The sequence below is a fragment of the Mycobacterium sp. pW045 genome, assembly GCF_041287085.1.
In the GTDB taxonomy this organism is placed as follows: Bacteria; Actinomycetota; Actinomycetes; order Mycobacteriales; family Mycobacteriaceae; genus Mycobacterium; species Mycobacterium algericum_A.
On the sequence record NZ_JBGGKU010000005.1, the window covers coordinates 56,457 to 169,801 of the forward strand.

Annotated in this window: 114 protein-coding genes, 1 tRNA gene and 1 pseudogene (1 of these 116 only partly in view); 71 read left to right on the forward strand and 45 right to left on the reverse strand. The window is 67.8% G+C overall.

Annotated elements, in window-relative coordinates; genetic code table 11:
- Positions 1-138: the end of an ABC transporter ATP-binding protein gene (locus ACAG20_RS09475; RefSeq protein WP_370492385.1), read on the forward strand. It extends 1,743 nt beyond the left edge of the window; only the last 138 of its 1,881 coding nucleotides appear in the window; its start codon lies off the left edge, out of view; its stop codon occupies positions 136-138.
- Positions 139-164: 26 nt separating this feature from the next.
- Here ACAG20_RS09475 and ACAG20_RS09480 read toward each other — a convergent pair whose 3' ends face one another.
- The 4 genes from ACAG20_RS09480 to fadD17 form a co-directional block, all read right to left on the reverse strand.
- Positions 165-332, reverse strand: a complete 168-nt coding sequence (locus ACAG20_RS09480; RefSeq protein ID WP_109559461.1) for a lasso RiPP family leader peptide-containing protein — start codon at positions 330-332, stop codon at positions 165-167.
- Between the two features lie 58 nt (positions 333-390).
- The gene (locus ACAG20_RS09485; protein WP_370492386.1) at positions 391-2,184 is read right to left on the reverse strand and encodes an asparagine synthase-related protein; all 1,794 of its coding nucleotides are present in this window, start codon (positions 2,182-2,184) and stop codon (positions 391-393) included.
- Positions 2,184-2,876, reverse strand: coding sequence for a lasso peptide biosynthesis B2 protein (locus ACAG20_RS09490; RefSeq protein ID WP_083037504.1), 693 nt, complete (start codon positions 2,874-2,876; stop codon positions 2,184-2,186). Before ACAG20_RS09490 ends, ACAG20_RS09485 begins: the two co-directional genes overlap by 1 nt.
- A gap of 203 nt (positions 2,877-3,079) precedes the next feature.
- Positions 3,080-4,600, reverse strand: a complete 1,521-nt coding sequence (gene fadD17 / locus ACAG20_RS09495; protein WP_083037637.1) for a long-chain-fatty-acid--CoA ligase FadD17 — start codon at positions 4,598-4,600, stop codon at positions 3,080-3,082.
- 29 nt (positions 4,601-4,629) lie between these two features.
- On the opposite strand from fadD17, the gene ACAG20_RS09500 reads away from it, so the two are divergent.
- Complete coding sequence (locus ACAG20_RS09500) at positions 4,630-5,112, forward strand: nuclear transport factor 2 family protein (RefSeq protein ID WP_083037505.1); 483 nt, start codon at positions 4,630-4,632, stop codon at positions 5,110-5,112.
- A gap of 1 nt (position 5,113) precedes the next feature.
- Here the strand turns inward: ACAG20_RS09500 and ACAG20_RS09505 are convergent, their stop codons facing one another.
- Both ACAG20_RS09505 and ACAG20_RS09510 read right to left on the reverse strand, forming a co-directional pair.
- A complete protein-coding gene (locus ACAG20_RS09505; protein WP_083037506.1) occupies positions 5,114-6,211 on the reverse strand; it encodes an acyl-CoA dehydrogenase family protein in 1,098 nt (365 codons plus the stop codon).
- Positions 6,212-6,221: 10 nt separating this feature from the next.
- A complete protein-coding gene (locus tag ACAG20_RS09510) occupies positions 6,222-7,400 on the reverse strand; it encodes an acyl-CoA dehydrogenase family protein (protein WP_083037507.1) in 1,179 nt (392 codons plus the stop codon).
- Positions 7,401-7,590: 190 nt separating this feature from the next.
- Between ACAG20_RS09510 and ACAG20_RS09515 the strand changes: the two genes are divergently transcribed.
- From ACAG20_RS09515 to ACAG20_RS09575, 13 genes and pseudogenes are all read left to right on the forward strand, one after another.
- Positions 7,591-7,785 (forward strand): ferredoxin, encoded by a 195-nt coding sequence (locus ACAG20_RS09515; protein ID WP_083037508.1) that lies wholly within the window; start codon positions 7,591-7,593, stop codon positions 7,783-7,785.
- Positions 7,786-7,862: 77 nt separating this feature from the next.
- A complete protein-coding gene (locus ACAG20_RS09520) occupies positions 7,863-8,777 on the forward strand; it encodes a 3-oxoacyl-ACP reductase (RefSeq protein ID WP_083037509.1) in 915 nt (304 codons plus the stop codon).
- Positions 8,778-9,015: 238 nt separating this feature from the next.
- Positions 9,016-9,780, forward strand: a complete 765-nt coding sequence (locus ACAG20_RS09525; protein WP_083037638.1) for an ABC transporter permease — start codon at positions 9,016-9,018, stop codon at positions 9,778-9,780.
- Entirely contained in the window at positions 9,777-10,619 is an 843-nt protein-coding gene (locus tag ACAG20_RS09530; protein ID WP_083037510.1) for an ABC transporter permease, read from the forward strand. Before ACAG20_RS09525 ends, ACAG20_RS09530 begins: the two co-directional genes overlap by 4 nt.
- Before the next feature lie 13 nt (positions 10,620-10,632).
- Entirely contained in the window at positions 10,633-11,832 is a 1,200-nt protein-coding gene (locus tag ACAG20_RS09535) for an MCE family protein (RefSeq protein ID WP_205277428.1), read from the forward strand.
- A pseudogene (locus ACAG20_RS09540) lies at positions 11,832-12,767 on the forward strand (MCE family protein); the annotation flags it as partial. The gene ACAG20_RS09535 and the pseudogene ACAG20_RS09540, both read left to right, overlap by 1 nt.
- A gap of 61 nt (positions 12,768-12,828) precedes the next feature.
- A complete protein-coding gene (locus tag ACAG20_RS09545; protein ID WP_019735975.1) occupies positions 12,829-13,914 on the forward strand; it encodes a virulence factor Mce family protein in 1,086 nt (361 codons plus the stop codon).
- Positions 13,911-15,245: an MCE family protein gene (locus ACAG20_RS09550; protein WP_019735974.1), complete on the forward strand. Its 1,335-nt coding sequence runs from the start codon at positions 13,911-13,913 to the stop codon at positions 15,243-15,245. The genes ACAG20_RS09545 and ACAG20_RS09550 overlap by 4 nt, the downstream gene beginning before the upstream one ends.
- Positions 15,242-16,399: an MCE family protein gene (locus ACAG20_RS09555; RefSeq protein ID WP_083037511.1), complete on the forward strand. Its 1,158-nt coding sequence runs from the start codon at positions 15,242-15,244 to the stop codon at positions 16,397-16,399. The genes ACAG20_RS09550 and ACAG20_RS09555 overlap by 4 nt, the downstream gene beginning before the upstream one ends.
- Positions 16,400-16,405: 6 nt before the next feature.
- On the forward strand, positions 16,406-18,112 hold the full coding sequence (locus ACAG20_RS09560; RefSeq protein ID WP_083037512.1) for an MCE family protein: 1,707 nt from the start codon (positions 16,406-16,408) through the stop codon (positions 18,110-18,112).
- A complete protein-coding gene (locus ACAG20_RS09565) occupies positions 18,109-18,774 on the forward strand; it encodes a mammalian cell entry protein (RefSeq protein WP_083037513.1) in 666 nt (221 codons plus the stop codon). Before ACAG20_RS09560 ends, ACAG20_RS09565 begins: the two co-directional genes overlap by 4 nt.
- Positions 18,753-19,262 (forward strand): mammalian cell entry protein, encoded by a 510-nt coding sequence (locus tag ACAG20_RS09570; protein ID WP_083037514.1) that lies wholly within the window; start codon positions 18,753-18,755, stop codon positions 19,260-19,262. The genes ACAG20_RS09565 and ACAG20_RS09570 overlap by 22 nt, the downstream gene beginning before the upstream one ends.
- 16 nt (positions 19,263-19,278) lie before the next feature.
- Positions 19,279-19,818, forward strand: coding sequence for a hypothetical protein (locus ACAG20_RS09575; protein ID WP_083037515.1), 540 nt, complete (start codon positions 19,279-19,281; stop codon positions 19,816-19,818).
- 1 nt (position 19,819) lies between these two features.
- Here the strand turns inward: ACAG20_RS09575 and ACAG20_RS09580 are convergent, their stop codons facing one another.
- Positions 19,820-21,250 (reverse strand): trehalose-6-phosphate synthase, encoded by a 1,431-nt coding sequence (locus ACAG20_RS09580; protein WP_083037516.1) that lies wholly within the window; start codon positions 21,248-21,250, stop codon positions 19,820-19,822.
- 2 nt (positions 21,251-21,252) lie between these two features.
- Complete coding sequence (locus ACAG20_RS09585; RefSeq protein WP_165757185.1) at positions 21,253-21,426, reverse strand: hypothetical protein; 174 nt, start codon at positions 21,424-21,426, stop codon at positions 21,253-21,255.
- A gap of 64 nt (positions 21,427-21,490) precedes the next feature.
- On the opposite strand from ACAG20_RS09585, the gene ACAG20_RS09590 reads away from it, so the two are divergent.
- From ACAG20_RS09590 to ACAG20_RS09610, 5 genes are all read left to right on the forward strand, one after another.
- A complete protein-coding gene (locus ACAG20_RS09590) occupies positions 21,491-22,411 on the forward strand; it encodes an enoyl-CoA hydratase (protein ID WP_083037517.1) in 921 nt (306 codons plus the stop codon).
- Between the two features lie 65 nt (positions 22,412-22,476).
- Positions 22,477-23,304 carry an SDR family oxidoreductase gene (locus tag ACAG20_RS09595; protein ID WP_083037518.1) on the forward strand — a complete coding sequence of 276 codons (828 nt, stop codon included), beginning with the start codon at positions 22,477-22,479 and terminating at the stop codon, positions 23,302-23,304.
- A 2-nt stretch (positions 23,305-23,306) separates the two neighbouring features.
- Complete coding sequence (locus ACAG20_RS09600) at positions 23,307-24,167, forward strand: SDR family oxidoreductase (RefSeq protein WP_083037519.1); 861 nt, start codon at positions 23,307-23,309, stop codon at positions 24,165-24,167.
- Positions 24,168-24,222: 55 nt separating this feature from the next.
- The gene (locus ACAG20_RS09605; protein ID WP_083037520.1) at positions 24,223-25,083 is read left to right on the forward strand and encodes an alpha/beta fold hydrolase; all 861 of its coding nucleotides are present in this window, start codon (positions 24,223-24,225) and stop codon (positions 25,081-25,083) included.
- A gap of 104 nt (positions 25,084-25,187) precedes the next feature.
- Positions 25,188-25,263, forward strand: a tRNA-Thr gene (locus ACAG20_RS09610).
- A gap of 123 nt (positions 25,264-25,386) precedes the next feature.
- Here ACAG20_RS09610 and ACAG20_RS09615 read toward each other — a convergent pair.
- Entirely contained in the window at positions 25,387-26,148 is a 762-nt protein-coding gene (locus ACAG20_RS09615) for a hypothetical protein (protein ID WP_041318804.1), read from the reverse strand.
- Positions 26,149-26,256: 108 nt separating this feature from the next.
- On the opposite strand from ACAG20_RS09615, the gene ACAG20_RS09620 reads away from it, so the two are divergent.
- Positions 26,257-26,976 carry a response regulator transcription factor gene (locus tag ACAG20_RS09620; protein ID WP_013830539.1) on the forward strand — a complete coding sequence of 240 codons (720 nt, stop codon included), beginning with the start codon at positions 26,257-26,259 and terminating at the stop codon, positions 26,974-26,976.
- A 52-nt stretch (positions 26,977-27,028) separates the two neighbouring features.
- The gene (locus tag ACAG20_RS09625; protein WP_083037521.1) at positions 27,029-28,486 is read left to right on the forward strand and encodes a cell wall metabolism sensor histidine kinase WalK; all 1,458 of its coding nucleotides are present in this window, start codon (positions 27,029-27,031) and stop codon (positions 28,484-28,486) included.
- A gap of 3 nt (positions 28,487-28,489) precedes the next feature.
- On the opposite strand, the gene ACAG20_RS09630 is transcribed toward ACAG20_RS09625, so the two are convergent.
- Complete coding sequence (locus tag ACAG20_RS09630) at positions 28,490-28,894, reverse strand: HIT family protein (RefSeq protein ID WP_041320216.1); 405 nt, start codon at positions 28,892-28,894, stop codon at positions 28,490-28,492.
- 112 nt (positions 28,895-29,006) lie between these two features.
- On the opposite strand from ACAG20_RS09630, the gene ACAG20_RS09635 reads away from it, so the two are divergent.
- Positions 29,007-29,537, forward strand: coding sequence for a YceI family protein (locus tag ACAG20_RS09635; RefSeq protein ID WP_013830536.1), 531 nt, complete (start codon positions 29,007-29,009; stop codon positions 29,535-29,537).
- Positions 29,538-29,600: 63 nt separating this feature from the next.
- On the opposite strand, the gene ACAG20_RS09640 is transcribed toward ACAG20_RS09635, so the two are convergent.
- The 10 genes from ACAG20_RS09640 to ACAG20_RS09685 all read right to left on the reverse strand — a co-directional run bounded on the left by ACAG20_RS09640 (position 29,601) and on the right by ACAG20_RS09685 (position 38,910).
- The gene (locus ACAG20_RS09640) at positions 29,601-30,731 is read right to left on the reverse strand and encodes an NDMA-dependent alcohol dehydrogenase (protein WP_083037639.1); all 1,131 of its coding nucleotides are present in this window, start codon (positions 30,729-30,731) and stop codon (positions 29,601-29,603) included.
- Between the two features lie 162 nt (positions 30,732-30,893).
- Positions 30,894-32,144: a cytochrome P450 gene (locus ACAG20_RS09645; protein WP_370492387.1), complete on the reverse strand. Its 1,251-nt coding sequence runs from the start codon at positions 32,142-32,144 to the stop codon at positions 30,894-30,896.
- A 68-nt stretch (positions 32,145-32,212) separates the two neighbouring features.
- Complete coding sequence (locus ACAG20_RS09650) at positions 32,213-32,953, reverse strand: glucose 1-dehydrogenase (RefSeq protein ID WP_083037522.1); 741 nt, start codon at positions 32,951-32,953, stop codon at positions 32,213-32,215.
- Positions 32,954-32,961: 8 nt separating this feature from the next.
- Positions 32,962-34,050, reverse strand: a complete 1,089-nt coding sequence (locus ACAG20_RS09655; protein WP_083037523.1) for a diacylglycerol kinase — start codon at positions 34,048-34,050, stop codon at positions 32,962-32,964.
- Between the two features lie 26 nt (positions 34,051-34,076).
- Positions 34,077-34,640 (reverse strand): hypothetical protein, encoded by a 564-nt coding sequence (locus tag ACAG20_RS09660; protein ID WP_083037524.1) that lies wholly within the window; start codon positions 34,638-34,640, stop codon positions 34,077-34,079.
- 2 nt (positions 34,641-34,642) lie between these two features.
- Entirely contained in the window at positions 34,643-34,846 is a 204-nt protein-coding gene (locus ACAG20_RS09665) for a ferredoxin (protein WP_083037525.1), read from the reverse strand.
- 10 nt (positions 34,847-34,856) lie between these two features.
- On the reverse strand, positions 34,857-36,212 hold the full coding sequence (locus ACAG20_RS09670; protein WP_083037526.1) for a cytochrome P450: 1,356 nt from the start codon (positions 36,210-36,212) through the stop codon (positions 34,857-34,859).
- Entirely contained in the window at positions 36,209-37,039 is an 831-nt protein-coding gene (locus ACAG20_RS09675) for an SDR family oxidoreductase (protein WP_083037527.1), read from the reverse strand. The genes ACAG20_RS09670 and ACAG20_RS09675 overlap by 4 nt, the downstream gene beginning before the upstream one ends.
- Positions 37,040-38,275: a cytochrome P450 gene (locus ACAG20_RS09680; RefSeq protein ID WP_083037528.1), complete on the reverse strand. Its 1,236-nt coding sequence runs from the start codon at positions 38,273-38,275 to the stop codon at positions 37,040-37,042.
- Positions 38,272-38,910 carry a TetR/AcrR family transcriptional regulator gene (locus tag ACAG20_RS09685; RefSeq protein ID WP_041318792.1) on the reverse strand — a complete coding sequence of 213 codons (639 nt, stop codon included), beginning with the start codon at positions 38,908-38,910 and terminating at the stop codon, positions 38,272-38,274. The genes ACAG20_RS09680 and ACAG20_RS09685 overlap by 4 nt, the downstream gene beginning before the upstream one ends.
- A gap of 167 nt (positions 38,911-39,077) precedes the next feature.
- Between ACAG20_RS09685 and ACAG20_RS09690 the strand changes: the two genes are divergently transcribed.
- The 8 genes from ACAG20_RS09690 (at position 39,078) to ACAG20_RS09725 (ending at position 46,446) form a co-directional block, all read left to right on the forward strand.
- Positions 39,078-40,547, forward strand: a complete 1,470-nt coding sequence (locus tag ACAG20_RS09690) for an aldehyde dehydrogenase (RefSeq protein WP_083037529.1) — start codon at positions 39,078-39,080, stop codon at positions 40,545-40,547.
- Between the two features lie 34 nt (positions 40,548-40,581).
- The gene (locus tag ACAG20_RS09695) at positions 40,582-41,334 is read left to right on the forward strand and encodes an SDR family oxidoreductase (RefSeq protein WP_083037530.1); all 753 of its coding nucleotides are present in this window, start codon (positions 40,582-40,584) and stop codon (positions 41,332-41,334) included.
- Positions 41,335-41,381: 47 nt separating this feature from the next.
- On the forward strand, positions 41,382-42,248 hold the full coding sequence (locus tag ACAG20_RS09700) for an NAD(P)-dependent oxidoreductase (protein ID WP_083037531.1): 867 nt from the start codon (positions 41,382-41,384) through the stop codon (positions 42,246-42,248).
- A gap of 10 nt (positions 42,249-42,258) precedes the next feature.
- Positions 42,259-42,687 (forward strand): carboxymuconolactone decarboxylase family protein, encoded by a 429-nt coding sequence (locus tag ACAG20_RS09705; protein ID WP_083037532.1) that lies wholly within the window; start codon positions 42,259-42,261, stop codon positions 42,685-42,687.
- A 17-nt stretch (positions 42,688-42,704) separates the two neighbouring features.
- Positions 42,705-43,457, forward strand: a complete 753-nt coding sequence (locus tag ACAG20_RS09710; protein WP_083037533.1) for an enoyl-CoA hydratase/isomerase family protein — start codon at positions 42,705-42,707, stop codon at positions 43,455-43,457.
- The gene (locus ACAG20_RS09715; RefSeq protein ID WP_013830520.1) at positions 43,454-44,332 is read left to right on the forward strand and encodes an SDR family NAD(P)-dependent oxidoreductase; all 879 of its coding nucleotides are present in this window, start codon (positions 43,454-43,456) and stop codon (positions 44,330-44,332) included. Before ACAG20_RS09710 ends, ACAG20_RS09715 begins: the two co-directional genes overlap by 4 nt.
- A gap of 218 nt (positions 44,333-44,550) precedes the next feature.
- Positions 44,551-45,819: a phosphoribosylamine--glycine ligase gene (purD, locus tag ACAG20_RS09720; RefSeq protein ID WP_083037641.1), complete on the forward strand. Its 1,269-nt coding sequence runs from the start codon at positions 44,551-44,553 to the stop codon at positions 45,817-45,819.
- 54 nt (positions 45,820-45,873) lie between these two features.
- Positions 45,874-46,446 (forward strand): hypothetical protein, encoded by a 573-nt coding sequence (locus ACAG20_RS09725; RefSeq protein ID WP_083037534.1) that lies wholly within the window; start codon positions 45,874-45,876, stop codon positions 46,444-46,446.
- Positions 46,447-46,495: 49 nt separating this feature from the next.
- Here ACAG20_RS09725 and ACAG20_RS09730 read toward each other — a convergent pair whose 3' ends face one another.
- Complete coding sequence (locus ACAG20_RS09730) at positions 46,496-48,460, reverse strand: hypothetical protein (RefSeq protein ID WP_133054413.1); 1,965 nt, start codon at positions 48,458-48,460, stop codon at positions 46,496-46,498.
- Between the two features lie 241 nt (positions 48,461-48,701).
- A complete protein-coding gene (locus tag ACAG20_RS09735; RefSeq protein WP_083037536.1) occupies positions 48,702-49,538 on the reverse strand; it encodes an alpha/beta hydrolase-fold protein in 837 nt (278 codons plus the stop codon).
- Positions 49,539-49,617: 79 nt separating this feature from the next.
- Here ACAG20_RS09735 and ACAG20_RS09740 point away from each other — a divergent pair, with 79 nt between their 5' ends.
- The 5 genes from ACAG20_RS09740 (at position 49,618) to ACAG20_RS09760 (ending at position 55,803) form a co-directional block, all read left to right on the forward strand.
- The gene (locus ACAG20_RS09740) at positions 49,618-50,235 is read left to right on the forward strand and encodes a TetR/AcrR family transcriptional regulator (RefSeq protein WP_083037537.1); all 618 of its coding nucleotides are present in this window, start codon (positions 49,618-49,620) and stop codon (positions 50,233-50,235) included.
- Between the two features lie 119 nt (positions 50,236-50,354).
- Positions 50,355-51,878 (forward strand): Re/Si-specific NAD(P)(+) transhydrogenase subunit alpha, encoded by a 1,524-nt coding sequence (locus ACAG20_RS09745; RefSeq protein ID WP_370492388.1) that lies wholly within the window; start codon positions 50,355-50,357, stop codon positions 51,876-51,878.
- Between the two features lie 32 nt (positions 51,879-51,910).
- A complete protein-coding gene (gene pntB, locus ACAG20_RS09750; protein WP_370492389.1) occupies positions 51,911-53,332 on the forward strand; it encodes a Re/Si-specific NAD(P)(+) transhydrogenase subunit beta in 1,422 nt (473 codons plus the stop codon).
- Positions 53,333-53,375: 43 nt separating this feature from the next.
- Positions 53,376-54,794, forward strand: coding sequence for an adenylosuccinate lyase (gene purB, locus ACAG20_RS09755; protein ID WP_370492390.1), 1,419 nt, complete (start codon positions 53,376-53,378; stop codon positions 54,792-54,794).
- A 28-nt stretch (positions 54,795-54,822) separates the two neighbouring features.
- Complete coding sequence (locus ACAG20_RS09760; RefSeq protein WP_370492391.1) at positions 54,823-55,803, forward strand: tellurite resistance/C4-dicarboxylate transporter family protein; 981 nt, start codon at positions 54,823-54,825, stop codon at positions 55,801-55,803.
- Here ACAG20_RS09760 and ACAG20_RS09765 read toward each other — a convergent pair.
- Positions 55,763-57,331 carry an NAD-binding protein gene (locus ACAG20_RS09765; protein WP_370492392.1) on the reverse strand — a complete coding sequence of 523 codons (1,569 nt, stop codon included), beginning with the start codon at positions 57,329-57,331 and terminating at the stop codon, positions 55,763-55,765. The genes ACAG20_RS09760 and ACAG20_RS09765 overlap by 41 nt on opposite strands.
- A gap of 7 nt (positions 57,332-57,338) precedes the next feature.
- Here ACAG20_RS09765 and ACAG20_RS09770 point away from each other — a divergent pair, with 7 nt between their 5' ends.
- Complete coding sequence (locus ACAG20_RS09770) at positions 57,339-57,533, forward strand: hypothetical protein (RefSeq protein WP_370492393.1); 195 nt, start codon at positions 57,339-57,341, stop codon at positions 57,531-57,533.
- On the opposite strand, the gene ACAG20_RS09775 is transcribed toward ACAG20_RS09770, so the two are convergent.
- A complete protein-coding gene (locus ACAG20_RS09775; RefSeq protein WP_112686423.1) occupies positions 57,530-57,916 on the reverse strand; it encodes a DUF6394 family protein in 387 nt (128 codons plus the stop codon). The genes ACAG20_RS09770 and ACAG20_RS09775 overlap by 4 nt on opposite strands.
- Before the next feature lie 9 nt (positions 57,917-57,925).
- Positions 57,926-58,564, reverse strand: coding sequence for a hypothetical protein (locus ACAG20_RS09780; RefSeq protein WP_112686421.1), 639 nt, complete (start codon positions 58,562-58,564; stop codon positions 57,926-57,928).
- Positions 58,565-58,605: 41 nt separating this feature from the next.
- Between ACAG20_RS09780 and ACAG20_RS09785 the strand changes: the two genes are divergently transcribed.
- The 6 genes from ACAG20_RS09785 to ACAG20_RS09810 all read left to right on the forward strand — a co-directional run bounded on the left by ACAG20_RS09785 (position 58,606) and on the right by ACAG20_RS09810 (position 65,978).
- A complete protein-coding gene (locus ACAG20_RS09785) occupies positions 58,606-59,502 on the forward strand; it encodes a phosphoribosylaminoimidazolesuccinocarboxamide synthase (protein ID WP_370492394.1) in 897 nt (298 codons plus the stop codon).
- Positions 59,499-61,646 (forward strand): S9 family peptidase, encoded by a 2,148-nt coding sequence (locus ACAG20_RS09790; protein ID WP_370492395.1) that lies wholly within the window; start codon positions 59,499-59,501, stop codon positions 61,644-61,646. Before ACAG20_RS09785 ends, ACAG20_RS09790 begins: the two co-directional genes overlap by 4 nt.
- A 41-nt stretch (positions 61,647-61,687) precedes the next feature.
- Positions 61,688-62,176, forward strand: a complete 489-nt coding sequence (locus ACAG20_RS09795) for a glutathione peroxidase (RefSeq protein WP_013830504.1) — start codon at positions 61,688-61,690, stop codon at positions 62,174-62,176.
- On the forward strand, positions 62,176-63,522 hold the full coding sequence (locus ACAG20_RS09800) for a DUF2254 domain-containing protein (RefSeq protein WP_370492396.1): 1,347 nt from the start codon (positions 62,176-62,178) through the stop codon (positions 63,520-63,522). Before ACAG20_RS09795 ends, ACAG20_RS09800 begins: the two co-directional genes overlap by 1 nt.
- Positions 63,523-63,583: 61 nt before the next feature.
- Positions 63,584-64,303 carry a DUF2334 domain-containing protein gene (locus ACAG20_RS09805; protein ID WP_112686413.1) on the forward strand — a complete coding sequence of 240 codons (720 nt, stop codon included), beginning with the start codon at positions 63,584-63,586 and terminating at the stop codon, positions 64,301-64,303.
- A 19-nt stretch (positions 64,304-64,322) separates the two neighbouring features.
- The gene (locus tag ACAG20_RS09810; RefSeq protein WP_370492397.1) at positions 64,323-65,978 is read left to right on the forward strand and encodes an FAD-binding dehydrogenase; all 1,656 of its coding nucleotides are present in this window, start codon (positions 64,323-64,325) and stop codon (positions 65,976-65,978) included.
- Between the two features lie 91 nt (positions 65,979-66,069).
- Here ACAG20_RS09810 and ACAG20_RS09815 read toward each other — a convergent pair whose 3' ends face one another.
- Complete coding sequence (locus ACAG20_RS09815; protein ID WP_112686409.1) at positions 66,070-66,708, reverse strand: MBL fold metallo-hydrolase; 639 nt, start codon at positions 66,706-66,708, stop codon at positions 66,070-66,072.
- Positions 66,709-66,791: 83 nt separating this feature from the next.
- On the opposite strand from ACAG20_RS09815, the gene purS reads away from it, so the two are divergent.
- Both purS and purQ read left to right on the forward strand, forming a co-directional pair.
- Complete coding sequence (gene purS, locus ACAG20_RS09820) at positions 66,792-67,031, forward strand: phosphoribosylformylglycinamidine synthase subunit PurS (protein ID WP_112686407.1); 240 nt, start codon at positions 66,792-66,794, stop codon at positions 67,029-67,031.
- Positions 67,028-67,702: a phosphoribosylformylglycinamidine synthase subunit PurQ gene (purQ, locus tag ACAG20_RS09825; protein WP_370492398.1), complete on the forward strand. Its 675-nt coding sequence runs from the start codon at positions 67,028-67,030 to the stop codon at positions 67,700-67,702. The genes purS and purQ overlap by 4 nt, the downstream gene beginning before the upstream one ends.
- 86 nt (positions 67,703-67,788) lie before the next feature.
- Here purQ and ACAG20_RS09830 read toward each other — a convergent pair whose 3' ends face one another.
- The 3 genes from ACAG20_RS09830 to ACAG20_RS09840 all read right to left on the reverse strand — a co-directional run bounded on the left by ACAG20_RS09830 (position 67,789) and on the right by ACAG20_RS09840 (position 71,558).
- Positions 67,789-69,366 (reverse strand): PGRS repeat-containing protein, encoded by a 1,578-nt coding sequence (locus tag ACAG20_RS09830; protein ID WP_370492399.1) that lies wholly within the window; start codon positions 69,364-69,366, stop codon positions 67,789-67,791.
- Between the two features lie 306 nt (positions 69,367-69,672).
- Complete coding sequence (locus tag ACAG20_RS09835) at positions 69,673-70,470, reverse strand: family 1 encapsulin nanocompartment shell protein (protein WP_112688107.1); 798 nt, start codon at positions 70,468-70,470, stop codon at positions 69,673-69,675.
- Entirely contained in the window at positions 70,467-71,558 is a 1,092-nt protein-coding gene (locus ACAG20_RS09840; protein ID WP_370492517.1) for a Dyp-type peroxidase, read from the reverse strand. Before ACAG20_RS09840 ends, ACAG20_RS09835 begins: the two co-directional genes overlap by 4 nt.
- Here ACAG20_RS09840 and ACAG20_RS09845 point away from each other — a divergent pair.
- The 9 genes from ACAG20_RS09845 to ACAG20_RS09885 all read left to right on the forward strand — a co-directional run bounded on the left by ACAG20_RS09845 (position 71,557) and on the right by ACAG20_RS09885 (position 82,421).
- Complete coding sequence (locus ACAG20_RS09845) at positions 71,557-72,822, forward strand: M18 family aminopeptidase (RefSeq protein ID WP_370492400.1); 1,266 nt, start codon at positions 71,557-71,559, stop codon at positions 72,820-72,822. The two genes, ACAG20_RS09840 and ACAG20_RS09845, sit on opposite strands and share 2 nt — an antisense overlap.
- Positions 72,823-72,845: 23 nt before the next feature.
- A complete protein-coding gene (purL, locus tag ACAG20_RS09850; RefSeq protein WP_370492401.1) occupies positions 72,846-75,149 on the forward strand; it encodes a phosphoribosylformylglycinamidine synthase subunit PurL in 2,304 nt (767 codons plus the stop codon).
- 10 nt (positions 75,150-75,159) lie between these two features.
- Positions 75,160-76,890, forward strand: coding sequence for an alpha/beta hydrolase (locus ACAG20_RS09855; protein WP_370492402.1), 1,731 nt, complete (start codon positions 75,160-75,162; stop codon positions 76,888-76,890).
- Between the two features lie 111 nt (positions 76,891-77,001).
- Complete coding sequence (locus tag ACAG20_RS09860; protein WP_370492403.1) at positions 77,002-77,391, forward strand: sterol carrier family protein; 390 nt, start codon at positions 77,002-77,004, stop codon at positions 77,389-77,391.
- 52 nt (positions 77,392-77,443) lie between these two features.
- Complete coding sequence (gene purF / locus ACAG20_RS09865; RefSeq protein ID WP_041318776.1) at positions 77,444-78,961, forward strand: amidophosphoribosyltransferase; 1,518 nt, start codon at positions 77,444-77,446, stop codon at positions 78,959-78,961.
- Positions 78,962-79,100: 139 nt separating this feature from the next.
- Positions 79,101-80,363 (forward strand): aromatic ring-hydroxylating dioxygenase subunit alpha, encoded by a 1,263-nt coding sequence (locus ACAG20_RS09870; RefSeq protein ID WP_370492404.1) that lies wholly within the window; start codon positions 79,101-79,103, stop codon positions 80,361-80,363.
- Positions 80,364-80,369: 6 nt separating this feature from the next.
- A complete protein-coding gene (locus ACAG20_RS09875) occupies positions 80,370-80,699 on the forward strand; it encodes a hypothetical protein (protein ID WP_013830489.1) in 330 nt (109 codons plus the stop codon).
- Positions 80,696-81,949 carry an amidohydrolase family protein gene (locus ACAG20_RS09880; RefSeq protein WP_370492405.1) on the forward strand — a complete coding sequence of 418 codons (1,254 nt, stop codon included), beginning with the start codon at positions 80,696-80,698 and terminating at the stop codon, positions 81,947-81,949. The genes ACAG20_RS09875 and ACAG20_RS09880 overlap by 4 nt, the downstream gene beginning before the upstream one ends.
- 16 nt (positions 81,950-81,965) lie before the next feature.
- Entirely contained in the window at positions 81,966-82,421 is a 456-nt protein-coding gene (locus tag ACAG20_RS09885; RefSeq protein WP_013830487.1) for a MarR family winged helix-turn-helix transcriptional regulator, read from the forward strand.
- Here ACAG20_RS09885 and ACAG20_RS09890 read toward each other — a convergent pair.
- From ACAG20_RS09890 to ACAG20_RS09900, 3 genes are read right to left on the reverse strand one after another with little or no spacing between them, the layout of a single operon-like run.
- The gene (locus ACAG20_RS09890; RefSeq protein ID WP_370492406.1) at positions 82,418-84,100 is read right to left on the reverse strand and encodes a nitric oxide reductase activation protein NorD; all 1,683 of its coding nucleotides are present in this window, start codon (positions 84,098-84,100) and stop codon (positions 82,418-82,420) included. The genes ACAG20_RS09885 and ACAG20_RS09890 overlap by 4 nt on opposite strands.
- The gene (locus tag ACAG20_RS09895; RefSeq protein ID WP_370492518.1) at positions 84,097-84,915 is read right to left on the reverse strand and encodes an AAA family ATPase; all 819 of its coding nucleotides are present in this window, start codon (positions 84,913-84,915) and stop codon (positions 84,097-84,099) included. Before ACAG20_RS09895 ends, ACAG20_RS09890 begins: the two co-directional genes overlap by 4 nt.
- 5 nt (positions 84,916-84,920) lie before the next feature.
- Positions 84,921-86,075 (reverse strand): spirocyclase AveC family protein, encoded by a 1,155-nt coding sequence (locus ACAG20_RS09900; protein ID WP_083037559.1) that lies wholly within the window; start codon positions 86,073-86,075, stop codon positions 84,921-84,923.
- Between the two features lie 101 nt (positions 86,076-86,176).
- Between ACAG20_RS09900 and ACAG20_RS09905 the strand changes: the two genes are divergently transcribed.
- From ACAG20_RS09905 to purM, 8 genes are all read left to right on the forward strand, one after another.
- On the forward strand, positions 86,177-86,779 hold the full coding sequence (locus tag ACAG20_RS09905) for a TetR/AcrR family transcriptional regulator (RefSeq protein WP_041320201.1): 603 nt from the start codon (positions 86,177-86,179) through the stop codon (positions 86,777-86,779).
- A 114-nt stretch (positions 86,780-86,893) separates the two neighbouring features.
- Positions 86,894-87,652 (forward strand): SDR family NAD(P)-dependent oxidoreductase, encoded by a 759-nt coding sequence (locus ACAG20_RS09910; protein WP_370492407.1) that lies wholly within the window; start codon positions 86,894-86,896, stop codon positions 87,650-87,652.
- A gap of 36 nt (positions 87,653-87,688) precedes the next feature.
- A complete protein-coding gene (locus ACAG20_RS09915; protein WP_370492408.1) occupies positions 87,689-88,903 on the forward strand; it encodes an SRPBCC family protein in 1,215 nt (404 codons plus the stop codon).
- The gene (locus ACAG20_RS09920) at positions 88,900-89,235 is read left to right on the forward strand and encodes a hypothetical protein (RefSeq protein ID WP_370492409.1); all 336 of its coding nucleotides are present in this window, start codon (positions 88,900-88,902) and stop codon (positions 89,233-89,235) included. The genes ACAG20_RS09915 and ACAG20_RS09920 overlap by 4 nt, the downstream gene beginning before the upstream one ends.
- A 34-nt stretch (positions 89,236-89,269) precedes the next feature.
- On the forward strand, positions 89,270-90,115 hold the full coding sequence (locus ACAG20_RS09925) for a TauD/TfdA family dioxygenase (protein WP_112685585.1): 846 nt from the start codon (positions 89,270-89,272) through the stop codon (positions 90,113-90,115).
- A gap of 88 nt (positions 90,116-90,203) precedes the next feature.
- On the forward strand, positions 90,204-91,352 hold the full coding sequence (locus ACAG20_RS09930) for an acyl-CoA dehydrogenase family protein (RefSeq protein WP_370492410.1): 1,149 nt from the start codon (positions 90,204-90,206) through the stop codon (positions 91,350-91,352).
- Entirely contained in the window at positions 91,349-92,593 is a 1,245-nt protein-coding gene (locus tag ACAG20_RS09935) for an acyl-CoA dehydrogenase family protein (RefSeq protein WP_370492411.1), read from the forward strand. Before ACAG20_RS09930 ends, ACAG20_RS09935 begins: the two co-directional genes overlap by 4 nt.
- Positions 92,594-92,627: 34 nt before the next feature.
- Complete coding sequence (purM, locus tag ACAG20_RS09940; RefSeq protein WP_112685579.1) at positions 92,628-93,719, forward strand: phosphoribosylformylglycinamidine cyclo-ligase; 1,092 nt, start codon at positions 92,628-92,630, stop codon at positions 93,717-93,719.
- Positions 93,720-94,033: 314 nt separating this feature from the next.
- On the opposite strand, the gene ACAG20_RS09945 is transcribed toward purM, so the two are convergent.
- Positions 94,034-94,201, reverse strand: a complete 168-nt coding sequence (locus ACAG20_RS09945; RefSeq protein ID WP_112685577.1) for a DUF3073 domain-containing protein — start codon at positions 94,199-94,201, stop codon at positions 94,034-94,036.
- A 148-nt stretch (positions 94,202-94,349) separates the two neighbouring features.
- The gene (locus tag ACAG20_RS09950) at positions 94,350-95,429 is read right to left on the reverse strand and encodes a folate-binding protein YgfZ (RefSeq protein WP_370492412.1); all 1,080 of its coding nucleotides are present in this window, start codon (positions 95,427-95,429) and stop codon (positions 94,350-94,352) included.
- A 35-nt stretch (positions 95,430-95,464) separates the two neighbouring features.
- On the opposite strand from ACAG20_RS09950, the gene ACAG20_RS09955 reads away from it, so the two are divergent.
- A complete protein-coding gene (locus ACAG20_RS09955) occupies positions 95,465-96,331 on the forward strand; it encodes an aminodeoxychorismate lyase (protein ID WP_370492413.1) in 867 nt (288 codons plus the stop codon).
- Positions 96,332-96,343: 12 nt separating this feature from the next.
- Here ACAG20_RS09955 and ACAG20_RS09960 read toward each other — a convergent pair whose 3' ends face one another.
- The 7 genes from ACAG20_RS09960 to lmeA all read right to left on the reverse strand — a co-directional run bounded on the left by ACAG20_RS09960 (position 96,344) and on the right by lmeA (position 100,204).
- Complete coding sequence (locus ACAG20_RS09960; protein WP_370492414.1) at positions 96,344-97,021, reverse strand: FABP family protein; 678 nt, start codon at positions 97,019-97,021, stop codon at positions 96,344-96,346.
- A 117-nt stretch (positions 97,022-97,138) separates the two neighbouring features.
- Positions 97,139-97,441: a DUF1416 domain-containing protein gene (locus ACAG20_RS09965; RefSeq protein ID WP_370492415.1), complete on the reverse strand. Its 303-nt coding sequence runs from the start codon at positions 97,439-97,441 to the stop codon at positions 97,139-97,141.
- A 1-nt stretch (position 97,442) separates the two neighbouring features.
- A complete protein-coding gene (locus ACAG20_RS09970) occupies positions 97,443-98,276 on the reverse strand; it encodes a sulfurtransferase (protein WP_112685571.1) in 834 nt (277 codons plus the stop codon).
- 39 nt (positions 98,277-98,315) lie between these two features.
- Positions 98,316-98,771, reverse strand: coding sequence for a DUF4395 domain-containing protein (locus ACAG20_RS09975; RefSeq protein WP_370492416.1), 456 nt, complete (start codon positions 98,769-98,771; stop codon positions 98,316-98,318).
- 94 nt (positions 98,772-98,865) lie between these two features.
- Positions 98,866-98,955 (reverse strand): Ms5788A family Cys-rich leader peptide, encoded by a 90-nt coding sequence (locus ACAG20_RS09980; RefSeq protein ID WP_369797625.1) that lies wholly within the window; start codon positions 98,953-98,955, stop codon positions 98,866-98,868.
- Positions 98,956-98,984: 29 nt separating this feature from the next.
- Positions 98,985-99,359: a thioredoxin family protein gene (locus ACAG20_RS09985; protein WP_370492519.1), complete on the reverse strand. Its 375-nt coding sequence runs from the start codon at positions 99,357-99,359 to the stop codon at positions 98,985-98,987.
- A 53-nt stretch (positions 99,360-99,412) separates the two neighbouring features.
- Positions 99,413-100,204, reverse strand: coding sequence for a mannan chain length control protein LmeA (gene lmeA / locus ACAG20_RS09990; RefSeq protein ID WP_370492417.1), 792 nt, complete (start codon positions 100,202-100,204; stop codon positions 99,413-99,415).
- Positions 100,205-100,264: 60 nt separating this feature from the next.
- Here lmeA and ACAG20_RS09995 point away from each other — a divergent pair, with 60 nt between their 5' ends.
- From ACAG20_RS09995 to ACAG20_RS10030, 8 genes are all read left to right on the forward strand, one after another.
- Positions 100,265-101,047, forward strand: coding sequence for a winged-helix domain-containing protein (locus ACAG20_RS09995; protein ID WP_370492418.1), 783 nt, complete (start codon positions 100,265-100,267; stop codon positions 101,045-101,047).
- Positions 101,044-101,970 carry a mycothiol synthase gene (gene mshD, locus ACAG20_RS10000; protein ID WP_370492419.1) on the forward strand — a complete coding sequence of 309 codons (927 nt, stop codon included), beginning with the start codon at positions 101,044-101,046 and terminating at the stop codon, positions 101,968-101,970. Before ACAG20_RS09995 ends, mshD begins: the two co-directional genes overlap by 4 nt.
- 107 nt (positions 101,971-102,077) lie before the next feature.
- Entirely contained in the window at positions 102,078-103,181 is a 1,104-nt protein-coding gene (pstS, locus tag ACAG20_RS10005) for a phosphate ABC transporter substrate-binding protein PstS (protein WP_370492420.1), read from the forward strand.
- A 69-nt stretch (positions 103,182-103,250) separates the two neighbouring features.
- Positions 103,251-104,219 (forward strand): phosphate ABC transporter permease subunit PstC, encoded by a 969-nt coding sequence (gene pstC, locus ACAG20_RS10010; protein WP_370492421.1) that lies wholly within the window; start codon positions 103,251-103,253, stop codon positions 104,217-104,219.
- Positions 104,219-105,133: a phosphate ABC transporter permease PstA gene (gene pstA, locus ACAG20_RS10015; RefSeq protein WP_370492422.1), complete on the forward strand. Its 915-nt coding sequence runs from the start codon at positions 104,219-104,221 to the stop codon at positions 105,131-105,133. Before pstC (ACAG20_RS10010) ends, pstA (ACAG20_RS10015) begins: the two co-directional genes overlap by 1 nt.
- Before the next feature lie 56 nt (positions 105,134-105,189).
- Positions 105,190-105,966 carry a phosphate ABC transporter ATP-binding protein PstB gene (gene pstB, locus ACAG20_RS10020; protein ID WP_041318753.1) on the forward strand — a complete coding sequence of 259 codons (777 nt, stop codon included), beginning with the start codon at positions 105,190-105,192 and terminating at the stop codon, positions 105,964-105,966.
- 112 nt (positions 105,967-106,078) lie between these two features.
- Positions 106,079-107,179 carry a phosphate ABC transporter substrate-binding protein PstS gene (gene pstS, locus ACAG20_RS10025; protein ID WP_370492423.1) on the forward strand — a complete coding sequence of 367 codons (1,101 nt, stop codon included), beginning with the start codon at positions 106,079-106,081 and terminating at the stop codon, positions 107,177-107,179.
- A 216-nt stretch (positions 107,180-107,395) separates the two neighbouring features.
- Entirely contained in the window at positions 107,396-109,378 is a 1,983-nt protein-coding gene (locus tag ACAG20_RS10030) for a serine/threonine-protein kinase PknD (protein WP_370492424.1), read from the forward strand.
- A 20-nt stretch (positions 109,379-109,398) separates the two neighbouring features.
- Here ACAG20_RS10030 and pstA (ACAG20_RS10035) read toward each other — a convergent pair whose 3' ends face one another.
- From pstA (ACAG20_RS10035) to phoU, 4 genes are all read right to left on the reverse strand, one after another.
- Positions 109,399-110,304 carry a phosphate ABC transporter permease PstA gene (pstA, locus tag ACAG20_RS10035; RefSeq protein WP_370492425.1) on the reverse strand — a complete coding sequence of 302 codons (906 nt, stop codon included), beginning with the start codon at positions 110,302-110,304 and terminating at the stop codon, positions 109,399-109,401.
- Entirely contained in the window at positions 110,301-111,275 is a 975-nt protein-coding gene (pstC, locus tag ACAG20_RS10040; protein WP_370492427.1) for a phosphate ABC transporter permease subunit PstC, read from the reverse strand. The genes pstA (ACAG20_RS10035) and pstC (ACAG20_RS10040) overlap by 4 nt, the downstream gene beginning before the upstream one ends.
- A gap of 42 nt (positions 111,276-111,317) precedes the next feature.
- Entirely contained in the window at positions 111,318-112,427 is a 1,110-nt protein-coding gene (gene pstS, locus ACAG20_RS10045; protein WP_370492428.1) for a phosphate ABC transporter substrate-binding protein PstS, read from the reverse strand.
- 232 nt (positions 112,428-112,659) lie between these two features.
- Positions 112,660-113,328, reverse strand: a complete 669-nt coding sequence (phoU, locus tag ACAG20_RS10050) for a phosphate signaling complex protein PhoU (RefSeq protein WP_370492429.1) — start codon at positions 113,326-113,328, stop codon at positions 112,660-112,662.
- Between the last annotated feature and the right edge of the window lie 17 nt (positions 113,329-113,345).

A 113,345-nucleotide genomic window follows, 5' to 3' on the forward strand; every position in this document is an offset into this window, starting at 1 on the left:
CAGGGCACCCATGACGAATTGCTCGCGATCGGCGGCCTGTACACGCGCCTGTACGCAGCGGACAATGCGGATCCCGCATTGCTCAGCGGTGATCGGTTGGCCGCGCCAACTCAACGGCCGGACAACGGGCTCCGCTGACCGGGGCGGGCGCGCGGCGGCGGCCGTCAGCGCGGCGGCAGCGGTGCCACCGTGTCGGGGGTGTCGTAGTGCCGGCTGTACCAGCCCATGTAGCCGTAGCCGGTACTGCTGTCGGAAAGGTAGTTACCGCTGCCCTGGGTGGCATCACGCACGTCCCCGACGCGCACCACCTGTGGGGAAGAGTAGCTCTGCACCGTAAGACCTCCGTGATCGGGTTCCTGTTTGCTACAAAAGTGTACGAGCTACCAATGATCAATTCCCGGAATCCGCCGAACCGGGACTAAAGTACTCTGACTCGGCAATCCGTTGTGTCGGGTCGGCCGCGTAATGCAGGTGGCGCAGCCAGACCTCGATCTGCATCGCGGTGTAGAACTGAGTCACCGCACCGATGCGGCCGGCGGAGCGCAGCGCGCGGTCCCAGGCGTCGGCGTCGACATAGCCGCGCTGCACGATCTGCGGATTCGCGCCGAGGTATTCGCGCCAGCGGGGATGGCGCTCAAAGCCGTGCAATATCGCCTCGTCGGCGATCGACTTCGATCGCCGGCGAAGTACGGTCTCGCTGACCAGCCCGGCGAACGCGTACCGTTGCACGGCACGGTCGATCCGAGGATCTGCGGCGATGTCCCACGGGGTGGTCATTGCCACGTCGACCAACGACGGCGCCAACAGCGGATGACGCAGTTCGACGCCTTCCGGGGCGAACAGCTGGCGGGATCTGGCGAACTCGACGCAGCGCAGGACGTTCTCCACGACGGCCTGGCCGTGCACCGACCGCGCACGGACGGTCGTGGTGACCTGTGCCCGGTGCTGCAGGCGGTGACGCTCGATGTAGGCCTGGCGTAACCACGGTGCCGATGCGGCGATGGGCCGGGGTGGTTCCAGCGTGAGCGTCCGGCCGCTTCGCCATCGCCGCAGCCCGTCGATCGCCGCACGCCGTACCCAGAACGCGGCGGAACGCCCCAGTTCGGACTGGGCGCCCCATCTCAGCGACTCGCGCTGTAGTTGCGCCCATCGTCCCGTGCGCAACAGGTCGGCCAAGTACCAGGGAAGCAGGCCCGCGAAGAACACGGCGTCCCCGCCCTCGCCGGTGAGAATCGTCGACGCCCCCAGCCCCCTCGCAAGAGCCTCCTCGGCAGCGCTGGGCGCCCAGTTGAGAATCCGGCGTGTCGGTGCCGGCAGGAAGGTGCCCAGTTCCGGCCCCGCCGTGAAGGGCCCGTGCTCGGTGGCGTCGATCGGATGCCACGGTGCCGGCGTCGATCGAAGCACAGCCCGGATCCAAGACGACTCGTCGCTGCCCGGGGAGCCGGGATGGACGAAGCTGAGCGCATGTATCGGCGCGATGCCGGTGGCCACCGCCAAGACGGTCGAGGTGTCCAGCCCGCCCGACAACTCGACGGCGTCCGTACCGTCAGACGACAATGCCCCCGCGACAGCATGTTTGACGGTCGCGCGCAGTAGATCCTGGTGCTCGTCGAAGGTTCCGGGACGCGGTTCCGAGAGGGGACGCCAACCACCTCGTACCCGCAGGCGGCCCGCCCGGCAGCTGGCGAACTCGCCGGGGTGCAGCCGGCTTATGCCGCGATACGGCGTTCGGGGCCCCAGATGCAAGCCGGTGCTGAACATATCGGCCAGGTAGTCCTCGTCGGGTTCATGCCAGGCACCGGTCTGGCGGGCCAGGGCGCCGAGGTCGGTCGACACCACGGTGCCGTCCGCCCCGCAGGCGAAGTACAGCGGGCGCAGGCCCATGCGATCCCCGAACAGGACGGCGTCGGGGCCGTCCACCACCACTGCGGCGTACTCGCCGACCATACGTTCGGCCGCGTCGGCAGGCCACCGCCGCAATCCAGCCGCCACGATCTGCGCCAAGGGTGCCGACTTCGCCAGGTCCAGCTCCCGTCGGAGCGATGCCGGGCTCGCGAGGAAGCCATGGAACCACACCGCGGATTCGCCGACCCGCTGAAATCCAGGCCACCCGTGGACACGTGCCGGTGTCTCGGTGGGCAGCGCTACCAGGAATCCATCCAGTGATGGCCGGGCCGGTTGCATCACGCCTGCTGGATCACGGTGAAGCGCCGCAGGTCACCCTCATTCAGGGCGGTCCCGTTCAACTCCACCCAGGCATGAGCCTCGAACGGGTAGAGCGCCACGCCCATCACGTGCCGAGCCGGCCAACCGGCGGTTCGCAGAAAGCGGGTCAGAGCGAGCGAGCGCGGCAAACAATCCAGCGGAGCCTGGCGGGCCGGGTAGAGGCCCTCGGCGATCCGGAAGCGTCTCATCAAGAGTTCCACGGCGGTGCGCGGCGCAGCGGTGTCGGCCGTCGGCCCTACCCGATTCGCGTAGGCCGTTGCAAAGCCCCTTCGCAGATCACGCTCTGCGGCAACACGTTCCCGCAACGCGCGCAGAATGGTCGGGGTGCGCCGCGGTGACCGCTCGACGGATGGCGGCGTCGTCCGCTGATCGGTGACGAGGCGACCCGCGGCAAGCTGGGCCGTGGCGAAGTCGGCGAAGTCGGCTTCCAGCGTGGCAGGCGCGACGCCGTACTCTTCGGCGAGGCCGGTGATGTTGCGCTCGTCGGGTAACCGCGTCAGTTGTGCCCACATGGCCGCACCGACCTCGTTGATCACGTCGTAGACGCCCGCGGACAGATCCAGTACCACCAGCTGTCCGGCCACCTCGGCGCAGCGCAGGTTCGGCGCGCAGAACAGCTGCGGCGGGTGTGTGGGCGCCGGATGGGTCACGATGTTTGCGTCCGGTGGGGTGTCGAGGCGACGCCGTGGTCGGCACGAGGTTGCCGATGTCGTTCGTGGCCGGGTGGATGCTCGGTGGCGGTCCGAAATAGCCCTGTGGTGCGCCAACTCGAAGAGATTTCCGAAATAGTAGCGGTAAGCCCATTTCCCGGCAAGGTGTGTCGGCTGGCCGGAGACGTAGCCCCGGCCCCTCCTCAGGGGCGCTCGATCTGGAACACCGGATCGGCACACTCCAGGCCCTCGGCAGACAGCACCCGCTTGAGCACCTTGAACGTCTCGGTGCGCGGTAGCGCGGCGGCCACCCGGACATACGACGGCCACTGCTTGGGTCCCAGGTCGGGTTGCTCGGCCAGGAATGACCGGAATTCATCCACGTCGAACGATGCCCCCGCGGCAAGCACCAGTGCTGCCATCACTTGATCACCCACCGCGGGATCGGGTATCGGGTAAACGACCGCCTCGACGACAGCGTTGTGCCGCAGCAAGATCTGTTCGATGGGCGCGGTACCCAGGTTCTCGCCGTCCACCCGCATCCAATCCCCCAACCGGCCGGCGAAGTAGGCATACCCGGCGTCGTCGCGGTACGCCAGGTCGCCGGTGTGGTAGATCCCGCCCGCCATCCGCTGCGCTTCGGCCTCGGGATCGTTGTAGTAGCCCCGGAACTGGCCGGGTCCGCTGGTGTTCACCAGTTCGCCGACCACGCCCGGCGGGCATTCTTCGCCGGTATCGACGTCGATGATGGTGTTCCCGCCCGTCAAGGGGCCCAGTGCACCGATCGGTGTGTCCGGGGTGCGGCCGATCGCCACCCCGCCCTCGGTGGAGCCGAAACCGTCGATGACGGTGCAGTCGAACCGCTCGGCGAACCGCTCCAGATCCCGCGGCGCGCCCTCGTTGCCGTACAGGATCCGCAGCGGGTTGTCGGCGTCGTTGGGCCGCTGCGGCGTGGCCAGCACATACGACAGCGGTTTGCCGACGTAGTTGGCGTAGGTGGCGCCGAAGCGGCGAACGTCGGGAATGAACCCTGACGCCGAGAACTTTCGGCGCAATGCGATCGATGCTCCCGCCGCCAGCGCCACGGACCAACCCGCCATCACCGCGTTGGAGTGGAACAGCGGCATCGACAGGTAGCAGACATCAGCGGACGTCAGACCGAACCGCTGGGCGAGCATGAGCCCGGGGGCCGCCGCCTTCTCATGGGTGCAGCGCACCGCCTTCGGATCCCCGCTGGTGCCCGAGGTGAAGATCAGCATGAACAGGTCATCGGGTTCGGCGGCGCGGAACGTCACCGACGCATCGCCGAAGCCGGCCAATTCGTCGGCCCAGGAGGGCGACTCGACATCGATCGCGCCGGCGACCTCGGCATCGGTGCTGTTGTCGGTCAGCACCAGCTGGCAATCGGCGTGGGCCACGTCGCGCAGCAGGGCTGTCCCCCGGCGGGTGGGGTTGAGTCCCACCGGCACCAGGCCGGTCAGTGCGGCCGCCACCAACAGTGTCGAGAAGAACGGGGTATTGCCCAGCAGCACGCCGACGTGCGGCGGCTTGTCCGGATCGAGCCTGGCGTGCAGCGCGGCGCCCAACCGAGCGCCGGCCGCGATGTGGCTGCGCCAGCTGATGAAATCGTCCAGGTAGTAGACGCCGCGGTCGTCGACGTCGGCCAGCGGGGCCAGCAGCCCGGTGACGGTGGGTTTTTCGTCGATGAGAGCCGGTGCTGACATGCTGGTCACATTAGTGCTGCAATGGTGCGGTGACTGAATTCGACGCCTTCGCCGACATCGAGGCAATCAAGCAGGTCAAGTACCGCTATCTGCGAGCGCTGGACACCAAGCACTGGGACGACTTCGCCGCCACGCTGGCCGAGGACATCACCGCCGACTACGGCAAGTCGATGGGCAGCGATCACAGCTTCTCCGACCGCGACTCGCTGGTGGAGTTCATGCGGACATCGCTGCCGGGAAACTTGATCAGCGAGCACCGGGTCAACCACCCCGAGATCACCCTCACCGGCGCGGACAGTGCTACCGGCATCTGGTACCTGCAGGACCGGGTGATCATGCCCGACTTCAACCTGATGCTGATCGGCGCCGCGTTCTATCACGACACCTACCGCCGCACCGCCGACGGCTGGAAGATCAGCGCCACCGGCTACCAGCGCACCTACGACGCCACCGTGCCGTTGTCGGACCTTCCCGGGTTCAAGGTGACGTTCGGAGATGCGCTGCACCGCTGACCTAGACCGGGGTGTCGGCCAGCTCGCGACCGATCGCCAACAGCTGGCCGGTAGCGCCACCGAGCGCAAACTCGGTCTGCTTGGCGGCCAGGAAGTAGCGGTGAATCGGGTGGTCGGTGTCGATGCCGACCCCGCCATGGATGTGGACGATGCTGTGCGCCACCCGATGTCCGGCGTCCGCCGCCCAGAACGCGGCCGTGGCGACCTCGCTGGTCGCCGGCAATTCCTCGCCGACCCGCCAAGCCGCTTGGGTCAGCGTGAGCCGCAGCCCCTTGACGTCGATGTAGCCGTCGGCCAGCCGCTGGGACACGGCCTGGAAGCTGCCGATCGGCTTGTCGAACTGTTCGCGTTCGCGGGCGTATTCGGCGGTCAGGGCCAAGCCGCGCTCCAGCACCCCTAACTGGTAGGCGCTGCGGCCCAGCGCGGCCAGGGTGCTCAGGTGGTCGAGGACCTCGGCGCCGCCGACGAGACGGCCGGACTCCAGCTCGGTTCCCGACAGCTCGAGGTGGCCGACACTGCCCAGGCCGGTGGTCGCCAGCGAAGTAACCGTCACGCCGGGATCGGTGGCGGCCACCAGGAAAACTCGTGTGCCGGAATCGGTTTCGGCCGGCACCAGGAAGGCGTCGGCCACCGGGGCGAACCCGACCTGCGTGCGGGTACCGGTGAGGCGGAAGCCGGAACCGGTCGCCGCTGCCTGGACCGGACCCTCACCCATGTCGCCGTCGGTCGCAGCCGTCAGGATCTTCGCGCCGGCCACTGCCGGGGCGCCCCAGGCCTGCTGCAGCTCCGCGGAGCCGAACTTGGCCAGTGCCCCGGCCGCCAGCACCACCGACTCCAGGTAGGGCACCGCGGCCAGCTGCCGACCCAGAGCGGTCAGGATGGCCGCCTGCTCCAGCACGCCGAAGCCGCCGCCGCCCAGCGACTCGCTCGCCGCGCTGGACACCACGTCGGCCTCGACGAGCTTGCGCCACAGTTTGGTGTCGACCCGCTGCTCCAGCCCGTCCAGCTCGCGCTGGTGTTCCGGGGTGCACACCGCCTCGACGATGGTGCCGACCAGACCCGAGAGATCTTGTGCTGCTTCGGTTGTGGAGAAGTCCATAACGAGTCCTTTACCGGTTGCGGGGCAGGCCCAGGGCGACCATGCCGATGATGTCGCGCTGCACCTCGTTGGTGCCGCCGCCGAAGGTCAGGATCAAACACGCCCGGTGCATGCGTTCCACCCGGCCGCGCAGCAGCGCACCTGGGGAGTCTTGCCGCACGGTGGCGGCGGTGCCGAGCACCTCCATCAGCAACCGGTAGGCCTCGGTCGCCAGTTCGGTGCCGAACACCTTGGCCGCCGATGCGTCCGCCGGGGACGGCGAGGCGCTGTCGGATGAGGCCAGCTCCCAGTTGATCAGCTTGAGCACCTCGGCCTTGGCGAGCACCCGGGCCAGGTTGAGCTGCACCCACTGCGAGTCGATGATCCGGTTGCCGTGGCTGTCTTTGGTGTGCTGCGCCCACTCGCGGACCTCGTCGAGCGCCACGAAGATCGGCTGCGCCGACACCAGTGCGACCCGCTCGTGGTTGAGCTGGTTGGTCACCAGCTTCCAGCCCGCGTGCTCCTCACCGACCAGGTTGGACACCGGCACCCGCACGTCGGAGTAGTACGTCGCGCTGGTGTCCGGGCCGGCCATGGTGTGCACCGGCGTCCAGGAAAAGCCCTCGGCCGTGGTGGGAACAATGAGCATCGAGATGCCGCGGTGCTTCTTGGCCTCCGGGTTGGTCCGCGCCGCCAGCCACACGTAGTCGGCGTAGGCGATCAGCGACGTCCACATCTTCTGGCCGTTGATCACGTAGTCGTCGCCGTCACGTACCGCGGTGGTGCGCAGCGAGGCCAGGTCCGTTCCGGCACCCGGCTCGGAGTACCCGATCGCGAAGTGCAGCTCGCCGGCGGCGATCTTGGGCAGGAAGAACTTCTTCTGCTCCTCGGTGCCGAAGGCCATGATCGTCGGGGCGACGCTGTTGATGGTCAGGAACGGCACCGGGGCACCGGCGATCGCGGCCTCGTCGGTGAAGATCAGCTGATCCATCGCCGAGCGGGCCTGGCCGCCGTACTCAGTGGGCCAGCTCAACGTCAGCCAGCCGTCCTTGCCCATCTGGGCGACCGTTTCGCGGTAGACGTTGCCGGTCCCGTACTCGCCCTGCGTCGAACTCAGCGCCTCCCGGCGCTCCGGGGTCATCAGCGTCGTGAAATACGAGCGCAGTTCGCGACGCAGCTCTTCCTGCTCAGCGGTGTAACTGATCTGCATCGGGTCGTCCTTCGCTGGTGATCGGGCTCACGATAAAATTGTCGTCGACAGCCCGTTGTAACACGTTCTAGTCGCTAGGGTCCAGTGGCCCTACCTCGTCGTGTACGGCTGCTGTTGGATCGTATGGTGGCATTAGCGGACACTGACGGACCATGCTGGTGGCCGTCTCGGGCTTTGCAAGGAGAGCGTCATGCGAGTTGAGGTGGACCTGGATCGCTGCGAGGGCAACGCGATTTGCGTCGGAATCGACCCCGACCTGTTCGAACTGAACGACGACGAGCAGGCCGTGGTCAAGATGGCGCCGGTCCCGGCGGACCGGGAAGCCCACGCTATGCAGGCGATCGCCGAGTGCCCCCGTGCCGCGCTGCGCCGCGTTGACGACTAACCTCGGCCCGGCAGGGGACTAGAGGTATTCATAACCGCAGGCGACGAGGGCGCCGCGAGGGGACAGGAGCGGCGTACATGACTGCGAACAGCGCGATCGATCTGACCGGGAAGGTCGCCGTGGTGACCGGCGCCGCCGCCGGGTTGGGCCGGGCAGAAGCGATCGGGCTGGCCCGTTCCGGAGCCACCGTGGTTGTCAACGACATCGCGCCGGCGCTGGAATCCTCCGACGTGATCGACGAGATCGCCGCCGCCGGCGGCAAGGGGGTGCCGGTGGCGGGGGACATCAGCCAGCGCTCCACCGCCGACGAGCTGGTGAGCACCGCCGACGGCCTGGGCGGGCTGAGCATCGTCGTCAACAACGCCGGGATCACCCGCGACCGGATGTTGTTCAACATGTCCGATGACGACTTCGACGCCGTGATCGCGGTGCACCTGCGCGGGCATTTCCTGTTGACGCGCAACGCGGCCGCGTATTGGCGCCAGCGGGCCAAAGATGCTGACGCCGGAACCGTGTACGGCCGCATCATCAACACGTCCTCGGAAGCCGGGCTGATGGGTCCGGTCGGTCAGGCCAACTACGGCGCGGCCAAGGCGGGCATCACCGCCCTGACGCTGTCGGCCAGCCGGGCGCTCAGTCGCTACGGCGTGCGCGCCAACGCCATCTGCCCGCGGGCCCGTACCGCGATGACCGCCGACGTCTTCGGTGAGGCCAAGGTTGGCGACGGGGAAATCGACCCGCTGTCGCCCGAGCACGTGGTCACCCTGGTCCGGTTCCTGTCGTCGCCGGCATCGGACTCGGTCAACGGTCAGGTCTTCGTGGTGTACGGACCTGAGGTAATGCTGATGGCCGCGCCGACGGTGGAACATAAGTTCAGTGCCGACGGACAGGCCTGGGATCCGACCCGGTTGGCGGACACGCTGGCGAATTACTTCTCGGATCGCGATCCGAAGCGGACCTTCTCAGCTTCGGAGTTGATGGACGCCGATTAGAACGCGGTTAGAACGCGTTTCAGCGAGGCGTGGATCACAATTGCTTTGACCAGCATAAATAATCCGTTTCTTTTACTAAAACGTGTCCTTTGACACTCCGAACGTGTTCTAGTTACTATGAGCCGGCTCACGAGGGCCGGACGGTGAATCACGCGAACAGCGCCGGTCACGTGAGGTGGCCGGATACAGTTTTGCGACCACCGGCAGCCGGATGCCCGACCTGAGGGAAGGACGTGCCTTGATCGAACAGCTCACGGTTCCGGCTCGGGCCGTGGGCGGTTTCGTAGAGATGTCGCTGGCGACATTCCGGGCGATGTTTCGCCGGCCGTTCCAATACCGTGAGTTCCTCGACCAGACCTGGATGATCGCCCGGGTGTCGCTGGTGCCGACCCTGCTGGTCGCGATCCCCTTCACCGTGCTGGTGGCGTTCACCATCAACATCCTGCTGCGGGAGATCGGCGCCGCCGACCTGTCCGGCGCCGGGACCGCATTCGGCACCATCACCCAGCTGGGCCCGGTGGTCACCGTGCTGGTGGTGGCCGGTGCCGGCGCCACCGCGATCTGCGCGGACCTGGGCGCGCGCACCATCCGCGAAGAGATCGACGCGATGCGGGTGCTCGGCATCGACCCGATCCAGCGGCTGGTGGTACCCCGGGCGCTGGCCTCGACGTTCGTCGCGCTGCTGCTCAACGGCCTGGTGTGCGCGATCGGCCTGGTCGGGGGCTATGTATTCTCCGTCTTTCTGCAGGGCGTCAACCCGGGCGCCTTCATCAACGGGCTGACCGTGCTGACCGGGCTCGGGGAGCTGGTGATGGCCGAGATCAAGGCGCTGCTGTTCGGCACCGCCGCCGGGCTGATCGGGTGCTACCGCGGGCTGACCGCCAAGGGCGGTCCGCAGGGGGTCGGCAACGCGGTCAACGAGACCGTCGTCTACGCCTTCATCTGTCTGTTCGTCATCAACGTCGTCATGACCGCGATCAGCGTGCGGGTGCTGGTCAAATGAGTTACGACGCCACGCTGCGATTCCGGCGGCTGTTCCGGTGGGCGCCCAAGGCCTACGACAACTTCGGCGAGCAGGCCCTGTTCTACGCCGAGTCGATTCGTTACGTGCCCAACGCGCTGACCAAGTACCGCAAGGAAACGGTCCGGCTGATCGCCGAGATCACCATGGGCACCGGCGCGCTGGCGATCATCGGCGGCACGGTCGGGGTGGCCACCTTCTTGACCCTGGCCTCCGGCGGCGTGATCGCGGTGCAGGGATTCTCGTCGCTGGGCAACATCGGCATCGAGGCGTTGACCGGGTTCCTGTCGGCGTTCCTCAACGTGCGCATCGTCGCACCCGTGGTGGCTGGGATCGCGCTCGCGGCCACCATCGGTGCCGGCACCACCGCCCAGCTCGGCGCCATGCGGGTCGCCGAGGAGATCGACGCCGTCGAATCTATGGCGGTACACGCGGTGTCGTATCTGGTATCCACCCGGCTGGTGGCGGGCCTGATCGCGATCATCCCGCTGTACTCACTGTCGGTGCTGGCGGCGTTCTTCGCGGCCCGGTCCACCACGGTGTTCATCAACGCGCAGTCGCCAGGCCTTTACGACCACTACTTTGATACCTTCCTTATTCCGACCGACCTACTGTGGTCCTTCCTGCAGGCGATCATCATGTCGATCGCGGTGATGCTGGTGCACACCAACTACGGCTTCAACGCGGCCGGCGGACCCGTCGGCGTGGGTATCGCGGTGGGTCAGGCGGTGCGCACGTCGCTGGTGGTCGTGGTAGTCATTACGTTGTTCGTTTCACTCGCCGTCTACGGCGGGTCCGGTAACTTCAACCTCTCGGGATAGCAAGGACATACGGGTGGAAAACGGATCGAGGCGTACCCAGGTGCGGATTGCCGCGGCAGTCCTGGGTGCGCTCCTGGTTGCCGCCACCGTCTTCACCTATCTGTCCTATGTCTCCGTCTTCAGCTCCACCGATAAGGTCACCGTCACGTCGCCGCGGGCCGGCCTGGTGATGGAGAGGGACGCCAAGGTCAAATACCGCGGTATCCAGATCGGCAAGGTCAAGGAGATCACGTATCAGGGCCAGCAGGCCAAGCTCGCGCTGGCCATCGACAGCGCCGCGATGCGATACATCCCGTCGAACGCCGCCGTGCACATCGCCAGCAACACCATCTTCGGAGCCAAGGCGGTGGAGTTCATTCCGCCGCCGGTGCCGTCGGGTAAGGCATTGCGCAGCGGCGCCGATGTGCAGGCCTCCGACGTGCAGCTGGAAGCCAACACGCTGTTCCAGAAGTTGACCGATCTGCTGGACAAGATCGACCCGGTGCAGCTCAACGGATCTATCAGCGCGCTGGCCGAAGGATTGCGCGGCAACGGCGACAACCTGGGCGCGCTGCTGTCCGGGCTGAACGGCTACCTGGAGAAGCTCAACCCGAAACTGCCGCAGCTCCAGTCGGGTTTCGCCAAGACCGCGGTGGTCGGCAACATCTACGGCGACGCCGCCCCGGATCTGGCGACCATCTTCGACAATGTTCCGACGATCAGCAAGACGCTGGTCGACCAGCGCGACAACCTGAACAAGGCGCTGCTGGCGACCACCGGGCTGGCCAACAACGGCTACGACACGTTCGCGCCGGCCGCTGACGACTTCATCGCCGGCATCACCCGGTTCCGGGCGTTGGGCTCTCTGCTGGCCGAGTACTCGCCGGAGTTCGGCTGCCTGTTCCGGGGAATCCAAGGTGCGCTGGAGAAATTCGGTCCGTCGATCGGTGGCACCAAGCCGGCGCTCTACGTGCACTCCAGCTTCATCCCGGGCGCACCGGCCTACACCTATCCGGAGAGCCTGCCGGTGGCCAACGCGACCGGTGGCCCCAACTGTCGTGGCCTGCCGGACATTCCGAGCAAGCAGTACGGCGGCTCCTGGTTCCGGTCGCCGTTCCTGGTCACCGACAGCGCCTACATCCCGTTTCAGCCGAACACCGAGGTGCAGTTCGACGCGCCGTCGACCGCGCAGTTCCTGTTCAACGGGGCCTTTGCCGAACGGGACGAGTACTGATGAGCACCCGCAGCACGCTGATCAAGGTCTCCATCTTCACGCTCGCCATGCTGCTGGTGTCGGCCGGGCTGGTGGTGGTGTTCGGCGAGTTCCGGTTCGCGTCCAACCACACGTACCACGCCAATTTCGCCAGTGCCTCCCGGCTCAAGGGCGGCGAGGATGTGCGGATCGCCGGAATCCCGGTCGGCACGGTGAAACGCGTCGAGCTGGCCGGCGACAACAGCGTCAACGTCACTTTCGACGTCAACAAGCGTTACCAGATCTACGACTCGACCCGCGCGCTGATCCGTTACGAGAACCTGGTCGGCGACCGGTACCTGGAGATCGCCTCCGGCGCCGGCGATCTGCGCAAACTACCGCCCGGCGGCACCATCGCGCGGAAGAACACCCAGCCGGCGCTGGACCTGGACGCGCTGCTGGGCGGGATGCGCCCGGTGCTCAAGGGTCTGGACGGCAACAAGATCAATGAGGTCAGCAACGCGATCATCGAGTTGTTGCAGGGCCAGGGCGGCGCGCTGACGCAGATGCTTTCCAGCACCAACTCGTTCACCACCACACTGGCCTCCCGCGACCAGCTGATCGGCGACGTGATCAACAACTTGAACACGGTGCTGTCCACCGTCGATGACAAGCGGGAGCAGTTCGACGCCACCGTCGACCGGCTGCAGCAGCTGATCACCGGATTGGCAGAGGGCAAGGACGCGATCGCCGGGGCGATCGGACCGCTGGCGTCGGTGGAGACCGACCTGACCGACACACTGCGCCGCACCCGCCGGCCGCTGCAGGGCGTGATCGAGAACGCCCGGCCGCTGGCCACCGTGCTGGATAAGCGCAAACAGGAACTCAACGACGTCATCGACCCGCTGGAGGAGAACTACCTGCGGCTCAATGCGCTCGGCGCCTACGGCTCGTTCTTCAACATCAACTACTGCACGGTCTCCCTGAAGTTGAACGGGCCGGCGGGCAGCGACATCATTCTGCCGATGGGCGGCCAGAATGACACCAGCAAGGGGAGGTGCTCTCCTGTCAAAAATTGACCGCGTAAACCCGGTTCGCACCGGCACATTGGGCATCGCACTGGTGGCATGCGTGCTCTTGGTCTCCTTCGGATACACCAGCCTGCCGTTCTGGCCGCAGGGCAAGGTTTACCAAGGCTATTTCGCCGACGCCGGCGGCATCATTCCCGGCAACGACGTGACGGTGTCCGGTATCCGGGTGGGCAAGGTGACCAAGGTGGTGCTGGCCGGAGCCAGCGCGAAAGTGAGTTTCTCCGTCGACCGCAACATCCGGGTGGGCGACCAGTCGCTGGCCGCGATCCGCACCGACACCGTGCTGGGCGAGAAGGCACTGTCGATCACGCCCGCCGGCGCCGGTTCGGTCACCGAGATTCCACTGGACCGCACCCGTGCCCCGTACACCCTCAACAACGCGCTGCAGGACCTCGGCGGCAACGCCCGGGATCTGGACAAGCCGCGATTCGAGGAAGCGTTGCAGGTGCTCACCGATTCGATGCGCGAGGCGACGCCGCAGTTGCGCGGGGCGCTGGACGGGGTTGCCGCCCTGTCGCGCAGCATTAACCGCCGCGATGAAGCGCTGGGCCAGTTGCTGACCCACGCCAAGTCGGTCACCGGAGTACTCAACCAGCGTGCCGAGCAGGTCAACCAGCTGGTGCTCGACGGCAACCAACTTTTCGCAGCGCTGGACGAACGCCGTCAAGCGATCGGTGCGCTGATCGGCGGTATCGACGATGTGTCGCAGCAGCTTTCCGGCTTCGTCGCCGACAATAAGGCCGAAATCGGCCCGACCCTGAACAAACTCAACCTGGTGATGGACAACCTGATCGAACGCAAGGACCGGATCGCCGGGGCGATGGAGCGGCTGCCCGGATACGCCACCACGCTCGGTGAGGTGGTGGCCTCGGGTCCGGGCTTCCAGATCAACCTCTACGGCATGCCGCCGCCCACCATGTCGGAGGTGCTGCTCGACATGTACTTCCAGCCCGGCAAGCTACCGGACAGCCTGGCCGACTACCTGCGCGGGATGATCTCCGAGCGCACCGTGATAAAGCCGAAGTCGCCATGACGCGACCGTCATTGCGGATTCTGCTCGCCGGGGCGCTGGCCGCGCTGCTGGCCGCCGGTGTGTACCTGGTGCTGCCGGCGCAGCGCGGCTACCGGATCACCGGTTACTTCGCCTCGGCGGTGGGCCTGTACCCGGGCGACGACGTTCGGGTGGTCGGGGTACCGGTCGGCCGGATCGAGTCCATCGAGCCGCGCGCGGAGAACGTCAAGATCACCATGTCGGTGAACAGGGACGTGCCGTTGCCGGCCGACGTGCACGCGGTGCTGATGGCGCCCAACATCGTCTCGGCGCGGGTCATTCAACTGGCTCCGGCCTACACCGGCGGCGAGCGGCTTGCCGACGGCGCGGTGCTCGGCGAAGACCGCACCGCGGTCCCGGTCGAATGGGACGAGGTCAAGAAGGAACTGACGCAGCTCAGTGCGCAACTGGCGCCCGAGCAGGGCAAACTCAACGGCGCGCTGAGCGCGGTCGTCAACCAGGCCGCTGACACCTTCGACGGCAACGGGGACTCGTTCCGCAGCGCACTGCGGGAGCTGTCGGCGACCACAGGACGGCTCGGTGACTCGCGCACGGATCTGTTCGGCACCGTCAAGAACCTGCAGGTGCTGGTCGACGCACTGTCCGGCAGCAACGAGCAGATCGTGCAGTTCACCGATCATGCCGCGGCCGTCTCGGCGGTGCTCGCAGACAGCTCGGTCGACCTGGATGTCACGCTGGGCACCCTCAACCAGGCGCTGCGCGACGTGCGCGGATTCCTGCACGACAACAACGACGCGTTGATCGCGCAGGTCAACAAGCTCTCGGAGTTCAGCAAGCTGCTCAGCGACCAGAGTGAGAACTTCGAGCAGGTGCTGCACATCACCCCGCACGGCCTGGTCAACTTCTACCAGATCTACAACCCCGCGCAGGGCACCCTGAGCGGTCTGCTGTCGCTGCCCGACTTCGCCAACCCGGTGCAGTTCATCTGCGGCGGAATCTTCGACGTCGGCTCGGTGCCGGACAACTTCAAGCGGGCCGAGATCTGCAAGGAGCGGATGGGGCCGGTGATGCGGCGCTGGTCGATGAACTTCGTGCCGTTCCTGTTCCATCCGATCAACTCGATCACCGCCTACAAGGGCCAGATCATCTACGACACCCCGGAGACCGAAGCCAAGGCGCAGACACCGGTGCCCTACCTGAAGTGGATGCCTGCACCGGGTGTCACGCCGCCGAGCACCGATGACGTCGCCGCGCTGTTCCTGCCGCCGTCGGAGCCGGGACAGCTGGGCCAGGCACCCGGTCCGCACGGCCCGCAGCGGCCCGGGGCCGGCGCACCACGGGAGGGCGGATGAGGGTGAAATCTCTTGCCTGCGTTCTGGGGGCCGGAGCGCTGGTGCTGTCCGGCTGCCAGTTCGGTGGGCTGAACTCGCTGAACATGCCGGGCACCGCGGGCCACGGCCGAGGGTCCTACAACATCACGGTGCAACTACCGGACGTGACCACGCTGCCGCAGAACTCGCCGGTGATGGTCGACGACGTCACCGTGGGCAGCGTCTCCGGTCTGGAAGCCGTGCAGCAACCGGACGGCAGCTTTTTTGCGGCGGTCAAACTGTCGCTGGACGGCAATGTTCAGCTTCCGGCCAATGCCACCGCGAAAGTCGCCCAGACCTCGCTGCTGGGATCCCAGCACATCGAACTTTCCGCACCCCACGACGAGGCCCCGACCGGCCGACTCGCTCCCGGCGACCAGATCCCGCTCAGCCGCACCGGGCGCTACCCCAGCACCGAAGAGGTGCTGTCCTCACTGGGCGTGGTGGTGAACCAGGGCAATCTCGGCGCGCTGCAGGACATCACCGAGGAGGCCTACGCGGCGGTCGCCGGGCGGGCCGGCACCTTCGCCGGACTGCTGCCCCGGCTCGCCGAGCTGACGGCATCGCTGGACCGCCAGGCCCATGACATCATCGCCGCCGCCGAGGGGCTCAACCGGATCGGCGTTACCCTGGCCCGCAGTGCCCCCAGCCTCGCGCGGGCCCTGGAGACCATGCCGGGTGCGCTGCAGGTGCTCAACGACAACCGCGCCAACATCGTGGATGCGTTCGGAGCGCTGCAGCGGTTGGCGACCGTCGGGTCACGGATCATGACGGAGACCAAAGAGGACTTCGCCGCCGACATCAAGGACCTCTACCCGGTCATCAAGGCGTTCGCCGACAACGCCAACGAGTTGGTAACGGCGTTCCCGTTCATTCCGACCTTCCCGTTCCCGTCGATGTATCTGCGCAACGCGGTGCGCGGCGACTTCCTGAACGTCTACGTCACCTTCGACATGACGCTGCGGCGATTCGGCGAAACCGTGTTCACCACCGGCGCGTTCGACCCGAACATGCCGCACATGCACGACGTGCTCAATCCGCCCGACTTCTTGATCGGTGAAATGGCGAACCTGTCCGGGCAGGCGGCCGACCCGTTCAAGATCCCGCCCGGCACGGCTGTCCGATATGAGGAATGACCTGCGATGCTGACCCGCCTCGTCCGAATCCAACTCGGGATCTTCGCCGTGGTCACCGTGCTGGCCGTCGGCGCGATCTCGATCCTGTACCTGCACCTGCCCAGCCGGATGGGGATCGGAACCTACAAGGTGACCGCCGATTTCATCGCCGGCGGCGGAATCTACCAGAGCGCCAACGTGACCTACCGCGGCGTGACGGTGGGCCGGGTGGAAGACGTCCGTCTCACCGACCATGGGATCGACGCCCAGATGCGGCTCAACAGCAGCACCAAGGTCCCGGGCAACGTCACCGCAACCGTCAAGAGCATGTCTGCGATCGGGGAGCAGTACATCGACCTGGTTCCACCGGAAGGAGCCGCGGCCGCCGGGGCGCTGCACAACGGCGCGCGGATCGGCCAGGACCGCACCGCGATAGGCCAGGACATCGCTGGGATGCTCGACCAGGCCCAGACACTGGTCAACAGCGTCGCCAACAGCCGCCTTCGCGACCTGCTGCGCAACACCTTCGAGGGCTTCAACGGTTCCGGGCAGGAGCTGGCCCGGATGATCGCGTCGTCGCGGCAGCTGATCGATGAAGCCAACACCAATTTCGCGGCGACCGAGGGCCTGATCGATCAGTTCGAACCGTTCCTGGATGCCCAGATCCGCAGCGGCGACGACATCAAGACGCTGGCCCGATCGTTGGCGGTGGTCACCACCGAGGTGCGCAATGCCGATCCGCAACTCCGCGAGGTGCTGCAGGTCCTGCCGAGTGTCGCCGACGAGGCGAACACCACCTTCAGCGGGATCCGGGCCTCGTTCCCGACCTTGGCGGCCAGCATTGCCAACTTCGGCCGGGTCGGGGTGATCTACCGCAACTCGATCGAGCAGGCGCTGGTGGTGTTCCCCGCACTGATGGCGGCGCTGATGACGGTTGCCGGTGGCGTCCCGATGGAAGAGGGCGTCAAGCTGGACTTCAAGATCGACATGCACGACCCGCCGCCGTGCACGGTGGGGTTCCTGCCGTTCACCGAGATGCGCACGCCCGCTGATGAGACAGTGCGTGAATTGCCCAAGGAGCTGTACTGCAAAGCGGCCCAGAACGATTCGGTCGCGGTCCGCGGGGCGCGCAACTACCCGTGCATGGAGTATCCCGGCAAGCGGGCGCCGACCATTCAGCTCTGCCGTGACCCGAAGGGTTTCGTCCCGATCGGCAGCAATGCGTGGCGGGGTCCGCCGGTGCCGTACGACACGCCGATCACCGACCCGCGGATGATCACGCCGATGAACAAATTCCCGTACATCCCACCGAGTTCGGACTACGACCCCGGCCCGCCGGTGGTCGCGCTGCCTCCCGGTGTGCCGGCCGGTCCCGGTCCGGCGCCCAATCCGCCGTACCCGCTGCCCTACCCGCCGAACGAACTCGGCCCGAATCCGCCGGCACCGTGGCCGTACTACGCCCCGCCGGACCAGAACCTGCCGACCGGCCCCGGCGGCAACGGCGGCCTGCCGCCCTACGGACGGGACCCCGCGCCGGGACCGGCCCCCGGGCCCGCTCCCGGACCATTGCCGGCCGAGGCGCAGGCCAACGGGGTCGCCTACAGCAGCTATGACCAACGCACCGGGAAGTTCGTCGACCCGGCGGGCGGCACCGGAGTGTTCGTCTCGGGGGCCGACAAATGGCTGCCGGCCGAGAACTGGGCCGACCTGATGCTCGAGCCGAGGCAGACGTGACCGGTCCCGAGGAGGCCAGAGCTCGTCGCCGGGCCTCGCGGGCCGCCGGACCGGCCGGTGACGCCGCCGAGGTCGCCACGACCGTCGTTCCGACCCCGGGTCGGGCCGCCGTGCGGGCGGTCCGCCCGGTCGGCCCACCGCCGCGGCGACAGCCCAACGCGCGTCAGGCCGCTGTCGTTGCGGCAGCGGCCGCCCTGGTGGCGAGCGTCGTGCTGGGCGGTCTGGTCGGCGTGCTGCTGCTGCAACACCGGCACGCCACCGCGGCCGAGAGTCGTGACCAGCGCTTCGTCGACACCGCGGTCCAGACCGTGCTGAACATGTACACCTACACGCCCGACACCATCAACGAGCAGGTGGACCGCTTCGTGGCCGGCACCAGCGGACCGCTGCGCGACACCATGGCCGGCAACGCGGACAACCTCAAGGCGCTGCTGCGAGAGACCAAGCACAGCTCGGAGGCGGTCATCAACGCCGCAGCCCTTGAGGATCGCGATGAAGTGGCCGGCAACGCCTCGGTCCTGGTCGCGATGCGCGCGACCGCCACGGATGCCGACGGCGTCAACAAGCCGTCGCAGCCCTACGCGCTGCGGATCATCGTGCACGAAGACGATGCCGGCAACATGACCGCCTACGACCTCAAATGGCCGGACGGCAGTCGATGAACCGGCGATGGTCGGCCCTGGTGGCTCTGCTGGTGGTCCTGCTCGGAGTGTTCGTCGGTCTGGGCGCCACCGCCGGCTCGCTGTACTGGAGCCGGGTCGCGACGCGGGGGCAGGAGTTGGCCCGCACCGAGTTGGCCAAGCTGACCGCCGACGAGATCCCCAAGGTGCTCGGCTACGACTACACCACCGTGGAACGCAGCCTGACCGAAACCTATCCGATGTTCACCGACGACTACCGGCGTGAGTTCGAGGCCCGGGCCGTCAACGAGATCATCCCGCAGGCCCGGGAGAAGCAGCTGGTGAACCAGGTTGACGTCGTCGGCGTGGGACCGCTGGACGCGAAGCGGACCACCGGTTCGGTGCTGGTGTTCGTCAACCGCACCGTCACGGGCAAGTCCAAGGAGAAGTTCTACGAGGGCAGTCGGCTGCGGGTCGACTTCCGCAAGGTCGACAGCAAGTGGCTGATCAGCAACATCGCGCCGATCTAGCTGAGAGGATTGCGCCATGAGGAAGCTCATTCGCGGTCTGGCCGCGTTCGGCATCGCGGTGGCGGCGAGCGCCGGGCTGGCCGTCGAGGCCGCCGCGGACGACGATGCCTTGCCGGAAGGCACCCTGGAGGGCATCTACACCTACAACGGCGCCGGCACCACGGCGACGTGGAAGATTTACCCGCTGTGCGTGCCCACCGTGGGCGACGGCCGGGTGCCGCTGAATCTGGCGATCGGTTGCCGGCTGCAGGTCGAAAGCAACGGCCCGCCGGGGCAGGCCGGCTCCTACCGGCTGTCCAACGGCCTGTGGTCCTACCACACGCCGCTGCTGGCCGGTACCCGATGCCCGGACGGCAGCACCGCCGGCAGCGAAGAGATGTACCAGTTCGACACGTCGCTGCGCGGCACCTACACCCAGTCACACAATGCGGTCTGCGGCTGGCAGCCCGGGCTCGAAAAGCACCCGTTCACCCTGACGTTCGTGTCGCCGCTGCCCAACCCGGTGGTCCGCTACCCGCTGACCTGTCAGGACAACCCGATTCACCTGTGCAGCTGAGCTAGTCGGCCGTTTCGGCGAGCGAGTCCAGGAAGGATCGGGCCCAGCGGTCGACGTCGTGGGTCAGCACCTGGCGGCGCAGCGCACGCATACGCCGGCGGCCGTCTTCGGGGTTCTGGTTGATCGCCGCCTCGATGGCATCCTTGACGCCCTCCAGGTCGTGCGGGTTGACCAAGTAGGATTGCTTCAATTCTGCTGCCGCACCAGTGAATTCACTCAAGACGAGGGCGCCGCCCAGGTCGCTGCGGCAAGCCACGTACTCCTTGGCGACCAGATTCATCCCGTCGCGCAGCGGGGTTACCAGCATGACGTCACTGGCCACGAAGAACGCGATCAACTCGTCGCGGGGGACCGGGCGGTGCAGGTAGTGCACCACCGGGTGACCGACCTCGCTGTACTCGCCGTTGATGTGACCGACCTGGCGTTCGATGTCCTCGCGCAGGATCTGGTAACTCTCCACCCTTTCCCGGCTGGGTGTCGCCAGCTGCACCAGCACGGTGTCGTCGCGCTTGGCGCGGCCCTCGGCGAGCAGCTCGTTGAACGCCTTGAGCCGGACGTCGATCCCCTTGGTGTAGTCCAGCCGGTCCACGCCGAGCAGGATCTTGCGCGGATGACCCAATTCGGCCCGGATCTCCTTGGCGCGCCGCCGGATTCCCCGCTCACGCGCCTTGTGGTCGAGCTCGCCGGAGTCGATCGAGATCGGAAAGGCGCCAACACGCACGGTTCGGTCAGGCAGACTCACCTCGCCGAACCTGCCGCGAACCCCCACCGCGCCGCGCGAGGTGGCCGCGCCGGTCAGGTTGCGGGACAGGAACAGGAAGTTCTGCGCGCCGCCGGGCAGGTGGAAACCGACGAGGTCGGCGCCGAGTAGGCCGTCGACGATCTCTCTGCGCCACGGCAGCTGCATGAACAGCTCCACCGGTGGGAACGGGATGTGCAGGAAGAATCCGATGGTCAGGTCCGGACGCAGACTTCGCAGCATCTTGGGCACCAGCTGCAACTGATAGTCCTGGACCCACACCGTCGCGCCCGGTCCGGCGGCCTCCGACGTGGCCTCGGCGAACCGGCGGTTGACGTCGACGTAGCGCTCCCACCACTGCCGGTGGTAGATCGGCTTGACGATCACGTCGTGGTACAAGGGCCACAGTGTCGCGTTGGAGAATCCCTCGTAGTAGTCGGCGATATCGGTGGCGCTCAGTGCTACCGGATGCAGTCGCAGGTCCTCGATATCGATCGGCTCCGCGGGCCCGTCCGGAGTGCCGGGCCAACCCACCCAGGCGCCGTGGCGCTTGCGCAACAGCGGCTCGAGCGCGGTGACCAACCCGCCGGGGCTGCGCTTGTACGCCGTCGTGCCGTCGGGCAGTACGTCGATGTCGATCGGCAGCCGGTTGGCCACCACCACGAAGTCGGCCTGGCCCCCCGACCCCGGCACCGCTAGGCCCCGGGCTTCTCGGTATTCGCCGGACCGATCCCCAGCATGGACAGGAAGACCCGGCACTCGTCGGCGTCCTCAGCGTAGGCGGCTACGACTCGCCGCGCTTGGCGTGCGGTGCTGTCGGCCAGCGGTTCCACGTCGTCGATCTCGGCGGGTTCGGATTTAGCAGGCATGCCGTCGACTCTAGCGAAGTGCGCCGTAACCTGTGAGGCGGACGACAACGAGGGCGGAGGTCCAGTGGCGACATCGGAGACCACATCAGAGCAGGTCGGCGATCTCGTCGACTACGAAATCCTCGACGACGGCCGCATCGCCCGGATCTGGCTGAACCGTCCGGAGACCCACAACGCGCAGAACCGCACCCTGCTGGTGCAGCTCGACGAAGCGTTCGCCCGGGCCGAGGCCGACGACGCCGTGCGGGTGGTGATACTGGCGGCGCGCGGTGAGAATTTCTCCGCCGGCCACGACCTGGGCTCGGAGGCGGCGGTGGCCGAGCGCCGGGCCGGGCCGGGCCAGCACCCGAGTTTCCGGAGCCACGGCGGCACCCGGGAACCGGTCGTCGAGAAAACCTACCTGCAGGAGTGGCACTACTACTTCTCGAACACCTGCCGTTGGCGGGAGCTGCGCAAGATCACCATCGCGCAGGTGCAGGGCAACGCCATCTCCGCCGGGTTGATGTTGATCTGGGCGTGCGATCTGATCGTCGCCGCCGACAACGCCCGGTTCTCCGACGTGGTGGGGGTGCGTCTGGGCATGCCGGGCGTCGAGTACTACGCCCACCCGTGGGAGTTCGGCCCGCGCAAGGCCAAGGAACTGCTGCTGACCGGGGACTCGCTGGATGCCGACGAGGCCTACCGGCTGGGAATGGTCTCCAAGGTGTTCGGTGTCGAGGAACTGGCGGACAAGACACTGGAGTTCGCCCGCCGCATCGCGCAGCTTCCGACCATGGCCGCGCTGTTGATCAAGGACTCGGTCAACGCCGCCGCCGACGCCATGGGCTTTTCCGAGGCGCTGCGCCACGGGTTCCATATCCATCAACTCGGCCACGCGCACTGGTCGGCGCATAACGACAACAAGTTTCCGGTCGCGCTGCCGCCGGAGGTACCCGACTGGCGCACCGCCAAGGCCACTGACGTGGCCCGTCGCGACCAGCCGTAGCCACAGCTCCGGCCAGCATGGTTCCATGGGTAGAACATGTTCCAGTTTTGGTGTGAGGGGTCGGTGTGACACTTTCGTCGCGGATTTCGTTCGACGGCCGCAGTTACCTGATCACCGGTGGCGGTAGCGGTATCGGTAAGGCGGTGGCGGCCGCGCTGTCCGCCGCCGGGGCCGATGTGCTGATCGTCGGCCGTAATGCCGAGCGGCTGGCCGCGGTGGCCGACGAGATCGGGGTACGCCACCAGGCGACCGACGTCACCGACGAGGACAGCGTGATCGCAGCCGTCGACGCCGCCGTGAGCGGAAGCGGTCGGCTGCACGGGGTGGTGCACTGCGCCGGCGGTTCGGAGACCATCGGTCCGATCACCCAGATCGACTCGGAGGCGTGGCGGCGCACTGTTGACCTCAACATCAACGGCGCCATGTACGTGCTCAAACACGCCGGGCGGGCGCTGGTGCGTGGCGGCGGCGGCTCCTTCGTCGGGATCTCCTCGATCGCGGCCAGCAACACCCACCGCTGGTTCGGCGCCTACGGTCCCACCAAGTCGGCGCTGGACCATTTGATGCAGCTGGCCGCCGACGAACTGGGTGCCTCGTGGGTGCGGGTCAACAGCATCCGCCCCGGCCTGACCCGCACCGACCTGGTGTCGGTGGTCCTCGATACCCCGGCACTGGCCGAGGACTACCGGGTCAGCACCCCGCTGCCGCGGGTCGGTGAGGTAGAAGATGTCGCCGACTTGGCGCTGTTCCTGCTCAGCGACGCTGCCGGCTACATCACCGGCCAGGTCATCAACGTCGACGGCGGGCAGATGCTGCGCCGCGGCCCGGACTTCACGGCGATGCTGGAGCCGGCGTTCGGCGCCGACGGCCTGCGCGGCGTGGTCGGCGAATAGCCGTGGGCGTCTACGCGGTCACCGGCTCGGCATCCGGTATGGGGCAGCAGGCCGCGGAGAAGCTGCGCGCGGCCGGGCACACCGTGATCGGCGTCGACCTGCGCGATGCCGAGGTCATCGCTGACCTGTCCGGCCCCGAGGGACGAGCAGCGGCGGGGGAGCAAGTGCTCGCGTTGTGCGGGGGTCGCTTGGACGGTGCGGTGCTGGCCGCCGGCGTCGGGCCCACCCCGGGCGCGACGCGGCTGATCCTGCAGGTCAACTATTTCGGGGTCGTCGAGCTACTGGAGGCATGGCGCCCGGCGCTGGCCGCATCCGGCGCCGCCAAAGTGGTGGTCGTCGCCAGCAATTCGACGACCACGGTGCCGGTGGTGCCGCGATCGGCGGTGCGGGCACTGTTGGCCGGGAAAGCGGCCAAGGCGCTGCGCCGGCTGCGACTGCTCGGGCCGGGCGCGCCGTCGTTCGCCTACGCGGCCTCCAAGATCGCGGTGTCGCACTGGGTGCGCCGACGGGCCGTCGAGCCGCCGTGGGCGGGGGCGGGGATTCGGCTCAACGCCCTGGCGCCGGGGGCGATCATGACGCCGCTGCTGGAGAAGCAGCTCGCCTCCCCCAGGCAGGAGACCGCGGTCCGCAGCTTTCCGGTACCGGTCGGCGGCTTCGGCGATCCCGGCCAGCTGGCCGACTGGATGCTGTTCATGCTCTCCGATGCCGCCGAATTCCTCTGCGGCAGCGTGATCTTTGTCGACGGCGGTTCGGACGCCTACTTCCGCGCTGACGACTGGCCGCGCAGCGTCGGATTGTCGCGGCTACCGCGCTACCTGGTGCGGTTCAGGGCGTTCCGCGGTGCGGCTCCCCCGGCGCATTGACCGGCGCCGTTCGCGTTAGCGTGTCAGAAGACTTCGAGAGATCTTGAGGAGAGAAATGCCGGCAGAGCTGAGCCACGACGAGACCCTGCGCGAGGTCACCATCGAGCAGGGGGTGCTGCGCTACCACGAGGCCGGTGACGGCCCGACATTGCTGCTGCTGCACGGCTCCGGACCGGGCGTCACCGGGTGGCGCAACTACCGCGGGGTGCTGCCGGCTTTCGCCGAGCACTTCCGCTGCCTCGTGCTGGAATTCCCCGGGTTCGGGGTCAGCGACGACTTCGGCGGGCACCCGATGGTGTCGGCCTTCGGCGCGGTCGGGCAGTTCGCCGACGCGCTGGGCCTGGACCAGTTCAGCATCGTCGGCAACTCGATGGGTGGCGGCGTCGGCATCAACTACGCCATCAACAGCCCGGAGAAGGTGCGCAAGCTGGTGACCATCGGCGGCATCGGCACCAACCTTCTCACCCCCGGGCCGGCCGAGGGCATCCGGCTGCTGCAGGAATTCACCGACAACCCCAGCCGGGAGAGCCTGATCCGGTGGCTGGAGTCGATGGTCTACGACCCGAAGGTGATCACCGAGCAGCTCATTGAGGAGCGCTGGGCCCTGGCGACCGACGCCGAGACGTTGGCGAGTGCGCGGCGGATGTACGGCAAGGAAGCCTTCACCAACATGGTGAAGATGATGCAGGCGTCCAAGGGCCCGCTGCCGTGGTCGATGATGCACCGGGTCAAGGCACCGACCCTGGTCACCTGGGGCCGCGACGACCGGGTCAGCCCGCTGGACATGGCGCTGATCCCGATGCGCACCATCCCCAACGCGGAGTTCCACGTATTCCCCAACTGCGGGCACTGGACGATGATCGAGGCCAAAGACGCCTTCGAGTCGGTGGTGCTGGACTTCTTGCGGCGCGATTGATTCCACGCCCGGCAGCGCCGGCTTTGGCCGTCCTCCGCCCAAGTCGGCGGGAGCGGGCGGCACCACCCGTCGTACAATCGCCATGGCTCATCGAGCCGGCCCCGGCCGCGTTAGCTCAGTTGGTAGAGCGTCGCTCTTGTAAAGCGGATGTCGAGAGTTCGAGTCTCTCACGCGGCTCCATTACCTCTCGGTACCGGCGGATAGCGTCTGTCATATGACAGTGACCTGTCTCGGCTGCAGACTCAGTCGCCCGCTGGGAGCGCACCGGGGGTCGCGCGACGCCATCGTAGACGGTGCCAGAGCCTAATGGGGCTCGGTCGGTCGCTCGAGGTCGGTCGGGTCCGGGTCGACCACTCGCTGGGAGCGTACGGTCCGCGGTGGCGGCGGGCGCCGACTGGACCGGCGCGGCAGCAGCGGAATGCGCTCGGCGATGTTGCTCAGCGGGTTGACCACCATGGTCAGCGCGATCACCGCCTCCTGCAGGGTCTCGATGGCGGGCTCCAGCGCCTCCATCCCCGGGGCCAGCCGGCTCAACGTGTCGGCGACGTTGGCAAGCTGCTCCAGCGGGCCGTTGCGCGCGGTGAGCTTGTCGATCAGCCCGCCCTCGGCCAGCAGGCGGTCGGCCAGGCCGTCTTCGGACAACAGTCGCTCGATCAATCCGTTCTCGTCGGTCAGTTGATCCACCAGTCCGCCGGGTTGCAATGCCCGCTGCAGCCCGCCGCCTTCGGCGGTGAGCCGGTCGAGGACGCCTCCCGGCCCGGTCAGTTGGTCGACCAGGCCCCCGGGAGCCAGCAGTCGGTCAGCCGGGCCGCCCGGAGCCAGGGCGCGGCCGAGTGGGGCGTCGTCGTCCATCAATTTGGCGAGCCGGTTGGCCCGGGCGATGGCGTCCTCCAGGCCCAGCATCTGTGCCATTGAGTTGGCGGGCCCGTGGGTCTCGGGTTCGCCGAGGGTCTGCCGGGCCAGCCCGAGCGCCGCGGTGGCGACCCCGAGTCCGGCATCGGCGATGGAAAGACCGATCCGCGCCGGCGCGGTCGACACGGCGATCAGCTGTTTGGCCAGGCCCACCAGGTCAGTGTAGGGGCGAAACCCCACCGATATCAGGTAGTTTGATTGACAACAAACACACAGCCGGTTTCCAGTTTATTTTCACCCGTTCGGGAGGGAATTGACCCCATGGGAGCTACAGCTGCGCAAGACGCCGCACCGGAGGCCCGCATCCTGGTCGTCGATGACGAGACCAACATCGTCGAGCTGCTGTCGGTCAGCTTGAAATTCCAGGGGTTCGAGGTCTACACCGCATCCAGCGGGCCGGCGGCGCTGGACCGTGCGCGCGAGGTCCGGCCGGACGCGGTGATCCTGGACGTGATGATGCCGGGGATGGACGGGTTCGGTGTGCTGCGCCGGCTGCGCGCCGACGGTATCGACGCCCCGGCACTGTTCTTGACCGCGCGTGACTCGTTGCAGGACAAAATCACCGGCCTGACCCTCGGCGGCGACGACTATGTGACCAAGCCGTTCAGCCTGGAGGAGGTGGTGGCCCGGCTGCGAGTCATCCTGCGCCGGGCCGGCAAAGGTGCCGGTGAGCCACGCAACTCGCGCCTGAGCTTCGCCGATATCGAACTCGATGAGGACACCCACGAGGTATGGAAGGCGGGTCAGCCGGTGTCGTTGTCGCCCACCGAGTTCACCCTGCTGCGCTATTTCGTGATCAATGCCGGCACCGTGCTGAGCAAGCCGAAGATCCTCGACCACGTCTGGCGCTACGACTTCGGCGGTGACGTCAATGTGGTGGAGTCCTACGTCTCCTATCTGCGGCGCAAGATCGACACCGGCGAGAAGCGACTACTGCACACGCTGCGCGGAGTTGGCTATGTGTTGCGCGAGCCGCGCTAGCGAATGCCGCCGGTGATTGCCGGGCGCGGGGGATCGGACGAAGGATAGAGGGATGGCGAAACCCCCGCGCGGCATCCTGCCCCTGCGCGTCAGCCTGGTCGCCGCCACACTGGCCATGGTGGCTATCGGCTTGCTGGCACAGGGATACGCCGTGACCACCATCCTGCGGCACCGGCTGATCAGCAGGATCGACGCCACGCTGATCGACGCGGCGCACGGTTGGGCGCTTGAGCAGCGCGGGCGGTCACCGGTGAAGGCGGACGAGGATCCCAACCCCGGCCGGCCGCCGACGAGCTTCTATGTTCGCGACGTCGACCCCGACGGCAGCGTCTGGACGGTCGTCAACGATCAGAATGCCGAGCCGCTGTTGCCACCGGACAACGACGTGGGGTCGGTGCCGGTCACGATCGGCTCGGTCGACGGGTCGGGCGTGCAGTGGCGGGCGCTGTCGGTGCACGCTGAGAGCGGCCGGCTGATCACGGTGGCCAGGGATCTGTCGGACCCGCGGGCCACGCTGCGCTACTTGGCATGGTCGCGGGTGGCGATCGGTGTCGGGGTACTGCTGGTGCTCGGGGCCGCCGGGTATCTGGTGGTCAACCGCAGCCTGCGCCCGTTGGCCGAGGTTGAGCGGACCGCGGCGGCGATCGCCGCCGGCCAGTTGGATCGCCGTGTGCCCGAACGTGATCCGCGCACCGAGGTGGGGCGCCTCTCGCTCGCGCTCAACGGCATGCTGGCGCAGATTCAGCAGGCGGTGGCCTCCTCGATTGCCTCGGCGGACAACGCGCGTGTCTCCGAGGAGCGGATGCGCCGGTTCATCACCGACGCCAGCCATGAGCTACGCACGCCACTGACCACGATCCGCGGCTTCGCGGAGTTGTACCGGCAGGGTGCGGCCCGTGACGTCGAGTTGCTGATGTCTCGCATCGAGAGCGAAGCCCGCCGGATGGGCCTGCTCGTCGAGGATCTACTGCTGCTGGCCCGCATGGATGCCCAGCGGCCGCTGGAGCGGCGCTGGGTCGACTTGCTGGTCTTGGCGACCGACGCGGTGCACGACGCCCGGGCGATCGCGCCGGACCGCGCCATCGAACTGGAGGTCTTCGACGGCCCGGGCACCCCCGAGGTGCTCGGTGACGAAGCCCGGCTGCGTCAGGTGCTGAGCAATCTCATGTCCAATGCGCTGGAGCACACTCCGGAAGACGCCGCGATCACCGTGCGGGTCGGGACCGCCGGCGGCGACGCGATCCTCGAGGTCGTCGACCAGGGTCCCGGGATGAGCGAGGAGGACGTGCAGCGGGCCTTCGAGCGCTTCTTTCGCACCGACTCGTCGCGGGCGAGAGTCAGCGGCGGCACGGGTCTGGGACTCTCGATCGTCGACTCGCTGATCCGTGCCCATCACGGCACCGTCACCGTGAGCTCGCCACCCGGTCAGGGTTGCACCTTTCGGGTCGCAGTACCTCGTCTTGCCGAGACGGCGGCCCAGCCGGCCGAGTTACCCGCCGAAATCAACTGAACATCAAGGAATCTCGGACAGCGCAGCCTTGATCTTGGTTTGCGCCTCGTCGAGCGATTCCGGTGACGGGTTGCGGTCCACGCCGGCGAAGCCGAAATCGGACAGGCTGCGAGTCGGAAAGACGTGGACGTGCAGGTGCGGGACCTCCAGGCCGGCGATGATCATGCCGGCGCGGTCGGTGTCGAACGCCCGGCACACCGCCTTGCCGATTCGCTGCGCCACGGCCATCACCCCGGCGAACACGGCGCCGTCGACGTCCTGCCACTGGTCGATCTCGGCGCGGGGCACTACCAGGGTGTGGCCCTGCGTCATCGGTTCGATGGTCAGGAAACCGACGACGTCGTCGTCCTCGTAAACGAATCGACCTGGCAGTTCCCGGTTGATGATCTTGGTGAAGACAGTGCTCATGAACTTCAGCATATGCGTCGAGTGCCGGATATAGCGGGCGTAGCTGCGTATTATCGAAGACACGCTGGTGCCCCTGGCGGGTGCTCGTCACGCCACAGGTAGAGGAGATGAGATGTCAGCTGTCACAACATTTCTCAGCAGTCCCGAGGCGGTCGGCGTTTGGAGCCTCGATACCGAGCAGTCGAGCATCCGGTTCGAGAACGGCACGATGTGGGGCGCGCTGAAGGTACGTGGCGCGTTCACCGATTTTTCTGGCAGTGGCGAGATCAAGGACGCCAAGACCGTGTCGGGCCGCATCGATATCAAGGCCGCTTCGATCGACACCGGCCTGGGCACCCGCGACCATGATCTGCGGCGGTCGAATTTCTTCGACACCGACCACTACCCCGACATCACCATCGTGGTCAAGAGCGGGGAACCGGCCGGTGGCGACGCGGCCCGACTGAACGCCGACCTGACCGTCAAGGGCATCACCGGGCCGCTGCCGCTGAAGGTCGACATCACCCCGCTCGGTGACGGTGGCGTGCGGCTGACCACCGAGACAACCGTCACTCGCAAGCAGTTCGCAGTCGAGGGCAATTTTCTGGGGATGGTCGGCAACAAGACCAAGCTGAAGGCCAGCGTGGTGTTCCGGAAGGTCTAGTCCTGGCGTTGACTCTGCACTGAGGGCGGGTGCTTCTCGCACTTCTTCGCCCTCAGCGCAGAGTCAACTGCGATCAGAATCCGTGTAGCGGATGATGCCGCGGATGTTCTTGCCGTCGAGCATGTCCTGGTAGCCCTCGTTGATCTGCTCGAGTTGGTACTGGCGGGTCACCATGTCATCCAGGTTCAGCTTGCCCACCTTGTACATCGACAGCAGTTGCGGGATGTCGTATTGCGGGTTGCCGCCGCCGAAGATGGTGCCCTGCAGGTTCTTCTGCAGCAGTGTCAGCATCGCCAGGTTGAGTGTGACCTGGTTGTCGAGCATGCTGCCCATCGCGGTGAGCACACAGGTTCCGCCCTTGGCCGTCAGGATCATGTAATTGTCGACGTCTGTGCCGTGCACCTCACCGACGGTGACGATGACCTTCTTGGCCATCAGCCCCGCCGTGACCTCCATGATCCCGCCCATGGCGGCATTGATCTCCGGATAGACGTGCGTAGCACCGAACTTCAGTGCCTGGTCACGCTTCCAATCAACCGGATCGATGACGAAGATGTTGCGCGCGCCGGCATTGACCGCGCCCTGCAGGGCAGACATGCCCACCCCGCCGACGCCGACGATCGCGACGTCGTCGCCGGGACGGATGTCGGCGGTGCGCACCGCCGAGCCGTAACCGGTGGTGACGCCGCAACCCACCAGGCAGGCCACCTCGAACGGGATGGCCGGGTCGATCTTCACCACCGATGTCTTGTGCACGACCATCCACGGCGAGAAGGTGCCCAGCAGCGTCATGGGGTACACGCCTTGGCCGCGGGCCGTGACGCGGAAGGTGCCGTCGCTGACCGCCACGCCGTTGAGCAGTCCCGCGCCCAGGTCGCACAGGTTGCGCAGCCCCGACTGGCAGGTCGGACAGCTACCGCAGGAGGGAATGAAGGACAGCACCACGTGGTCACCGGGCGCGATGTCCTCCACGCCGGGGCCGACTTCGGTGACGATGCCCGCGCCCTCGTGCCCGCCGAGGACGGGGAAACCGGCCATCGGGATGCTTCCGGTCATCAGATGGTGGTCGGAGTGGCACATCCCGGCCGCCTCCATCTGGATCTTGACCTCGTCCTTCTGGGGTTCACCGATCTCGATCTCCTCGACCGACCACGGCTTGTTGAACTCCCAGAGCAACGCACCCTTTGTCTTCACCACGAACCTGCTTTCATTCTCGAATATCCGGCTAGGAAACGGCCCCGGTCCTAGCTCGGGACTCTGGGCAGCCCACTCGTCGCAGCCTATAGCCCGTCACAGCCCGGGGGAAGGGGTCGCCCAACCAACCGTCTGATTGACCGAGAGTGCCATGGATCGGGTCTAGCCGTGGTAGGCGACTTGTAGGTCTTTGACCCCGTTGATCCAGCCCGAACGGAGCCGTTGCGGCTCGGCCAGTTTGGTGATGTCGGGTAGCTGGTTGGCGATCTCATCGAACATCAACCGGATCTCCATACGGGCCAGGTTCGCGCCGATGCAGTAGTGCGTACCCTGTCCACCGAACGCCAGATGCGGGTTGGGATCACGCAGGACGTCGAAAGCGAAGGGTCGCTCGAAGACCTCCTCGTCGTAGTTGGCCGAACTGTAGAACAGGCCGACCCGCTGTCCCTGCCCGATGGGCACCCCGCCGATCTCGGTGTCGATCTTGGCGGTGCGCTGAAAGCAATGCACCGGGGTGGCCCAGCGGACGATCTCGTCGACGGCGGTCTCGGGGCGTTCCCGCTTGTAGAGCTCCCACTGATCGGGGTTCTCCGCGAAGGCGTTGATGCCGTGAGTCATGGCGTTGCGGGTGGTCTCGTTGCCCGCCACCGCCAACAGGATCACGAAGAACGCGAACTCGGTCTCGCCGAGTGATTCACCGTCCATGTCGGCCTGGACCAGCCGTGTGACGATGTCGTCGGCCGGGCAGCGCCGCCGCTGCTCGGCCATGGTGTAGGCGTAACCCATCAACTCGGCATTGGCCATGGCCGGATCAGAGTCGAAGTCGGGGTCATCGGTGTTCATGATCGAGTTGGTCCAGTGGAACAACCTCTCGCGATCGGCCTCGGGCACCCCGATCAGATCGGCGATCGCCAACAGCGGCAGCTTCATCGCGATGTCATCGACGAAGTTGCCGCTGTCCTTCTCGGCGGCCGCCGCAACGATATCGCGCGCCGACTGCGCCAGCTTCTCCTCCAACGCGCCCACGGATCGCGGGGTGAACAATCGGGACACCAGCTTGCGCAGCCGGGTGTGCTCGGGCGGGTCATGGTTGATCAGCAGCGCCTTGGTCAGCTCCAACTGGTCGGCGGTGATGCCGTCGGGCAGCCGCATCACTGCGCCCTTGGCGTTGGTCGACCACACCTCGTTGTCGCGTGAGATCTCTTTGATGTGTTGGTGTTTGCTGACCACCCAGTAGCCGCCGTCATCGAAGATGTTGCTGTGCGCGGGCTGCTCGTTCCACCAGACCGGGGCGGTCTTGCGTAACTCGGCGAACTGGGCGATCGGCATGCCGTGCAACAGGACGTCCGGATCGGTGAAATCGAAACCCGGGCCGAACGGACAGGCTGGTTGCGTTGATGTCAAGACGAACACCTCTGATTGTCGCGGGCTGCCGAGCCAACTTCGAACATACACATGATGGTCATGTGTATGACCTGATGTCAACCGGTTTTGTGCGGCACGTCGGTGACCAGACCGCCGTCCATGACGAACTCCGAACCGGTGGCATAAGAGGACTCATCGCTGGCCAGGAAGACCACGAAGGTGGAGACCTCCTCTGACTCGCCGGGCCGGCCGAGCGGGATGGTGACCATGTCCTCGGGCAGATGCTCGGTCATCGGGGTGCGGATGAATCCCGGATGCAGCGAATTGACCCGGATGTTGTGACGCGCCAGCTCCAGGGCGGCGGACTTGGACAGCCCGCGCACCGCCCACTTCGAGGCGACATAGGGGTGCACCATCGGTGCGCCGCGCAGCCCCTCGATGGAGGACACGTTGATGATGGATCCGCCGCCCGCGGCGATCATCGAGTCGATCGCCGCCCGCATGCCGAGAAAGGTGCCGTTGAGGTTCACGTCGATCACGGCGTGCCACTGGTCCAGGTCGAACTTGCGCAGCGAGCCCAACGCAACGGTGCCGGCGTTGTTGACCAGCACGTTCAGCTTGCCGAACCCGTCGACGGCGGCGGTCACGGCAGCGGCCCACTGCTCGGGGTCCCGGACGTCGAGGTGCACGTAGACCGCGGCGTCCCCGAGCTCGGCCGCCAGCGCCGCACCCTCCTCGTCGAGCACGTCGCCGATGACCACTTTGGCGCCCTCGGCGACCAGCATGCGAGCGTGAGATGCGCCCATCCCACGCGCACCGCCGCTGATCAGAGCTACTTTTCCGGCGACACGCCCCATAGCTGTCCTCAGCCTTTCGATGATTCGGTGATTATCTGTGTGCCGCCGGTGACCAACGGCAGGTCCAATGTGGTGACGATGCCCGGCGGTGCTGCGACAACGGCGGGAACGGCGTTGACGACTCGTCCCACCCCGGCCGCGATCGCCGCGTAGTTGTGGTCACCGTGGCGACTGGTCGGGCGGATGTCGACGGTGTACGAGGGCTCGCCGGTGATCTCCACGCGATAGGAGCCACCCGGTTGGGCCGGCTGCGCCCAGTCCGGCCGCAGGTCGCTGCGCAGTCGGGTGACGTGCTCCACCACGATCAGCGGATGGCCGTCGACGATGCCGCGGATCTCGAACTTGAGTGCGGCGACACCGCCCTTGGGGATGTGCCCGGCCGCGATGTCGAACGCCTCAGGCGCCGGTTCACGCTCAGCGGAATCGGTGATGGCATCCAGGGTCACACCCAACCCGTTGGCCAGCTCGCGCATCGCGGCGCCCCACGCGATGCTCAAGATGCCGGGCTGCAGCAGCATCGGGACTTCGTCGAGGGGACTGCCGAAGCCCATTACGTCGAACATCACCTCGGCACCGTCATAGGTCGCGTAGTCGGCGATCTCCAGGCAGCGGATCTGCTCGACGTGTTCGCACGTGCTGGCGAACGCCAACGGCACCAGGTCATTGACGAAGCCGGGATCGACGCCGTTGACGTAGACACTCGCATTGCCCTGGCGGGCAGCATCTTCGACGGGAGTGATGAACTTATCCGGGATGACACCCCACGGGTACTGCAGTACCCCGGGCGCGGTGCCGATGACGTTGATGCCCGCCGCGAGCAGCCGGCAGACGTCGCGCAGGGCGCCGGGCAGACGGGTGTCCCCCATGGCGCAGTAGACAGCAGCGTCCGGCTTGGCTCCGATGATCGCATCGAAGTCATCGGTAGCGGCGATGCCGGTATGGACGTCGAGGCCGGCCAACTCACCGGCGTCGCGACCCACTTTGGCGGCCGTCGAGACCCACACCCCGGTGAGCTCGTATGCGGGATTGCCGATCAGCCCCCGCAGGGCGATGCGCCCCGCGTTGCCGGTGCCGATCAGAGCGACACGGATGGCCACGTGTTCTCCTGGGTGTCAGTTGTGGGCTACCAGAGCGGTACCGGCGACTTGCCGAGCGGGTAGTAGCCGGGGAGCTTCTCGCCGGCCAGGCTGCGCTCGATGCGCTTCTGCATGCCTTTGGAGAGTTTGCCGGCAGTCATCAGATCCAGGTAGAGCTTCTGGACGTGACCGAAGTCGAAGAAGTCACGCTGCCACTCGATGAGCGGCCGCCCGTCTTTGTCGGCGAGCCGAAACCAGCTGCCGCCGAAGCCGTAGATCTCCGATTCGACTCCATCGGAGTCCGTCGCGACCTGTTTCCAGAACCCGACGATCTCGCCCTGCTTGTCGTCGATGAGCACCTTCTGGTACGGGTACTGCCAGTTGTCCAGCCCCTCCATCTCCAGGCCCAGGGCGATGTCCCGGATCTCGTCGATGCCGACGCACATGACGTCCTCCTTGGGGCCGATATTCCAGCCGTAGGTGGCATCGTCGGTGTAGAAGTCGGCCAGATTGCGCCAGTCGCCGGCGGCTTCGGCGTCACGGTTGGCCTGCAACCAGCGCTCGACCCAGTCTTCGAGAATCTCGCGGGAGTGGGGGTGGGAGGTCGGCATTTCTATTCCTTCTCTTCAATGGACAACGCTCGGGTGGGACAGGCCCGCACGGCCTCTTCGATCTGGCGACGGTCGGATTCCGGTGGCTCGTCGTTGAGGATCTCGACCTTGCCGCGCTTGGGCACCCGGAAATAGTCGGGCGCCTCCAGCTCGCACATGGCGTGGCCCTGGCACAGGTCCAGATCGACCTTGACTCGAAAAGCCATGGGAACCCCCTTATTTGGTTCGCCGCCGGTAGCGCACCTTGGCCGGGCGGGCAAGCTGCACCACCATCTTGGAATGGTCGTTACGGTAGGTCTCCGGCGGCTGCGACATCTCGAACTCATACTCGCGCAGCAGCACCGAGAAGATGGCCTTGATCTGCATGGTGGCGAACGCCGCGCCGACGCAGCGATGCCGGCCCGCTCCGAACGGAATCCAGGTCCAGCGCTGGAGGACGTCTTCCTCCCGCGGCTCGTTATAGCGTTCCGGCACGAACTCATTCGGCTCCGGGAAGGATTCCGGGATCCGGTTGGAGACCGCCGGAGAGGCCGCCACCATGTCGCCCTCGTGGATCGGGTAGCCGCAGACCTCGAACTCGCCTTTGGCCATCCGCATCAAGATGATCAGCGGCGGGTGTAGCCGCAGCGTCTCCTTGAGCACGTTCTCCAGGTTCGGGATCTGGCGCAGCGCATGGAAACTCACCTCACCGCCGTCGGCGTAGAGCTCATCGAGCTCACTGATGACGGCCGCGTGTGCCTCCGGGTGGCGCAACAACTCGATCAGCGTCCAGGCGGAAGTCCCGGAGCTGGTGTGGTGGCCGGCGAACATGATCGAGATGATGATCCCGGTGATCTCGTCGGCGGAGAACCGCGGATTGCCGCTCTCGTCGGGGATCGAGACCATGACGTCGATCATGTCCCGGCGTCTCTTGTCGGTCTCCGGATTGGCGATTCGGCCGTCCATGATGCCCTGCACCAGCTCGACCAGCTTGACGCGGGCCGCGTCGCGGCGCTGGAAGCTCTCGATCGGTAGATACGGGTCGACGTAGCACAGCGGGTCGGTGCCGCGCTCCAGCTCGTAGTACAGCTCGGCGAACCGGTGGTCGAGTTCCTCGCGGAACTTCTGCCCGATCAGGCAGGCCGTCGAGGTGTAGATGGTCAGTTCGGCGAAGAACTCCAGTAGATCGATTTCACCGCTCTCACCCCACCCCTCGATCATCTTGCGCACTTCGTGCTCGATAGTGCTGGCGTGCCGCTTCATGTGGTCGCCGCGAAGCGCGGTGTTGTGCAGCATTTCCGCGCGTCGTTCCGGCGGAGCGTCGAACACCACGCCGTTGCCGAAGATCGGGGTCATGAACGGGTAGGCCGCGGCCTGGTCGAGCTCGTCGTCGGTGGACCGGAAGAAGAACTCGTTGGCCTCGGCGCCGGTCAGCAGCACCACCTTTCGGCCGGCCAGGTCAAACCAGCCGACGTCCCCGCATTCGTCGCGCACCCGCTGCATCAACCCGATCGGGTCGGTGCGGAACTCCTCGAGGTGGCCGTGCTCGGCCTCGCCTCCCGAGACCCGGGGAACCTCAGTCGTGACAGTCATGATTGCGGCATTCCTTCCTCACCCAGTTGCAGGTGCTGGCGATCGGAGTCGGTGTCGTGCAGCGGCGCCTCCGGCTGCACTTCCAGGTTGACGACATGGGCCCCGCGTGGGGTCTCCGCGACGAACGCGATGGCGCGGGCCAGATCGGCGGGCCGCAGGAAGTAGCTGTGCCGGGCCTGGCCCCACTTGGCCCAGTCCTGCAGCATCGGGCCCACCTGCTCGGCGGAGAGCTTCCAGCCCATCTCGGTCATTGTCGGGCCCGGGTGCACGATCGAGGCCCGGACCCCGGTGCCCTCCAACTCCATCCGCATGTTGTTCACCATGGCGACGAGTGCGGATTTGGCTGCGCCATAGGCGCCCATGTGCGGGCGCTGCTGCAGTGCCACATCGGAGCCGACGAAGATCACGTCACCGCGCCGGCGGGCCACCATATCGGGCACCACTGCGGTCGCGAGCCGGTTGGCGCCGATCAGGTGCACCTGGATCTGGTCGTTGAACGCCTCGGTGCTCATCTCGTGAATGCGGCCGGGGAACATGTCGCCGGCCCCGGAGACCAGCAGCTCGATCTCGCCCAACGCATCAATGCTGGACGCCACAAAAGATTTCACCGAGTCGGCGTCGGTGACGTCCAGTGGGAACGCCACCGCCTCGCCGCCGTCGGCGCGAATAGTATCGACGAGCTTCGCCAACTTGTCCGCGCGACGCGCTCCCAAGGCCACCGGAAAACCGCGGCGTGCCAACTCTTCAGCCGTGGCGGCACCGATACCCGAGGACGCCCCGGCGACGATGGCGGGCCGGCGAGCTGGGGGCGGGTCGAAACGTGGCACTTAGGCCTCCTTGATGGTGATGGGGAGGTCGGCGAAGCCGCGCACGTTCGATGAATGCACCCGTACGGCGTTGGCTTCGTCGACCTGGTAGTCGCTGATCCGGTTGAAGAGTTCTTCAAGGGCCACCCGGGCCTCCATCCGGGCCAGGTGCGCGCCGAGGCAGAAATGGGCGCCGCTGCCGAAGCTGAGCAGCTTGGAGCCGATGTCCCGGCCGATCCGGAAGGTGTCGGGGTCCTCGAAGACCCGCTCGTCGCGGTTACCGGAACCGGGCAGCAGCAGCACCACCGACTCGGCCGGGATGGTGGTGCCGCCCACCGTGTAGTCCTCGGCGGCGGTGCGCGCCAAAATCTGGCTGGGCGTGTCGTAACGCAGCGTTTCCTCGACCCACAGCGGGATCCGGGAACGGTCGGCGAACAGCGGCGTCAGCTGGTCGCGGTTGCGGTGCCCCCAGTAGATGGCGCTGCCGAGCAGCTTGGTGGTGGTCTCGTTGCCGGCGATCACCATCAGGAACAGGAACGCCAGGATCTCGGAGTCGCCCAGCCGGTCTCCGTCGACTTCGGTCTCCAGCAGTGCCGAGGTCAGGTTGTCGGCCGGATTCTTCTTGAAGTCGGCGATCATCTCGTTGTAGTAGGTCATCAGATCCATCGACGCCTGGATCGCCGACTGCGGCACATCGGTCACCCCGTCCTCGCGGTGCAGCACCCCGTCGGCCAGCTCGCGAATCCGAGTCCGGTCGGCCTCCGGCACTCCCATCAGCTCGGAGATGACGTCCATCGGCAGTTTGCCGGCGAAGTCGTTGATGAAGTCGAACGAGCAGGTGCCGTCGGAGCCCGGTTGGATAGCGTTGTCCAGATGCTGGCGCGCCAGCCGCACCACATTCGGTTCGAGCTCGCGGATCCGGCGCGGCGTGAAGCCTTTGGACACCAGGGTCCGCAGCCGCAGGTGCTGCGGGTCGTCCATCGCCAGGAACGACATCACCAGCTGGGCGTGCGGGCCGCGGGAGACCGGATCCAGGGAGACACCGTCACGGTTGGACAGCGCGTCGCTGTTGCGGAACCCGTGCAGCACATCGGTGTGGCGCGAGATCGCCCAGAAGTCGAGCTCTTCATTGTGATACACCGGGGCTTCGTCGCGCAGCCGCTTGTAGTACGGGAACGGGTCCTCGTGGAAGTCGTAGTCGTACGGGTTGAGGACCGGCGGGCCGGAGGTCTGGGAAGTCACAGCCTGCAAGCTCATCGCGAAGCTCCTGATTCGAGGATCAGGCTGACCACATAGGACAGCCGATCGGTGATCTGGTGGTAGGTGAAGGCGCCGCTGCCGGCGTTGACCAGCGCGCCGAAGAACGTCATCTCCAACGCGGAGACCTTCTCCGGATCCGCGCCGGGGCCGATCGCAGAGACGATGCGGCGGTGGATCTCCGCGCCGATCCGGTCTCGCACCGTGCGCACCGCCGGATCGCCGCTGCCGCTGAGCAACGCCGCGGTGCAGGCCGCCGCGACTTCTGGTTCGTCGGCGACCACCAGCGCCAGGTGCCGCAGCGCCTGGTTGACCCGGCTGGGCATCGGCTCGTTGACATCGGTGAAGTACGGAACCTGACGCACCAGGTCCAGGTAGACCTCGGCTATCAAGTGGTTCTTCGACGAGAAATAGGTGTAGGCGGTCGCCGGGGCGACCTTGGCCCGCGCCGCAACCGCACGAACGGTGAGGTCCGCGTAGGACTTTTCGCGCAACATCTCGACCCCGGCGGTCAGCACCTTGCGGAAGGTCTCCTCCTGGCGACGGTTGCGGGTGCCCGGGGCGCCCGCAACCGTCGACGGTACCGCCGGTGCGCCGTTCGCCGGTGTGACTGCCGCCACGGATTCGCTGGACACCTGTCCAACGTAGCCGACGGCGGCTTGGTTGGGCAAGTCTGCTGGGAAATAAGGTTTTCTCGGCCGCCGGGTTGCCAGAGTCGCAATTCTGCCGCTAGGGTTCGACCGAGCGATAACAGACAAGTGTCCAATTTCGGACGGGCACCGGGAAGCTGTGGGAGTGACTGATGGCGCTACTGGCCGACGGCGTGAGCCGGCTGCTCATCGACGGAAAGCTGACCGCCGGCGGGGCCGGCGGGTTCGCCACCGTCAACCCGGCCACCGAGGAGGTGCTGGGCGAGGCGGCCAACGCGGACAGCGCCGACATGGACCGCGCCATCGACGCGGCACGGCGGGCATTCGACGACACCGACTGGTCGACCAACACCGAGCTGCGGGTGCGCTGCGTACGCCAGCTGCGTGAGGCCATGCGCGAGCAGGTAGAAGAGCTGCGGGAGCTGACGATCGCTGAGGTGGGTGCGCCGCGGATGCTCACCGCCGGTGCCCAGCTTGAAGGCCCGGTCGAAGACCTCGGGTTCGCCGCGGACACCGCCGAAAGCTACGAATGGACGCAGGATCTCGGCCATGCCACCCCGCTGGGCATTCCCACTCGCCGGTCGGTGGTGCGCGAGGCGGTCGGGGTCGTGGGCGCCATCACGCCGTGGAATTTCCCGCACCAGATCAATCTGGCCAAGCTCGGCCCGGCGCTGGCCGCGGGTAACACCGTGGTACTCAAACCCGCGCCCGACACCCCGTGGGTCGCCGCAGTGCTCGGGGAGCTGATCGCCGAGCACACCGATATCCCGCCGGGCGTCGTCAACATCGTCACCTCCACCGACCACACGCTGGGCGCCATGCTCGCAGGAGACCCTCGGGTGGACATGGTCTCGTTCACCGGTTCGACGGCCACCGGCCGCAGCGTGATGGCCGACGCGGCCGCCACCATCAAGAAGGTCTTTCTGGAACTGGGGGGCAAGTCGGCTTTCGTGGTGCTCGACGACGCCGACCTCGCCGCGGCCTGCTCGGTGGCGGGCTTCTCGGTCTGTCTGCACGCCGGGCAGGGCTGCGCGATCACCACCCGGCTGGTGGTGCCCCGGGCTCGCTACGACGAGGCAGTGGCCATCGCGGCCGGCACGATGGGCTCGATCAAGCCCGGCGACCCCACCAAGCCCGGCACGGTCTGCGGTCCGGTGATCTCGGCGCGCCAGCGCGACCGGGTGCAGAGCTACCTGGACCTGGCCCTGGCCGAGGGTGGTGAGTTCGCCTGCGGCGGTGGCCGCCCGGCCGATCAACCCGCCGGCTTCTTCATCGAGCCCACCGTCATCGCCGGGTTGACCAACGATGCGCGGGTGGCCCGGGAGGAGATCTTCGGCCCGGTGCTCACCGTGATCGCCCACGACGGCGACGACGACGCGGTGCGGATCGCCAACGACTCGCCCTACGGGCTGTCTGCCACCGTCTACGGCGCCGCCGCGCAGCGAGCGGCCGCGGTGGCGGCCCGGATGCGGGCCGGGACGGTCAACGTCAACGGCGGGGTCTGGTACTCGGCGGACGTGCCGTTCGGCGGATACAAGCAGTCCGGCAACGGACGCGAGATGGGTGTCGCCGGGTTCGAGGAATACCTGGAGATCAAAGCCATTGCGACAGCAGCGAACTGATAATCGATAACGGGATTCAAGGGAGAACAAGCAGATGGGGCAATTCGACGACAAGGTGGCCATCGTCACCGGCTCCGGTGGCGGGATCGGCCAGGCATACGCGGCGGCGCTGGCCGCTGAGGGCGCCGCCGTGGTGGTCGCCGACATCAACCTCGAGGGCGCGCAGAACGTCGCCAAGCAGATCGTCGCTGACGGCGGCAAGGCCCTCGCGGTGGAAGTCGACGTCTCCGACCCGGAGTCCGCGCAGGCCATGGCCGATGCGGCGGTCAATGAATTCGGCGGGATCGACTACCTGGTCAACAACGCCGCGATCTTCGGCGGCATGAAGCTCGACGGGCTGCTGACCGTGCCGTGGGACTACTACGAGAAGTTCATGCGGGTGAACCTCGACGGTGCGCTGATCTGCACCCGCGCGGTCTACGAGCACATGGCCCAGCGCGGCGGCGGCGCCATCGTCAACCAGTCGTCGACCGCGGCGTGGGTGTACGCGAACTTCTACGGGCTGGCCAAGGTCGGTGTCAACGGCCTGACCCAGCAGCTCTCCCGTGAGCTGGGCTGGCGCAACATCCGGATCAACGCGATCGCACCGGGCCCGATCGACACCGAGGCCAACCGAGTCACCACTCCGCAGGCCATTGTGAAGCAGATGGTGCAGCAGCTGCCGCTCGCACGGATGGGCACGCCCGAGGACCTGGTTCCGATGTGTCTGTTCCTGCTGTCGGACCAGGCGTCGTGGATCACCGGACAGATCTTCAACGTCGACGGCGGACAGATCATCCGCTCATAGCCACCGGCGACGACGCAGAGCGAAGCGATGAGGAGGAGTCGGAATTTATGAGCGCAGCGACTGAGGCAACGCCGCGCCTCGGCTACATCGGGCTCGGGAACATGGGTGCGCCGATGGCCAAGCGGATGGTCGAGTGGCCCGGCGGTGTAACGGTTTTCGACGTGCGCGCCGAAGCGATGACCCCGCTGGTCGAGGCCGGGGCCAGCTCGGCTGACAGCCTCGCGGACGTCGCGGCGGCAGCCGACATCATCAGCGTCACGGTGCTCGATGACGCCCAGGTCCGCGAGGTCGTCGCCGAACTGGCGGTCAACGCGAAGCGGGGCACCGTCATCGCGATCCACTCGACCATCGCCGACACCACCGCTGCCGAGCTGGCCGGGCAGCTGAAGCCGCAGGGTATCCACGTCATCGACGCACCGGTCAGCGGCGGTGCCGGCGCCGCCGAGAAGGGTCAGCTGGCCACCATGGTCGGCGCCGACCGCGCGGTCTACGAACAGATCAAGCCGGCGTTCAAGCAATGGGCGTCGCTGGTCATCCATGCCGGCGAGCCCGGGGCGGGCACCCGAATGAAGCTGGCGCGCAACATGCTGACGTTCACTGCTTACGCCGCTGCCGGTGAGGCCATGAAATTGGCCGAGGCGGCAGGGCTGGATCTGCAGGCGTTGGGCCGCGTGGTGCGGCACACCGACGCGCTCACCGGCGGGCCCGGCGCGATCATGCTGCTCGACTCGACGGCGCCCTTGCCGGCGGACCACTTCCTGCACGATGCCTTCACCCATACCCGCGGGCTCGGGGAGAAAGACCTCAGCCTCGCACTGGCATTGGGCCAGGCCACCGGAGTCGACCTTCCGCTCGCCCAGGTTGCGCTGGCCGGGCTCGCCGCGGGCCTCGGTGTGCCGCATACCAACGACTAGGAGAGATCTGATGGACGAACTGCGCCGTACCGGGCTGGCCAAGATGAACGAGGTCTACGGCTGGGAGATGCCCGACTTCGAGGGCGACCCGTATTTCGATCTGACCGTCGACCACCTGTTCGGCAAGATCTGGACCCGCCCGGGGTTGTCGATGCGCGACAAGCGGATCATGACGCTGACGGCGGTGGCCGCGGTCGGCAACCGCGACCTGGCTGAGATACAGATCAATGCCGCACTGCTCAACGGCGAGCTCACCGAGGCCGAACTCAAGGAGATGGCGGTCTTTGTGACCCACTACCTCGGGTTCCCGTTGGGATCGGCGCTCAACGGCGCGGTCGACGCCGTCGTGGCCAGGCGTAAGAAGGCCGCGGCTAAGGGCCAGGCCGAGGACAAGAAGGCCAACGTCGACGCCGCGGTCAAGATGCACGGCGGCGGGTAGGGAATGCGGAGAGCAGCATGAGCCTGGAGATCACCACGGCGGGGCGGGTGCGGACCTTGACCCTGACGAGACCCGAGGCGCTCAACGCCTTCAACGAGGCGCTCTACGACGCCACCACCGAGGCGCTGCTGGAGGCCGCGCAGGATCCCGAGGTGGCGGTCGTGGTGCTCACCGGCGCCGGCCGCGCCTTCAGCGCCGGGACCGACCTCAAGGAGATGCAGGCGCGCGTCACCGCAACGGATTTCACTCCGGGCCGGCACGGCTTCCTGGGGTTGATCGACGCGCTCAACGGGTTCGCGAAGCCGTTGATCTGCGCGGTCAACGGAATCGGGATCGGCATCGGCACGACCATTCTCGGCTACGCGGACCTGGCGTTCATGTCGTCGACCGCACGGCTGATGTGCCCGTTCACCAGTCTCGGTGTCGCGCCGGAGGCGGCCTCGTCGTATCTGCTGCCGCGACTGATCGGCCGGCAGAACGCCGCCTGGCTGCTGATGTCCTCGGAATGGATCACCGCCGAGCAAGCCCTGGAGATGGGCCTGGTCTGGAAGGTCTGCGAGCCCGATGACCTGATGGCGGAGGCGCATCGGCACGCCGAGGTCCTCGCTGCGCGACCGCTCGCCAGCCTGATGGCGGTCAAGAAGAGCATCGCTGCGCCCACCCTGCCCGGGGTGGCGGCCGCCCGCGAGCGGGAGAACGCCTACTTCGTCGAGCTGATGGGTTCCGGCGCCAACGCCGAGGCGCTGGCGGCCTTCACCTCGACACCATGACCGACGAGACATTGCTTTCCGGGCGGGCCGCCGTCGTCGTCGGCGGCAGCCGGGGCGTCGGCCGGGCGGTCGCCGACCTACTCGCGGCTTGCGGCGCCGGCGTCGTGGTCAACGGCCGGGATCCGGATGCGGTGGACGGCACCGTCGCGGCGATCACCGGTTCGGGAGGTCGGGCCGTCGGGGTAGCCGGGGCCGCCAACGCCGAGGCGACCGCGACGGCGTTGATGGCGGCCTGCCGGGACGAATACGGCAGCGTCGATGTGCTGATCAACTGCGCCGGCATCGCTGAACCGCCCGGTTCCTCGATCCTGTCGATATCCGGCGCGCAGTTCCAGGAACTGCTCGACGCTCATCTCGGCACGGCATTCCACACCTGCCGGGCCGCCGCCCCCATCATGGCCGAGCAGCGACGGGGGTCGATCGTCAACAGCGGTTCGGTGGCCTTCCTGGGCGACTACGGCGGCACCGGCTATCCCGCCGGCAAGGGGGCGATCAACTCCCTGACGCTGGCGATGGCGGCCGAGCTCGCGGAGCACGGCGTTCGGGCCAATGTCGTCTGTCCGGGCGCGAAGACGCGTCTGTCGACCGGCGCCGACTACGAGCAGCACATCCGCGACCTGCACGCCCGGGGACTGCTGGATGAGTTCACCATGCAGGCGTCGCTGGATCCGGCGCCGACCGGCTACGTGGCACCGCTGTATACCTACCTGGCCAGCGACCTGGCGAGCACGGTGACCGGCTCGGTGTTCCTGGCATCCGGAGGCTTCGTCGGCCGATTCGACCGTCCCGCCCCCGCGGTGCTGGGCTACCGCGATCACCATGGCTCATCACCATGGTCGATCGCGGAGTTGCACGCCATGGTGACGGGCAGTTGACCCGCTGAAAGTACTCGGGAGACGCCAGCAGCGCCGAGCCGGGCGGGCTGAATGGCGACGGCGGTAACGGCGGCGACGGTGGCGATGGCGCAGACGGTGCCCTCCGGGGGGGCGGTCACGTAGGCCCGTCGCCGCGTACCGGGCGGTCTTGCTATATATCCTTGGTCTCGCGCCCCGCCGACGACGATGCGAGGGGAAATGAGAGAGGAGTGGCGCCGATGCGCGTCCTGGTGATCGGTTCCGGCGCCCGGGAACATGCGCTCCTCATGGCCCTTCGCAACGACCCGAAAGTCGATCACCTGGTGATCGCACCGGGCAACGCCGGCACCGCAGCGGTCGCCGAACAACGCGAGGTCGACATCACCTCCGGTCCGGCGGTCGCCGCCCTGGCCCGTGACGTCGCTGCTGACCTGGTGGTGATCGGGCCCGAGGTGCCCTTGGTGTTGGGCGTTGCCGACGCGGTGCGGGCCGCGGGCATCGCCTGCTTCGGGCCGTCCCGGGACGCCGCGCGCATCGAAGGCTCCAAGGCGTTCGCCAAGGACGTGATGGCCGCGGCTGGGGTGCGCACCGCCCGCTCGGAGATCGTCGACAGCCCGGCCGACCTGGACGCTGCCCTGAGCCGGTTCGGCCCGGATGCCGGCGAGGCGGCCTGGGTGGTCAAGGACGACGGGCTGGCCGCCGGCAAGGGAGTGGTGGTGACGCCGGACCGCGCAGTGGCCCGGGCGCATGCCGCCGGACTGCTCGACGCCGGACATCCGGTGCTGTTGGAATCGTTTTTGGATGGCCCCGAGCTGTCATTGTTCTGTGTCGTCGACGGCGACACGGTGGTTCCGTTACTGCCGGCGCAGGATTTCAAACGGGTCGGTGACGGTGATGCCGGCCCCAACACCGGCGGCATGGGTGCCTATGCCCCGCTGCCCTGGCTGTCCCGAGAGGCTGCGGCGGGGATCGTCGCCGACATCGTCAAGCCGGTCGCCGCCGAACTGGTGCGCCGCGGCAGCCGGTTCGCCGGGCTGCTCTACGCCGGAGTGGCGATGACTTCGACCGGGCCGGCTGTCGTCGAATTCAACTGCCGCTTTGGGGATCCGGAGACCCAAGCGGTACTGGCGCTCCTGGAGTCGCCGCTCGGGCAGCTGCTGCACGCCGCCGCCACCGGTGGGCTCAGCGAGTTCGGTGCGCTGCGCTGGCGGGACAGCTCGGCGGTGACGGTGGTGCTGGCCGCGGAGAACTATCCCGGCCGGCCCCGCGTCGGGGACGTGATCGTGGGCGCCGAGGGTGAGGCCGTGCTGCACGCCGGCACCGTGCTCCGCGAGGACGGGGCGGTGGTGTCCTCCGGTGGCCGGGTGCTATCGGTGGTGGGTGTCGGCGACGACTTGGCCGCGGCCCGCGCGGCCGCCTACCGGACCCTCGGTTCGATCCGCTTGCCCGGTAGCCACTTCCGCACCGATATCGGCTTGGCGGCCGCCGAGGACAAGATTCGGATCTAGCCGAGCCCAACATCCTCGGTCGGCTCGGCGAGGGCGCCGGTACAGTTACCCAGTATGTCTGACGAAACCGAGCTGGACGCTGCTGAGTCGGCCGACGAGGATCACCCATCGGAGCAGCCTGCGGCTGCGAAACGACCGGCGGCCCAAGCGCCGGTGAAATCAGCTCAGGGGCCCCTGCTTCTCGCGGCGGCGATTGCGCTCGTCGCCGGAGCCTTGGCCGGCGCGGCGGTTGCCTGGTGGCTCCCGGCATCCGCGACGTCGGCCAATTTCTCGGATCAGCAGGTTGCCGACGCGAAGAAAGATGTGTGTGCTGCGGCAGTGCTCGCGCGCCAGGCGGTGGCCAACAACATGCACCTGAAGAACCCGGATCCCGAGAACCCGGTTGCCCAGCTTGCGGTGGCCGCCAACGCGAGGCTGTCCCTGACGGCGGGTGCCGCATACCTGCGGGGTCGCGTTGAAGAGAAGGCCGCCGTTTCACAGGATATCGCGGAAGCGGCCCGCGCGATGGCCGGCGAGCTTGAGCATCTGAACCTCAGTTACCTAGTCGGGCAACCGAATTCAGAACGGGAGCAGCTGGGGCGCGATCTTGACGCGCGCATCGCGGCATTGGGCAAGCTCTGCCAGTAACCGCAGCCGGCTGACCGGACTCTGCCGGGTCCGATCAGCCGGCCCTAGCTCAGAAACCCAAGAACGCCAGCGGATCCCAAGCCGATACGACCGCTGACGTCGCGTCGTCGATGCCCGACACGGCATCGCCGGCGTCAAGCGGCGCGATAGCGTCGAACATGCTGAACATGCCCGACAGGTCGATGTTGCCGAACGGGGTGATCAAGGTGTCGGTGATGCTGGCGGCCGCCGTCCCGTCGGCGTTCGGGATGGCCTCGTAGACGTTGGTGAAGCCCCAGAGGTCGGTGACGCTGTAGACCGTGCCCAGTGTCGGCAGGTCCGCAAGCTGGGCGTCGGTCAGACCGGAAGCGGCGTCGACCGAGGTAACGGTGAACTGAGTGGTCTCGATCCCGAGAATGTTCGACATGTTCTCGCCGAAACTGACCGTGCCCAGCGTGGCACCACTGTCGTCGTACACGGAGATGCCGTCCTGGGTAGGCAGGAAGGCCCCGAGCGCGTTGACGCCGGAAATCTGCAGCAGCGGTGCGATACCGAACAGCGGATAGCTGGCGTCGGTGCTGAACCCGTCTGCGCCCGGGTCGAAGGTGGTACCGCCGATGGTGAACGCGTTGTCACTGAGGGCGGCGCTGTCAGATGTCGCGGCGAGCGCACCCAACGGCGCAGCTGGGTCCAGCGGTGCGGTCGCGTCAAAGGTCGTCGGTAGGTTGAGGTTACCGAACGGGGTTACCAGGGTGTTGGTGATGCTGGCCGACCCGCCGCCGGTTCCCGGGGTGGCTTCGTAGACGTTTGCAAAACCACCACCGAAATCGGTGACGCTGTAGACCGTCCCGACGGTGGGCAGTCCCGCAAGGCTGATGTTGTTGAGCACGCTGGCGATGTCATCGTTGGTGATGTCGCTGCCGGCGAGGTTGAGATCGCTGGGAAGAAGCGAGATGAGAACATCATTGCTGGTGATGTCACCGCTGCCATAGTGCAGGATGTCGCTATTGGCGGCCAGGGCATTCGCCAGCTCTGCTGCGGTGAAATCGGCGCTGCTGAAGTCGAGGTCGGCGGCTAGGGCGCTTTCGAGCGTGGAGGTGGCCGGGTCGATGGCGCCGACGGTGAACTGGGTGCTGTCGATCCCGAGCACGTCGGAGTACCAGAGGAAGGTGTGGACGGTGCCAGCGTCGGTACCGTCGGCGTACACCGTGAATTCCTGCTCCGCCTGGGTGCCTTCCAGGCCGCTACCGGAGATATTGAGGGCGCTGGCTTCCAAACGCAGCAGCGGCGCGAAGCTGGACAAGGACAACGGCATAGGGATGTCGATGCCGTCGCTGCCCGGGTCGAAGGTGGTGTCCCCGATGGTGAACGCGTTGTCGCTGAGACCGCTGATGCCGGATGCGTTCCCCAGGGCTTCCAGAGGGACGCCCGGGTCCAGCGGTGCGATGGCGTCATAGGGGGTCGGTAGGTCGAAGTTGCCGAACGGGGTGACGAACGTGTTGGTGATGCTGGACGCGGCCGTGCCGTCGGCGTTGGGCACGGCCACGTAGACGTTCGCGAAGCCGCCGCCGAGGTTGGTGATGCTGTACACCGTGCCGTCGGTGGGCAGCTCGGCGGCTTGCGCGGCGGTCAGGCCGTCGGCCGCAGTGCTGCTGGTGACGGTGAACTGCGCGGTGACGATGCCCAGGAGATTCTGAACGTTGGTCGAGGTCAGAAGTGTGCCGAGCGTTTCGCCGCTGCTGTCCTCGATGGTGAACTGCTGCGACCCGAGGCTGAAGAGACCCAGCAGGCTGTCGCTGCCGAGCGACAGCAGCGGGGAATTGGCGAACATCGGGGTGAGAGCTTCATAGCCATCGGTCTGCGTGCCGGTCAGAGCGTCGATCGCCACCGGGTCGGTGAAGCTGATATCGCCGATAGTGAAGCCGGTCTCGGATCCGCTGTCTGCGACAGCCGTGGCCGCCTGCAGAAACGCCGCGGTCAGAATTCCGCCGCCGGCTGCGGCGACAGCAGCGGCCATCCGGATTCGATTCGTCATCGGGAGTTCCCATCTGTCGGGCTCAGGAATAGTCGAGTTACCTATGAGTACGTTTAGAAAAATTACTCGGAGTGTTCTTTGTCACACAAGGGCAATTCGGGCCATGATGCGGGAAATTTCGGCTGGTTTAGCGGACAAAACGAGGGAATCTCGGACGTAGACACATATTTGCGGTAATGGGTGCGGCCGGGCTGCGAGGATACGTCGGTCTCGCTATCCCAGGTTGGGGCTGAGGAATTGACTAAGCAGTCAAGAGCGGGGCTACCCAGGTCAGCTCGGCCGGGAGCTGCGAGCTCCAGTAGGACCCGTCATGCCCGCCGGGGGAGAAGCCGCCGGCGGGGGGATTGGGCAGCTGGTCGATGAAAGCCCGGGTCGCCGAGTAAAAGGGGTCGGAGTCGCCGCAATCCACCCGGATCGGGATCGATCCCAGGGCCGGCATCCCGAAGACGGAGTTCGCCGCGAAGTCCGCCACGCCGTCGAACGCGCCCGGCGCCGTCGCACCGGGCGACAGCCACAGCGCAGGGCTCACCGCGCAGATCGCCGCGGTTCGGCGCGGACCGAGGCGGCCCCCGAGCAGCAGCGCGCCGTAGCCACCCATCGACCAGCCGATGAACGCCACGCGAGAAGTGTCCAGTCCCTGGTCTGTCAGCAGCGGCAGCAACTCGTCGGTCACCATCGCGCCGGAGTCCTCCCCGGAGGTGCGCCGGTGCCAGTAACTGCCGCCGCCGTCGACGGCCACCACCGCGAACGGGGGCAGGCCGGCGGCGACCGCCTCGGCGAGGCCCTGTTCCACTCCGCCGGCCATCACCGTCGCCGCGTCGCTGCCTTTGCCGTGCAACGCGATCAGCGGGCGCAGTGACTCGGTCTGTCCCGGCGGCCGGGCGATCGCCCAATTGGTCGAGATCCCGCCGCGCGCGGCCGAGGCGAACGAACCGGTCGTCATGGTGGGCAGCGTCGGGGTGGCCCGCGCGGGCCGGACGCCGATCAACGAACTCACGCCCAACGCGCCCGCCGCGCCCACGGTGGCCCCGAGTCGCAACGCCGCTCGTCGGCTCAACCCGGGCATGGCGGCCATCATGCCAGCGGAGCGCGGTTTGTCCGAAAAGACGCAAACCCATGATGCGGCGATAGCTCTGCTGGCAGCATCTCTAGGCGTGATGACAGCGGTCACGCCCAAGGGCGAACGCCGACGGTATGCGCTGATCAGCGCTGCCGCCGAGCTACTGCGTGAGGGTGGGTTCGAAGCGGTGCGACACCGCGCGGTGGCGCAGCGGGCCGGCCTGCCGCTGGCGTCGACCACCTATTACTTCTCGTCGCTGGAGGACCTGATCGCCAGCGCGGTGGAACACATCGGAATGTTGGAGGTCGCTCAGCTGCGGGCCCGCATCGCCGGCCTGTCCCGGCGCCGGCGCAGCGCCGAAACGACGGCCGACATGCTGGTGGATCTGCTGGTGGGTGAGGAGAACGGCTCGCAGGTCACCGAACAGCTCATCTCGCGGTATGAGCGGTCCATCGTCTGCGCCCGGCAGCCCGCCCTCCGCGAAATCCAGCGCCGCATCCTGCACCAACGGTCCGATGCCGTCGCCGAAGCCGTCGAGCGTTCCGGGCGGATCGCCCGGGTGGAGATGGCGCATGCGCTGGTCTGCATGGTCGATGGGGCGGTGATGGCGGCCCTGGTCGACGACCGCCAGGGACCGCGGGCCGTTGCCCGGGCGGCGGTGATCGACGTCATCGACCTGCTCGCGCCGCTGGACCAGCGCGCGGTGTCAGCCTGAGAAGCTCACACGGTATGCTGCCTCGACCCCTTTGTCGCTACTTTGCTACTGGCGGGTAACCGGGGGGTGCCAAGACGCCCAAGAAACGCCTACGAGAAGCGAATGCGGAGAGCTACGTCATGAATATCGGTGTCCTATCCGAGGCGCAGCCCGGTGAGACGCGCGTGTCGGCGACGCCAACCACGGTTGGGCAGCTGATCAAGCTCGGCTACGAGGTGGTGGTGGACGCCGGTGCGGGAGAGGCGTCGTCGTTCACCGACGCCGCCTACGTGGAAGCCGGCGCCACGATCGGCGACGCCCGTGCCGCTGACATCGTCTTCGGCGTCAACGCCCCCGCGACCGAGCAGCTCGACGCCATGAAGCCGGGCGCGACGCTGATCAGCCTGCTGGCACCGGCACTGAACCCGGATCGGGTGGAGGATCTGGCCCGCCGGCCGATCACGGCACTGTCGATGGACGCGGTACCCCGGATCTCGCGCGCGCAGTCGCTGGACGTGCTGAGCTCGATGGCCAACATCGCCGGCTACCGCGCCGTGGTGGAGGCCGCCCATGTGTTCGGTCGCTTCTTCACCGGCCAGGTGACCGCCGCCGGAAAGGTGCCACCGGCCAAGGTGCTGGTGGTGGGCGCCGGCGTCGCCGGCCTGGCCGCGATCGGCGCAGCCGGCAGTCTCGGGGCTATCGTGCGGGCCACCGATCCGCGGCCGGAGGTCGCCGATCAGGTGAAATCCCTGGGCGGCGAGTACCTGTCGATCGAAGACCCCGAGGCCGAGGTCTCGGCAACCGGCTATGCCAAGGAGATGGGCGACTCCTACAAGGCCCGCGAGGCCGAGCTCTACGCCGAGCAGTGCAAAGACGTCGACATCATCATCACCACCGCGCTCATCCCCGGTAAGCCGGCACCGCGGATCATCACCGCCGACATGGTCGCCTCGATGAGCCCGGGCAGCGTGATCGTGGATATGGCCGCAGCCAACGGCGGCAACGTCGAGGGCACGGTGAAGGATCAGGCCGTCGTCACCGACAACGGGGTGACGATCATCGGCTACACCGATCTCGCCGGTCGGCTGCCCGCGCAGGCCTCGCAGCTCTACGGCACCAACCTGGTCAACCTGATGAAGTTGCTGACGCCGGGCAAGGACGGCCAGCTGGTGCTGGACTTCGACGACGTGGTGCAGCGGTCGATGACCGTGGTGCGCGACGGCGAGTCGACCTGGCCGCCACCGCCGGTACAGGTCTCGGCCGCCCCCGCCAAGGCCGCCGAAGCCCCGGTGGTCGAACAGGAGTCGAAGGCGCCGATGACGGCCGGTCGGCGGCTGGGTCTGGTTGTAGCCGCGGCGGCGGTGTTGTTCGCGCTGGTGGCGCTGGCGCCGGCGGCGCTGCAGGTGCACCTGACGGTCTTCGCGCTGGCGATCGTGATCGGTTATTACGTGATCGGGCATGTGCACCACGCGCTGCACACGCCGCTGATGTCGGTGACCAACGCCATCTCGGGCATCATCGTCGTCGGTGCGCTGCTGCAGATCGGGCACGGCGATCCGGTCATCACGGCACTGGCGACCGCGGCGATCCTGCTGGCCAGCATCAACGTCTTCGGCGGTTTCGCGGTGACCCGCCGGATGCTGGCCATGTTCTCCCGCAGCTAGGCGCTGCGCACCCCGATTTGGAGTAGACCCCTATGTTCTCGATCGACACCGCCGCCTCGGCGGCATACATCGTCGCGGCGCTGTTGTTCATCCTGGCGCTGGCCGGGCTGAGTAAGCACGAAACGTCCAAGGTCGGCAACAGCTTCGGCATTCTCGGCATGACGGTGGCGCTGGCCGCGACGATCGCCTTGGCGGTCAACCGCGGCATCCAGCCGGCCGGCCTGGCGTTGCTGATCGGGGCGACCGTGGTGGGCGCGGCGATCGGGCTGTGGCGCGCCAAGGTCGTCGAGATGACCGGCATGCCCGAGCTGATCGCGCTGCTGCACTCGTTCGTCGGTCTGGCCGCCGTGCTGGTCGGCTGGAACGGTTACCTGCACATCGAAGCCGACATGCAGGGTGCCGACGCCCAAGAGTTGGCGGCCTCGGGGTTGCTGGGCATCCACTCCGCCGAGGTGTTCATCGGCGTGTTCATCGGTGCGGTCACCTTCACCGGCTCCATCGTGGCGAACCTCAAGCTGTCGGCGCGGATGAAGTCCAACCCGTTGATGCTGCCCGGCAAGAACTTCCTCAACGTCGGCGCCCTGGTGGCGTTCTTCGCGCTGACGGTGTGGTTCGTCAACGAGCCGCAGCTGTGGCTGCTGATCGCGGTCACGGTGCTGGCGCTGGCGCTGGGCTGGCACCTGGTGGCCTCCATCGGCGGTGGCGACATGCCGGTGGTGGTCTCGATGCTCAACAGCTACTCCGGCTGGGCGGCCGCGGCATCGGGCTTCCTGCTCTCCAACGACCTGCTGATCATCACCGGTGCACTGGTCGGCTCCTCGGGTGCCTACCTGTCCTACATCATGTGCAAGGCGATGAACCGGTCGTTCATCTCGGTGATCGCCGGTGGCTTCGGCATCGAGGCCGGTCCGTCCGACGACACCGATTACGGCGAGCACCGTGAGATCACCGCCGAAGGGGTGGCCGAACTGCTGGCCGGCGCCGACTCGGTGGTAATCACCCCGGGCTACGGCATGGCCGTCGCGCAGGCCCAGTACGGCGTCGCCGAACTGACCCGCAAACTGCGCGAGCGCGGCGTCAACGTGCGCTTCGGCATCCACCCCGTCGCCGGCCGGCTGCCGGGCCACATGAACGTGCTGCTCGCCGAGGCCAAGGTGCCCTACGACATCGTCCTGGAGATGGACGAGATCAACGACGACTTCGACGACACCTCCGTGGTCCTGGTCATCGGCGCCAACGACACCGTCAACCCAGCCGCCGCCGAGGATCCGGGCAGCCCGATCGCCGGCATGCCGGTGCTGACGGTGTGGGAGGCCGACAACGTGATCGTCTTCAAGCGCTCCATGGCATCGGGCTATGCCGGCGTGCAGAACCCGCTGTTCTTCCGGCAGAACTCCGCGATGCTCTTCGGTGACGCCAAGGACCGGGTCGAGGACATCCTGCACGCGCTGTGACGCTCCACCGGCAGCCGCCGAAGGCCCCGTAAGCTAGCTGCTCATGAGCATCCCCAACGTGCTGGCCGCCCGCTACGCCAGCGCCGCGATGACCGACATCTGGTCGCCGCGGGCCAAGATCGTCGCCGAACGCCGACTGTGGCTGGCGGTGCTACGCGCTCAGGCCGAACTCGGCGTGGCGGTGCCCGAACAGTCGATCGCCGACTACGAGGCCGTGCTCGAGGATGTCGACCTCGACTCGATCGCCGCCCGCGAGCGAATCACCCGCCACGACGTCAAGGCGCGCATCGAGGAGTTCAACGCGCTGGCCGGCCATGAGCACGTCCACAAGGGCATGACCAGCCGCGACCTGACCGAGAACGTCGAACAGCTGCAGATCCGCCAATCGCTTGAGCTGGTGTTCAGCCACGGCTTGGCGGTGGTCGCCCGGCTGGTCAGTCACGCGGTGGCCTACCGCGAGCTGGTGATGGCCGGCCGCAGTCACAACGTCGCCGCGCAGGCCACCACGCTGGGCAAGCGGTTCGCCTCGGCCGCCGAGGAAACGCTGATGGCGCTGACCCGGGTGCGGGAGCTGATCGACCGCTATCCGCTGCGCGGTATCAAAGGCCCGATGGGCACCGCCCAGGACATGCTCGACCTGTTCGACGGCGACACCGCCAAGCTCGCCCACTTGGAGCGCCGCATCGCAGATTTTCTGGGGTTCTCCGCCGTGTTGACCAGCGTCGGCCAGGTCTATCCGCGATCGCTGGACCACGATGTGGTGTCCGCGCTGGTGCAGCTGGGCGCCGGTCCGTCGTCGCTGGCCCACAGCGTTCGGTTGATGGCCGGCCACGAACTGGTCACCGAGGGCTTCGCGCCCGGCCAGGTGGGCTCCTCGGCGATGCCGCACAAGATGAACACCCGAAGCTGCGAGCGGGTCAACGGACTGCAGGTGGTGCTGCGCGGCTACGCGTCGATGGCCGCCGAACTGGCGGGCGCGCAGTGGAATGAGGGCGACGTCTTCTGTTCGGTGGTGCGCCGGGTCGCGCTGCCGGATGCGTTCTTCGCCATCGACGGACAGACCGAGACCTTCCTGACCGTGCTCGACGAATTCGGCGCCTACCCGGCGGTGATCACCCGGGAACTGGACCGCTATCTACCGTTCCTGGCCACCACCAAGGTGCTGATCGCCGCGGTGCGTGCCGGGATGGGCCGGGAGGCCGCCCACGAGGTGATCAAGGAACACGCGGTGGCCGTCGCATTGGCCATGCGGGAACGCGGCGCCGAGCCGGACCTGCTGGACCGGCTGGCCGCCGACGAGCGACTGCCGCTGGACCGCGCCGCGCTTCAGGCCGCCGTCGCCGACCGGCAGGCGTTCACCGGGGCGGCCGCCGACCAGGTCGACCAGGTGGCGGCTGCGGTCGCCGAATTGGCCGATCGGTACCCACAGGCCACCGCCTACACTCCGGGCGCGATCCTCTGACCCGCATGAGCCCGGTAAGACTGCGGCGGTGATCCTGGCGCCGGATGTCTTCGCGGTGGTGATGGCCACCGGCATCTTGTCGATCGGTGCCCGCAATCATCAATATTGGTGGCTTTCAGACACTTTGGGGATGCTGGCAACCGGCCTGCTGGTGGTGTTGGCGGCAGCCGCAGCGCGCGCCGTCACCCGCTGGGACTTTCGCGACGCCGACGTGACACTGCGGTTGTTCACGTTCGTCGCCGCGTGCGCGGTGCTGGATTCGCGGCTGGTCGCCCACCCGGTGATGGTGCGGATGCTGGGCGCGATTGCGCTGACGGCGTGGCTGGTATTGCTGACCTTGACGTGCCGCAACCTGGCTGCCAGTGGTGGGGTCGCGCTGCGCGGCAGTGCCCACGGCGCTTGGGAACTGGCCAGCGTCGGAACATCGGGGCTGGCGATTCTCGCCGCTCAGGTCGCCCGGCACACCGGTGATCGCGGCTGGACGGCGGTGGCCATGGCGGTCTGGTTGCTGGCGATCGCGATCTACGTCGCGATGGCCTGGCTGATCCTGCGGCGCGCCGTCCGCGAGCGTAAGGACCGGGACGGCTTCGAACCGGACGACTGGATTCTGATGGGGGCGTTGGCCATCGCCACCCTGGCCGGTCACACCATTTACGGCGTGGCGGTGGGCTGGCCGGCCGGGGCCGTACGTGCCGTCACCGTCGTGACCTGGGTGGCGGCCAGCCTCTGGATCCCTCTGCTGGTCTACTTCGTGTTGCACCGGATCAACCGGCGCCCGGCGGTGCTGCAACTCACCGGCGCATGGTGGGCGCTGGTCTTCCCGCTGGGGATGTACTCGGTGGCCACCGCGGCTATGGCCGCAGAACTTCGGGCACCGGCCATGCAGACGGTGTCGCTGGTGTTCTTCTGGAATGCGTTGACAGCGTGGCTGATTGTGGCGGTCGCGGGGTTGCTGCGATTGCCGGTGGTTACGCCCGAGGCGCGCCGGCGCCGCGGCGCCGAGCGGTGAGCCAGGCCCACAACCAGGTCAGCGGAACGTCGCGGCCGGTGCAGAGGTACTCCACCGTCGTCGGATCGTGGCAGATCGCCCGTACTTGCGACAGACCGTCTCGCTTTCCGACCAGCAGCACCTGATCGCCGACGGCCAGGGCGGTCTGCTCGGGCGGCATGAAAGTGTGTTCACCGCCATGGACCAGCACCAGGGCCGCCAGCGGCAAGCTGGCCTCGCGATCGTCGGGCCGACGCAGGAGATCCGCCAGGGTCAAGGTCATTCCGCGTCGCAACCAGTCGGTGATGGCAGGAGCGTGCTCGTCGGTCAACGTGATGACATCGCGGCTGGGAGTGTGCCGGCCGCAGCGCTCCGTCAGGTGGTCGCGCACCGCGCCGGCCCACTGCTCGTCACGGCCGAACGCGTGCTCCACGAAGCTCCAGAACACCGGCGTGAGAATCCGGGCGAGCGTCTCGCGGGCGATGAGCTCGGTAGCGATGTACACCTCATCGATCTGTAACGCCTCGAGCAGCGCCTTTTTGGTGTTTCGCTGCTGCCGGACCACCAGGTAGACATCGGGGTTGGCCAACCGGGCCTGCTCGGCCAGGGCGATGTTGGTGGTGTCATTGCGAGTCCCGGCGATGAACCCGACCGCGCCGGAGATGTCGGGTGGACCGTCGGCCGGATTGACGAGTTCGACACTGAGTCCGCTGGCAATGAGGTCGGCGGCCACGTCGCGGCCGAAGCCGGTGCCCGCGGACACCACCCATCTGCCGTCGGCCAGGCCCCGGCGCAGCGTCGGCATCTCGTCCTCGTCGTTGTCCATCAGCCAGCGCAACAACTGATGGTTGATCGGGCGGTGAATCGACAGCGCGAGGTATTCGCCGAATCTGTCGTCGGCGTTGATGACCGCCGCCGGTGAGAAGTGCTCGATCTGAGCCTGGACGTGGCCGTCGGTGCAGCGGGCGAACACCGGCACCTCGGGCCGCAGCAGCGCAACGGTCATCACCACCGCCAGATTGGTGGCATCGTCATCGGTCAGGGCGAGCACGCCTTCGCAGTCGCGATGCGCGAGGCCGGCCATGCCGAGCATTGCCGGAATGGCGCAGTCGCCTTCGACGGCGGGGACGTCGAAACTAAGTTGCTCGGCGATCACCGACTGGACCCGGGACTCCTGCTTGTCGATGACGACGAACCGGTGCCCGTGCTCGTCGAGTTCGGCGCCGACCGCCCGGCCGGCGTGACCGTAGCCGGCCACGATGACGAACGGCTCGACCAGCCGGCGGACCTGCCGGCGGAAACGCTGGGCGGCCAGTGCGTCCTGGAAGGCGGAGTCGTTGACCAGGGCGAAGAAGACGCCGATGGCATAGGCCCAGCTGATCACGACCAGGTAGATCGACATGGACAGCCACATGCGCTGCGGGTAGCTGAACGCGTGTGGCACTTCGCTGTAGCCGACCGTGGTCAAGGTGATCGTCATCTGGTAGAAGGCGTCGAACACGGTGAGCCGGTAGGGGTTTCCCTGCGCATCGACACCAGGCATCAGCATCAGCCCGGTGCTGCAGATGCTGAATGTGGTGATCACGACGATGAACGGCGCGCGCATTCGCCGCATGAACAAGAAGATGGCGTCGTTGGTGGGCACCGTCGTCGGTACCCGGACCGGCCTGCGTGGTGGCCGCGCCCGCCGGCGGTTCCAGAACGAGAACAGGTGCGGCGAATTCGGCATCGGCTGTCGGGGGCTGGGCTAGCGGCGCCGGAACGACGCGGTTTCGACCACGAGCAGGGTTACCGAGACGATGTTGGCCAGCAGCGCTCCGCCCGACAGGGATACCACGCTCGCGGTCGCGTGCCGGTCCAGTCCGAAGGTCGAGACGTGGGTGTAGTAGACCCACATTGCTGCCGCGGCGGCGAGTTGGAGCAGCGCGACGAGGCTGGTGGACAGGTGGACCGCACCCAATTGGGTGCGGTCGCCGAACTTCAGGACGGTGGTGATGAGCGCCACGATGAGCGCCAGGAACAGCTCCCACGGATTGTGAATCACCGGATCGCCGACGTCACCGACGAAGAACCCGAAGTTCAATGTCGCGGCCAGCAGTACGAAGAAACCGAAAACCACCTTCTCGAGGTTCACACCGGCAGCCTAGCCGCCGGTGGCGGCTGGTTGGTGGCGTCGCGCCAGTCCGGCAGAACGGAGTTCGAGACCGGCCAGCCGGCTGATGACGAGGGGATCATTGTTCCGCCAGGCGCCCACCGGATCGCTGCCGGCGATGGTCAGCCTGCGCAGCGGTTGGTTGGTCAGCGCCCGCAGCGCCATCAGCTGCTGACCGGCCGGGGCCGCGGCCAGCGCCAGCACCGCCCGTTTGCGCAGGAAGAAGCGCAGCCGCAACGCCAGCCACGGCATCGCGACCGCCAGGATCGGTGGCGCCGCCACCGCGATCGCCAGCAGGTAGGCCAGCCAGCCGGCGGTGGTGTTGAGGTTATGGCCGGCGCCGGCGATGTCGACTGCCGCCTCGCCGGCCGCGGTCAGTGGCTTGCTCACTGCATCGCCCACCAGCGGAATGCGATCTGCGCTGTGCCCCGCCGAGGTCAGGCTCTCGGCCACCCCGTTGGCGCCTTGCTCGAACTGCCGTCCGACCCCGGCGATGGTGGCGACGGCCCCATGGACGGCCAGCGCGACCAGCACCCACAGGAAGGTCCAGACCGCGACGACGGCGTCGCTGAACAGCTGGGCCAGCAGGCGGCCGGGAGAGGTGGCGTAGGGCAGCAACCGTGACGTCATGTCGATGATCCCAGCACATGACCAGCCGTTAGGCTGGCCTGATGTCGCGTCCCGCGCTCTCCGACTACCAGCACCTGGCCAGCGGCAAAGTCCGCGAACTGTACCGAATCGACGATCACCACCTGTTGTTCGTCGCCACCGACAGGATCTCGGCGTTCGACTACATCCTCGGCAGCCAGATTCCCGACAAGGGGCGCATCCTCACCGCGATGAGCGTCTTCTTCTTCGATCTCGTCGACGCGCCCAACCACCTGGCGGGCCCGCCCGACGACCCGCGTGTCCCCGACGAGGTGCTGGGCCGGGCGCTGGTGGTGCGCGAACTGCAGATGATGCCGATCGAGTGTGTGGCGCGCGGCTACCTGACCGGCTCGGGCCTGCTGGACTACCAGGCCAGTGGATCGGTCTGCGGTATCCCGCTGCCGCCGGGGCTGGTGGAGGCCAGCAAGTTCGCCAACCCGCTGTTCACCCCCGCCACCAAGGCCGAGATCGGCGAACACGACGAGAACATCTCGTTCGCGCAGGTGATCGACCTGGTGGGTCCGGTGCGGGCCGGCCAGCTGCGCGACCGCACCCTGCAGGTCTATGTGCAGGCGGCCGACCATGCGCTGACGAAGGGAATCATCATCGCCGACACCAAGTTCGAGTTCGGCGTCGACGAACACGGCAACCTGCTGCTGGCCGACGAGGTGTTCACCCCCGACTCGTCGCGGTACTGGCCCGCCGATCACTATCAGGCCGGGGTCGTCCAGGAAAGCTTCGACAAGCAGTTCGTCCGCAACTGGCTCACCGGCCCGGACTCCGGGTGGGACAGGGCCGGCGCCGAGCCGCCTCCGCCGTTGCCGGACGAGATCATCGCCGCCACCCGCGCCCGCTACATCGAGGCCTATGAACGGATCTCGGGCCTGTCCTTCGATGACTGGGTCGGCCCCGCGGCATGACCGACGTTTCACGAACGCTGCCGGATCCCCCGTCGGCCAAGCGGGTGGACAGCACCCGCACCCACCATGGGGACGTCTTCGTCGACCCCTATGAATGGCTGCGCGACAAATCCGATCCTTCGGTGATCGCTCATCTTGAAGCCGAGAACGCCTACACCGACGCTGCCACCGAGCACCTGGAACCGTTGCGGCAGCGCGTCTTCGATGAGATCAAGGCCCGCACCAAGGAGACCGACCTGTCGGTGCCGACCCGGCGCGGCGACTGGTGGTACTACGCCCGCACCTTCGAAGGCAAGCAATACGGCGTCCAATGCCGCTGTCCCGTCAGCTCGCCCGACGATTGGGAACCGCCTCGGCTCGACGAGGCCACCGAGATCCCCGGCGAGCAGGTGATGCTGGACCAGAACGCCGAGGCCGAGGGCCACGATTTCTTCGCACTGGGCGCCGCCGGTGTCAGTCCGGACGGCAACGTCTTGGCTTACTCTGTCGACGTCGTCGGCGACGAGCGATACACGCTGCGATTCAAGGACTTATCCACCGGCGAACTGTTACCCGACGAGATCACCGGAATCGGCGCGGGGGTGACCTGGGCGACCGACAGCCGCACCGTCTACTACGTCACCGTCGATGCGGCTTGGCGCCCAGATACGGTGTGGCGCTACGGTATCGGCACCGGTCAACCCGCCGAGCAGGTCTACCACGAGGACGACGAGCGGTTCTGGCTGTCGGTCGGACGCACCCGCAGCGACGCTTACGTGTTGATCGCCGCCGGCTCGGCGATCACCTCCGAGGTGCGCTACGCCGACGCGGCCGACCCGCACGCGGAGTTCACCGTGGTGCTGCCCCGCCGCGAGGGCGTCGAGTACTCGGTGGAGCACGCGATCCTCGACGGCCGCGACCGGTTTCTCATTCTGCACAACGACGGCGCGGTCAACTTCACCCTGGTGCAGGTGCCGGTGGCGGAGACGGGGGATCCGGCCGCGCAACAGATCCTGATCGCCGGAGCCGATGACGTCCGGCTCGACGGAGTGGATGCCTTCGCGCGCCACCTCGTCGTCGGCTACCGCGCCGAGGGGCTGCCGCGCCTGCAGCTGTGGCCGATCAGCAGCAACGGCGATTATGCACCGCCGCAGGAGATCACGTTCGATACCGAGTTGACCTCCGCCGGCCTGGCGGCCAACCCGAACTGGGACTGCCCCAAACTCCGGGTGGGGGCGACGTCGTTCATCACGCCGGTTCGCATCTACGACATCGACCTCGCAACCGGCGAACGCACACTGCTACGCGAACAGCCGGTGCTCGGGGACTACCGCCGCGAAGACTACGTGGAGTACCGCGACTGGGCCTACGGCGAGGATGGCACCCGCATCCCGGTCTCGGTCGTGCACCGGGCCGGCATCGAGCTACCGGCACCGACGCTGCTCTACGGCTACGGCGCCTACGAGATGTGTGAGGACCCGCAGTTCTCGATCGCCCGACTGTCGCTGTTGGACCGGGGCATGGTCTTCGCCGTCGCGCACGTCCGCGGCGGCGGTGAGCTGGGCCGGCTCTGGTACGAGCACGGCAAGTTGCTGGAGAAGAAGAACAGCTTCACCGACTTCGTCGCCGTGGCACGCCACCTGCTCGGGGCCGGGGTCTGCGAACCGGGGCACCTGGTGGCGATGGGTGGCAGTGCGGGCGGACTGTTGATGGGCGCGGTCACCAATCTGGCGCCGGAGCTGTTCGCCGGTGTGGTGGCCCAGGTTCCGTTCGTCGACCCGCTGACCACCATCCTGGACCCGTCGCTGCCGCTGACGGTCACCGAGTGGGATGAGTGGGGAAACCCGCTGGACGACAAGGACGTCTACTTCTACATGAAGTCGTATTCGCCGTATGAGAACGTCACGGCCCGGGACTACCCGCCCATCCTGGCGATGACGTCACTGCACGACACCAGGGTGTTCTACGTCGAGCCGGCCAAGTGGGTTGCGGCGCTGCGCCACAACAAGACGGACGCCGGCCAGGTGCTGCTGAAAACCCAGATGAGCGCCGGCCACGGCGGCATCTCCGGGCGCTACGAACGCTGGAAGGAAACCGCGTTCTGCTATGCCTGGCTGTTGGCCATGGCCGGCTGCGACGTTCCCGCCGAACGCCGATCGGGCTGAGCTGATCGCAGTCGCCACCGGCAACGGGTAACCTCGCGGCCATGAGCCTCGCCGATATCCCGCTGACCACCCTCGACGGCCAGTCCACGTCGCTGGCCGACTACGCCGATCGAGCGGTCCTGGTCGTCAACGTCGCGTCCAAATGCGGGCTCACACCCCAGTACAGCGCCCTGGAGAAGCTCGCCCGCGACTACGCCGACCGCGGTCTGACGGTGCTGGGGGTGCCCTGCAACCAGTTCATGGGTCAGGAGCCCGGGACCGCCGAGGAGATCCAGAACTTCTGCTCAAGCACCTACGGGGTGACGTTTCCGCTGCTGGCCAAGACCGACGTCAACGGCGACGACCGTCACCCGCTGTATGCCGAGCTGGCCAAGACCGCCGACGCCGATGGCACCGCCGGCGACGTGCAATGGAACTTCGAGAAGTTTCTGCTCGCTCCGGGAACGGTGGTGGCAAATCGCTTCCGGCCCACCACGGTGCCCGACGCGCCCGAGGTGATCGCCGCCATCGAGGCGGTCCTGCCAAGCTGATGCGTCCCAGCTCGGAGCGCTTCCCGAGTGTGCGGGCGTTGGCGCTGGCTTACCGGTTTCGCGAGAGCCTGTTTCTGCTGCCGCTGCTGATCGTGTTCGGCGGCATGCTGTTGGCCGTCGGCAGCCGAGTGCTCGATCGGCACGTCGGCCCGTCGCCCCGCTTCCTGCTGAAGATGGACAGCGGTGTGGCGACCTGGCTACTGTCCACCATCGCCGGTGCCACGATCACCACTGCGGGGGTCATCTTCTCGCTGACCATCGTGAGCCTGCAGCTGGCCAGTTCACAGCTGTCGCCGCGGGTGATGCGCTGGTTCATCCGGGATCGGCTCAGCCAGGTCGTGATCGGCCTGCTGGTCGCGACGTTCGTGTACTGCGTGCTGAGCCTGCCGGATCTGGACGGGTCCTCGCCGCACCGCGCGCCGCCGGTGACGGTGACGGTCGCGGTCGTGCTGACGATCGTCACGGTGATCACGATCATCGCCCACATCGACCACCTGGCCCATCGGCTCGAGGTCGGTCAGGTGGTGCGGGAGATCGCAGCGGAGGGCTCGATGGTGATCGACACCGTCGTGGCCGCCGCAGCCGACGAGCTACCCGCCCCGGAAACGGACATGGACGCTCCGCGCGACGCGCTGCGACTGACCTCGCCGGGCAACGGCTGGATCAGCCGCGTCGACACCCGGCGGCTGTTGGCCGCCATCCCGCCGGACACCAAGATCCGGTTGGACACCCGAGTGGGCGCCTACATCCACCTGGGCCAGCCGCTGGTCACGATCTGGCCGGCGCCGGACAACCCGGACCGGGTGCGGCAGAAGCTGACCAGGGCGATCGCTGTCAGCGACAGCCGCACCATGCAGGAAGACATCGACTTCGCGTTCCGCCAACTCGTCGACATCGGTCTACGGGCGCTGAGCTCCGCGATCAACGACCCCACTACCGCGGTGGAGGCGACGCTGCGGGTGGGCAGCCTGCTGCGCCGCCTGCTGGTGGCGCCGTTGCCGCTGGTTGCGGTCGCCGGCCCGGAAGGGCGGATACTGCTGCGGCCCTGGGGCCTCAACGCCAAGGAGTACATCGCACACGGCTTCGATCAGCTCCGTCAGGTCGCACCGGCTCAGCCCATGGTGGCGGCGGCGATCCTGCGGGTGCTGCGAATGCTGGCCGGTCATGTCGAGGAGGCCGGCCATCCCGAGCACCTTCCCGCGCTGCGTGAGCAGGCCGACCTGCTGCTGGACTCGCTTGCCAAGATGCCGAACCTGCATCCCCGCGACCTGGCACGTTTGCGGGCGATCGCCGCCAACAGCACCGACCCGGCCAACCACAGCCGTCGCCGCCGGATGAACCCGTAGCGCCAGCTGGCGTCTTCCCCGATGTCACCGGCCGGTCACCTGCACCGGCCACAATGATGGCGTGACCGGCCAGCTGATCGTCTCCGTGTCGGGCATCGGTGCACGTAGCTGCGCCGACGCCGAGGCGTTCTGCGCGCAACTGGACACCCGCGCCGTCCCGGTGTCGCTGCTGGTGGCCCCGCGGCTGGGCGCCGACTACCGGCTCGACCGTGACCCGGGCACCGTCGACTGGCTGACGCGACGGCGGGAAGCCGGCGCCGCGATCGTGCTGCACGGTTTCGATGAGGCGGCCACCAAGAAGCGTCGCGGCGAGTTCGCCACCCTGCCCGCGCACGAGGCGAACCTGCGGCTGCTGGGCGCCGACCGCGTCCTGGAGCACCTCGGGTTGCGTACCCGGCTGTTCGCAGCGCCCGGCTGGACGGTATCGCCGGGCACGGTGCTGGCCCTGCCGCGCAACGGATTCCGTCTTCTTGCCGGACTGCACACCATGACCGACTTGGTACTCGACCGCACTGTGCGGGCCCGGGTGGTCGGCATCGGGGCCGGTTTCCTGACCGCGCCCTGGTGGTGCCGGATGGTGGTGGCGACCAGTGAGCGCATCGCACGCCGCGGCGGGGTGGTGCGGCTATCGGTGGGTGCTCGACAGCTGAGCCGACCGGGCGTGGTGGCGGCCATGCTGGACGCGGTGGACACGGCACTGGACCACGGTTGCCGACCGGCGCGCTACCGGTGGCCGCTCATGACCGACGTGGCCGACGTGGCCTCGGGGCTGAGCGCCTGAGTCGTTACCCTGGAACGCCATGAGCGATAGGGCGGACGCCGACGCGATCATCGTCGGGGCGGGTCTGGCCGGCCTGGTGGCGGCCTGTGAACTGGTGGAGCGCGGTCAGCGGGTGTTGATCGTCGACCAGGAGAACAGCGCGAATCTGGGCGGGCAGGCATTCTGGTCCTTCGGTGGCCTGTTCTTCGTCGACAGCCCCGAGCAGCGGCGGCTGGGCGTGCGCGACAGTCATGAACTGGCACTGCAGGATTGGCTGGGCACCGCGAGCTTCGACCGGCCCGAGGACCACTGGCCGCGGCAATGGGCGCACGCCTACGTCGACTTCGCTGCCGGCGAGAAGCGCAGCTGGCTCACCGCCCGCGGCCTGAAGGTCTTCCCGCTGGTCGGCTGGGCCGAGCGAGGTGGTTACGGCGCGATCGGGCACGGCAACTCGGTGCCGCGGTTCCACATCACCTGGGGGACCGGGCCGGCGCTGGTCGAGATCTTCGCCGGCCGGTTGCGCGACCGCTCCAGGGTCCGCTTCGCGCACCGCCACCAGGTCGACGAGCTGATCGTCGAAAGCGGCCGGGTGACCGGGGTCCGGGGCAGTGTGCTGGAACCGTCGACTGCGCCGCGCGGTGTCGCATCATCTCGGAATACGTTGGGGCAGTTCGAGTTCCGTGCGCCCGCGGTACTGGTGACCAGCGGTGGTATCGGCGGCAACCTGGAGCTGGTGCGGCAGAACTGGCCGGAGCGGATGGGCCGCGTCCCCGCCCAACTGCTGGTCGGTGTGCCCGCCCACGTCGACGGCCGGATGATCGGGATCACCGAGGCGGCCGGCGGCCGGGTGATCAACCGGGACCGGATGTGGCACTACACCGAGGGCATCACCAACTACGACCCGATCTGGCCGGGCCACGGCATCCGGATCATCCCCGGCCCGTCGCCGCTGTGGCTGGACGCGGCCGGCAACCGACTTCCCGGGCCGCTGTATCCCGGCTTCGACACCCTGGGCACCTTGGAGCACATCGCCCGCTCCGGGCAGGACTACACCTGGTTCGTGCTCAACGCGAAGATCATCGAGAAGGAGTTCGCGCTGTCGGGTCAGGAACAGAACCCGGACCTGACCGGGCGCAGCCTGCGGCAGCTGATCGCGTCGCGGGCGCGGTCAGGCCCACCGCCGCCGGTGCAGGCGTTCGTGGACCGCGGGATCGACTTCGTCAGCGCCGATTCACTGCGCGATCTGGTTGCGCGCATGAACGAGCTGCCCGACGTGGTGCCGCTGGACTACGCGACGGTGGCCGCCGAGGTGACCGCGCGCGACCGCGAGGTGGCCAATCGGTTCTCCAAGGACGGTCAGATCACCGCGATCCGGGGGGCCCGGGCCTACCTGGGTGACCGGCTGGGCCGGGTGGTGGCCCCGCACCGGTTGACCGATCCGACGGCCGGCCCGCTGATCGCGGTCAAGCTGCACATTCTGACCCGTAAGACGTTGGGCGGCCTGGAGACCGACCTGGATTCCAGGGTGCTCGGCGGCGACGGTAAGCCGATCGACGGGCTGTATGCGGCCGGCGAGGTGGCCGGCTTCGGGGGCGGCGGGGTGCACGGCTACCGAGCGCTGGAGGGCACTTTCCTGGGCGGGTGCATCTTCTCCGGACGTGCCGCCGGGCGGGGAGCCGCCGGCGATATCGCCTGAATCGGGGTTCGCCGCCGCCGCGAGCGTGCGTAGATGCACGCCCACACCCGGCGTGTCGCCGGACCAACACGCACGCTCGGCGGAATGGGGGTCAGAAGGCGACGGCGCTTTCGGGCGGCAGCACCTGAAAGTCGGTGCGCCCCATCTCGGCGAGCCGGCCGTGGTAGATGCCACGGGCGTCGGTCGCGATGATGCCCTGATGGATCGGCACCGCGGCGCGCGGCGCCACCGCGCGCAGGTAGTCGACCGCCTCGGCGATCTTCATCCACGGCGCCGCTGCCGGGGCTGCCAGCACGTCCACCGGTTCGCCGGGCACGAACAGTGCGTCGCCGGGGTGCATCAACCGCGCCGGATGCCCGGCGTCGCCGACGAGGTAGGAGATGTTGTCGATCATCGGAAGCTCCGGATGGATCACCGCGTGTTGCCCGCCCACGCCGCGTACCCGCACCGAGCCGAGCTCCACGGAATCCCCGACCTGCACCGGCCGCCACGGCGGGCCCAGCTGGGCGGCGGTCTGCGGGTCGGCGTAGAGCGCGGCTTCCGGGTTGGCGTCGAGCAGCGCCGGTAGCCGCTGGGTGTCGACGTGGTCGGGGTGCTGGTGGGTGATCAGGATGGCCGTCAGCCCGGTGATGCCCTCGAAGCCGTGCGAGAAGATTCCGGGGTCGAACAGCACCGTGGTGTCGACGAAATCGGCGAGCAGGCAGGAGTGGCCGAAGTGGGTCAATCGCATACCTAGAGATTGTGCGCTCCGGCGCCGCGAACGGGCATCGGTATTGTTGAGCCGAACGATTCCCGTCGACAGTAGGAGCCCGCGTGGCCCGGGTGGTTGTGCACGTGATGCCCAAAGCCGAGATCCTCGACCCGCAGGGTCAGGCGATTGTCGGCGCGCTTGCCCGGCTCGGCCACACCGGCGTGTCGGACGTGCGGCAGGGCAAGCGCTTCGAGCTCGAGGTCGACGACTCGGTCGATGACGCCGCGCTCGCCGAGATCGCCGAGACGCTGCTGGCCAACACGGTGATCGAGGACTGGACCGTCAGCCGGGAGACGCCGTGAGCGCCCGGGTGGGTGTCATCACCTTCCCCGGCACCCTCGACGATGTCGACGCGGTGCGCGCCGTCCGCTACGTCGGTGCCGAACCGGTCAACCTGTGGCACGCCGACGCCGACCTCAAGGGCGTCGACGCCGTCGTGGTGCCCGGCGGCTTCTCCTACGGCGACTACCTGCGCGCCGGTGCCATCGCCCGGTTCGCGCCGGTGATGGGCGAGGTCGTCGCGGCGGCCGAGCGCGGTCTGCCGGTGCTGGGCATCTGCAATGGGTTCCAGGTGTTGTGCGAGGCCGGGCTGTTGCCCGGCGCGCTGACCCGCAACGCCGGGCTGCACTTCGTCTGCCGCGACGTCTGGCTGCGGGTAGCCTCCAACGAGACGGTCTGGACCTCCCGGTTCGACGCCGACGCCGACCTGCTGGTGCCGCTGAAGTCCGGCGAGGGTCGCTATGTGGCTTCCCCGCAGGTGCTCGACGAGCTGGAGGGCGAGGGCCGGGTGGTGTTCCGCTACCTGGACAACCTCAACGGCTCGATGCGCGACATCGCCGGTGTGAGCTCGGCCAACGGCCGGGTGGTCGGTCTGATGCCGCACCCCGAGCACGCCATCGAGGCCCTGACCGGTCCCAGTGACGACGGGCTGGGGTTGTTCTACTCCGCGCTGGACGCGGTGCTCGCGGCCTGAGGACTGCTGGTCCGCCCACCGCACGGGCGCTGCGATAAAAGTGCCCGCACGCCGACGGCGGGCGGGCACTTTTACGCCAGTGCGGGTCAGGGAGTGGTGGTCGACGGCGCACCCGGCTGACCGTCGGGTCCGGCGTCGCCGGCCGTACCGTCGGTCTCGACGGTGTCGTTGCCGGTCGCCGTCGCGGTGCCGCCGGGACCGCCTTCGCCGCCCGGGCCACCGGCGCCACCGCCGGTACCACCGTTGCCACCGGCACCGCCGTCGCCACCGTCACCAGCCGTCGAGCTGCCACCCGAGCCGTGGGTGGTGGCGTCGCCGCCGGCGCCGCCGGTGCCACCCGCGCCGCCGGGCTGGCCGGCAGCGCCCTCGGCGCCCACGCCGCCGTCTCCGCCGACGCCACCGATGGCGGTGCCCCCGGCGCCGTTGGCCCTGGCGTCACCCCCGGCGCCACCGTCGCCGCCGGTGCCGGCGATCAGGCCCTGACCGCCGGTCCCGCCGGTGCCGCCGTCACCGCCGGCGGCCACGCCGCTGGCGCCGTTGGACCTGGCATCGCCGCCGGCGCCGCCGATCCCGCCGGTGCCGCCGTGGCCGTTCTCGGCGGTGCCACCGGTGCCGCCCATTCCGCCATCGCCGGCGGTGGCGTCACCGTCGAACCCGTTGGAGGTGCCATCGCCGCCGGCGCCGCCAACGCCGCCAACGCCGCCTTCACCACCATTGCCGATGGGTGCGGACGAGTCACCGCCCGCGCCGCCGGCCCCGCCGTTGCCGCCGGTGACGGTGCCACCGGCACCGTTTGCGGTGGCGTTCCCTCCGGCGCCGCCCGCACCACCGGCCCCGCCGTTGCCGAAGATCAAGGTGGCGGCATCGCTGGTGTCGCCGCCGACACCCCCGGTGCCACCGTTGGAGCCGACTCCGGTGCTGCCGGCGCCGTTACCGGTGGCGTCGTACCCGTCACCACCGGTACCGCCGGCCCCGCCGTTGCCCATCACCGTCCCGCCGGTGCCGCCGGCACCGCCATCAGTGCCGTCCACTCCGGCCACCGTTGAGTTCCAGCCGTCGCCGCCGTCGCCGCCGTTGCCGAAGAACCCGGCGGCACCACCGTCACCACCGTCCAGACCCTGCACGGTGGAGTCCCAGCCGTCGCCCCCATCGCCGAGCCACAGACCGCCGGCGCCGCCATCTGGGTCTTCCTGGGTGCCGTCGACACCGTTGCAGATCAGGCCGCAGGCGCCATCCAGGCTGTCCTCGCCGTTGATGGCGACGTAGGAGGCAGTGAGGGCCTGGTCGATCTGCTGGCCCAGATCGCTGGTGATCCAGGCTTCCATGGCGGTGTGCCACGGGTCGTACATCCACGACTCGACCACGCTTGCGGGGTCCAGATCGGGGTTGCTCAGCAGCAATTGGTCCCAGAACGGCGAATCGCCGAAGACGTTGTCGACCCCGGTGGTGTCCACCGCCGAGCCTGCGATCAAGGTGGGGTCGAACAGGTCCATCAGCCAGTCGAGACCATCCGCGTGGGCGTCGGGTGCGGTGGCCAGCGGGGCCATCCCGAACGCCAAGAACGCGGCCGTCGAGCCCCCCGCCCCGAGCAGCCGACGGCGACGGTGTGCCGTCGTACCGGATGTCTGCTGATGATGCGTCGTGGTGCGTTTGCTGATAGTCATCTACCTACCTCCCAGGTGTGGACTACTCAAGATTTCATCAAAGCCTTACCTCGGTAAGGACTTCCCCAAACTAACGAGGTCCCCAAGAGGCAGCAACCTCAGGCCGAGTCTCACAGGAACGCCGCGGCCCGTTGGCTTTTCGCGTAGGAGATTGTTCACTTATACGGGTTGCAGTGCATGTCTTCGAACTGGACTGCGCTCAGTAACAGGTCAGCTGTGGGCCACAATCGCATACGGTTACCGCAGCTGATTCCCAGGGCTCACCGTCCCCGTTTGCCGTGCGGCGTCCGGCATTTCGCATCCCGCCTAGCAGGTCAGCGCGACCGCGGCCTCGGCGGTGTAGCACAGGAAGGTCAGCGTCTCCTGCAGGTACAGCTGCACGTTCTCGGCGTCGTGCGACAGGTAGCCGATCGCCACGTCGGTGCCCAACTGCAGGTCGAAGTCACCGCCGCGCGTGGTCAGCACGAACGCGCCGTCGATCGCCGGCGCCCAGATGATGTCGCCGGTGACCAACCGGCGCAGGTGCTCGAGGATCGGATAGCCGTGATCGGAGGTCTCGGCAACCTTGGTGTAGGCATCGGCGGACAGCAGCACCGAGTACGGGCCGTCCACCCCGGCCAGCCGCAGCGCCGAGAGCGCCTGGCTGACCACGTCCGGGATGTCCCTCGGGTCGTCCGGCAGCGTCAACTCGGCATTCGAGCTGGCGCTGCGGATACCCTCCACCGAGGCGGCCGGGTACCCGCCGAAGATGATGCGGTCCTCGGCGAACGCCAGCTTCTTGGCCGCGACCTTCACCGGATCCCAGTCGGGATCCTGCGAGCCCCGCTCGACATCGTCGATCTCCGCGCGCGACAGGGTGAACGGAACCCGCAGGCGCACCAACGGTTTGCTGTCACGCAGGTGCGCAACCACACCGTCGGCCGGGTCACCGATCGCGGTCAGCCGGCCGGTGCCCACCGCTGCCGCCGTCGGGCCGGCCGGCTCGCTCACATCGACCACCCGGCGTCCGGCGATGTGCCGCTTGAAGGTCCGGGCCGCCTCCTGCTCGATGTCGGCCCAAGCCGCTTCGGTGACCGGGGCCAGATCGCGATACAGGTTGTTCATTGCGAGATTCCTTTCAGGCTGCCGATATTCAGTGAGCCATCAACGCCGGGGCCGGCGGTCTCGACGGGCGTAGCGGGCTCAGTGGGGGCCGGGGCCGCCGCCAGGCCCGGCAGCGGCGGCGGATCGTCGAGGAAATCGGCGGTGGGGGTGAAGAACAGCCCGCCGGTGAGCGCGGTGGAGAAGTCCAGGATGCGGTCGGTGTTGCCCGGCGGGTCACCGAGGAACATGTTGCGCAGCATCTGCTCGGTGACCTGCGGGCTGCGCGCGTAGGCGATGTAGTAGGTGCCGGACTCGCCGGTGCCCACCGAGCCGAACGGCATGTTGTGCCGCACGATCTCCAGCTCGTTGCCGTCCTCGTCTTCGATCACGTTGAGCGCGATATGCGAGTCGGCCGGCTTCACCGCGTCGTCGAACTCGATGTCGTCGGCCTTGGTGCGGCCGATCACCCGCTCCTGCTCGGTGACCGGCAGCGCCTCCCAGGCGGCCATGTCGTGCACGTATTTCTGGATGTGCACGTAGGAGCCGCCGGCGAAGTCCGGGTCCTCGTCGCCGACGGCGGTAGCGTCCAGAGCCTCGTCGCCGACCGGGTTCTCGGTGCCGTCGACGAAGCCGAGCAGGTCGCGATTGTCGAAGAAGCGGAAGCCATGCACCTCATCGACCACGGTGATTGCACCCGCCATCGCCTTTACGATGCGGCCCGCGAGCTCGAAGCAGACGTCCATCGTCTCGCCCTTGACATGGAACAACAGGTCGCCCGGGGTGGCCGGCGCGCGGTGGCGGGGACCGGTCAGCTCGACGAACGGGTGCAGCTCGGCTGGGCGGGGCCCGCTGAACAGCCGGTCCCAGGCGTCCGAGCCGATCGAGGTCACCAGCGACAGCCGCTTGGTCGGGTCGCGAAAGCCGATCGCCCGGGCGAAACCGGCCAGCTCCGGCAACGCCTCGTGCACGGTCGGCTCACCACCGTCATCGATGGTGGCGACCAGGAAAATAGCCGCACAGGTCAAGGGTGCGATGACGGGCTGGGCAGACGGCACGGTATCGACCCTAACGCGCCGGCTGCACCCAAGATGCGAAAGACTTGAGCACATGGCGGCCACCGCAACCGGATTATGCGAGTTCATCGACGCCTCACCGTCGCCGTTTCACGCGTGCGCGACCGTGGCCGAACGGCTGCATGCCGCCGGTTACACCGAGCTGGCCGAGACCGACCGCTGGCCGGCAGCACCCGGTCGGTACTTCCTGGTGCGGGCCGGGTCGCTGGTGGCATGGAATGGTTCTGCGCACGACGGCCACGCCTGCCCCTTCCGGATCATCGGCGCGCACACCGACAGCCCGAACCTGCGGGTCAAGCAGCACCCGGCACGGGAGGTGGCCGGCTGGCAGCTGGTCGCGCTGGCGCCCTACGGCGGTGCCTGGCTGAACTCCTGGCTGGACCGCGACCTCGGGGTCAGCGGGCGGCTCTCGGTGCAGGCCGGTATCGGAATCGCCCACCACCTGGTCCGCATCGACGAGCCGATCCTGCGGGTGCCGCAACTGGCCATCCACCTGGCCGACGATCGCAGGTCGGTCACGCTGGATCCCCAGCGTCACCTCAACGCGGTGTGGGCCGCCGGCGGCGCGCCCCGCGACTTCCTCGGCTACCTGGCCGAACGTGCCGGTGTGGAACCGCGCGACGTGCTGGGGTTCGACCTGATGACCCATGATCTGGCGCCGTCGGCGGTGACCGGGACTGGCCAGGAGTTCGTCAGCGCGCCGCGGCTGGACAACCAGGCCAGCTGCTACGCCGGGCTGGAAGCCCTGCTGGCCGGCGAGCCGGGGCCTTTCCTGCCGGTGCTGGCGCTGTTCGACCACGAGGAGGTCGGGTCGACCTCGGATCACGGCGCCCAGTCCGATCTGCTGCGAGGCGTCCTGGAGCGGATCACGCTGGCCGCCGGCGGGGACCGGGAGGATTTTCTGCGGCGGCTGGCCGGCTCGACGCTGGCCTCGGCGGACATGGCGCACGCCACCCACCCCAACTACCCGGACCGTCACGAACCGGGCCACCAGATCGCGGTCAACGCCGGACCGGTGCTCAAGGTGCATCCCAACCTGCGCTATGCCACCGACGGCCGCACCGCCGCGACGTTCGCCCTGGCCTGCCACCAAGCGGGAGTGCCGCTGCAGCGTTACGAGCATCGCGCCGACCTGCCGTGCGGATCCACCATCGGTCCGATGAGCGCGGCCCGCACCGGCATCCCCACCGTCGACGTGGGCGCACCGCAGCTGGCCATGCATTCGGCGCGCGAGCTGATGGGCGCGCGCGACGTGACCTTCTATGCGGCGGCGCTGACGGCCTTCCTGGCTCCCGACTGAGTCCAATTCGGTGCCATACACTCATGCCTGTGACCTCCCCGACCCCGCTCGACACCGTCGAACACGCCGCGGCCACCCCCGATCAACCGCAACCGTTCGCCGAGCTGGGCCTCAAAGACGACGAGTACCAGCGCATCCGCGACATCCTGGGCCGCCGCCCGACCGACGCCGAGCTGGCAATGTATTCGGTGATGTGGAGTGAGCACTGCTCCTACAAGTCCTCCAAGGTGCACCTGCGCTACTTCGGCGAGACCACCACCGACGAGATGCGCAAAGCCATGCTGGCCGGCATCGGCGAGAACGCCGGCGTGGTGGACATCGGCGACGGCTGGGCGGTGACCTTCAAGGTGGAGTCGCACAATCACCCGTCGTACGTCGAGCCGTATCAGGGCGCGGCCACCGGGGTCGGCGGGATCGTGCGCGACATCATGGCGATGGGGGCGCGGCCGATCGCGGTGATGGACCAGCTGCGGTTCGGCGCCGCCGACGCCCCCGACACCCGCCGGGTGCTCGACGGGGTGGTGCGCGGCATCGGCGGCTACGGCAACTCGCTGGGCCTGCCCAACATCGGCGGCGAGACCGTCTTCGACGCCTGCTACGCCGGCAACCCGCTGGTCAACGCGCTCTGCGTCGGGGTGTTGCGCAAAGAGGACCTGCATCTGGCGTTCGCGTCGGGCACCGGCAACAAGATCATCCTGTTCGGGGCGCGCACCGGGTTGGACGGCATCGGCGGTGTCTCGGTGCTGGCGTCGGACACCTTTGGCGGCGACGAAACCGGTAGCGGCAGAAAGAAACTCCCGTCGGTTCAGGTCGGCGACCCGTTCACCGAGAAGGTGCTCATCGAGTGCTGCCTGGAGCTCTACGCCGCCGGCCTGGTGGTCGGCATCCAAGACCTCGGCGGCGCCGGATTGGCTTGCGCCACTTCCGAGCTGGCATCGGCCGGTGACGGCGGCATGGCGGTCGAACTGGAGAAGGTCCCGTTGCGCGCCGCGAACATGACCCCCGCCGAGGTGCTCTCCAGCGAATCGCAGGAGCGGATGTGCGCGGTGGTGGCCCCGGAGAACGTCGACGCCTTCATGGCGGTCTGCGACAAGTGGGAGGTGCTGGCCACGGTGATCGGTGAGGTCACCGACGGCGACCGGCTGCAGATCACCTGGCATGGGCAGACCGTCGTCGACGTCCCGCCCCGCACGGTGGCCCACGAGGGACCGGTCTACCACCGCCCGGTGGCCCGCCCCGACACCCAGGACGCGCTGAACGCCGACCGCTCCGACAAACTTCCGCGACCGGCCTCCGGCGAGCAGCTACGCGCGACTCTGCTTGCGCTGCTGGGTAGTCCACACCTGTGCAGTCGCGCCTTCATCACCGAGCAGTACGACCGCTACGTGCGCGGCAACACGGTGCTGGCCGAGCATGCCGACGGCGGCATGTTGCGCATCGACGAGGCATCCGGACGCGGAATCGCCATCTCCACCGACGCCTCGGGCCGCTACACCAAGCTGGACCCCTACGCCGGCGCCCAGCTGGCGCTGGCGGAGGCCTACCGCAACGTGGCGGTCACCGGCGCCACGCCGGTCGCCGTCACCAACTGTCTCAACTTCGGGTCGCCGGAAGACCCCGGCGTGATGTGGCAGTTCGCCGAGGCGGTGCGCGGTCTGGCGGACGGCTGTGCGGCACTGGGGATTCCGGTCACCGGCGGCAACGTGAGCTTCTACAACCAGACCGGCGCGACACCGATCCACCCCACCCCGGTGGTCGGGGTGCTCGGCGTCATCGACGATGTGAACCGCCGGCTGCCGACCGCGTTCGGCGTCGAGCCGGGCGAGACGTTGCTGTTGCTCGGTGACACCCGCGACGAGTTCGACGGATCGATCTGGGCGCAGGTGACCGGCGACCACCTGGGTGGCCTGCCGCCGAAGGTCGACTTGCAGCGGGAGAAGTTGCTCGCCGACGTGCTGTGTGCGGCGTCGCGCGACGGCCTGGTCTCCGCGGCCCACGACCTGAGTGAAGGCGGGCTGATCCAGGCCGTGGTCGAATCGGCGATCGCCGGCGAAACCGGTTGTCGCATCCTCATTCCCGAAGGCCCCGAGGCTGTCGACCCGTTCGTTTTCTTGTTCTCCGAGTCGGCGGGGCGGGTGCTGGTGGCGGTGCCGCGCACCGAGGAGAGCCGGTTCCGGTCGATGTGCGAGGCACGCGGTCTGCCGGTGGCCCGCATCGGTGTGGTGGACCAGGTCTCGCAGCAGGTCGAGGTCCAAGGCCAGTTCAGCGTGTCGCTGGCCGAACTGCGCAGCACATCAGAGGCGGTGCTGCCGGGGATCTTCGGATAGCCGTACCGGCATGGGGACCACGGCCGCACCCCCGCGCAGGCACCCACTTTTCGTGTGGGCGTGGGGGCTGTTGCGGCTGAAGTTCGTCGGCGTGGCGTTCGGTGCGCTGTTCTTCTGTCTGTCGCTGACCCCGTCGCTGCTACCGCGCGATTGGCTGTTCCAGGGGCTGATCGGTGGCATCAACGCCGCTTTCGGATACGGCCTGGGAGTGGTGATCGGCGCGGCGGTCGACCGATTCGTGCTGCGCGGCGCCCGGTGGTGGCCGCCGTCGAAACGGGTGCTGCTCATGCTGAAGGCGGCCGTCGTGGTGGCGGCACCGACCGCGTGCGTGCTCATGCTCATCCCGGCCGCCGGCTGGCAGCGGCAGGTTTCCGAACTGCTGGGCATCGAGGGCCCGGGAACGCTGGGCTATCTGCGCACCCTGGCTGTGGCGAGCGGTGTCGCCGCTGCCCTGGTGTCGACGGTGCGCACGCTGATCGACGCCAGCCGCCTGCTGGCGCGGGCGCTGATTAGGCGATGGCATCTGCACAGCGAGGTCGCCCTTTTCATCGGCACCGCGATCGTCGTCGTGCTACTGGTCAGCCTGATCAACGGGGTGCTCATCCGCGGGTTCTTCGCCGGTGCCAGCGCGGTGTTCCAGCCCGAGAACAGCGCCACCAAACCCTGGGCGATCCAGCCCCAGCAGCCGGAGCGGTCCGGCAGCCCGGCGTCGTTGGCGCCCTGGGGGACCCTGGGCAGCCAGGGCCGCAGCTTCGTTTCCGGCGGCGCACACGCGGCGGAGCTGAGCCGGATCAACGGGCGGCCCGCCCGCGAGCCCATCCGCGTCTATGCCGGCCTGCACAGCGCCGACGACGACCAGGACCGGATGGAACTGCTGGTCGACGAACTGGAACGCACCCGTGCCTTCGACCGCCGGCTGCTGGTGGTGATACCGACCACCGGCACCGGCTGGGTCAATCCGGCCGCCGCGGACTCACTGGAGCTGCTCTACAACGGTGACACCGCGATTGTCGCGGTCCAGTACTCCTACCTGCCGAGCTGGATCTCCTTCCTGGCCGACCAGCGCAAATCGATGGACTCCGGCCGGTTGCTGGTGCACACCATCGCGCAGCGCTGGCAACGCCTGCCGGCCGAGCATCGGCCCAAGCTGGTGCTCTACGGCGAAAGCCTGGGAGCGATGGCCGGTCAGGCCGCGTTCGACTGGCTGCCCGACATCGCCGAGATGGGTTTCGACGCGGTGCTGTGGGTGGGACCCCCGCAGGCCAGCCCGCTGTGGCATGCGCTGATGGTGCGACGCGACCCGGGCAGCACCGCGACGCTGCCGCGCTACGACAACGGCCGCACCGTGCGGTTCTCGCAGGCCACGTATCCCGCCGAGATCGCCCGGATCGCCGCGCCGCCGTGGGACGGCCCGCGGGTGCTGTTCTTGCAGCACGCCTCCGACCCGGTGGTGTGGTGGTCACCGGATCTGCTGTTCGCCCGGCCAGACTGGCTCACCGAGCCTCCCGGACCGGACCGCACCGCGTCGATGCGCTGGTACCCGGTGGTGACGTTCTGGCAGGTCAGTGCCGACCTGGCGCACGGCGAATCGATGCCGGCCGGGCACGGCCACAACTACTCCGACACCATCCTGGACGGCTGGATGGCGGTGTTGCCGCAGCAGGGTTGGACACCGGCCGACACCGAGCGGGTGCGCTCCGCATTGCGCGAGGCGCGTGGTAGCGACGGCCCGGTGTCGTAGGGCCGGTGCCATGGTCCGAGCGTGTACTGGTTGCGAAATCCCGGCCCGGATGTCGCAGTGGTTACACGGTGGGCGCGCAGGACGCCGCCGCACCCGAATACCCTGAGGCACATGCCCGCTGCCGCCAATCCGGCGCAGACGCGCGCCGCCGTGCTGGCGGTCGCCGCGTGGCTGCGCGACGAGACCCTGCCCGCGCCGGACCGGACCGCGCTGGCCGCCGCGGTCCGCCTGACCGCCCGCAGCCTGGCCGAGGCGGCCCCGGGCGCCAGCGTCGAGTTGCGGGTGCCGCCCTTTGTCGCGGTGCAGTGCATCGCCGGGCCGCGACACACCCGAGGCACCCCGCCCAACGTCGTCGAGACCGACCCGCGAAGCTGGCTGTTGCTGGCCGCCGGGCTGCTCAGCACCGCCGAGGCGACCGCCGCCGCGAAGCTGCGATTGTCCGGCTCGCGGGCCGCCGAGATCGCCGGATGGCTGCCGTTGGTGAAACTTGACGCATGTTGACCGTAGACTGAAGACCGTCACTTGAGGCCCGTCCCCCTGGAGCAGCTAAAACGTGCCGGACCAGCAGCCTGTAGACCTTGAGAATTCCCCCCGCGAGGAGTGCGGCGTGTTCGGCGTTTGGGCTCCGGGCGAAGACGTCGCCAAGCTCACATATTACGGCTTGTATGCGTTGCAGCACCGCGGTCAAGAGGCCGCCGGTATCGCCGTCGGCGACGGATCGCAGGTGCTGGTGTTCAAGGACCTCGGCCTGGTCAGCCAGGTGTTCGAGGAGCAGACGCTGGCGGCGATGCCCGGCCACGTTGCGATCGGCCACTGCCGCTACTCCACCACCGGTGACACCACCTGGGAGAACGCGCAGCCGGTGTTCCGCAACACCGCGGCGGGCACCGGGGTGGCGCTGGGCCACAACGGCAACCTGGTCAACACCACCGAGTTGGCCGGCCGCGCCCGCCGGCTGGGGCTGATCGACACCCGTGGTCCCGGCGTGGCCACCACCGACTCCGACATCCTGGGCGCGCTGCTGGCGCACGGCTCCGCAGACACCAGCTTGGAGCAGGCGGCGCTGGAACTGCTGCCGACCGCGCGCGGCGCCTTCTGCCTGACATTCATGGACGAGAACACCCTCTACGCGGCCCGCGACCCGTGGGGTGTGCGCCCGCTGTCGTTGGGGCGGCTCGACCGCGGCTGGGTGGTGGCGTCGGAGACCGCCGCGCTGGACATCGTCGGCGCCTCGTTCGTTCGGGACATCGAACCCGGTGAGCTGCTGGCGATCGACGCCGACGGGGTGCGCTCGTCCCGATTCGCCAACCCCACCCCCAAGGGCTGCGTGTTCGAGTACGTCTACCTCGCCCGGCCCGACAGCACCATCGGCGGCCGGTCGGTGCACGCCACCCGGGTGGAGATCGGCCGCCGCCTGGCCCGCCAGCATCCCATCGACGCCGACCTGGTCATCGGGGTGCCCGAGTCCGGCACCCCGGCCGCGGTCGGGTACGCCCAGGAGTCCGGCATCGACTACGGGCAGGGCCTGACCAAGAACGCCTATGTCGGGCGGACCTTCATCCAGCCGTCGCAGACGATCCGCCAGCTCGGCATCCGTCTCAAACTCAACCCGCTGCGCGAGATCATCCGCGGTAAGCGGCTCATCGTCGTCGACGATTCGATCGTGCGGGGTAACACCCAGCGGGCACTGGTGCGGATGCTCCGGGAGGCGGGCGCCATCGAGGTGCACGTACGGATTGCGTCCCCACCGGTGAAATGGCCGTGCTTCTACGGCATCGACTTCGCCTCACCGGCCGAGCTGATCGCCAACGTCGTCGAGGACGAGACCGAGATGCTCGAGGCGGTGCGGCGCACCATCGGCGCGGACACGCTGGGCTACGTCGGGTTGGAGGACATGATCGCCGCCACCGAGCAGCCCAAGTCGCGACTGTGCAGCGCCTGCTTCGACGGCAACTACCCGATCGAGCTGCCCGGTGACAGCGCGCTGGGCAAGAACGTCGTCGAGCAGATGCTTGCCACCACCGCATTACAGGCCGAGAGTGACCCCGACCCGGCGCTGAGTAAGCCCTAACCTCCCGCGGCATTCGCTGCCCTTCGGGCCGAAGCTCCGGCCACAAGTATCAACTACTTGACACTAGATCGGTCACTTCGATAGCGTCGGCGCCATCGAGGCTCGGCCCTGACATCATCAGGCCAGGACAGGAGTGGTTGTGGCGCGTTTTCCCAAGCCGCCCGAGGGCAGTTGGACCCAGCACTATGAACTCGGTACCGAACCGGTGTCCTACCGCGATTCCATCACGCCGGAGGTCTACGAGAAGGAGCGGGCGGCGATCTTCCGGCGCGCCTGGCTCAATGTCGGTCGGGTGGAACAGCTTCCGCGCAAGGGCAGCTATTACACCAAGGAACTCAAGGTCGCCAATACCTCGATCATCGTGGCGCGCACCACATCTGACGAGGTCAAGGCCTACCACAATGTCTGCCGTCACCGCGGCAACAAGCTGGTGTGGGACACCATGCCGCTGGAGGAGACCAGCGGGAACTGCCGCCAGTTCACCTGCAAGTACCACGGCTGGCGCTACGACCTCGACGGCAACCTGACCTACGTGCAGCAGGAAGAGGAGTTCTTCGACCTGGACAAGAGCCGCTATGGGTTGGTCGGCGTGCACTGCGAGGTCTGGGAGGGCTTCATCTTCGTCAACTTCGCCGCGGAGCCCGAGCAGTCGCTGCGCGAATTCCTCGGCCCGATGGTCACGGCTTTGGAGGGTTACCCGTTCGGGAAGATGACATCGCGGTGGCAGTACCGTTCGGAAGTCAACTCCAACTGGAAGCTGTTCCTGGACGCGTTCCAGGAGTTCTATCACGCGCCGGTGTTACACGGGAACCAGACACCCGTAGCTTTCAGGGTGGCGGCCGAGGAAGCCGGTTTCGAAGCGCCGCACTACCGTCTCGAGGGGCCGCACCGGTTGGTGAGCACCTCGGGGGTGCGGGCCTGGGAGATGTCGGCCGAGATGCGCAAGCCGATCGAGGACATCTGTCAGAGCGGGTTGTTCGGCCCGTGGGACCCGCCGGACATCGGCCCGGTTCCCGACGGCCTCAACCCGGCCAACTGCGATCCCTGGGGGCTGGACTCGTTCCAGATCTTCCCCAACTTCACCATCCTGTTCTGGGGCCAGGGCTGGTACCTGACCTACCACTACTGGCCGACGTCGCACGAGTCGCACATCTTCGAGGGCACGCTGTACTTCCCGCAGCCGCGCACGCCCCGCGAGCGGGTCGCCCAGGAACTCGCGGCCGTATCGTTCAAGGAGTACGGGTTGCAGGACGCCAGCACGTTGGAGGCCACCCACACGATGCTCGGCACCGGAGTGGTGGACCACTTCCTGCTCAACGATCAGGAGGTGCTGATCCGGCACTTCCACCACGAAACCGCCCGATGGATCGCCGATTACGAGCACGCGAACGCGAAGGTGTGAGTTGCCATGACCGCGATGCTGCCCAGCGAGTTCTCCGACCTCGAACCCTTCAACGGCTGGTGCCTGGCCTCTGAACCGGAGCGCTACGCCAAGCGGATGGCCAGTTCGATGGCGGACATGCAGGCGTTCTACGATGCCATCACGGCGCGCGCCGAAGACGCGCTGGCCTACTGCGACAAGTTCAGCCTCGACGACCTACCCGAGGATGTCCTCAACCTGATGCACCTGCTGTATTCCATGATCACGGTGGCGTTCCCGGCCGAATCTTGGAAGCAGCCAAGTGTTCCCGACTCCGGGGCCGCCGTCATCGAGTGCGTCTCCGAGCCGTTCCCGTGAGCGAGTCCGGGACCACGGTGCTGCGGGCCGCCCGCTGGCTCGACATCGACGCCGGTGTGCTGCGGTCGCCGGCCGTCATCGTCATCGAGGACGGGCGTATCGCGGCGATCAATCCCGAAGCGCCGGTCGCTGACTCCGCCGAGGACATCGATCTCGGTGACGTGACGTTGCTGCCCGGCCTGATGGACATGGAACTCAACCTGCTCATCGGCGGACCGGGCAGCCCCGAAGGGCTGCCCACGCCCATGCACGGTGTGCAGGACGACCCGGTCTATCGCACCCTGCGGGCGGCGGTGAACGCGCGGACCACGCTGGAAGCCGGATTCACCACCGTGCGGAATCTCGGCCTGATGGTCAAGACCGGTGGTTATCTGCTCGACGTCGCGCTTCAGCGCGCTATCGACCAGGGGTGGCACGTCGGCCCGCGCATCTATCCCGCCGGCCATGCCGTCACGCCCTACGGTGGGCACCTGGATCCGACGGTCTTCCAGCGGTTGGCGCCCGGGATCATGCCGTTGTCGGTCGCCGAGGGGATCGCCAACGGGGTACCCGACGTGATCGCCTGCGTGCGGTACCAGATTCGCCACGGCGCCAAGCTGATCAAGGTCTCGGCGTCCGGCGGCGTCATGTCGCACAGCACCTCGCCGGGCGCCCAGCAGTACTCCGATGCCGAGTTCGCCGCGATCGCCGACGAGGCCCACCGGGCCGGGGTACGAGTGGCCGCCCACGCCGTCGGTGACGTCGCCATCCAGGCCTGCATCCGGGCCGGCATCGATTGCATCGAGCACGGTTTTCTGGCCAGCGACGAGACCATCGCGATGATGGTCGATCACGGCACTTTCCTGGTGTCCACCACCTATCTCACCGACGCGATGGCCGTCGACCGTATCGCCCCCGAGCTGCGCAAGAAGGCCGCCGAGGTGTTTCCGCGCGCAAAAGCCATGCTGCCCAAGGCTATCGCCGCTGGCGTGAAGATTGCGTGCGGCACCGACGCGCCGGCCATCCCGCACGGCCAGAACGCCAAGGAGCTGGCGGCGCTGGTGCAGCGCGGCATGACGCCGGTACAGGCGCTGCGGGCGGCCACCACCACCAGCGCCGAACTCATCGCCGCCGAGCACGAACTCGGCCGGCTGGCGCCGGGCTACTGCGCCGATATCATCGCGGTGCCCGGCGACCCGACCCGCGACATCGCAGTCACCGGTGACGTGCGGTTCGTCATGAAGGACGGCCGAGTCTTCAAGCGCAGCTGAGCTGGGAAGTGGGGATATGGATCTCAACCGCAACACCCTGTGGCTGCTCAAGCAGGCCTTCTACTACTCGCTGACCACCGTGAACGAGGCGATCAGCGATTACGGGGTGAGCACCGCTCAGATCGGGTTGTTACGCCAACTGGCCGGCGAGCCGGGGCTGTCCGGCGCGGAGTTGGCGCGCCGGCTGCTGATCACCCCGCAGGGCGTACAGCTGGCGCTGAGCGCGCTCGAGGGACGCGGTCTGGTGGAGCGCAAGCAGGATCCGCGGCACGGCCGAATCCTGCGGGCCTATCTCACCGATGAGGGGCGTTCGGTGGCCTCGGCGGTGGTCGCCGACGCGATCGCCGCGCACGAGAAGGTGTTCGGCGTATTGACCGCGCAGGAACAGGAGACGCTGCGGGCGCTGCTGACCCGCGTCGTCGAGCAGGGCACCGGGCATACCCTGTTCGACGACCACGTCGAGCCTGACTAGCGTCGGGGCCCGGGTTTCGGCGCGGCGAGTTCGGCCAGCGCCGCCGAGAACAACTCGTCCATCCGCGGGCTCAACTCGGCCAGCGTCGTGGCGCTGGCATGGCCGGCGGCGCCGAAGACCGGCCGGTCGGTCTCGCCGGTGGCGCCGATGGTCAGACACAGGCAGCCGAGGCCGTCTGCGCGGAGTTCCTCGATGGCCTTGCCGACGTCGGCCTCGGCGTAGCGGCCTTCGTAGCCGACGTCGTAGGGAAAGCCGTCCGACAAGACGAGCAACAGCCGATTGGGGGTGCCCGCCTCGGCCTTGAGGATCTGCGCGGCGCCGCGGATCCCGGCGCCGAGCCGGGTGTAGCCCGACGGCTGGAGCTGGTTGAGCCGGGCTCGCCCGACTGCACCGAAACGTTGCGCGAAGGTCTTGATCGCCGGCAGCTCAACACAGTGCCTGCCCTGCGACCGGAACGCATAGACGGCCACCCGATCGCCGAGCTCCTCGAGCGTGACGGCCAGCGTGGCAGCTGCTCGGCGCTGATGGTCATGCACCGCGAGGCCTGCCGGGTCGGTGTCCGTCGACGATCCGGACGCATCCAGCAAGATCAGGACGCCGAGATTGCGGGCAAGCTTGCGCCGTTCGGTGTAGACGTGTTCCGGTGGCGAATGGCCGGAGCGCAAGTCCACGAACACATCGACGAGCGCCTCGAGGTCCAGCTCGTCCCCGTCGGGCTTTCCCCGTAACACCTTGGCCCCCAAGCCGACCCGCGACAGCCGCCGGCGAAGCACATCATCGTGGATCACACCGGCGCCGGAGGGGGGTGCGGCGGCGGTGAGCGGGAAATCGACGACGCGGCACCAGTTGGGCCGGTAGGTGTTGCTGAAGACATCCCACTCGGGATACCAGGCTCCGCCGATACCCGCCGTTGCCGCCGGCTTCTCGTCGGTGAATCGGATCCGGCTGGGCAGCGGGCGGGCGTTCGGTCCGGCCGACCGCGTCCGGCGCAGGGTGCGGGCCGACAGCTCACCGCCGGAGCTGCTGTCGCCGGACCGCGAGCCGCCGAGCAGTTTTCGCAGAAACTCGGAGAGGGCTGGCGAATTGAAGACCGGATTGTCGAACAACTTGAGGATCCTGCTCTGGCCGGCGTCCGTCTCGTCATCGTCATCGTCTGCCGGTGCGTCGGTGGCAACGAGCTCGAAGCGCAGGTCGGCGTCGGCGGCTTGCGCGCCGGCGGTGCCGGCCGACTGCAACAGCCGGGCGGGTTTGATGACACCGAACCACTCCGGTGGGTCTGCGATGTTGACCCGCGTTCTGGCCAGCCGCAGCGATTCGTCGGCCGTCGCGGTACGCGGCGGCGACCCGGAGCGCAGTGCCGCCGCCAGCGGCAGCCGGGTGGCGACGTCGCTCAGTACCCGGTCGCCTTCGAGCGCCAGATAGCGCCGGGCCACCGAGGGGCGTGCCCGCAGCGCCTTGACCAGCCGCGGTTCCAGGCTCCCGGCGCCCAGCAGCGCGCCCTGGACCAGGATCTCGCGGCGCTGCGTCGCCGCCGATGCGCCCGCCGACACGAAGATGGCATGCCCGTTGGTGTGTGCGGCCTCGCCCGCGGGCGCCGGCGCAACCTCGACCGACCGGCCCGCGAGGTAGCCGGCGATGAACTTGAACCGGTCGGGCGTGGCCGGGCCCGGCGCGCTCACATCGGGGGAAGTACGGCGTCGGCGAGTTCACCGAGCGCGCGGATGACGTCGGCGTCGTCGGAGAGGACTTGGACGATGGCGGCCTGGACTGCGCTGCGCAGGCCGAGGCCTTCGGCGACCAGGCCGCCGGCCAGGATCAGCATCCTGGTGGAGGCGCCCTCGCGCAGCGGGGAGCCGTCCAGGTTCCGGATGGCGTTGCCGAGTGCCACCAGCGCCTGCGCCGTCTGCGGATCGACCCCGGTTTCGTGCGAGACGATGTCGATCTCGGCCTGCGCCGGCGGGAAGCCGAGCTCGATGGCGACGAACCGTTGCCGGGTCGACTCCTTGAGATTCTTCAGCACGCTCTGGTACCCGGGGTTATAGGAGATCACCAGCTGAAAGCCCGGTGCCGCCGGCACCGTCGTGCCGAGTCGATCCACCGGCAGGGCACGGCGGTGATCGGCGAGCGGATGGATGACCACGGTGGTGTCCTGGCGCGCCTCCACCACCTCGTCCAGATAGAAGATGGCGCCTTCGCGTACCGCACGGGTCAGCGGACCGTCGACCCAAACCGTTTCCGAGCCCTTGAGCAGGAACCGGCCCACCAGGTCCGCCGACGTCATGTCCTCGTGTCCGGCGACGGTGATCAGCTCGCGACCCGACTGCTCGGCCATGGCCTCCACGAAACGCGTCTTCCCACATCCCGTGGGCCCCTTCAACAGCACCGGCAGCCCGCGACGCGCCGCCGCCCGAAAGACTTCGATCTCATCGCCGACCGCCCGGTAAAAGGGCGCCCCGGTACGGCTTTCGGCCGATGTGGCGGAGCTGTTGTTCAGCACTGTTACTTCCCGGGCTCGAAGGGCACGATCGGGGGCACCGAAACCCCGTCGGGCATCACCAGTTGGCCGTCGACATTGATGTAGCCGGACCGGTTGGACGGCATCGGCAGGGCCGGATGCGGACACGGCTTGTCGGTCCCGTCGCCGCAGATGCCGCCGGTGAAGTAGGAGCGCTTCTGGTGGTCTTGTGGCCACGGATCGGCATGCAGGGCGATCCATTGCGCCGGGCCCATGTAGAAGGCGAAGAAACACGCGCTCACCCCGGCGAAGATCGCCAGGAACCGGGTGAACTGTTGCCGCGCGAATCCGCCGCGGACGCCATCCAGTCCGCGCTCGACGACGGTGCGGCCGCGATCGTCGGTGAAGTAACGCAGGCAGCACAGCGCCGCCTGCACCGCTCCCCACATGAGTCCCTCGTAGACGGGCCATTGGTAGTAGGTGTCGGCATTGATCGACACCGACCGGATGGCGCCGGGGTAGGTGTACAGGCCGATCGGCAGCAGGACCAGGCCCTCCATGACGAAGTCGAAGACGAACGAGATCGCATAGGTCACGGCGATCAGGCGAAGATTGCTGATGCCGGGCCAGCGCGCCTTGATCTTTCGCATCACGGCGCATCCGACGATGGTGATCAGCAGCACCCCGTAGGCGTAGCCCGGAAGGTTCGTCAACAGCGGCTCGGCGACCTGGCGGCCGGGTTCCTCCGGTGACGCCCACCCGGGGATGTGCGACGTCCAGGCGCCCCGGTTGAACAGCCAGGTGTTGTAGGTGCACCAGGTGTTGAAGTAGTTGAGCAGCGGGTCTTGGAAGAACATCAGGCCGATCGATAAAAAGAGCATGCCGTCCAACGTGATTCGCCGCTCGCGACGCCAGGGGCGGATGAAGAACCACCAGATGGCGAACGGCAGGCCGACCCACAGCACGATGGCGTTGGCCATCAGCGGAACCTTCATGTACATCGGCGGATCGTTCGGTCCGACCGGGACGCGTTCGAAGTACGGGCCGGTGATCCAACGCGCCCACACATACAGCTGCAGCGCCAGCAGCGCGCCGCCGGCGGCCGCCCAGATCCGGATGGCCCCGCCGCCTCGACTGCCGGCGGACTCCGGCCGCGCGGCAACTGACACGTTCTGCTGGCTCGGCACGCCGCTTCCCATGTTGCGGTCCCCTTCCCGGATGACGCAGTGTGTGCCGAAATATACTCATCGGTATCTGAGTTGCCAATAGGTATCGCAGATTCTGTGGGATGATCTCGGGCATGGTGGAGCGGTGGACCCGGGAGCGGCGGCTGGCTCACACGCGTTCGCTGCTACTGGACGCCGCCGAAGAAGTGTTCGCCGAAAAGGGCTTTACCACCGCGACTCTCGATGACATCGCCCAGGCCGCCGGCTACACCAAGGGCGCCATCTACAAGCACTTCGGCGCCAAGGAGGAGCTCTTCCTGGCCGTCAGCGACCGGTATTGGCGGCGCTATTTCGAGAACTTCGCCGAGGTGATGGCGAGCGCGAGTCAGATCGGGGCGCGGGAACTCGACGACATCGCCGAGCGGTGGCGGCAGCTGAGTCAAGACCGCGGCGCAGAGCACGCCGCGCTCGGGCACGAGTTCGCGCTGTATCTGCTGCGCAACCCCGACGCCCGGGAGCGGGTCGCCGCCAAGCGGGCTGAGGTCGTCGAGCAGCTGGCGCAGTTCATCGTCGCCGGTGTCGAAAGGCTGGGCGGAACGCTGCTGATCCCCGCATTGACGCTGGCCCAGGTTCTCGTCGCCACCAGTGATTCGGCCGTGCTGGCCAGCCGGCTCGACGACGTCGATCTGTATCGGCCGGTCGTCGCGATGTACGTCTCCATGATCAAGCTGCCCTGACCGGTTGTCAGGGGTGCAGCGCCCGGCACTTGAGATTAATGACAAGTACTTGATAATATCCGTCACGATGGAGTGCGCAGTTGTGATTCGCCGATCGGCGCCGAAGGGGATGCAATGACCACAGAGGTGTCGCCGCGGGTCGCCGTGGTCACCGGCGGAGCCTCCGGCATGGGCGAGGCCACCTGTCACGAACTGGGCCGCCGCGGCTATCGCGTCGCCGTTCTCGACGTCGACGACCAAGCCGCGCAGCGGGTTACCGACGATCTTCGCGGCCTAGGGGTCACTGCGCTGGGAGTCGGGGTCGACGTCACCGATCGGGTCGCCGTCGACGACGGCCTGGCCAAGGTGCGCAGCCAGCTGGGGCCGGTCGCCGCACTGGTCACCAGTGCGGGCGTGTTCGGCTACTCCGCCTTCGCCGACATCACGCCGCCGGAGTGGGCGCGAATCATCGACGTCAACCTCACCGGCACCTTCCACTGCTGCCAGGCCGCGCTACCGGACATGGTCGAGGCCGGCTGGGGGCGCATCGTGATGATCTCGTCGTCCAGTGCCCAGCGCGGCACACCGTTCGCGGCCCACTACGCGGCGTCCAAGGGCGCGGTCATCACGCTGACCAAGTCGCTGGCCCGCGAGTACGCCGGCCACGGCATCACGGTCAACAACATCCCGCCCTCGGGGATCGAGACGCCCATGCAACACCAGTCGCAGGCGGCCGGACACCTGCCGCCCAACGAGCAGATCGCCGCCAACATCCCGCTGGGCCGGCTGGGCACCGGCGCCGACATCGCCGCGGCTGTCGGGTTCCTGTGCTCGGAGGAGGCCGGCTTCATCACCGGTCAGGTGCTGGGCGTCAACGGCGGATCAGTGATGTGACACAGCGTATTTCGCCGGGTAATCAGGGAGGTTCAGATGCAACGATCCGGTAGGCCCGCAGCGGGTTCGTGGACCGAGCACTATGGGCTCGGCACCGGCCCGGTCTCGTTCGCCGACTCCACCTCGCCCGAGTTCTACGAGGTCGAGCGCGAGGCGGTGTTCAAACGAGCCTGGCTCAACGTCGGCCGCGTCGAGGAGGCGCCCGACCACGGCAGCTACGTCACCAAGGAGATCGAAGCGGCCCGGGCATCGGTCATCCTGGTGCGCACCGACGGCGGGGTTCGCGCATTCCACAACGTCTGCCCGCGGTGCGCCACGAAGCTGGTCTGGGACGACTTCCCGGACCGCGAGACCGCCGGGCAATGCCAGGAGTTCATTTGCAAGCGCTGCCGCGGCAGCCACGGATTCGACGGCGCCAAGCCGGACCTGATCGCAGTCCACTGCGACATCTGGAACGGCTTCGTCTTCATCAACTTCGCCGCCGAACCGCGGCAGGGTCTGCGCGAATTCCTCGGGCCGATGATCACCGGTCTCGACGACTACCCGTTCGAGAAACTGACCGAACGCTACGACTGGGTGGCGCACAACAACAGCAACTGGAAGATCTTCGCCGACGCGTTCCAGGAGTACTACCACGTGCCGGCGCTGCACTCGCAGCAGGTTCCCGCCGCGGTGCGAGTGCCCGATGCCGGCTTCACCTGCGGTCACTTCCAAGTCGACGGGCCGCACCGGTTGGTGTCCACCGCCGGGCGGCGCCGCTGGTTGCTGCCGCCGGAGTACATGTACCCGATCGAGCGCGCCACCCGCAGCGGACTGGTCGGTCCTTGGGAGACCCCCGATATCGGTGAGCTACCGGCAGGGGTGAACCCGGGCGGCATCGAACCGTGGGGGATCAGCAACTTCCAGATCTTCCCCAACACCGAGATCCTCATCTACGGCGGCTGGTACCTGCTCTACCGGTACTGGCCCACGTCGCACAACACCCACCGGTTCGAGGCCCACACCTACTTTCACCCGGCCCGCACCGTGCGTGAACGCATCGAACACGAGGTTGCCTCGGTGGTGCTCAAGGAGTTCGCACTTCAGGACGCCGGCATGCTCGGCGGCACCCAAGCCGCGCTGGAGTACGGCATCGTCGACGACTTCCCGCTCAACGATCAGGAGATCCTGGTCCGGCACCTGCACCAGGTGGTCAACGACTGGGTAGACGACTACCGGCGCGACCACGTCGGCGCGGGAGGGCCCCGGTGACCGTCAAGAAGCTGCCGAGCGCCTTCGCCGAGCTGGAGAGGTTCGCCGAAACCTGGTGCTTGCCAACCGAAACCGAACGATTCAGTCAGCGGCTGGCCAGCACCATCCCGGAGCTGCGGGTGTTCTACGACGCGTTCTTCCCGCGGTTGGAGGAGGCGATCGACTACTGCGACAAGTTCGCCCTCGACGAGCTTCCCGAGGACGCGCTCAACCTGCTGCATCTGATCTATTCACTGGTCATGGTGGCCATGGCGGTCGAGGTCATGCACCAGCCCGCCCCCGTCGACGCCGCCGACGCGGTCATGATCCGCACCGGCTGGCCCGTTCCGTGACCGCCGGAGTTCCCTGCCCGAAAGGACGCAGCCGATGAGTCTGCTCACCATCAACAAACTCACCTCCTCGGTGGGCGCCGAGGTCATCGGTGTCCAGCCGGAACGACTGGTCGACGACGATCACCTCAGCGCCGCGGTGCTCGAGGCGCTGGAGGACAACGGGGTCCTGGTGTTTCGGGATCTGCATCTTGAGCCCACCGACCAGGTGGCATTCTGCGGGCGGCTGGGCAGCGTGGACTTCTCCTCGGACGGCCACCACGAGGTGGCCGGGATCTACCCGATCACGCTGAACAGCGCGAAGAATTCCGCCGCGAGCTACCTGCGCGCCACATTCGACTGGCACATCGACGGTTGCACGCCGATGGGCGACGAGTGCCCGCAGAAGGCGACCGTGCTCTCCGCGGTGCAGGTCGCCGAACGGGGTGGCGAGACCGAGTTCGCCAGTTCCTATGGCGCCTACGACCTGCTCACCGACGAGGAGCAGCAGCGCTTCGGCGCCCTGCAGGTGGTGCACTCGCTGGAAGCCTCTCAGCGCCGGGTCACCCCCGACCCGACACCGGAAGAGCTCGCGAGGTGGCGGGCCCGGCCCACCCACACCCATCCGCTGGTGTGGACACACAACACCGGCCGAAAGTCATTGGTGCTGGGCGCCTCCGCCGACTACATCGTCGGCATGGATCTCGACGAGGGGCGCGCGCTGCTGACCGAACTGCTCGAGCGCGCCACCGTGCCTGACAAGGTCTACCGCCACAACTGGTCGGTCGGCGACACCGTCATCTGGGACAACCGGGGCGTGCTGCACCGCGCCGCCCCGTACGACCCCGACTCGCCGCGGGAGATGCTGCGCACCACGGTGCTCGGTGACGAGCCCATCCGGTGATCCGGCTGGAGCCGGTGTGTCAGAACGGTTGGCGATACGGTCTACTTGGCTTGGCGGTCAAGGCCTTTAGCGTCCGGGAGGAGACCACATGACCGAGTTGTCCACCGAGAGCGAGCTGTTCGTCGCGACCGCGCGGGCGTTTCTCGACAAGACCGCGGCGATCAGCGCGCAACGCGAGTTGCATGCCCAGGGCCGCTCCTATGACCCGGCGTGGTGGAAACGGGCTGCTGAACTCGGCTGGGCCGGCCTGCTGGTGCCCGAGGAGCTCGGTGGCGGCAGTGTCTCGGAAAGCGGTCTGCACGACCTGGCGGCGATCGCCGAAGCGATCGGGCGCACGGTGGGTCCGGGGCCGCTGTACCCGGTGAGCACCGTGCTGGCTGGCCTGATCGACGCCGACAACGCCGAGGCCCTCGCCGGGAGCATCGCCGCACTGGTAGCCGGGGAACAGGTGGCCACCTGGGCCGCGGATGAACCGGGCCGGGGCTTTCGCCCGCAGGCGCCGAGTGCCACCGCGACCCCCACCGCCAAGGCCGGGGGAACCGGCTACCGGCTCAACGGCGTCAAGGACCGGGTCGAGGCCGGCGCGCAGGCGGACCTGATTCTCGTCGGGGCCCGCACCGACGACGGCGCGCTGCGACAGTTCCTGATCCGCTCCGACGCCCCGGGGGTGACGGTGCGCCCGCAGAACTGCGTCGACCTGGTGAAGCAGTACGCCCGCATCGAGTTCGACGACGTCGAGGCCGAGGCGGTCGTGGGCACCGCCGCGCAAACCGCCGCCCTCATCGACCGGCAGACCCAGGTCGGCATCGCGCTGGCGTGCGCCGAGTCCGTCGGGATCCTGGACGCCGTGCTGGCCCTGACCATCGAGTGGTGTCGGGACCGCTACAGTTTCGGCCGGCCGCTGGCGTCCTACCAGGCGCTCAAACACCGGCTTGCCGACATGACCATGTGGTTGCACGCGGCACGCGCCATCACCGCCGGCGCCGTCGACAAGATCGCCGCGCGAGCCCCGGACGCCGGGATGTGGGCCAGCGCCGCCAAATCCTATCTGGGGGAGCACGCCGGGCTGCTGGTCCAGGAGTGCATCCAGCTGCACGGCGGTATCGGCGTCACCTGGGAGCACGACCTGCACGTCTATCTGCGGAGGATCACGTTGTACAACAACCTGCTCGGCACTCCGGACGAGCATCACCGGGCGATCTTCACCGCCGCGAACACCACGGAGCCCGCCGCATGAGCCAGACCGCCGCAACCGAGCTCAGCGTGGCGGAGTTCGCCGCCCGGGCGCGTGCCTGGCTGGCCGGCAACATGCCGCGGCTGGACCCGCAGCAGCCGCCGCGCAACGGGCGTGACGACGAGGGCGCCTGGCAGCGTGCCCGCGAACTCCAGCGACGCCTCTACGAGGGTGGCTTCGCCGGGATCTGCTTCCCGCGCGAATACGGCGGCCTCGGACTGGACATCAGCTATCAGAAGGCTTTCGACGTGGAATCCGACGGCTACGAGATGCCGTTGATCCTCAACGTCCCGACCTTCACCATCTGCTGCGCGACGCTGCTCGACACCGGCAGTGAGGAGCAGAAGCGCGAGCACATCAGCGCCGCGCTACGCGGTGACGAGGTGCTCGTCCAACTGCTGTCGGAGCCCAGTGGCGGGTCGGATCTGGCGGGGCTGATCACCCGCGCCGACCGCGACGGCGACGGCTGGGTGATCAGCGGGGCCAAGACCTGGAGCACCAGCGCCTTTGCCGCCGATTACGGGCTGCTGCTGGCCCGCACGGACGCGACGGTGCCCAAGCACGAGGGCCTGACCATGTTCCTCATGCCGATCGACGCGCCCGGCGTCACACTGCGGCGCATCGAACAGGTGGACGGATCCAACGAGTTCTGCGAGGAGTTCTTCGACGGGCTGCGGCTCGGTGATGACGCGGTGGTCGGTGAGGTCAACAAGGGCTGGGACGTCGCCTCCCGACTGTTGTTCCACGAGCGGCGTGCGGTCGGACAGGGCTCGGAGTTCGCCAGCGGCCGCGGCGCCGAACGCACCGAGATGGCCGCCGGTGACTTCCTCACCCTGGCCGCCGAAGCCGGGACCGCCGACGACCCGTTGACCCAGGACAAGGTCGGCCGGGTGCTTGCCCGACGGATGGTCCGCGACTGTCTCGTCGACCATGTCGGGCGTGCGATGCGCACCGGGGCGCTGCCGCCCGCCGCGGGCTCGCTCATCCGGCTGTTCCATTCCGACGTCACCTTCCTGGAGGTCGACACCGCCACCGAGGTCGCCGGCCCGCTCGGCGTCGTCGACGACGACGCGCAGTTGCTCAAGGTCGGAAAACGGTACCTGTCCCGCCAGACGGTGGCGCTCGGCGGCGGCAGCAACGAGATGGCCCGCAACGTCATCGCCGAGCGGGTCCTGGGCCTGCCCCGTGAACACGCCGCCGATCGCGGCGTCCCGTTCAACCAGGTCCGACACAACAGGGCGTGACCGCGGCACGCGCGAGCACGGTAGCCTTACCGCGATGACGGATCCCGCAGCACATTCGAGCGCCCAGGGCGTCACCTACGCTTCGGCCGGTGTGGACATCGAGGCCGGTGACCGGGCTGTCGAACTGTTCAAGCCGCTGGCCGCCAGGGCGACCCGGCCGGAGGTGCGCGGCGGGCTCGGCGGGTTTGCCGGGCTGTTCGCCCTGCGCAACGATTACCGCGAGCCGCTGCTGGCGTCGTCCACGGACGGGGTGGGGACCAAGCTGGCGATCGCCCAGGCGATGGACAAGCACGACACCGTCGGCATCGATCTGGTCGCGATGGTGGTCGACGACCTGGTGGTGTGCGGTGCCGAGCCACTGTTCCTGCAGGACTACATCGCTGTCGGCCGCACCGTGCCCGAACGCGTCAGCGCGATCGTGTCCGGTATCGCCGAAGGTTGCGTGCAGGCCGGTTGTGCGCTGCTGGGCGGCGAGACCGCCGAACACCCCGGCCTGATGGAACCGGATCACTACGACATCTCCGCGACCGGTGTCGGGGTGGTGGAGGCCGACGACGTGCTGGGGCCGGACCGGGTTCGCCCCGGTGACGTGCTGATCGCGATGGGCTCCTCGGGGCTGCACTCCAACGGCTATTCGCTGGCCCGCGCGGTGCTGCTCGACATCGACCGGATGAACCTGGCCGGCCATGTCGAGGAGTTCGGCCGCACCTTGGGCGAGGAACTGCTGGAACCGACCCGCATCTATGCCAAAGACTGCCTGGCGCTGGCCGCCGAGACGCAGGTGCGGACCTTCTGTCACGTCACCGGTGGCGGGCTGGCCGGCAACCTGGCCCGCGTCGTCCCGGACGGCTTGATCGCCGAGGTGGATCGGGGCACCTGGACGCCCGCGCCGGTGTTCGGCATGATCGCGCAGCGCGGCCGGGTGAGCCGGGCCGAGATGGAGAAGACGTTCAACCTGGGCGTCGGCATGGTCGCGATCGTCGCGCCGGAAGACACCGACCGGGCGCTTGCGATCCTGACCGCTCGCCATGTCGACTGCTGGCCGCTGGGCACAGTGGCCAAGACCGGCAAGAGCGCCGAGGCCGGTGCCGGCGCCAAGCTCGTCGGGCAGCACCCGAGATTCTGACAAGCCGGCGGTTCAGCGAGGCTCGACGAAGGAGAGGCGAAGCTGGGACCGCCGCATCAACCGGGGCGGTTCAGCGAGGCTCGACGGAGGAGAGGCGAAGCTGGGGCCGACGCATCAACCGGGCGGTTCAGCGGGGCTCGACGGAGGAGAGGCGAAGCTGGGGCCGACGCATCAACCGGGCGGTTCAGCGGGGCTCGACGGAGGAGAGGCGAAGCTGGGACCGCCGCATCAACCGGGGCGGTTCAGCGAGGCTCGACGGAGGAGAGGCGAAGCTGGGGCCGACGCGTCGGCCGTCCGGCGGTTCGCCGCAGGGCTCAGCGACGCCAGTCGTCGTCGCCGCTCCATGAGTCGTCGCCGTCGTGGTTGGATTTGTCAGCTCCAGCCAGCTCACGTTGTAGCTGGGTGAAATCGGTGGTCGGTGAGCTGTATTTGAGCTCACGAGCAACCTTGGTCTGCTTCGCCTTAGCCCGGCCGCGGCCCATGGGGGGACCCCCTTGCGCAATAACGGAGCGGCCCCAAAAAGCAGGCGGCTCCGATCTGAGTGTGTGTATTGTCCTGCCGACAGCTTACCGTGCCGCGCGCGCGACTGCCGACCAGGCCTGTCAGGTGTGACGCCCGTCAACTCCGGGATCAGGCCCGGCCGCGCAGTCGGTCGACGGCGATCCGCCCCGCGCCCGGCGCATCCGGCGGCGGCATCGATTCGGCATCGATCACCGCGCTGACCTCCCCCGCGGGCCCGGTCAACAGGGGTGTTTCGGCCGACAGTCCGCGCTTGAGCAGTGCCAGTGCGATCGGGCCCAGCTCGAAGTGGTCCACCACGGTGCCCAGCCGGCCGACCGGGCGCCCGCCTGCGGTGATCGGATCGCCGGTCGACGGCCGGTCCACCGATCCGTCCAAATGCAGCAGCACCAGCATCCGAGGCGGCTTGCCCAGGTTGTGCACCCGCGCCACGGTCTCCTGCCCGCTGTAGCACCCCTTGTCCAGGTGCACCGCGCCGACGCCGGGACCGCCGATCCAGTTCAGCTCGTGGGGGATGCTGCGCTCGTCGGTGTCCAGTCCCAACCGCGGCCGCCGCGCCGCCACCCGCTCGGCCTCGTAGGCCCAGATACCGGCCGGCTTCACCCCGGCATGCGTCAGCCGGCGCTGCCAGTCGCCCTTCTCGGCGCGCGGCACCAGAAGCTCCAGCGTGTGCTCGCCGAGACCACGCCGCACGAAGCCGTCGGCGTCGCCGATCGCCACCGCGGCCTCGCCGGGTGGCGCGGAAACGCCCAGTGCGGCGAGCACCGCGGGGTCGGCGAGGCGGGGGCCCCGCAGTGACAGCACCGCGAGATCTGCCGGTTGGATCGTCACGTCGGCCCAGAACACCATCTTGCGAAGGTGTTCGGTCAGCGGATCGCCCAGCCACGGCTCGGTGTCGAGGTAGGTGCGCCCGCCCAGCTCGGTCTGCACCCAGTGATTGGTGATGCGACCGTTGCCGTCCAGGGTCAGGTTCTCGGTGGTGGCGCCGTCAGCCAGCTCGGCGACGTGCTGGGTGCACAGCGTGTGCAGCCACGTCTGGCGCTCCGGGCCGCTCACGGTGAGCACCGCGCGATGCGAACGATCCACCACGACGGCTTCGGTTTGGGCGCACCGCTGTTCGCCGAACGGATCGCCGTAGTGCCAGATCGCACCGGCGTCGGGCCCGGGATCGGGGGCGGGGACGGCAGGCACAGGTCAACTCTACGGAGCCGCTACGCTCAGGGTCTATGCCCGCCGATGACGCCGTGACCATCGTCACCGTGGGCGGCGGCCCGGTGGCCGCGGACCGCCCGTTGTTGCACGCGGATGACCTGGCGGTGTTGCGCGGCGACGGGGTCTTCGAAACGCTGCTGGTGCGCGAGGGTTCGGTCTGTCTGCTCGACGCCCACCTGCAGCGACTGGCCCGCTCGGCGGAGCTGATGGATCTGCCCGCGCCGGATCTGGCCGCGTGGCGAAGCGCCATCGACACGGCGGTGCGGCAGTGGACGACGGCCGGCGAGGCGGCACTGCGGCTGATCTACAGTCGCGGCCGGGAAAGTGGCTTCCAAAATGAGCCGCAGCCAACCGCATACGTGATGATCACGCCGCTGCCGGCCCGCATCACCGCGGCACGGCAAGCGGGCGTGACGGTGCTGACCCTGGACCGTGGTATGCCGGCGCACGGAGAGCCGATGCCGTGGCTGCTGGCCGGCGCCAAGACCCTGTCGTACGCGGTCAACATGGCGGCGCTGCGCCACGCCGCCAGGCAGGGCGCCGACGACGTGATCTTCGTCAGCTCCGACGGCTTCGTTCTGGAAGGCCCGCGCTCCACCGTCATCCTGGTGGAACCGGGGCGGTTGATCACCCCGCCCTCGTCGCAGCCGATCCTGCGCGGCACTACCGCCGAGGCGCTGTTCGAGGTGGCGCGTGGCGCGGGCTACCGCTGCGAGTACGTGCCGCTGCGCGTCGCGGACCTTGTTGCCGCGCAAGACATCTGGCTGGTCTCAAGCATCACGCTGGCTGCGCGGGTGAACACCCTGGACGGCCGGGTGCTCAACCCGCGAATGCCCGGCGAAGAGTTCAGCGGGCTGGTGGACCAGGCCATCGGCCGCTGACGCCGCGGCCGATCAGCCGACGAAGCGGGCCAACCGGGCCGAAAGGTGCGGCACCAGTTCGCCGTCGGCGCCCACCCGCTCCTCCACGTAGGCCAGGTCGCCGTCCGCAACGATTCCATAGAGCCGCTTCGCCCCGCCGGTCAACGCACCGGACCTACTGCGTGCCAGGGCATCGGTGACCAACTCCCAGGACGCCGGACCGTGCGGACGCCCGTAAAACAACTCCACGTAGCCGCTCGAGTGCGCCAGCAGCAACTCGATCGCCTGCGACTCCTCCGGATCGTCGGGATCACTGTTGAAACGCCAGAAGCCGGTTTCCCGCAGGGCCGGCCCGGTGAGCTCGGCGGCATCATCGAGCGGCCAGGACCGCGCCTCCCAGTTCAGGTAGTCACCGCCGTCGTGGGAGACCACGATCTGCTGGCCGAACCGGTAGTCACTGTCGGCATGGTGGCCCACGCCTTCGCCCCGCCACACCCCGACCAACGGCAGCAGTGCCAACAGGGCGTCGTGCAGATCGGCGCCTTGGCGAAGGTTGGCGGTGTCGCTGACCGGAAGGTCCTCGAAGACCGGGATGTTGCGGGAGGCGGTCTGGCCGGCCCGTTCGGCTGCCGCGGCTATCGCACGGTCGCCGGAACCGGGGATGACCGGACGGCTGCCGCCGCCCTGCGCGTCACCGTCTGGGGCGCTCACATCTCGTCGGTGATCAGCCGATACAGCGTGTACAGCGCAAACCAGGTGATCAGGCCCGTAGCCGCCACCAGCATCAACTCGAAGAACAGCACCACGGGGGCAGTCTATCGCGAGTCGTCAGGCGACTTTGATGTCGACCTCGTGCAGACCGGCGCCCGACGGTGACACCACGGCGTCACCGTTGCCCGCCGAGGACAGTGCCCGCACCGTCCACAGGCCCGGTGCGGCGAAGAACCGGAAGTCGCCGGTCGCCGATGCGACCACCTCCGCGGTGAATTCGTCGGAGGAGTCCAGCAGTCGCACGAAGGCGCCCCCGACGGTCGCACCGGAGCTGTCCACCACGCGGCCCGTGATCACCGTCTCCTTCTCCAGGTCGACGTTGACCGGCAAGACGAGTCCTTGTTTCGGTCCAGAGCACATATCAGCTTCCCAATTCGATCGAGGCACCCACCAGGGAGCCGTATTCCATCCAACTGCCGTCGTAGTTCTTGACATTCCGGTATCCGAGAAGTTCGTGCAGCACGAACCAGGTGTGCGAGGAGCGCTCACCGATCCGGCAGTACGCGATGGTCTCCTTCTCGCCGTCCAGGCCGGCCTCGGCGTACAGCTTGGCCAGCTCCTCGTCGGACTTGAAGGTGCCGTCTTCATTGGCGGTGCGGCTCCACGGCACGTTGATCGCGCCGGGGATGTGGCCGCGCTGCTGGCTCTGCTCCTGGGGCAGGTGCGCCGGCGCCAGGATCTTGCCGGAGAACTCCTCCGGGGAGCGCACGTCGATGAGGTTCTTGGTGTTGATCGCGGCGATCACCTCGTCGCGCCGCGCCCGCAGTGACTCATCGAGCGGCTTGGCCGCGTAGGACGTGGCCGGACGGGTGACCTGCTCACCGGAGAGCGGGCGCCCCTCGAGCTCCCACTTTTTGCGGCCGCCGTCGAGCAGTTTGACCGATTCGTGGCCGTAGAGCTTGAAGTACCAGTAGGCGAACGCGGCGAACCAGTTGTTGTTGCCGCCGTAGAGGATCACCGTGTCGTCGTTGCCGACACCGCGTTCCGAGAGCAGTTTGGAGAATCCGGCGGCGTCGACCACGTCGCGACGGACCGGGTCCTGCAGGTCCGTTCGCCAGTCCAGCCGGACCGCGCCCGGGATGTGGTTGGTGTCATAGACGCTGGTGTCTTCATCGACTTCGACGAAGACGGTGCTCGTCGCGTCGAGATTGCTCTCGGCCCAGTCGGTGGAGACCAGGACGTCAGAGCGAGCCATGGCGGGCATCCTTTCGGTGATTCGAGGCGGCCGTTGCGGTCATGCCGCCGTCGGGCGCAGGCGGGCGACGAGCGGGTAAAGCTGACAGGCCAGGCAGCTGCCGAAGGCCGCGTTGAGGAAGGCCGCCGCCAGCGCAATGGTCGTCGCGATGATTCCCACCACTGCGGCGGCAGCGAAACCGGCGAGTCCGATCAGGGCGAAAACCAGGCCGACGAGCTGGGCGAATTTCAGCGGAGCCACCGGCTCACGCGCGCTGGCCGGACTCAGCCGCGGCGCCACCAACCGGGCGAACAGCACACCGTAGGGGTGGCGCCGGGGGCCGGCCACCGCGCCGATCGCGAACACCACCGCCTGGCCGGACAGCAAGACGGCCGCACCGGCCGGGCTGACCTGGAAGGTGAGCAGCACGGCCGCCAGCACCGCGGTGGTGATCCAGGCGCTGAACCGGGGACCCCGGACGTCTACCTGCCCGGTGTCGGCGGAGGTGTCCGGCATGGTGTTGCTCCCTGGCTGTCGTGGCGAATGGCTGGGTGGAGACATGCCACGGATTCACCGGGCGGCTCCCAGAGCGACGCGAGAACGCGGCTACTCAGCGACAACGACAACAGCAGCAGCCCGCGGTGCGGCACAGATCGACTGCGCGACGCTTGGTGAGCACAAGCTCAAGGCGGGCGAACACGACGAACAGCCTACCCAATGCCGGGGCGTTCAAGCCAATAGCGGTTCCAGCGCCGACCGCAGCGCAGCGGCCGTCGGCACACCGGCGGCCCGGTAGCGCTGCCGGCCGCCGGCGTCGAAGATCAGCGTGGTGGGCAACGACAGCACCGAGAACCGCCGCGCCGCAGCGGGGTTGGCGTCTATATCGACTTCGCGATGCGCTATCTTGCCCGGGCCGCCCAGCTCATCGCAGACCGTCTCGACCACCCGCCGCACGCCGGCGCAGGGTCCGCACCACGGCGCGGAGAAATGCACCACCGTCGGGTGGCCGGGCGGTAGCCCGAGAAACGCGGCACCGCCGTCGTCGGCGCCGATCCCCGGGGCGGTGGCCGCCACCGCCCTGAGCGCCCCGGCCCGCCGGCTCATCCACCACCCGATGACGCCCGCCAGGAGCAGGCCGGTGAGCAACGCGATCGCGCTCACCGCGGGCGGAACTCCGGCAGGGTGACGGTCATGTCCTCGGCGATGCCCTCGATGATCACATCGGAGCCGCGGGCCCCCTGGCTGGTCGGCACCAACCCGAACGGGAGTCGCTGCTGCGGCACGCTGCCGTGGAACGCCGCCAGCACCACGGCCCGCTGGTCTTCGGGAACGTGCTGGTCGGCGGTGTCGGGACCGGTGAGCACCGCGGTCGGGGTGATCACCAGCGTGCTGTGGTCAGCGCCGCCGACCGAAAGGTCCACCGCCACGCTCACTCGCTTGCCGTAGCCGGCAGGCGTGCCGGTGAACACCAGGCCCTGATTGCTGGAGATGCCCGACTCGGTGGTGCCGCCGGTCGCGTCATTGGTCTCGTCCGGCGGTGCCTCCACCATCAGGTCGCGGATGCCCAGATAGCGACCCAGGTACACCGAACCGATGATGATCCGGCTCTCCAGTTTGGCGACCGAGATCTTGGCGCCCGGCCGGAATCGCCAGGACGCCTCACTCAGGTCGACCGAATGCATGGTGGCCTCCAGCATCGCCTTTCCGACCATCGGCTGCTCGACGGCAGGGGCTTTGATCTCCACTTCGTCGTAGTGATCCCGCCGTGCCTGCGGGATGAACGGAAACCCCAGGATCGCGACGAAGGGGTCGGATCCGAGGTCGGTGGCCCGGCGCACCGCCCGGGACAACTGGTATTCGGCGTAGACGCTGATCCCGAAGTCGACCCCGCCAGCTGTGACCGCCACCGCCGCGATCACGGCCGATATCCCGATAAGCACCCTGCGCACCCGGTCATTCTGGCAGGTCGCACGCTATCGTTAGATCACCTGGGACGCTGGAGGACCACGTTGGAGCTACTGCTGTTGACCGCTGACCTGCACCCGGAAGTGGTGCTGCCGTCGCTGTCGCTGCTGGCACACACCGTGCGCACAGCGCCGCCGGAGGTCTCTGCGCTGCTGGAGGCCGGTTCGGCGGAGGTGGTGATCGTCGATGCCCGCACCGACCTGGCGGGCGCCCGCGGGCTGTGCCGGCTGCTGAGCACCACCGCCGGTTCGGTGCCGGTGATTGCGGTGGTGACCGAGGGCGGGCTGGTGGCCGTCAACGCCGAATGGGGTATCGACGAGATCCTGCTGCCGGGCACCGGACCCGCCGAGGTCGACGCCCGGTTGCGGTTGTTGACCGGTCGGCGCGCCGCCCCAGCCGCCGACCAGGCCTCCGGTCAGACCAAGCTGGGCGAGTTGGTGATCGACGAGGCCACCTACACCGCGCGGTTGCGCGGCCGGCCGCTGGACTTGACCTACAAGGAATTCGAGCTGCTCAAATACCTCACCCAGCACGTCGGCCGGGTGTTCACCCGGGCGCAGCTGCTGCAGGAGGTGTGGGGCTACGACTTCTTCGGGGGAACCCGCACCGTCGACGTGCACGTCCGGAGGCTGCGGGCCAAGCTCGGGCCTGAATACGAGTCGCTCATCGGCACGGTGCGCAATGTCGGCTACAAGGCGGTCCGGCCGGTTCGGGGCAAACCGGCGGGCGCATCGGGCGACGAAGCCGAGGCGGACGAGGATTTCGCGGCCGACGGCGGCGCCGAGCCCGCCGGTGACGGTGCATCCGAGTCGCTGGCCAGTCAGTGAGCACGCCGGGATGGCGCGCCGCGCTCGATGAGGACGAGCAGCGCCAGGTTCGGGAATTGATCGCCGCCGCAGCGCACCATGACGGCGTCGAGCCGGTCGGGGAGCAGGTGCTGCGCGAGCTCCCTGGTACCCGCAGCGGGCACCTGGTCGCCGCGGGCGCCGACGGGTTGCTGGGTTACCTGAACCTGAGTGCGCCGCCGGACGACACCGCTCCGATGGCCGAGTTGGTGGTGGCGCCGCACGCCCGGCGGCGCGGTATCGGCTCCGCCATGGTTCGCGCCGCGCTGGCGAAGAGCCGAGGACGAGCCCGGTTCTGGGCGCACGGCACGCTGCCGGGCGCTCGGGCCACCGCCGCGGCGCTGCAACTGGTCGTGGTGCGCGAGCTGCTGCAGATGCGCCGGTCGTTACGCGGGATCGCTGAGCCGTCGATTCCGGCCGGGGTGGTGATCCGCAGCTATGCGGGCGCGGCGGACGACGCCGAATTGCTGCGCGTCAACAACGCCGCCTTCGCCTGGCATCCCGAACAGGGCGGCTGGACGGCGGCGGACCTGGCCGAACGTCGGGCCGAGGGCTGGTTCGATCCGCACGGGCTGTTTCTGGCCTTCCCCGACACTCAAGAGACCGACGACCAGACGCTGCTGGGATTCCACTGGACCAAGATCCACCCCGGCACCGCCGGCGCCGAACCCGTCGGGGAGGTCTACGTCGTCGGGGTCGATCCGGCCGCTCGGGGCCGCGGCCTGGGTCGGGTGCTCACCGAGGTGGGCTTGGCTCACCTGGCCCGGAAACTCGCCGACCTCGACGAGCCGACCGTGCTGCTCTACGTCGAGGCGGACAACACCGCGGCGTTGCGGACCTACCGGCAGCTGGACTTCGCCGTGCACAGCGTCGACACCGCCTACGCCGGGGTGGAGGTAGGTTGACCGGTCGGCGATCTATTCACCGCCCGTTCACCTGCCATGCGGTTCCCATCCATAAGTGCCGCATACGTTCCGGAGGGATTTGAACCTGAGCGAGGAAGCGAGGAGCGATGAAACCCACAATGGCGGGTGCTGCCCTGTTGGCGGCGAGCCTGGGGCTGGCACTGAGCGGCTGCGGCAGTGACGACAACTCCGGTGGCGCGGCCGGCGCCGGCGCATCGGGATCCGCCGAGTGTGCCGGCAAGAGCACGCTGACCGCCGAGGGTTCGACGGCCCAACAGAACGCGATCGCGGTGTTCAACCAGGTGTGGGGCAAGGAGTGCGCGGGCAAGAACCTGTCGTACAACCCGACCGGGTCCGGTGCCGGCCGGGAGCAGTTCATCGCCGGGCACGTCGACTTCGCCGGGTCCGATTCGCCGCTGAGCGAAGCGCAGGTCGAACAGGCCGCCGCCCGCTGCCACGGAAATCCCGCGTGGCATCTGCCGCTGGTGTTCGGCCCGATCAGCATGGCCTACCACCTCGACGGGGTGGAGCACCTGGTGCTCAACGCGGACGTGCTGGCCCGCATCTTCAGCGGATCGATCACCAGCTGGGACGACCCCGCGCTGGTCGCCCTGAACCCGGGCCAGGAGCTGCCCGCGATCGCCATCACGCCGATCTACCGGTCGGACTCCTCGGGGACCACCGACAACTTCCAGAAGTACCTCAGCGCCGCCGCGCCGCAGGCCTGGACCAGGGGCGACGGCAGCGAGTTCCAGGGCGGCGTCGGTGAGGGCGCGCAGAAATCGGCCGGCGTGGTGCAGGCCGTGCAGAGCACGCCCGGCGCCATCGGTTACGTCGAGAAGGGCTTCGCCGACCAGGCGAACCTGCGGTCGGCGATGATCGACTCGGGTGCCGGCGTGGTCGCCGCCACCGACGAGGCGGCCGGCGCGGCGATACAGTCCGCCGGGTTCGTGACCGAGGACAGCAATGACATGCGACTGGACCTGCGGTCGCTCTACGGGACCAAGCAGGCCGCTGCCTACCCACTAGTGTTGGTGACCTATGAGATCGTCTGCTCCAAGGGCTACGACGCGGATACGGCGGCGGGCGTGAAGTCCTTTCTGAAGGCGGCGTCGACCACCGGTCAGGAAGGGCTGGCGGACGCTGGCTATGTCCGGTTGCCCGACCAGCTCAAGCGGCGGCTGAGTAGCGCTATCGACGCGATTCAGTAGCGGCACCGCGCAACCGAAGGGGTGTCTAGCATCGCCGAGTCGTCGAGGTTCAGCGTGGCGGAGTCACCGGTGGCGAACAAGTCGCCGCTGACTCCGTCGACGAGGCGCTCCGTCACGAGTTCCCTGACCGACCGGCTGTTCCGGTGGGTGGCTGAGGGTTCCGGCGTGTTGATCATCGTCTTGATCACCGCCGTCGGCGGCTTCCTGCTGCTGCGTGCCGTCCCGGCGTTGCAACGCAACAAGGAGAACTTCTTCACCTACGGCGGCAACTGGGTCACCACCGACACCTCCGCCATGCATTTCGGCGTCGCCGAGCTGCTGCAGGTGACGGTGTTCGTCTCGGTGTTCGCCCTGCTGCTGGCCATGCCGGTGGCGCTCGGTGTCGCGATTTACCTCGCCGAGTACGCCCCCCGGCGGCTCGTCGGACCGCTCGCCTACATGGTCGAGTTGTTGGCGGCCGTCCCGTCGATCATCTACGGCGCGTGGGGGCTGTACGTGCTGGCGCCGCAGTTGCGGGGCACGGCGCAGTGGCTCAACGACAATCTCGGTGGGTTCTTCCTGTTCGCCACCGGCAACGCCTCCGTCGCCGGCGGCGGTACGGTCTTCACTGGCGGGATCGTGCTGGCGGTGATGATCCTGCCGATCATCACCGCGGTCACCCGGGAGGTGCTGGCTCAGACCCCCCGGGGCCAGGTCGAGGCCGCGCTGGCGCTGGGTGCGACTCGCTGGGAAGTGGTCAAGGTGGTGATGTTGCCGTTCGGGCGGTCCGGTTACATCAGTGCCGCGATGCTGGGGCTGGGCCGTGCGCTGGGTGAGACCGTCGCGTTGTTGATCATCCTGCGGGCCACCCAGACGACGTTCAACTGGTCGCTGTTCGACGGCGGCTACACCTTTGCCACCAAGATCGCCGCCACCGCATCGGAGTTCAACGACCAGTACAAGGCCGGTGCCTACATCGCGGCCGGACTGGTGCTGTTCGTGTTGACCCTGGTTGTCAACGCGTTGGCACGTGCGGCCATCACGAAGAAGGTGCACTGATGACCGCGCTGCTGGATCGACCCGTCAAGGAGCGCACCTTCGCGGCGGTGAGCCTGCGTCGCCGGGTGGCCAACGCCATCGCGACGCTGTTGGTCACCCTCGCGATGGGGGTCGCGCTGGTGCCGCTGATCTGGGTGATGTACTCGGTTTTCGAACGCGGGTTCGGAGCGGTCAGTTCCAGTGTCTGGTGGACGAATTCGCAGGCCGGGATGACGGCGTTCGCGGCCGGGGGCGGCGCCTACCACGCGATCGTGGGAACGCTGTTGCAGGGACTGGTGTGCGCGGCGTTGTCGATCCCACTGGGCATCTTCGTGGCGATCTATCTCGTCGAGTACGGTGCCGACACCCGGCTCGGCAAGCTTGCGACGTTCATGGTCGACATCTTGACCGGGGTCCCGTCGATCGTGGCGGCGCTGTTCATCTACGCGCTGTGGGTGGCGACGCTGGGCTTCCAGCGCTCCGGTTTCGCGGTGTCGCTGTCGTTGGTGCTGCTGATGGTGCCGGTGATCGTCCGGGCCACCGAAGAGATGCTCCGGATCATCCCGATGGATCTGCGAGAGGCCAGTTACGCGCTGGGCGCGCCGAAATGGAAGACCATCGTCAGCATCGTGATCCCGACCGCGCTGTCGGGCATCATCACCGGGATCCTGCTGGCGCTGGCCCGGGTGATGGGCGAGACGGCGCCGCTGCTGATCCTGGTCGGCTATTCGCAGGCGATCAACTTCGACATGTTCCACGGCTTCATGGGGTCGCTGCCGGGCATGATGTACGACCAGACGTCGGCGGGCGCGGGCACCAGCGCGGTTCCCACCGACCGTCTCTGGGGTGCCGCGCTGACGCTGATTGTGCTGATAGCGATACTGAACATCGCGGCCAGGTTCGGAGCGCGGGTGTTCGCGCCCAAGAAGTTCTAGTCTGACGGCAATCCAGCCCGAAGCGGTGGGAGAAGAATAATTAGGAGTGCTGCACGGTGGCCAAAAGGTTGGACCTGACCGATCTCAACATCTATTACGGGGCCTTCCATGCCGTTGCCGACGTGACGCTGTCGGTCGCCCCGCGCAGCGTGACCGCGTTCATCGGACCGTCCGGATGCGGTAAGTCGACGGTGTTGCGCACCTTGAACCGGATGCACGAGGTCATCTCTGGCGCCCGGGTCGACGGGTCGGTGCTGCTCGACGGTGAGGACATCTACGGCCCGTCGATCGATCCGGTCGGGGTGCGCAAGGCCATCGGCATGGTCTTCCAGCGTCCGAATCCGTTCCCCACCATGTCGATCCGTGACAACGTGGTGGCCGGGCTGAAGTTGCAGGGTGTTCGCAACCGCAAACTGCTCGACGAGACCGCGGAGCATTCGCTGCGCGGCGCCAACCTGTGGAATGAGGTGAAGGACCGACTGGACAGGCCCGGGGGCGGGCTGTCGGGCGGGCAGCAGCAGCGATTGTGCATTGCCCGGGCCATCGCGGTGCAACCCGATGTGCTGTTGATGGACGAGCCCTGCTCAGCGCTGGACCCGATCTCGACGATGGCCATCGAAGAGTTGATCGCTCAACTCAAGCAGGACTACACCATCGTCATCGTCACCCACAACATGCAGCAGGCTGCCCGGGTAAGTGACCAGACCGCGTTTTTCAACCTCGAGGCAGTGGGCAAACCGGGCCGGCTGATCGAGATCGACGGCACCGAGAAGGTTTTCTCCAATCCCAGCTGCAAGGAGACCGAGGACTATATCTCGGGCCGGTTCGGCTGACCCCGCACCCGCACGGCTGGCACCGCAGGGCGAACGGTTGCCTATGTAGCCGGTATTTTCGACACCGGGATCGACTACGGTGTAGTAACCAGCGCCGTCGGGAGGAATGCGTGTGAAGTCCAATCGATTCCGCATCGCGTTGAGCCTGATGGTGACAACTCTGCTGCTGGTCGCGGGCTGTGGCGGCTCGACGAAGTCGGACTCCGCCTCGGATATATCGGTGCAGTGTGGTGGAAAGAAGAAGCTGCTCGCCAGCGGTTCGACCGCCCAGGCCCATGCCATCGAGCAGTTCGTCTATGCCTACATCCGGGCCTGTCCGGACTACACGTTGGACTATCGCGCCAACGGCTCCGGCACGGGGGTGGCACAGTTCGCCAGTGGCCACACCGAGCTGGCCGGGTCCGACTCCCCGCTGGACCCGTCGACGGGCGAGCCGCAACGGGTAGCGGCCCGCTGTGGTTCGCCGGCATGGCATCTGCCCACAGTGTTCGGTCCGATCGCGGTCACCTACAACGTCAGTGGTGTCGGTGATCTGGCCGTGGACGGGCCGACGCTGGCGAAGATCTTCAACGGCACCATCACCAGCTGGGACGATCCCGCGCTGCGGGCTCTCAACAAGGACGTCCGGCTACCGGCCGAGCCGATCCATGTGTTGTTCCGCGGTGACTCGTCAGGGACCACCGACAATTTTCAGAAGTATCTCGACGCTGCCTCCGACGGCGCTTGGGGCAGGGGCGCCGGTAAAACTTTTAACGGTGGTGTCGGCGTCGGGGCGACCGGTAACGACGGGACTTCAGCGCTACTGCGCAGCACCGAGGGCTCGATTACCTATAACGAATGGTCTTTTGCAGTGGGGCGGCAGTTGAAAATGGCCCGGGTCATCACTTCGGCGGGCCCGGAACCGGTGACGATCTCGACCGACTCGGTGGAGAAAACCATTGCCGGTGCCAAGTTCATCGGCGAGGGCAACGATTTGGTGGTCGACACGTCATCGTTCTACAAGCCGACTGACGCCGGAGCCTACCCGATCGTGCTGGTGACCTACGAGATCGTGTGCTCGAAGTACCCCAACGCCTCGAACGGGCAGGCGGTGAAGGCGTTTATGAGCGCGGCGATCGGCGCCGGCCAGGAGGATTTGGATCAGTACGGCTACATTCCGCTACCGGATTCGTTCCGGGCGAAATTGCGCACGGCGATCGACGCGATCCAATAGCCGACCGTCTCCGGTTGCGTCGGCGGCCCCGCGGTTGGTGTTGCCGGTACGAATTCGTGGTTCATCTGAATTTCGTTCTGACCAGGAATGTAGCCCTACCTTAAGATTCGCCTGTAACCTCTGGTTAACCTGCCCTTCATCTGGGAGGTCGCTGCAGTCGTGCTGCAGAGCGGGTCACGCCGGCGCTATCGGCATGACCGGGTCGGAGGGAGTGTCGTGGACAGTCGTGAGGCGGGTTCGCTGGTAGGGACGCGATTCGGGCCGTACCTGCTGCTGCGGCTGCTGGGTCGTGGCGGGATGGGCGAGGTCTATGAAGCCGAAGACGTCCGCAAGCATCGGTCGGTGGCACTGAAGCTGATCTCGCCGCCGCTGTCGTGTGACCCGATGTTTCGGGCCCGCATGCAACGGGAGGCGGACGCGGCGGGCCAGCTCAGGGAACCGCACGTGGTGCCCATCCACGACTACGGCGAGATCGACGGCCAGATGTTCGTTGCCATGCAGTTGGTCGACGGCGACGACCTGGCCGCGGTGCTGCGGCGGTCCGGCCCGATGAACCCGGCACGAGCGGTGGCCATCATCGACCAGGTGGCCGCCGCACTCGACGCTGCCCACGGCAACGGCGTGACGCACCGCGACGTCAAGCCGGAGAACATCCTGATCACCCACCGCGATTTCGCTTATCTGGTCGACTTCGGTATCGCACGCGCCGCGACCGATCCCGGCTTGACCCAGACCGGTACCGCGGTGGGTACCTACAAGTACATGGCCCCGGAACGGTTCGGCGCCGATGAGGTCACCTACCGGTCAGACATCTATTCACTGGCCTGTGTGCTCAGTGAGTGCCTGACCGGTGTGCCGCCGTTCCGGGTCGACAGCGTCGAGCGGCTGATCACCGCGCACCTGATGGAGCCCCCGCCGCGGCCCAGTCAGCTGCGGCCGGGCGTCGTGCCGATAGCCCTGGATCAGGTGGTCGCCCGGGGCATGGCGAAGAACCCGTGGGACCGCTACAGCAGCGCCGGCGATCTGGCCCACGCGGCTCACGACGCGCTGACGGTGGCAGAGCAGCATCGGGCCGCCATGATCGTGCGGCGGGGTGAGGAAGCCGACCGCCCGGTCAGCGTTGCCGGGATCGCGGTCGGTGGCAAGACCGAGCGGCCCAACGGGCACCCCGGCCAACCCGGGCAACCGGGCGGCTTCGACGCGACCATGGCCCGGCCGGCGGCCGCCGAGTCGTGGCGGGAGCGGCCGGCGCCCCCGCAGCGGTCGACGCCCGAACGGTTCGAGAGCCGGTCGTTCGCCGCGGCACCGCGCGTACACCGGCGCAAGTGGCTGCTGCCGGCCGCCGTGGCGGCGGTGGTGCTTGCCATCGCGGGCGTGGCCGGCGGATATGCGCTCAGCCGTGAGTCGGGTTCGGCGACCGGCGTCTCGGCGGACGGGCAGAGCGTGGTGCCGCTGGAGGGGCTGAGCTTTCGGCTGTCCCCTGGCGGCCTGGCGCTCGACGGTGACGACAACCTCTACATCACCAACCAGAGCATGTACGGCCGGGTGCTGAAGCTGGCGCCGGGATCGAGCAATCCAGAAGTGTTGCCGTTCACCGGTCTCTACGAGCCGCAGGGCGTGGCCGTGGCCGCCGACGGCTCGGTCTATGTCAGCGACTTCAACAACCGGGTGGTGAAGTTGGCCCCGGACACCGGCGAACAGACCGAACTGCCGTTCACCGGACTCAACTACCCCGAGGGGGTGACGGTGGACGCTCAGGGCAGCGTCTACGTCGCCGACCGGGGCAATAACCGGGTGGTCAAGTTGCCGGCCGACGCCGGCGCGCAGGTCGTGCTGCCGTTCACCGGACTTCATAATCCCGACGACGTGGCCGTCGACAGCAACGGCAACGTCTACGTCACCGACACCGACAACGACCGGGTGGTGCGGCTGAGCGCCGGGTCCAATACCCAGACGGACCTTCCGTTCACGGGGCTGTCCTCACCGTGGGGCGTCTCGGTGGACCGCGCCGACAACGTCTACGTCACCAACCACGAGAACCACAAGGTCATGAAGCTGGATCTCGTGACCAACAACCAGACCAAGTTGCCGTTCGCCGGCCTCAACACGCCCTTGCAGGTGGTGGTCGACGCCGACGGTGCGTTGTACGTGGCTGACCGCGGTAACAACCGGGTGGTCAAGCTGGCGGCCGGCTCATAGCGGTCCGGCCGGCGGCACGGTCATCGCTGCCGGACCGAGGTGAGCCGGGTTGCCACCGCGGCCATCACCGCGCTGAGCGCCACCACGATGATCAATGTCAGTGCCGCCCCCCACACCCGGGTCTGGCCGGCGGCCTCCGGGTTGGCGAGTTCGCTGTAGATCAGCAGCGGTAGTGAGGCCATGTTGTCGTGCAGGATGTCGTAGTTGATCGAGCGGCTGTAACCGACCAGGACCAGTACCGGGGCAGTCTCACCGATGATTCGGGCCAGCGCCAGAAATGTTCCGGACAGGATCCCGGACATTGCGGTCGGAAGCACGATTCGGATGATCGTCTTCCACTTCGGAACCCCCAACGCATAACTGGCCTCCCGCAACTCGTCGGGGACCAGCCGAAGCATCTCCTCGGCGGACCGCACCACGATCGGCAGCATCAGCAGCACCAGTGCCAGCGAAACCGCCAGCGCGCTCTGCTCGAAGCCAAGGGTGGCGATCCACAGACTGAAGATGAACAGCGACGCGACGATCGACGGCACCCCCGCGAGCACGTCGACCATGAACGTGGTCAACCGGGCCCACCAACCGGACCCGTACTCGACCAGGTATATCGCGGTCATCAGACCGAGCGGCACCGCCAGTACGGCGGCGACCCCAGCCTGCACCAGCGTGCCGTACAACGCGTGATACACCCCGCCGGCCAACTCATCGGGCAGTACGCCGCGCAGCGAGTGCGTCCACCAGGATGCGTGGACGACTGCCTGCCAGCCGCGCGCGATCACCACCCACAGCAGCCAGATCAGCGGCACCGTCGCGATGCCGAACGAGATCACGAATATCAGCGCGGCGAAGCGGTCCGTGATCCGGCGCCTGATGCTGATGGGGCTGCGCACCCGGGACTTGACCGGTGCTGTCAGCGCGGGGGCGCTCATCCGTTGACCTTTCCGCCGGCCACCGCACGCGCGGCGGCGTTGACGACGAACGTCAGGACGAACAGGGCGAAACCAGCGGCGATGTAGGCGCCGGTCGGCAGCGGGGCACTGAACTCCGAGGCGGCGGACGCGATCTTGGACGCAAACGTGTACCCGCCGTCGAACAGCGACCAGTTACCCGGACGCGGGGCCGCTCGCAAGATGATCAGCATGGCGATCGTCTCGCCCAGGGCACGGCCCAGCCCCAGCATCGAGGCGGCGATGACGCCGCTGCGGCCGTAGGGCAGCACCACGATCCGCACCACCTCCCAGCGGGTGGCGCCCAGCGCCTGAGCCGCCTCGATGTGCGAGGTCGGAGTCTGCCGAAAGACCTCCCGGGACACCGAGGTGATGATCGGCAGGATCATCACGGCCAGCACGATCCCGGCGGTGAAGATGGTTCCGCCGCCGGCCAGTGACACGTTGCCCTTGGCGAACAGAAACAGCCAGCCCAGGTGGTGATTGAGAAACTTCGCCACCGGATAGAGCATCGGCGCCAGCACGAAGATCCCCCACAGTCCGAAGATGATGGACGGGACCGCAGCCAACAGGTCGATGACGATGCCGCACGGCCGCGACAGCTGCCGTGGCGCATAGCGGGTGAGGAAGATCGCGATGCTGATCGAGATCGGCACCGCCACTACCAACGCGAGCAGCGAGGTCAATACCGTCACCACCAGCAGGTCCCGGATTCCGAACGCCAGACCGTCGGCGCCGCCGGTGCTGAAGGTGGCGGTGGTGAAGAAATTCGCGGTGTTGGCTTGCAGGGACGGTACGGCCCGGATCAGCAGGAAGACGGCGATCAGCGCGATCGCGACGACGACCGTCGAACCGGCCGACAGTGCCAGCGCCCGGAATATCCGTTCCCCGCCGGACCCGTGCTTGCGGGGCAGTGTTACGGGCACCGACGATTGCGGGGTGTTATCGGCCATGGCGCCAACACCCTCGAAACCGCGGTGACCGGTGGGGCAGGATCACTCGATGGCGTCGACTGCGGTCGACAGGCGCGGCTTGAACGCATCCGGGATCGGCACGTAGCCGTACTCATCCAGACCGAACTGCCCGGAAGTGATGGTCGATTTCAGGAACATCCGCACGGCGGTGCCCACCTCGGCATCGGGGTACTTCGAGCAGACCACTTCGTAGGTGGCGAGCACGATCGGGTAGGAGCCGGCGTTGCTGGGCTTGTAGAACGACGCGGTGTCGAGCACCAGATCGTTGCCCTCGCCCTTGATGGTGGCTCCGGCGATCGTCTTGCCGACCGATTCGGTGCTGATCGCGACGGGATCCGGACCGGCCGACGTGATGATCTGCGCGGTGCGCAGATTCTTGGCCTGGGCGAACGACCACTCGTTGTAGGTGATGGCGCCCTCGGTGGTGCTGATCGCGGCCGCGGTGCCGTCATTGCCCTTGGCGCCCTCGCCGACGCCGCCGTTGAACGACTTCCCGGTGCCCTTGCCCCACGCGCCATCGGAGGCGCCCTCCAGATACTGCTGGAAGTTGTCGGTGGTGCCGGACTCGTCGCTGCGGAACACCACATGGATGGGCGCGGCGGGCAGTGCGGCGTCCGGGTTGAGGTCTTTCACCGCAGGGTCGTCCCAGCTGGTGACGGCGCCGTTGAAGATCTTGGCGACGGTCGGGCCGTCGAGAATCAGATTGTCGACACCGGCGATGTTGTAGGTGATCGCGATCGGGCCGAACACGGCGGGCAGGTTCCAGGCCGGGGAGCCACAGCGCTGCTGCGCCTGGGCGTACTCGTCGGCGCTGAGCGGCACGTCGGTGCCGGCGAAATCGGTCTGGCCGCCGACGAATTCGCGGATGCCGGCACCGGACCCGTTGGCCGTGTAGTTCACCGTCTGATCGGGGCACTCCGCGATGAACGTCTTGACGAATCTGGCCATGGCGTTCTGCTGGGCCGTCGATCCGCTCGCTTTCAGCGTCTCGGTGCCGCCGCAGTCGCTGCCGGCCGACGAACCTCCGGAGGAATCGGTGCCGTGAGAGTTGTGGTCGCTGCCGCAGCCGGACAAGGCCAGCGTGCCGGCGGCCAGGATTCCCAGTGCCGCACCGTAACCGTTCCGTGTCATCTCGGGGCCTTTCGGGTCGAATCAGGGTTGAGCAACACACCCGCTGTATCACCGGATCGGCCCGGCCGCGAAACCACGCGGAGCAAGCACGGCACGGGCTGCCAGCAGACTAACAGCCTGCTGTGAAAAAAAAGGATGATATTCCTCTTGGAAATGGGCCCGAAAAACGGACCCGCCGCACGAGGCGACGACGCGTTAGCCGACGTCGCGCGCGGGGCGCGCGATAGTCGTCCTAATCGGGTGGGGGCAGGGTGTTCTCGTCGGGGAACTTGCCGGTCGCCTGGAAGATCACCCGGCGCGCCACTTCCACAGCGTGGTCGGCGAATCGTTCGTAGAACCGGCCGAGCAGGGTCACGTCGACTGCCGCGGCGACGCCGTGCCGCCACTCTTTGTCCATCAGTACTGAGAACAGATGCCGGTGCAGATCATCCATCGCATCGTCTTCTTCGCGGATCCGGGCGGCCTTCTCCGGGTCCCGCGACAGCAGCACCTCTTGCGCGCTGTTTCCCAAATCGACTGCCACCCTGCCCATTTCGGCAAAGTATCCGTTCACCTCTTCGGGCAGGGCGTGTTGCGGGTGCCGGCGGCGAGCGATCTTGGCGACGTGCAGTGCCAGCGCGCCCATCCGGTCGATGTCGGCGACCATCTGGATGGAGCTGACGATGGCTCGCAGGTCCCCGGCGACCGGTGCCTGCAACGCCAGCAGCACGAAGGCGCTCTCCTCGGCGCGCGCGCTCATCGCGGCGATCTTCTCGTGGTCGGTGATCACCTGCTCAGCCACCACCAGGTCGGCCTGCAGCAGGGCCTGCGTGGCACGTTCCATGGCGATTCCGGCCAGGCCGCACATCTTGCCGAGCTGTTCGGCCAAGTCCGAGAGTTGCTCGTGATAGGCGGTTCGCATGCCCTCAAGACTAACCC

Coding starts and splice junctions, on each gene's coding strand:
- ACAG20_RS09790 (WP_370492395.1), top strand. CDS start 59,499: ATGACCGACGTTTCACGAACGCTGCCGGATCCCCCGTCGGCCAAGCGG.
- ACAG20_RS09740 (WP_083037537.1), top strand. CDS start 49,618: ATGACAGCGGTCACGCCCAAGGGCGAACGCCGACGGTATGCGCTGATC.
- ACAG20_RS09970 (WP_112685571.1), bottom strand. CDS start 98,276: ATGGCTCGCTCTGACGTCCTGGTCTCCACCGACTGGGCCGAGAGCAAT.
- ACAG20_RS09585 (WP_165757185.1), bottom strand. CDS start 21,426: ATGCCTGCTAAATCCGAACCCGCCGAGATCGACGACGTGGAACCGCTG.
- ACAG20_RS09690 (WP_083037529.1), top strand. CDS start 39,078: ATGGCGCTACTGGCCGACGGCGTGAGCCGGCTGCTCATCGACGGAAAG.
- ACAG20_RS09605 (WP_083037520.1), top strand. CDS start 24,223: ATGCCGGCAGAGCTGAGCCACGACGAGACCCTGCGCGAGGTCACCATC.
- ACAG20_RS09845 (WP_370492400.1), top strand. CDS start 71,557: ATGGCGGCCACCGCAACCGGATTATGCGAGTTCATCGACGCCTCACCG.
- ACAG20_RS09785 (WP_370492394.1), top strand. CDS start 58,606: ATGTCGCGTCCCGCGCTCTCCGACTACCAGCACCTGGCCAGCGGCAAA.
- ACAG20_RS09515 (WP_083037508.1), top strand. CDS start 7,591: ATGCGAGTTGAGGTGGACCTGGATCGCTGCGAGGGCAACGCGATTTGC.
- ACAG20_RS09735 (WP_083037536.1), bottom strand. CDS start 49,538: ATGATGGCCGCCATGCCCGGGTTGAGCCGACGAGCGGCGTTGCGACTC.
- ACAG20_RS09830 (WP_370492399.1), bottom strand. CDS start 69,366: ATGACTATCAGCAAACGCACCACGACGCATCATCAGCAGACATCCGGT.
- ACAG20_RS09810 (WP_370492397.1), top strand. CDS start 64,323: ATGAGCGATAGGGCGGACGCCGACGCGATCATCGTCGGGGCGGGTCTG.
- ACAG20_RS09955 (WP_370492413.1), top strand. CDS start 95,465: ATGCCCGCCGATGACGCCGTGACCATCGTCACCGTGGGCGGCGGCCCG.
- ACAG20_RS09570 (WP_083037514.1), top strand. CDS start 18,753: ATGGCCGGACGGCAGTCGATGAACCGGCGATGGTCGGCCCTGGTGGCT.
- ACAG20_RS09705 (WP_083037532.1), top strand. CDS start 42,259: ATGGACGAACTGCGCCGTACCGGGCTGGCCAAGATGAACGAGGTCTAC.
- ACAG20_RS09505 (WP_083037506.1), bottom strand. CDS start 6,211: ATGGACTTCTCCACAACCGAAGCAGCACAAGATCTCTCGGGTCTGGTC.
- pstA (WP_370492422.1), top strand. CDS start 104,219: ATGACCGCGCTGCTGGATCGACCCGTCAAGGAGCGCACCTTCGCGGCG.
- pstC (WP_370492427.1), bottom strand. CDS start 111,275: ATGGCCGATAACACCCCGCAATCGTCGGTGCCCGTAACACTGCCCCGC.
- ACAG20_RS09835 (WP_112688107.1), bottom strand. CDS start 70,470: ATGAACAACCTGTATCGCGATCTGGCCCCGGTCACCGAAGCGGCTTGG.
- ACAG20_RS09630 (WP_041320216.1), bottom strand. CDS start 28,894: ATGAGCACTGTCTTCACCAAGATCATCAACCGGGAACTGCCAGGTCGA.
- ACAG20_RS09620 (WP_013830539.1), top strand. CDS start 26,257: ATGGGAGCTACAGCTGCGCAAGACGCCGCACCGGAGGCCCGCATCCTG.
- ACAG20_RS09915 (WP_370492408.1), top strand. CDS start 87,689: ATGCAACGATCCGGTAGGCCCGCAGCGGGTTCGTGGACCGAGCACTAT.
- phoU (WP_370492429.1), bottom strand. CDS start 113,328: ATGCGAACCGCCTATCACGAGCAACTCTCGGACTTGGCCGAACAGCTC.
- ACAG20_RS09680 (WP_083037528.1), bottom strand. CDS start 38,275: ATGAGCTTGCAGGCTGTGACTTCCCAGACCTCCGGCCCGCCGGTCCTC.
- ACAG20_RS09520 (WP_083037509.1), top strand. CDS start 7,863: ATGACTGCGAACAGCGCGATCGATCTGACCGGGAAGGTCGCCGTGGTG.
- ACAG20_RS09575 (WP_083037515.1), top strand. CDS start 19,279: ATGAGGAAGCTCATTCGCGGTCTGGCCGCGTTCGGCATCGCGGTGGCG.
- ACAG20_RS09965 (WP_370492415.1), bottom strand. CDS start 97,441: ATGTGCTCTGGACCGAAACAAGGACTCGTCTTGCCGGTCAACGTCGAC.
- ACAG20_RS09485 (WP_370492386.1), bottom strand. CDS start 2,184: ATGCAACCGGCCCGGCCATCACTGGATGGATTCCTGGTAGCGCTGCCC.
- pstA (WP_370492425.1), bottom strand. CDS start 110,304: ATGAGCGCCCCCGCGCTGACAGCACCGGTCAAGTCCCGGGTGCGCAGC.
- ACAG20_RS09635 (WP_013830536.1), top strand. CDS start 29,007: ATGTCAGCTGTCACAACATTTCTCAGCAGTCCCGAGGCGGTCGGCGTT.
- ACAG20_RS09560 (WP_083037512.1), top strand. CDS start 16,406: ATGCTGACCCGCCTCGTCCGAATCCAACTCGGGATCTTCGCCGTGGTC.
- ACAG20_RS09725 (WP_083037534.1), top strand. CDS start 45,874: ATGTCTGACGAAACCGAGCTGGACGCTGCTGAGTCGGCCGACGAGGAT.
- ACAG20_RS09860 (WP_370492403.1), top strand. CDS start 77,002: ATGCCCGCTGCCGCCAATCCGGCGCAGACGCGCGCCGCCGTGCTGGCG.
- ACAG20_RS09625 (WP_083037521.1), top strand. CDS start 27,029: ATGGCGAAACCCCCGCGCGGCATCCTGCCCCTGCGCGTCAGCCTGGTC.
- ACAG20_RS09885 (WP_013830487.1), top strand. CDS start 81,966: ATGGATCTCAACCGCAACACCCTGTGGCTGCTCAAGCAGGCCTTCTAC.
- ACAG20_RS09660 (WP_083037524.1), bottom strand. CDS start 34,640: ATGCCGACCTCCCACCCCCACTCCCGCGAGATTCTCGAAGACTGGGTC.
- ACAG20_RS09700 (WP_083037531.1), top strand. CDS start 41,382: ATGAGCGCAGCGACTGAGGCAACGCCGCGCCTCGGCTACATCGGGCTC.
- ACAG20_RS09925 (WP_112685585.1), top strand. CDS start 89,270: ATGAGTCTGCTCACCATCAACAAACTCACCTCCTCGGTGGGCGCCGAG.
- ACAG20_RS09530 (WP_083037510.1), top strand. CDS start 9,777: ATGAGTTACGACGCCACGCTGCGATTCCGGCGGCTGTTCCGGTGGGCG.
- ACAG20_RS09695 (WP_083037530.1), top strand. CDS start 40,582: ATGGGGCAATTCGACGACAAGGTGGCCATCGTCACCGGCTCCGGTGGC.
- ACAG20_RS09555 (WP_083037511.1), top strand. CDS start 15,242: ATGAGGGTGAAATCTCTTGCCTGCGTTCTGGGGGCCGGAGCGCTGGTG.
- fadD17 (WP_083037637.1), bottom strand. CDS start 4,600: ATGTCAGCACCGGCTCTCATCGACGAAAAACCCACCGTCACCGGGCTG.
- ACAG20_RS09545 (WP_019735975.1), top strand. CDS start 12,829: ATGACACCAGCAAGGGGAGGTGCTCTCCTGTCAAAAATTGACCGCGTA.
- purM (WP_112685579.1), top strand. CDS start 92,628: ATGACGGATCCCGCAGCACATTCGAGCGCCCAGGGCGTCACCTACGCT.
- ACAG20_RS09875 (WP_013830489.1), top strand. CDS start 80,370: ATGACCGCGATGCTGCCCAGCGAGTTCTCCGACCTCGAACCCTTCAAC.
- ACAG20_RS09665 (WP_083037525.1), bottom strand. CDS start 34,846: ATGGCTTTTCGAGTCAAGGTCGATCTGGACCTGTGCCAGGGCCACGCC.
- ACAG20_RS09670 (WP_083037526.1), bottom strand. CDS start 36,212: ATGACTGTCACGACTGAGGTTCCCCGGGTCTCGGGAGGCGAGGCCGAG.
- ACAG20_RS09905 (WP_041320201.1), top strand. CDS start 86,177: ATGGTGGAGCGGTGGACCCGGGAGCGGCGGCTGGCTCACACGCGTTCG.
- ACAG20_RS09840 (WP_370492517.1), bottom strand. CDS start 71,558: ATGTGCTCAAGTCTTTCGCATCTTGGGTGCAGCCGGCGCGTTAGGGTC.
- pstS (WP_370492428.1), bottom strand. CDS start 112,427: ATGACACGGAACGGTTACGGTGCGGCACTGGGAATCCTGGCCGCCGGC.
- ACAG20_RS09730 (WP_133054413.1), bottom strand. CDS start 48,460: ATGACGAATCGAATCCGGATGGCCGCTGCTGTCGCCGCAGCCGGCGGC.
- ACAG20_RS09975 (WP_370492416.1), bottom strand. CDS start 98,771: ATGCCGGACACCTCCGCCGACACCGGGCAGGTAGACGTCCGGGGTCCC.
- purL (WP_370492401.1), top strand. CDS start 72,846: ATGCCTGTGACCTCCCCGACCCCGCTCGACACCGTCGAACACGCCGCG.
- ACAG20_RS09935 (WP_370492411.1), top strand. CDS start 91,349: ATGAGCCAGACCGCCGCAACCGAGCTCAGCGTGGCGGAGTTCGCCGCC.
- ACAG20_RS09795 (WP_013830504.1), top strand. CDS start 61,688: ATGAGCCTCGCCGATATCCCGCTGACCACCCTCGACGGCCAGTCCACG.
- ACAG20_RS09815 (WP_112686409.1), bottom strand. CDS start 66,708: ATGCGATTGACCCACTTCGGCCACTCCTGCCTGCTCGCCGATTTCGTC.
- ACAG20_RS09910 (WP_370492407.1), top strand. CDS start 86,894: ATGACCACAGAGGTGTCGCCGCGGGTCGCCGTGGTCACCGGCGGAGCC.
- pntB (WP_370492389.1), top strand. CDS start 51,911: ATGTTCTCGATCGACACCGCCGCCTCGGCGGCATACATCGTCGCGGCG.
- ACAG20_RS09945 (WP_112685577.1), bottom strand. CDS start 94,201: ATGGGCCGCGGCCGGGCTAAGGCGAAGCAGACCAAGGTTGCTCGTGAG.
- ACAG20_RS09650 (WP_083037522.1), bottom strand. CDS start 32,953: ATGGGGCGTGTCGCCGGAAAAGTAGCTCTGATCAGCGGCGGTGCGCGT.
- ACAG20_RS09930 (WP_370492410.1), top strand. CDS start 90,204: ATGACCGAGTTGTCCACCGAGAGCGAGCTGTTCGTCGCGACCGCGCGG.
- ACAG20_RS09800 (WP_370492396.1), top strand. CDS start 62,176: ATGCGTCCCAGCTCGGAGCGCTTCCCGAGTGTGCGGGCGTTGGCGCTG.
- ACAG20_RS09900 (WP_083037559.1), bottom strand. CDS start 86,075: ATGGGAAGCGGCGTGCCGAGCCAGCAGAACGTGTCAGTTGCCGCGCGG.
- pstS (WP_370492420.1), top strand. CDS start 102,078: ATGAAACCCACAATGGCGGGTGCTGCCCTGTTGGCGGCGAGCCTGGGG.
- ACAG20_RS09510 (WP_083037507.1), bottom strand. CDS start 7,400: ATGCAGATCAGTTACACCGCTGAGCAGGAAGAGCTGCGTCGCGAACTG.
- purD (WP_083037641.1), top strand. CDS start 44,551: ATGCGCGTCCTGGTGATCGGTTCCGGCGCCCGGGAACATGCGCTCCTC.
- purB (WP_370492390.1), top strand. CDS start 53,376: ATGAGCATCCCCAACGTGCTGGCCGCCCGCTACGCCAGCGCCGCGATG.
- ACAG20_RS09985 (WP_370492519.1), bottom strand. CDS start 99,359: ATGAGCCGGCGGGCCGGGGCGCTCAGGGCGGTGGCGGCCACCGCCCCG.
- ACAG20_RS09780 (WP_112686421.1), bottom strand. CDS start 58,564: ATGACGTCACGGTTGCTGCCCTACGCCACCTCTCCCGGCCGCCTGCTG.
- ACAG20_RS09550 (WP_019735974.1), top strand. CDS start 13,911: ATGACGCGACCGTCATTGCGGATTCTGCTCGCCGGGGCGCTGGCCGCG.
- ACAG20_RS09745 (WP_370492388.1), top strand. CDS start 50,355: ATGAATATCGGTGTCCTATCCGAGGCGCAGCCCGGTGAGACGCGCGTG.
- ACAG20_RS09715 (WP_013830520.1), top strand. CDS start 43,454: ATGACCGACGAGACATTGCTTTCCGGGCGGGCCGCCGTCGTCGTCGGC.
- ACAG20_RS09710 (WP_083037533.1), top strand. CDS start 42,705: ATGAGCCTGGAGATCACCACGGCGGGGCGGGTGCGGACCTTGACCCTG.
- ACAG20_RS09765 (WP_370492392.1), bottom strand. CDS start 57,331: ATGCTGATGCCTGGTGTCGATGCGCAGGGAAACCCCTACCGGCTCACC.
- ACAG20_RS09855 (WP_370492402.1), top strand. CDS start 75,160: ATGGGGACCACGGCCGCACCCCCGCGCAGGCACCCACTTTTCGTGTGG.